The organism is Nocardiopsis potens DSM 45234, from assembly GCF_000341105.1.
GTDB classification, from domain to species: domain Bacteria; phylum Actinomycetota; class Actinomycetes; order Streptosporangiales; family Streptosporangiaceae; genus Nocardiopsis_A; species Nocardiopsis_A potens.
Window position 1 is genome coordinate 57,672 of record NZ_ANBB01000033.1, and the last position, 113,829, is coordinate 171,500.

Consider the following 113,829-nt stretch of genomic DNA (forward strand, 5'->3'; position numbering starts at 1 on the left):
TGGGGCGTTCACCCTGTTCGACTTCCCCAGCCCTGAGCCGGGGATCGTCTCCATTCCAACTGCTGTCGAAGCGCTGTACGTTGAGGATCAGGATTACTTCGATCGGCACACGCTGATCTTCGACGCCGTCCAGAACCTGGCGCTGGACCCGCAGCGGTCGCTCGACCTGATCGGGGCCATCGCCGCCGAGCACGATAAGCGAGCCTGATCATGATCGTGGAGTTCCGCAAGTCTTCTTACTCGTCGAGTGGCGAGAACTGTGTCGAGGTGGCCCGGGTGGCCCCGGTGTTCCGCAAGTCCTCTTACTCCTCGAGCGGGGACAACTGCGTCGAGGTCGCCGAGCTGGCCACCGGTGCGGCGGTCCGCGACTCCAAGCACCCGGAGCTGGGGTATCTGCCCGTCGGCGCGACCGAGTGGGCGGCCTTCACCGGCTCCTTGCGCACGGGGGCCTTCGAGGGCTGACCGGCGACAGGGGGTCAGGAGCCCAGGGCGCACCGTGCACGGTGGACGAGTCGGTGGGCTTCGGCCCCGTAGACGGCCGTCGCATTCAGGGCGTCCCAGACGCGTCGGTGCAGCGCCACGTCTTCGGAGCCGTCCAGCCACAGCTCGGCGTGCCAGGTCTCGATGATGACCAGGCGGTCGTCGTGGATGACGAACCCCGCCCCCGCTGGGATCCTCATTTCGGCGCTGAAAGGGACGATGCCGACCCGCACGTGCTCCGCCGACGCGAGTCGGCCAACCAGCAGGTCGAGCTGCTCGGCCAGCACAGCAGGGGCGCACGGCCGGGCGTACAGCGCGGCCTCCCAGATCAAGAAGTGGAACGTCCGGCTCCGGTCGCGGAGGACGTCCTGCCGTGCCATCCGCGCGCGGACCGCTGCGGCGAGATCACGCGGTGCGGTGTGGAGGGCCATGTGGCGGCTCAGAACGGCACCAGCGTAGTCAGGGGTCTGGAAGAGGCCGGGGACCACCTCGGAGTCGAAGCTGTACCAGAGGCGATCCTTGCGGGCTTCCATGTCGTGTGCCTCTTGGACGACACGGAAACCGCCCGCGAGCTGCCGTCGCCAGGAGCGGTACCACGTTTCCAGGCCGCGCAGCCGTCCCAGCAGCTCGGCTTCGGCTTCCGGGTTCCCGGTCTCCCGGGCCCAGGCGCTGAGGTCGTCACTGCTCGGCGTCTGCCGGCCGTTCTCCAGCTTGCTGACCTTGGACTGACCCCACCCCAGTCGAGCGGCCAGCTCGCGTCCGGTCAGACCTCCCTCGGTGCGCAGCTCGCGCAGGCGCGCACCGAGGGAGGTCCGGGACCGCTGGAAATCGGTGCTCACCCAGTGGACGGTACCTGAGCCTTGAAGTCCTCATATCGGACGGCGTGGTGCCAGGCGGCATCGCGGATCTGACAGGCCCGCAGTACCTCGGCCGGGTCGGTGATCAGCTCCATCCCGGCCGTCCGATCACCGTCGAAGTGGAACCGGGCCACAACCCGGGAGTCGAACAGCCAGAAGTCGCTCAGGTCCACCCCGTGCCGCTGGGCGTCGGAGCGCCACATGTAGCGGATGTCCTCCCCGGCCGCCACGTTGTTCCGGGCGTTCGACAGCAGGTAGCGCTGCCCGTCGGTCGGTGGATCGTCCACGAGCCGGACCCGCTCGTACCGCTTGCCTTCGGAGACCATCCGCCGGACGCCGGTGAACCAGGGGATATGGATCTGGTCGGAGGTCTCTCCGGTGCGCAGGAACTCCTGGTAATCCGATTGGGCCTTGTCCGATGCGTAGCCGGTCCGGGTCTCCAGTCGCCAGGCGGTGTGCTCGAACCCTCCATCGAAAAAGTGGCCTATTTCTTCGAAAGGAACCAGCTCCGGCACTTGTGCGGCCTCCTTCGGGGTGAACTCGGTCAGCAGCTTCCGGGGAACGACGACGAAGCCCTCCCCGTCTTTGACGTGTTCGAACTGCGCGATGTCGTCAGGGTCGGTCACCGCATCGCCCTGGACGAGTATCTGTCCGGTGTCCAGGTCTTCGTAGAGGGTCGGACAGTTTCCTGCTCCGGACGTGCTCCCCAGCATCCGCAGTCGCCTTGCCACAGACGTTCCTCTCGTCGGTCGAACGACAGCGGCCTCAGTATGTCGGAAGGCGCAAGAGGTGACATGCGTGATTCTCGTTTATTCTCGAGGCGTCGCTTCTGCCCTGCTCTGTCCCGGGGCATGGCGTCCTCAGCGACCCCTCAGAAGAATTTTCGAGAAACCCGGCTGCCACCGGCGGGCGCCGAACCTAGCGTCATGGCCTACAGGAGGTGGCCATGGCGACGAGCCGTTCCGATGAGCAGGCGCGTGATGCGGAGTCTCTTGCCGTTCTGCGCCGGGAGTTCCCGAAATGGAAGGTCTGGCGGGCCAGAGGGGAGTCCGGGCGGCCCGGTGCCTGGATGGCGAATCCGCCGGAGGACATGGCCGGCGTCGAGCCGACGCTGATGGCCGATAGCGCCGAGGCGCTGGCCGCGCTGATGTGCTCGCCCCGGCCCGGGTACGCCCGGCGCCTCCCCGCTCCGCCGTTCCCCGCTCCGCCGTTCTCGGCTCCGAGCCCGTGACCGCCGACGCGGGGGACGCGGACGCCCGGTCCGCGCGGGTCCTGGACGGCGGTGACCGCCGGCTTCCCCATCCAGGGCCCGCGCGGGCCCGGCGCCCGGGTCCGGTCTCCGACGAGTGAGGGAGAGCGCATGCAGAACGGCAGGGACCTCTACACGGCCGAACTGCCCGCCGAAGGCTGGACGGCCTTCTGCGGCGGCAACAACGAGGAAGAGGACATGGAGACCTGCGTGGCGGTGGCCGTCACCGACTCCCTGGTCGCCATCCGCGACACCAAGCGCCCCGAGCTGCCCGCGCTCCGGTTCACCCCGGAGGAGGTGGCGGCGTTCGTGCGCGGCTACACCGAGAAGATCGGCCCGTCCGCGTGACCGGCCGGGAGCGGACCGAGGTCCCCGGCGCGCCGGGGACCTCCCCCGAAGAGGGGCCGCACTTCCACGGCTACCTCTGGCAGGGCTCGGGGGAGGAGCGCTACCGGGGGACGCCCGAGACCTACCCCGACCACCCGGCCTTCCCGTCCTCGCCGCTGCCGCCGCAGCGGATGTGCTGGTGGCTGCGGAAGCCCGCCTCGGCGGTCCGCGGCACCTGGGACGGCGCCGACGGGGCCCTGGCCTGGCTCGCCGGCGAGTACCGCAAGGTCCTGCCGCTGCTCCGCACCGACTGGCCGGAGCTGATGGCCCCGGCGGCCCGGGAGCCCTTCTGGCGCGCCTCGCTGGAGCAGGGCACCGACGTGGTGTGCGGGCACTGGCTCCGGGGAGGGAACGCGTTCAGCGCGACCCTGGTCTGCTGCCCGAACCGCTGGGAGGCCGACTCCTGCCCGGTGGGAGGGGGCTTCCCGAGAGGCGGCCGCCGGGCCCACTCCGCGGGGTAGGCGCCGGCGGCGCCGTTCCGGCCGTCACCCGGCCGCGGTCACCCCGCCCCCCCCGTGAGCGTGCGGGCCAGGTCGATGACGTCGGCGGCGACGAGGTCGACGTCGGCGGGCGGTTCGACCGGGGCGGCGTCGGGGCCCCACTCCAGCGGGCGCGGGATGTAGGCCGTGCGGAGCCCGGCCTCGGCCGCCGCCGCGAGGTCGTCGGGGTGGCAGGCCACCATGAGGAGGCGCTCCGGGGCGACCTCGAGCAGCTCGGAGGCCATGAGGTAGACCCGCGGGTCCGGCTTGTAGGACCGGGCGAGTTCGGCGGAGAGGACGCAGTCGAAGCGCAGCCCGGCCTGCTTGGCGAGGCGGGTGAGCAGGCCGACCCCTCCGTTGGACAGCGTCGAGGTGACCACGGGGGAGTCGTGCAGCAGCTCCAGGCCGGCCGGGGCGTCGGACCAGGGGCGCAGTCGGTGCCAGGCCCGCACGAGCTCGTCCCGTTCGGCCTCGCCGAGGCCGTCGAGGCCGTGCTCGGTCAGGACCTCGTCGAGCATGAGCCGGTGCAGCTCGTCCAGCGGCCGCCAGGGGAGTTCTCCGGCGAAGATCTTGAGCAGGGCCGGACGGTAGCGGCGCCGCCAGTCGTCGGTGACGGCGGCCCAGTCGGCCCGGGCCCCGGTCCGGTCGCCGATGCCGGACAGTTCTCCGCTCACGCTCGACCGCCAGTCGGTCAAGGTCCCGAAAACATCGAAAACAGCGGCTTCAACGTCCATGCGGCAAGTGTTCCAGCGGCGTCCGGGCGGGAACGCGCCCGGGGGGAGCGGACGCCCCGCCTCTCCCCGATGATCTTGACGTTGCGGCCCTATCAGAGCGCTCTGATAGGGCCGCAACGTCAAGATCATCGCCCTGGGACGGGTTTCCCCCGTCAACGGTCTGAGCAGCGGTGGAGGCCGCCGGGAACCGGTGGCGCGGGCGCCGCGTCGGTGCGCTCATGAGCGCTCTCACCGAATTCACCGACCGGGACGACTACCTGCTGGACGGCGAGCGGCTGAACGCCGCCGAGGTGGCCGAAGCCGTGGCGGGCATGGTCTGCGACCTTCCCCCGGGGACCCGGACGGCCTGCTGGCCTGGCTGGCCGAGCGGCTGCGCGGGCAGGCGCCGGGAGGCGAGACGCCCGCGCTGCTCACCGCGCTCTACGCGGCCCGCTGGTACGCGGTCCACCGGCTGCGCGACGCGGAGGTCCTGGAGGCGATGACCGGGGCGCTCGCGGCGGCGGAGGCGGGGCTGGCCGGGCTGCCGTGCCCGCATTCCGAGGGCGACGGCGCCCACCCCGCCTTCGACGAATGGGCGGACCCGGAGCAGGACGCCGGGTTCGTCGCGGTCCTGCAGGACGAGGCCGACTGGGACGAGTGGCACGAGGAGAGGGCCGACGCCGTCGGCGACGAGGGCCTGGGCACCTGGGAGGGCGCGCGCTGCCCCGGCCACCTGGCCGCCACCGCCCGGGAGGCGCTGACCGACCTCGCCGGCGCCCGCGCCGAATGGGGGGGAGGACGGCGACGCCCGGGGGTGACGTCCCGGCGCGGCGCCGACACGGTTCATCCGGGGTCCGCCCGGGGGTGATGCCCCGGCGCGGTGCCGTTCGTGTTCCGCGCCGAGCCCGGGGCGCCCCGCCGAAAAGCGGTTCCGGTTCTTCCGGGGGCGCGGTCATACTGGCGGCCGATGAACGCCGCGGACCGGAACGGAGGAGGCCGCCGCTGACACGGAAAGCCCAGCGCCCCGCCGCCCGGCGCGGGGGCGCGGACCGGATGAAGCTGCACCGGCACCGGCTCCGGCTGGACGGGCGGGAGTACACCGCCGTCACGCCCCGCCCCGGGACCGACGTCCGGTTCGCCACCGACCGGATGCACGGCATGTGGCACCTGCTCACCGACCCGCGCGGCGCGGCCTTCCTGGCCCGGCTGCTGTGGGGCCTCTCCTACCAGCGCCGACCCGGGACGCTGGTCTTCCTCGGGTCGGAGGTCCTGCTGCCCGAGCCGTTCGGGGCCGAGCCCTCCGACCCGGTGGTGCTGGCTCCGGTGCCCGCGACCCCGGTGACCACGGCGGCCGCCCGGGAGCTGCGCCGGCGGAACCCGTCCGGCCCGGGGGACGGCACGGTCCGGTGGCGCACGACGGGCCTGGAGCCCTACGCCGTCCGGTGGAGCGAGCTCGAGCACCACCCGCCGGAGGAGCGGCTGTACCGCAGCCCGCTGGATTTCGGTGTGCGGCGCATCGGCGGGCTGATCGCCTTCTCCGCCTCCCCGGAGATCACGCGGACCTGGGCGGTGGATGCACTCAGCTGCTCCGGCGAGCACCGGACGCTCTGCTACGCGTACCTGACCGGGTGGGGGTGGCCGCACTACAGCGGGCCTGAGATGGGTGAGCTGTTGGTCCTTCCCGATTTCCGCCGGCGGTCCCGGCGCGCCGCCCTGGTCCGGGAGGAACTGCTCGCCGGCCCCGGCCCCTCGGACTTCCCGGCCCTGCTCCGCGAGGAGGTCAGGGAACGCACCAAGGAGGACGGCGACTGAGCCGGCGGACCCGCCGCTCTTCCCGATGATCTTGACGTTGCGGCCCTGTCAGAGCGCTCTGACAGGGCCGCAACGTCAAGATCATCGGTCGGGCGCACCCGCCGCACGCTCGGCGGGGACCGGAACGCCGGTGGCCGGGCCCGGGGCCCGGGAGGCGGGGTGAGAGACTGCCCCGGCAGAACCGGATTCGGAAACCGGGTCCGGAGGACCGGCAGCGGAATCGGACGGGAGCGGCCATGGCCGACCACGACCTGTCAGGCTTCGAGCGCGGCACTTTCACCCACGGCGGCACCACCCGCCGCATCCTGCGGCGCGGCACCGGGCCGGCCGTCGTCGTCATGGCCGAGATCCCCGGCATCACGCCCAAGGTGCTGGAGTTCGCCGAGCGGGTGGCAGGCATCGGGTGCACCGCGGTGCTGCCCGTGCTGTTCGGCACGCCCGGGCGCGACCCCGCCCCGGCGGCGCACGGGATGCTGCGGACCGGCGCCTACATGGCGTCGACCATGGCGAAGGTGTGCGTCAGCCGCGAGTTCACGGTGCTCGCCACCGGCCGCAGCTCCCCGGTGGTCGGCTGGCTGCGGGCGCTGGCCGCGGCGGAGCACGAGCGGTGCGGCGGGCCCGGCGTGGGAGCGGTCGGCATGTGCCTCACCGGCGGGTTCGCCCTGGCGATGGCCACCGACGAGCGGCTGCTCGCCCCGGTGCTCTCCCAGCCGTCGCTTCCGCTGGCCGTCACCGCGCGCCGCCGCGGGACCGTCGACATCTCCGCCGAGGAGCTGGCGGTGGTCAAGGAGCGCTGCGCGCGCGGCGGCCTGCGGGTGCTCGGCATGCGGTTCCGCGGCGACCGGCTGGTGCCGGGGGACCGGTTCGCCGCGCTCCGCCGGGAGCTCGGCGAGGCGTTCACCGCCGTCGAGCTGGACGACGCCGACGCAAACCCGGAGGGCCTCATCCCGCCGCACTCGGTGCTGACCGAGCACCTCGTCGACGAGCCGGGGCAGCCGACCCGGGACGCCCTCGACCAGGTGCTCGACCTGTTCCGCAGCAGGCTCCTTTCCGGCCGGGGGTAGTCCCGGTGTTTTCGCGACGGTCGGACACCTCCGCCGTAGGCGCCGTAGGTCACACGCGCCGGACGGGGATGCGCTCAGGGACCAGCTTCTCCAGGTCGCCGACGTCCGAAGTGAGGACCGTGACCTCGCCTTTCAAAGACCGGGCGATGACGGCCAGGACCGCGTCGATGGCGTGCTCGTGGCCGTGCAGGTCGGCATCGGCCAGGAGGCGGCGGGCGGTACGCGCCTCGTCCTTGCCGATGTCGATGACGCGGATGCGGGAGAGGATCCAGTCCCAGCGCTGCTCGGTGAGCCGGCCGTCGTAGGCCTCGATGAGCGCCATGGGGGAGGTCACCAACTCGGCTTCCCCGCGAGCGGCGACCTTGATGCGGGCGACCATCCCGCGGTCACCGTGCACCGCCAGAGACAGCGCCTCACTGTCGAGTACGTAGAAGCGCAGCGGTTTCGCGGTGCCGCTCCGCTTCTTCACGCCGCCTCATCGGAGCGGCGGGCGCGCCGCCGCTCGTGCTCGGCGTCGATCTCCTCCAGCTCGGCGTATGCAGCGGCGAGCTCCTCGTCGGTGACCGGCCCGTACTCCTCTTCAAGCCAGTCGGACAGTTCAATGAGCAGGTCGCGGTCGCGCTTCTGCTGTACGGCCTCGGTGACGTAGGCGGAGATGCCCCGCTCGGTCGCGGCGTCGCGGATCTCCTCAAGGAGCTCTTCCGGGATCGTCACGGTTATCTTCTTTGTCGCCATACTCGAAACCATACTCCGCCTGTGCGTCGCGGTCCCGGGTTTCGAGGCGATTCCCCGAGGCCGCTCAGCCCGGCAGGGCGTAGCGGCCGTCGTCCAGTGGGTCGACCAGGCCGTCGGCGACCAGGGCGTCCAGGGCGCGCTCGCGCTGGACCGGGTCGTCCCAGACCGCGTCGAGGGCGGGCTTGTGCACCGGGGCGTCCGAGGCGCGCAGGACCGCCAGCAGGCGGCCGCGGACCTGGCGGTCGGTGCCGGCGTACTTCTGGCCGACCCGGGGCGGGCCGGAGTGCGGCGGGTGGCCGGCCGCCCGCCAGGCGCACCGGTCGGCGATGGGGCAGGCGGAGCACTCGGGGGAGCGGGCGGTGCACACCAGGGCGCCCAGCTCCATCACCGCCGCGCCCCAGCGGACCGCGGTGGCGGGGTCCTCGGGCAGCAGGGATTCGGCCAGCCGGGTCTCGGCGCGGGTGGGCGCCTTCGGCGGGTACTCGATCCCGGTGTGCGCGCGGGCCAGAACCCGGCGCACATTGGTGTCCAAAATTGCGTGCCGGCCGCCGAAGGCGAAGCCCGCCACCGCCGCCGCGGTATAGGAGCCGACGCCCGGCAGCGCGAGCAGCTCGGCGTGGTCGGACGGGACCTCGCCGCCGTGCCGCTCGGTGATCTCCCGGGCGCAGGCGTGCAGGTTGAGCGCGCGGCGGGGGTAGCCGAGCCGGTTCCACATCCGCACCGCCTCGCCCGCGGGCTCTTCGGCCAGCGCGGACGGGGTGGGCCAGCGGCGCATCCACGCCTCCCAGGCGGGCAGCACCCGGACCACCGGGGTCTGCTGCAGCATGATCTCGCTCACCAGGATGGACCATGGCGAGGCGTCGCCGGCGCGCCAGGGCAGGTCTCGGGCGTGTGTCCCGAACCAGGCGATAACGGCCGAGGAATAAGGGTTGTCGATCATGGGCAATCGTGGTCGGTTAACGGCGGGTTGAGTATGTGCCGGGCGGAGGAACCCGGAATACTACGCGCATGGCGTCAAGTGCTGGACACCCGGGACCGGTGAGCCCCGGGACTTATTGGAAGCGCAGGGTCTTCGTCCTCGTTGGTCTGCTGGCGATCGTGACGCTGATCGTCTACGCGTGCGGGCCGTCGTCCTCCGAGGAGGAACCGACCGGCGCGTCCGCCTCGGCCGAGCCCTCCGCCTCGCCGGACTCCGAGGACCCCACCAGTGTGCCACCCTCGGCCTCGCCCTCGCCCAGCCCCAGTGCCTCCTCCGATTCCGACGACGCCGGCTCCGGCGGATCCGGCGGCGGGGAGGGCGGCGACGGCGGCGGGAAGAAGGACGGCGACGGCGGCGGCGAGGACTCCGGATCCTCCTCGGAGTTCCCGGCGCCGAAGAAGGCGAGCGACGCCTGCCGCCCCTCCGACGTGGTGCTGACCCTGGAGAGCGACCGCTCCGACTACGCCTGGGACGGCGAGCCGGAGCTGGAGATCTCCGCGGTCAACCTCGGCGACCAGACCTGCACCGTGGACCTGGGCCCCAACACCGTGGAGCTGCTGATCAAGTCCGGCGACGACCGGGTGTACTCCACCGCGGACTGCGCCGAGGCCAAGGACACGGAGAAGGTCGAGCTGGAGCGCGGCGTCCCCGGGCGGACCACGGTCGAGTGGGACCGGACCCGCTCCTGGAAGGACTGCCGGGAGTCGCAGCAGGAGGCCAAGCGGCCCGGCACCTACGTGGCCGAGCTCAAGGGCGACTACGCCTCAGGCAGCGAGAAGGAGCAGGCGGTCTTCCGGCTCAACTGATCCGCGCGGAGGGGGCGGCCGCGGGGCGGCGGGTCAGGACTCCTCTGCGGGGGCGGCGGCCTTCTTCGCCCGGCGGCGCCTGCCCGGCAGGGCCAGGGCGAGGGCCTCGGCGACGTCGTCCACCCCGATCGTCTCGATGCCGGGGACCGGCTCCTCGCTGTGCCGGGGCACGATGGCCCGGGTGAAGCCGAGCCGCTGCGCCTCGATCAGCCGGCGCTCCACCCCGCTCACCGCGCGGACGTCCCCGGCCAGGCCGACCTCGCCGATCGCGATCAGCCCCCGGGGCAGCGCGACGTCCTTGGCGGAGCCGGCCACCGCCAGCGCCAGCGCCAGGTCGACCGAGGGCTCGCCCAGCCGGACCCCGCCCACCGTGGAGGCGTAGACGTCGGCGTTGGCGATGTGCACCCCGGCGCGCCGCTCCAGCACCGCCATCACCATGTTGACCCGGGCGGTGTCCAGGCCGGAGGTGGCCCGCCTGGGCTGCGGCAGGTTGGTCGGGGCGGCCAGCGCCTGCACCTCGGCGATGAGCGGCCGGCGGCCCTCCAGGGTGACCGTCACGCAGGTGCCGGGCACCGGCTCGTTGCGGCGGGTGAGGAAGAGCCCGCTGGGGTCGGGCAGGCCGATGATCCCGGAGTCGCTCAGCTCGAAGCAGCCGATCTCGTCGGTGGGGCCGTACCGGTTCTTCACCGCGCGCAGCATGCGCAGCTGGGAGTGGCGGTCCCCCTCGAACTGGAGCACCACGTCGACCAGGTGCTCCAGCATCCGGGGGCCGGCGATGGAGCCGTCCTTGGTGACGTGGCCGACCAGCACGGTGGCGATGTTGCGCTCCTTGGCGATCCGGATGAGCGCGCCGGCCACCTCGCGGACCTGGGTCACCCCGCCGGGCACCCCGGAGACCTCCGGGGCGGACATGGTCTGCACCGAGTCGACGATCAGCAGCGCCGGCGCGACCGTCTCCACGTGCGCGGCGACCGCGCCCACCGTGGTCTCCGCGGCGAGGAAGAGCTTGGGGGAGAGCGCGCCCAGCCGCTCGGCGCGCAGCCGCACCTGGCCGGTGGACTCCTCGCCGGTGACGTAGAGCACCGGGCCGGCGTCGGCGCACATCGCGGCGACCTCCAGCAGCAGCGTCGACTTGCCCACGCCGGGCTCGCCGGCGAGCAGCATCACCCCGCCGGGCACCACGCCGCCGCCGAGCACCCGGTCCAGCTCCTCCAGGCCGGTGGGGGAGGCGTGCGCGGACTCCACGTCGATCTCGGTGATCGGCCGGGCCGAGGTGGCCACCCGGGTGGGGGTGATCGACGCCGAGGGCGCGCCGGCCTCCTCTACGGTGCCCCAGGACTGGCATTCACCGCAGCGGCCCACCCACTTGAGGGTGGTCCACCCGCATTCGGTGCACCGGAAGGAACTCTTCGCACTCTTGGCCATGCCAGCACGCTAGCGCCCGGTGCGGACAGTCCGCGCCGCGGGCGGCGCGCCTGTGGACGGCGCCGGGCGGGGCGGCACCGGCCTGGGCGTCCGCACACCGCGCAGCCGTCCGATCGCCTACAGTGGTGAAAACATCACTGACCGGAAACGGCCGCGCCGGTTGACGGGGTGTTACCCGCTGGTCACATTCAAGGCGGCAGATCCGTCCGCACCGCGAGGAGAACCGCGTGTCGCTCGAATCCCCCGACGCACCCCCCGCCTCCGAGCCCCCCGCCCGCCCCGGATCCCGCGCCGCCCTCCGGATCGCCGCCGCCACCGCCGCATTCGGCCTGGCCGGGGCGCTCGCCTCGGCGCCGGCCGCCGCCGAGGAGGCGGACCTCGCCGACCGCTACGTCGCCCTGGGCGACTCCTTCACCGCCGGCCCGTTCATCCCGGTGACCACCGGCGATCCGCTGCTCTGCCTGAGGTCCACCAACAACTACCCGCAGCGGGTCGCCGAGGCGCTGGGCACCGAGGACTTCACCGACGCCAGCTGCTCGGGCGCGGTCACCGACCACATGACCGAGGCGCAGGACCTCTCCCTCGGCCAGTCCAACGCGCCGCAGTTCGACGCGCTCACCCCGGACACCACCCTGGTCACCGTCGGCATCGGCGGCAACGACCTGGGCTTCGGCGAAGTGGTGCTGCGCTGCGCGGAGAAGAGCGTGACCGACCCGGGCGGCGACCCGTGCCGCCGCCACTACGAGCAGGACGACGGGAGCGACGAGCTGGCCGGCCGGATCCCGGAGACCGGGGAGAAGGTGGCCGCGGTGCTGGAGGGCGTCCGCGAGCGCAGCCCGCAGGCGACCGTCGTGGTCGTGGGCTACCTGCAGCTGCTCCCGGAGGAGAAGGGGTGCTGGCCGGTGGTCCCGGTGGCCGAGGGCGACGTCGGCTACCTCGACTCGGTGCAGTCCGCGCTCAACGCCGAGCTGGAGGCGCGCGCCGCCGAGGCTGGCGCGGTCTTCGCCGACGTCTTCGAGCGCGGCCGGGACATGTGCGCCCCCGCCTCGGAGAAGTGGGTGGAGGGCATCTTCCCGACCCGCCCGGCCGCCCCGGTGCACCCGAACCGCTCCGGGATGGACGAGGTCGGCGACCGGGTCCTGGCGGCGCTGGGCGTTCGGGAGCACTCCCCGCAGGCCTGAGCGGGCCGGCGGAGGACCCGGTGATCTCGGCGCCGCGGGGGGATCAGAGCGCTCTGATCGGGCCGCAGCGCCGAGGTCATCGGGAGCGGGGCGGGCTCAGCGGTCGCTGAAGGAGACCCCGCTGCCGTCGGCGGCGATCTCGACGTCGGCCGACTCCCCGCCGGAGGTCTCGCAGGAGATGCCGCTCGCCCCCGAGCTGACCAGCTTGTACTCGCCCATGTCGCAGAGGACCGCCTCCTCGCCGGTGTGGTGGCGGTACCGCTCCTCCAGGGCGTTCCGGGAGACCGGGAGCCGCCCCGTCTCGTACTCCACCGACCCCTGGTCGTCGGTGACGGTCACCACGAACTCGGCCTCGTAGTCGGCGTAGCCGGCGGTGCAGGTGCCCTCGAAGCCGTTGGTCGCCTCCATCTCGTCGCAGGAGACCGAGGAGTCGGGGTCGTGCTCCATGGCGAACATGTTCACGAACCGGTTGATCTCGTACTCCACCGCCGCGGTGAAGTCGTCCCCGGAGGGGGCCGGGCCGAGGACGCTCTCGTCGAACCGGGGCTCCTCGGCGGGCACGGTGCCGGTGCGGAACTCGCCGTCCGGGGTCTCCGGGGCCGACGGGGAGGCCTCCGGCGCCTCGGAGGCCTGCTCCGACTCGGAGGCGCCGCCGCGGCCGGGGGGCGGCTCCCCCTCCCGGACCGGGGCCGGGATGATCCCGCAGGCCCCGACGGCGAGCAGGGAGCCGGCGCAGGCCAGCGCGAGCACGGCGCGCCGGAGCGAAGATCTGCTGTTCAGGGGTTCCACGGTCTCCTCTTCCGCGCGGGGGATGAACAGGGGGGCGCCGGGGCGGTCCCGGTCCCTGCCCGGTACGACTCCGGAACCGGACGTCCGGTTCCGAACCGCCCGGAGCGGACCGGCGGCGCGACGCCGTCCCGCCGCGGGGCGGCGCCCCGGTCCGCGCCGCTCAGTACTCGCGCCAGTGCAGGTCGACGGCGTAGTCGACCTCCAGCCCCGGGTGCTCGGCGATGATCTCCTCGGCCAGCCGGGCGGGGAACTCGATCCGCACCACCGCCTCGAAGTCCTCCCGCCGCTCGAACCGCCAGCGCATGTCCAGCGGCTCCCGGCGGAACCCCTGCGCCGTCCAGAACCGCTGCACGTCCTCCGGGTCGTAGCGGGGCAGGAACCGGCGGAACCAGCGGCCGAAGGTGCTCCGGGAGGCGTCGTTGTCGATGATGAACGCGACCCCGCCGCGCCGCATCACCCGGGAGAGCTCGCGCAGCCCCGGCTCGCAGCCGCGGCCGAAGAAGTAGGCCCAGCGCGCGTGCGCCACGTCCACCGACGCGTCGGGCAGCGGCAGCCGCTGGGCGACCCCGGTGCGGACCGACACGTTGTCCAGCCCGGCGGCGCGGGCGCGCGCCGCGGCGGCCAGCTCGCCGTGCGGCTCCACCCCGGTCACCCGGTCCGCCTCGGCGGCGAAGGCGGGCAGGTGGAAGCCGGTCCCGCAGCCGATGTCCAGCACGTGCGCACCGGACAGCGGCCGGATCCGGTCCATGGCGGCCCGGATCGCCCCGTCCGGGTCGACCGCGCGGTTCTCCAGCTCGTAGACCTGGGGACTGTTCCAGATGTTGGGGCTGGGAACCGCCCCGTCCAGCGCTGCTCTCACCCTGGGGACGGTAGCGGGACCCGCACGCGTCGAGCCAATCCGCCCGGCACCGCATAGTCTTGTTCGAGTGAGCTCCATCGAGGTTCCCGACGCGCCCGTCGTCCTGTCCACCGCCTCGGTCTACCCGGAGAAGACCCCGGCCGCCTTCGAGATCGCCGCCGAGCTGGGCTACGACGGCATCGAGGTGCTGGTCTCCTCCGACCCGGTCAGCCAGGACACCGAGATGCTCCGCCGGCTCTCCGACTACCACGGCATCCCGGTGACCGCGGTGCACTCCCCCTGCCTCATCTTCACCCAGCGGGTGTGGGGCAAGGACCCCTGGGAGAAGCTGGTCCGGTCCAAGGACATGGCCGAGGCGCTGGGCGCCACCGCCATCGTGGTCCACCCGGCCTTCCGCTGGCAGCGGGATTACGCCAAGCAGTTCGAGGACGGCGTCGCCCGGATGCAGGACGAGACCGACGTGGTCTTCGCGGTGGAGAACATGTACCCGGTGCGGATGGGCGACCGGGAGGTCGTGCCGTACGCCCCGAGCTGGAACCCGCTGGACCGCGACTACCCCGACGTCACCCTGGACCTCTCGCACACCGCGATGTCGGGGTCGGACGCCATGGACATGGCCCGGCGGCTCGGCGGCCGCCTCTCCCACGTGCACCTGGCCGACGGCGTCGGCGGGCAGAACTTCGACGAGCACCTGATCCCCGGCCGCGGCTCGCAGCCGGTCGCCGAGGTGCTGGAGCACCTGGCTGGCACCGGCTACGAGGGCCAGCTGGTGCTGGAGGTGAACACCCGCAAGGCCCCCGACCGCGAGTCGCGCAAGCTGGAGCTGGCCGAGGCGCTGGCCTTCACCCGGCTGCACTTCGCCGAGGCCCGCCGGCACGGCGCGGGCGCCGGCGGCCCCGGGGAGGAGCGCGCCGACCGGCGGGAGCGGATCGCGCTCCGCCGCTCCGCGCCGCCGCCCCCGCCGCGGACCTTCACCGTCGACACGGGCGGGACGGCCAAGGAGGGCGACTGACCGGCCCGCGGCGGCGCGCCGATGATCTTGACGTTCCGGCCCTAGCGGAGCGCGTTGACAGGGCCGGAACGTCAAGATCACCGAGGGAGGGGCGGGGTCAGGCGTCCTCCCGGGCGGCCTCCGGGTCGGTGACGCGCACCGCCAGGAGCACCGCGAGCAGCACCCCGGCCCCCGCGGAGACCAGCAGGTAGGCGGTGCCGATGGAGAGCGCCTCCACCACCGGGCCGAGCACCAGCGGGGCCAGGAACTGCCCGGCGAAGGTCGCCGTGGTGACCAGGGCGGTGGCCCGCCCGCGCAGCGCGGCCGGGACGCCCCCGCCGACCAGCACGGTCAGCGCGGGGACCGCGATGCCCGCGCCGAGGCCGAACAGCACCACCGCGACCCACACCGGGACCGGGCCGCCGCCCAGCGCGAGCAGCGCGAACGAGGCGGTCCACAGCGCCGCGGCCAGCCGCAGCATCCAGGAGTAGCCCAGCCGCGCGCGCAACCGCGCGTACACCACCCCGACCAGGCCCATCGCCCCGGACCAGCTGACGGGGTAGACCGAGACCAGCGACGGGTGGGTCACCCCCAGCTCGGCCAGGCGCTGCGGCACGAACACCACCAGGGTGTACAGCATCATCGAGGTGGCCACGGTGAGCAGCAGGAAGCCGAGCACGGCCGGGGACGGGCGGAACCGCGGGCCCCGGGCGCCGCGGGCGGGCGCCTCCGGGCGGGCGTCGGGCAGCAGTGCCAGCACGGCCGCGCCCAGCGGGACGCCGACCAGGTAGACCGCGAACGGCGCGCTCCACGACAGGCCGCCCAGCGCGCCGCCGAGCAGCGGGCAGACCACCCCGCCGACGCTCACCGCGGTGGACCGCCAGCCCATCGCCCGGTCCCGCAGCGCGCCCCGGTACAGCGAGAGCATCGCCACCGTGCTCGCCGCGAACACCGCCGCCGCGCCCAGCCCGAACACCAGCCGGGTGGCGATCAGCAGCGGGTAGGAGTCGGTGAGCGCGCCGGCGCCGCCGGCCGCCCCGTAGAGCAGCAGCCCGGCGCCCAGCGGGACGCGGTACCCCCAGCGGTCCATCGCCCAGCCCACCGCCGGCGCGCTCACCGCGATCACCGCGGTGTGCGCGGTGACCACCATCCCGGCCTGGGTGGAGGTCAGGCCGAGGTCGCCGCGGAGCAGCTCCACGATCGGGGTGAGCACACCGCCGGCCATCACGGTCAGCGTGGAGGCGAGCAGCAGCAGGACCAGCGGGGCGGCCCGCACCCCGGGCCGCTCCCCCGGGAGGGGGCCGGCGGGCCCGGGGGCGGCCGGCCCCCGGGGCGCCGTTCCCGGTGCCGGGCTCATCGGTCGGCCCCGGAGGACTCCAGGGCGTCCAGCCGCGGGTAGTCGGTGTAGCCGCGCTCGCCGCCGCCGTAGAAGGTGGCGGGGTCGGGGTCGTTGAACGGCCCGCCGGCCTTGACCCGGACGTCCAGGTCGGGGTTGGCCAGCCACTCGGAGCCGATGGTGATCGCGTCGGCCAGTCCGGCGGCGAGCGCCTCCGCCCCCGAGTCGGTGGTGCGCGCCCCCGAGGCCGGGTCCGGGTGCGGGTTGAGCAGCAGCGCGTTCGGCCACGCGGCGCGCACCGCCTCGGTCACCTCGCGGTGCCCATCCTCGACGATGTGCAGGTAGGCCAGGTCGATCGGGGCCAGGGCGCGGGCCAGCGCCGGGTAGAGCTCGGCGGTGTCGCTCTCGGTGATCCCGTTGTTCGGCGTCCCCGGGCCGATGCGCATGCCGGTCCGCTCCGGGCCGATGGCCTCGGCCACCGCGGCGGCGACCTCGGTGGCGAACCGTATCCGGTTGGCCGGGCTCCCGCCGTAGCGGTCGGTGCGCCGGTTGGTCCCGTCCGCGAGGAACTGCTGGATCAGGTAGCCGTTGGCGCCGTGCAGCTCCACCCCGTCGAAGCCGGCGTCGATGGCGTTCCGGGACGCCTCGGTGAACTCATCCACCACATCCTCGATCTCGGCGGTGGTCAGGGCGCGCGGCACCGGGTGCTCCAGCAGCCCGTCCGGGGTGTAGAGGCGCTCGCCGGAGGCGATCGCGGAGGGCGCCACCGGCAGCCCGCCGTCCGGGTAGAGCACCGGGTGGCCGATCCGGCCGGAGTGCATGATCTGCGCGAAGATCCGGCCTCCGGCGGCGTGCACCGCGCCGGTCACCTCGCGCCAGGCGGCCACCTGCTCGGCGCTGTGCAGGCCCGGGGTGTCGATGTAGCCCTGGCCGCGGACGCTGGGCTGGGTGCCCTCGGTGATGATCAGCCCCGCCGCGGCGCGCTGGGCGTAGTACTCGGCGGTGGCGGGGCCGACCAGCCCGCGGGGGGCCCGGGAGCGGGTCATCGGGGCCATCAGCAGGCGGTTGGGCAGCTTCAGCGCGCCGACGGAGACGGGTTCGAAGTATCCGGTCACGGTCTTTTCGTCCTCACTGGTCATGGTGGTGCGGGAAAGGAAGTGCAGGTGTCGGGGGAGGTCGTCGGAGGGCGCGCCGGGCCGGGGCACCCGGGCGCCGGCGGCGCGCAGCACCGCGCGCAGCCGGGCCCGGACGCCGTCCCCGCCGGCCGGTTCCGCCCCGGCGCCGATCACGGCGGCGGGCGTTCCGGTGAGCACCCCGCCGAACGGGTAGCCGGCCCAGTCGAGCGCGGACAGCAGCCGGGCGGGCGGCGGGCCGCCGTCCTCGGCCGCGCTGATCAGCAGCGCGTCGGCGGCGGCCACCGCCCGGTAGAGCCGCCGGACCAGGCGCGGCGGCATCGGGTTGTCGGCGGAGCGGCACTCGGGCAGGTCGGTGCAGAGCGGGAAGCGCGCGGTCCGCGCGGAGCCGGCCAGCCGCTCCTCGGCGGCGCGCAGCGCCGCCAGGTCGGCCGAGCCGTTCCGCCCGTCCGCGGGGATCCCCAGGACGAGCGGGAGCCCGCCCGGGGTGCGGTCCACTCCCATCGCGGCGCCTCCTTCCGGTCCTCGGCGGCCCTTCTCGGCCGCTGCACCGAGCATCCGCCCCGCCCCTCGCCGGACCCTCGCCGTCCCCTCGCCGTCCACTCACCGCCCGACCCGGCACGGAAGCGGGGGCCGGTCCGCCGGGGCCCGCGGAACAGGGCTCCTGCGGGGCAGGGGCGGGAGGGGGGTCGTCTAGCGTTGGCGGCATGAGATTCGGAGTGCTCGGCCCGCTGGAGGTCAGGACCGACGCCGGGGCGGAGGTCGCCGTTCCCGGGGCGAAGGTCCGGGCGCTGCTCGCGGCGCTCCTGGTGGCCGAAGGGGAACCGGTCTCCGCCGACCGGCTCCTGGAGGAGGTGTGGGAGGGCGACCCGCCGTCCCGCGGCGCCGCGGCGCTGCAGACCGCCGCCTCCCGGCTCCGGCGGGCGCTGGACGCGGCCGAGCCCGGCGCGCGGGCCCTGGTGGAGTCCGGGCCGTCCGGTTACCGGCTGCGCGCCCCGGAGGAGGCGGTCGACGCGGCGAGGTTCGCCGCGCTGCTCGACCGCGCCCGGACCGCGCCGGACCCGGGCGGGGCGGTCGCGCTGCTGGACGAGGCCCTCGGGCTGTGGCGCGGCCCCGCCCTGGCCGACCACGCCGACGCCGCGTTCGCCGCGCCCGCGACCGCCCGGCTGGAGGAGCAGCGGGCGGCCGCGCTGGAGCAGCGCGCCGAGGCGCGGCTGGCCGCCGGCGAGCACGCCTCGCTCGTCGGCGAACTCGGCGAGCTGGTCTCCCGGTACCCGCTCCGCGAGCGGCTGCGCGCCGCGCACATGCGCGCCCTCTACCGGGCCGGGCGGCAGGCGGAGGCGCTGGAGAGCTTCCGCGCCTTCCGCGCCCTGCTCGCCGAGGAGATCGGCGTCGACCCGGGGCCGGAGCTGGAGCGGCTGCACACCGGGATCCTCACCGGCGACGCGCCCCGGCCCTCCCGGGCGGACCCGTGGCGCGCCCCCGCCCCCCGGCCCGGCGCGGAGGAGCCCCGCCCCGCCGCCGGCCGGGAGCCGCCCGCGCCCCCGGCCGGCGCCCGCGGCAACCTCCCGGCGCCGCTGGTCGAGGCGGTCGGCCGGGAGAAGGCGGTCGCCGAGGTCGGCGCGGCGCTCGCCGACGGCCGGCTGACCACCCTGACCGGCCCCGGCGGGGTGGGCAAGACGACCCTGGCGGTGGCCGCGGCGGAGGCCGTCCGGGAGCGCTTCCCCGACGGGGTCTGGTTCGCCGAGCTGACCGCCCGCGACGCCTGCGACTGCGACGTCGAGGACATCGCCCAGTTCGTCGCGGCCACCGTCGGGCTCCGCGAGGACGTGGAGGAGCGCGGGGGCGCCGCGGCCCGGCCGCGCGCGGTCAGCGACCGGCTGGCTCGGGCGCTCGGCGGCAAGGAGGCGCTGATCCTGCTGGACAACTGCGAGCAGGTGGTGGAGTCGGTGTCCGGCCTGGCCGCCCGCCTGCTGCGCGGAGCCCCCGGCCTGCGCCTCCTGGCCACCAGCAGGGAGCCGCTGGGGGTGCCCGGCGAGGTGCTCTACCCGGTGCGGCCGCTGGAACCGCCGGAACCGGACGCCCCGTGCGACCCGGAGCGGCTGCTCGACTCCCCGGCGGTGCGGATGTTCGCCGGCCGCGCCGCCGCCGCGGTCCCCGGGTTCACCGTGCACGCGGGCAACGCCGCCGCCGTCGCGGCGATCTGCGCCCGCCTGGACGGCCTGCCGCTGGCGCTGGAACTGGCCGCGGCCCGGCTGCGCGCGATGGACGTGGCCGAGCTCGCCGACCGGATCGGCGACCGGTTCCGGCTGCTGGCCGCGCCCGGGCGCGGCGGCGGCGCGGCCCGGCACCGCACGCTGCGCGCGGTGATCGACTGGAGCTGGGAGCTGCTCACCGCCGACGAGCGCGCCGTGCTCTCCCGGGTCTCGGTGCACGCCGGCGGGTTCCCGCTGGGCGCGGCCGAGGCGGTCTGCGCCGGCGGCCCGGTCGGGGAGGGCGAGGTCTGGGAGGTGCTGGCGCGGCTGGTCGACCGGTCGCTGGTGGTCGCCGAACCGGGGCAGGGCGGCACCCGCTACCGGCTGCTGGAGAGCGTCGCGGCCTACGGCTGGGAGCGGCTGGAGGAGGACGGCGCCGCCGGGCACGTGCTCGGGCTGCACGTCGGGCACTGGACCCGGTTCGCCGAGCGGAACGCGGGCCGGCTGCGCGGCCCGGAGCAGGCCGCGGCGCTGGCCGCGCTGGACACCGAGCGCGCCAACCTGCGCCTGGCGCTGGAGCGGGCGGCCGCCCGGGGCGACGCGGAGTCGGCGCTCCGCCTCACCGGAGCCCTGGGCCGCTACTGGTACCTGCGCGGCCGCAACGGTGAGGGGCAGCGGTCGCTGCGGATCGCGCTGGAGGCCGCGGGCGAGGCGCCGCCGCAGGTCCGGGCGCGCGCCCGGATGTGGTTCGCCGCGATGGAGTACCTCCAGGGGCGGCCGGCCGAGGCGGGCGACGAGGCCCGCGCGGCCCTGGAGGCCTACGGGCGGATGGACGACCCGGCCGGCCTCGCCGAGGCGCAGGCGCTGTTCGCGCTGCTGCTCTCCGCGGCGCGCGGCAGCGGGGCCGGCTTCCCGTCCGCGATCGCGCTCACCGAGGCGGCCCAGGCCGCGTTCCGCCGCCTGGGCGACCCGTGGGGCCTGGCCCTGGCGCTGCACGCACGCGGCTGGGAGGAGCTGCGCCGCAGCGAGCTCGACACGGCCCGGGAGGACGCCGAGGAGAGCCTGGAGCTGTTCCGCCGGGTCGGCGACCCGTGGGGCGAGGCGCGCGCCGCCAACCTGCTCGGCGTGCTGGCCGGGATCGCCGGCGACTACCCGGGCGCGGCCCGGCTGCACCGCAGCGCCCGGCGGCTGGCCGAGGAGATCGGGCTGTGGCCGCAGGCCGCGGAGGAGGTGGTCCGGCTCGGCCGGATCGCGCTGACCGTCCGGGACTACGCCGAGGCCGACCGGCTGCACGCAGAAGCGCTCGCCCTGGCCCGGGAGGACCACTTCACCGGCCTGGTGACGATGGCCCGCGGCGGGCTGGGCATGGCCGCGCGCCGCCGCGGCGACCTGGACCTGGCGGAGCGGGAGCTGACCGCGGTCCTGGAGGTGCACGAGGTCGAGCGGTACGCGGCCGGCCGGGCGTCGATCCTGGCCGAGCTGGGGTTCACCGCCGAGCAGCGCGGTGACGAACCCGCCGCCCGCCGGCTGCACCTGCAGGGGCTGGCGGCGTCCTGGGAGGCGCACGACCCGCGGGCGGTCGCCCAGTCGCTGGAGGGCGTCGCCGGCGCGGACGCGCTGGCCGACACCGCGCACGGCGGGGCCACCGCCCGCTCCGCCCGGGGCGCCCGGCTGCTCGGCGCCGCCGCGGCGGCCCGGGAGGGGACCGGCGCCCCGCAGCCGGAGACCGAGCGGTTCGACGTCGACCGGATCGGCGCCGCCCTCCGCGGCCTGCTCGGCGCGGACCGCTTCGCCGAGGAGTTCGCCGCCGGCGCCGGCACCCCGCTGGAGGCCGCCGCGGCCGAAGCGGAGGCCGAGCACCCCCCGGAGGGGTGACCGGTGCTTCGGCCGGGAGCCGGGACAGGGCCGGGGCGCCGACGTAGGCTCGGGGGAGGCCTGGGCGGCGGAGTGCGGGGAGCCGGGATGGTGCTGCGGAACGCGTTGCTGGCGGTGTCGGGGAGCGGGCGGCTGCGGTCGGCCGCCGAGCGGAGCGCGGCCGCCCGCGGGATGGTGCGCCGGTTCATCGCCGGGGAGGAGCCCGAGGACGCCGTCCGCACCGTCGGCGAGCTGGCCGGGAAAGGGCTGCTGGCCACCGTGGACCGGCTGGGGGAGGACGTGCGGCACCCCGCGGCCGCCGAGGAGGCGGTCCGCGGATACCTGGGGCTGCTGGAGCGGCTGGACGACGCCGGGCTGACCGGCGCCGCCGAGGTGTCGGTGAAGCCCAGCGCGGTCGGGCTCGGCCTCGGTCCGGAGGGCGCGGCGCTGGCCCGGAGCGGGCTGGACCGGATCTGCGCCGCCGCCGCCGAGGCCGGCACCACGGTCACCCTGGACATGGAGGACGAGTCCGCGGTGCAGCCCACCCTGGACCTCCTGCGCGGGCTCCGCCCGCGCCACCCCTCGCTGGGCGTCGCCGTGCAGAGCCAGCTGCGCCGCACCGAGGAGGACGTGCGCGCCCTGGCCGCGCAGCGGGTCCGGGTCCGCCTGGTCAAGGGGGCCTACGCGGCCGAGCCGCCCGGCGCGCTCACCGCCCGCCGCGACGTGGACGCCGCCTACGTCCGCTGCCTGCGCACCCTGATGGCGGGCGACGGCTACCCGATGGTCGCCACGCACGACCCGCGGCTGATCGGCATCGCCCGCACCCTGGCCGCCCGGTACGGCCGCGACCGGAAGGGCTACGAGCTGCAGATGATCTACGGCGCCCGCCCCGACGAGCAGGTCCGGCTGGCGGCCGGCGGGGAGCGGATGCGGATCTACGTCCCCTACGGCCGGGACTGGTACGGCTACCTGCTGCGCCGCCTGGCCGAGCGCCCCGCCAACGTCGTCTTCGCGGCCCGCTCCCTGGCCACCCGCGGCTGACCCGCACCGCGCCGCCTCCCGTGCCCGCGGGGACCGGCGCGGAGGGCGCGATGGGGGAGACGGGGTCCACTCCGCTCCGTGACCGCTATAACGTGGAAAGGGTTCTAAGGGGTGGATGCATGATCGCGATCATCGGCGCGGGCAAGATGGGCGAGGCGCTGCTCGCCGGGCTGCTGGCCACCGGGCACGACCCGGCCGACGTCCTGGTCACCGAGCCGCGCGAGGAGCACGCGGCCGAGCTGCGCGAGCGCTACGGGATCGAGACGGCCGGCGCCGCCGAGGCGGCGCGCCGGGCGCGCACCCTGCTGCTCGCGATCAAGCCGCAGGACATGGTGGAGCTGCTCGACGCCGTCGCGCCGCACCTGGGCGAGGGGCGGCTGGTGGTGTCGGTGGCCGCCGGGATCACCACCTCGATGCTGGAGAAGCACCTCGGCGACGGGGTCGCGGTGGTGCGCGCGATGCCGAACACGCCCGCCCTGGTCGGCAAGGGCATGACCGCGATCGCCGCGGGCCGCACCACCACCGCCGAGCAGATGGACCACGCCGAGCGGCTGCTCAGCGCGGTCGGCGAGGTGGTCCGGGTGGACGAGAAGCACATGGACACCGTCACCGCGATCTCCGGCAGCGGGCCCGCCTACTTCTACTTCATCGCCGAGACGATGATCGAGGCCGGCGTGGCGATGGGCATGCCGCGCGCCACCGCGCAGCGGCTGGTCGACCAGACCATCGCCGGCGCCTCGGCGATGCTGAACGAGTCCGGCGAGCACCCGGTGGTGCTGCGCGAGGCGGTCACCTCGCCCGGCGGGACCACCGCCGCCGCAGTGCGCGAGCTGGACCGGCACGGGGTGCGCACCGCGTTCACCGACGCGATCGAGGCCGCCCGGGACCGCAGCAGGGCGCTGTCCGAGGGCTGAGCCGGCCGCGCCCGGATCCGGGACCTCCCGTCGGCGCGGCGGATCCGGGTGTGCTTGAGTTGAAGCGTGTCGCACCGCACACGCCCCTGACCGATCGGACCCCTCCGGGAGAGCGCATGGCCTGCTCGCTGCACGTCGCCTGGGACGACGGGCTGACCGCATACGACTTCGGGCCGGAGCACCCGCTGAACCCGGTCCGGGTGGAGCTGACCATGGCGCTCGCCCGCGAGACGGGCGTGCTGGACGCCCCCGGGGTCGCGTTCACCCCGGTCGAGCCGGCCTCCGACGAGCTGCTCCGGCTGATCCACGAGCCGTCCTACATCGAGGCGGTCAAGAAGGCCGGGCAGACCCTGGAGCCGGACGAGGCGTACTACCTCGGCACCCCGGACAACCCCGTCTTCCCGAACATGCACGACGCGGCCGCGCTGGTCTCCGGTGCGTCGGTGGCCGCCGCCCGCGCGGTGTGGAGCGGCGCCACCCCGCACGCGGTGAACATCGCCGGCGGCCTGCACCACGCCATGCCCGGCCACGCCTGGGGGTTCTGCGTCTACAACGACGCCTCGCTGGCCATCGCCTGGCTGCTGGAGCAGGGTGCCAAGCGGGTCGCCTACGTCGACGTGGACGTGCACCACGGCGACGGCGTGCAGGCGATGTTCTACGACGACCCGCGGGTGATGACGATCAGCCTGCACGAGTCGCCGCTCACCCTGTTCCCCGGCACCGGCCGCCCGGCCGAGACCGGCGGCCCCGGCGCCGAGGGCTACTCGGTCAACGTCGCCCTCCCGGCCGGCACCGACGACGCCCGGTGGCTGCGGGCCTTCGACGCGATCGTCCCGCCGCTGCTCCGCGAGTTCCAGCCGGAGGTGCTGGTCACCCAGCACGGCGCGGACGCGCACGCGCTCGACCCGCTGGCCCACCTGATGCTCAGCATGGACGGGCAGCGCCGGATCTGCGCCGAGCTGCACCGGCTGGCCCAGGAGACCGCGGGCGGCCGCTGGGTGCTGCTCGGCGGCGGCGGATACGAGCTGGTGCAGGTCGTCCCGCGGGCCTGGACGCACCTGCTGGCGGAGGCGTGCGGCGCCGAGCTCGACCCGGAGTCGGCCACCCCCGACGCCTGGCGGCGCTTCGTCCGGGAGCGCACCGACGACGTCCCGCCGCTGTACATGACCGACGGGCGCACCGCCGAGTTCACCCCGTTCGAGGCGGGGTTCGACCCGGCGGACCCGGTGGACCAGGCCATCCAGGCCACCCGGCGCGCGGTCTTCCCCAGCCAGGGCATCGACCCCAGCCTGTGACGGCGAACCGGGCCCGGGAGCGGTTAACCGGCCCGGGATCGGGGGCAGGGACGAGGAAAGCGCATGAGCGGCCGAGAGGCCGGGAAGGGGGAGCACGGGTGACGCCGCCTTCACGGAGCGAGCTGATCGCGCACCTGGTGCGCACCGGTATCGCCGGACACGTGAACACGCCCCGCCAGGGCAACCTCCGGCACTACCGCCGGCTCGCCGAAGGCGACCCGTACCACAGGTTCGGCCTCTCCTTCGACCGGGACTGGAGCCACTCCGACGTGCTGGCGCTGATGGCGAAGCGCTGCGGGGTGGTCGCCGACCCCGAGCACACCTCCGGGGTGGACACCATCGACCCGGACCGCACCGTCGACGCGCTGGAGGTGCTGGCCGACCGGATGGCGCAGGCCGCCCGCGGCGCCGAGCGGATCATGCTCGCCACCGGCCACCCGATCAACCTGCACGCCACCTACCGCACCTGGAAGGACGCGCTGGTGCGGGCCGGCTGCACCGTGGTCACCGGCGGTGCGGGGTACTCCTACGAGGTGGAGGCCGGTTCGGCGCAGGGCCGCCGGACGCTGGTCTGGGACGACGGGATCGGCCTGGTCACCGACTCGGCCGGCGGGCCGCGGCACAGCCACCACCCGTTCGCGATGGAGGCCGCGCTGGAGGACCTGGAGCGGCGCGGCGAGCCGTGGCCGCAGCTGGTCATCGCCGACCACGGGTTCGCCGGTGCCGCCGGCGAGGCGGGCCTGTCCGTGGTCGGGTTCGCCGACTGCAACGATCCGGCACTCTTCCTCGGCGAGGACGAAGGAAAACTGCACGCCACGGTGCCGCTGGACGACGGTTACCGAACCGAGGACTACCGGCCGCTGTCGGACTACGTACTGGCCCGCGCCGGGCTCGCCCCGGGCGGCGGCGACGCAGGGTGACCGGGGCGCCTTTTTATACCCACCCCCTAAACCTCACGGGACCCGCCTCCCCCGTGTAGCTGCAGGGACAGCAAAACCGGGCTTTCAATGGCGTGACCCCGGATCTACCCTGAAAACGGACGTGTCAGCAGTCACTTCAACGACACCCCCGGAGCGGCGGTGGGGCCGGGCGGAGCGGGGCGGGGTCCCGCGCCGACCGGTCGCCGCCCCGGCGGGCAAGAGGCCAGGGAAACCACGCGCACGTCCGGAAGCGAGGGCGTTCCGAACATGAACGGGAGTAAGGCTCCACTGGAAGAGGTCAGGTTCCTGACCGTGGCCGAGGTCGCCACGATCATGCGCGTCTCCAAGATGACCGTGTACCGGATGGTCCACTCGGGTGTGCTTCCCGCGATCCGGGTGGGGCGCTCGTACCGGGTTCCCGAGCGGGCCGTGCACGACTACCTCCGAGAGGCGTTCGTCGAGGCCGGCTAGGACCCGGCGGGCCCCACCGGTTCATCCGAGGGGCGGTGCCTCCCCCCGCTCACCGCCCTCGGGTGGGTCTTCGTGCGGGCCGAGGAGGGGAACGCGAGGGTATCTACTACACTTTGTCGTCGTTGACATAGTGCCCACCTCACCTGTGCGTTTCGAGGTTCAGATGCCCTCTCCCAGAACCGGTGCGCGCCGTCGTGCCGGGCGGATCGCCGCCGTGGCGACCGCGCTGACCGCGGCAGCGGCGCTCGGGGGATGCGCCGCCGACCCCGCGCAGACCGAGAACACCGGATCGGAGAACCGCTACGTCTCCGGCGACGGGTCCAGCACCGTCTTCGAGGCGGGCGACCGGACCCAGGCCCCCGACGTCTCCGGGAAGACCCTCGACGGCGAGGAGGTCGCGCTCGCCGACTACGAGGGCGGCGTCCTGGTGGTCAACTTCTGGGCCAGCTGGTGCGGCCCGTGCCGGTCGGAGACGCCGGTGCTGAACGAGGTCTACAGCGACTTCAAGGACCAGGGGGTCGAGTTCCTCGGCGTCAACATCAAGGACGACGAGACCGCGGCCCTCGCCTTCGAGAAGAAGCAGAAGGTCGCCTACCCCAGCCTCTACGACCAGCCGGGCGAGGTCGCCCAGGCCTTCCGGGACACCGTCCCGCCCCAGGCCATCCCCTCCACCCTGGTGATCGACCGGGACGGCGCCATCGCCGCGCGGGTCATCGGCGAGACCGACTACGACCAGCTCACCGGACTGGTGGAGCCGGTCGTCGCCGAGGGCGCTGATTCGGAATGATCGCCGAAACCGTCCTGCAGGGGTCGCTGCTGCTCGCGATCCCGCTGGCGATCGCCGCCGGCCTGGTCTCCTTCCTCTCCCCCTGCGTGCTGCCGCTGGTCCCCGGCTACCTCTCCTACGTGACCGGGCTGTCCGGCGCGGACATCGCGGCCCGCAACCGGGCGGCCGCCGCGGTCCGCGCGGAGGGCGGCACGGTGCGCACCCTCGACGAGGAGCTGGAGACCCGGCGCTGGACCATGCTGGCCGGGAGCCTGCTCTTCATCGCCGGGTTCACCTTCGTGTTCGTCGCGGTGGGCGCCTTCGTCGGCGGGATCGGCGGGCTGCTGCTCGACTACGCCGACCCGATCACCCGGGTGCTCGGCGTGCTGACCATCGCCCTCGGCCTGGCCTTCATGGGCGTGCTCCCCGGCCTCAACCGCGAATTCCGGATCCACCGGATGCCCGGCGCCGGCCTGGTCGGCGCCCCGCTGCTGGGCATACTGTTCGGGCTGGGCTGGACCCCGTGCATCGGCCCGACCCTGGCCGCGGTGCAGACCCTGGCGTTCACCGAGGGCAGCGCGGCGCGCGGGGCGCTGCTCTCGTTCTTCTACTGCGTCGGCCTGGGCGCGCCGTTCATCGCCGCCTCGCTGCTGTACCGCAAGGCGCTGGGCGCGTTCGACTGGGTGAAGCGGCACTACCGGGTGATCACGATGATCGGCGGCGCGATGCTGGTCGCCCTCGGACTGCTGCTGGTCACCGGGGTGTGGACGCAGATCACCGCGGTCATGCAGGGATGGACCGACGGCTTTGCGACGGTGATCTAGGACCATGGCGACCTCCACCGAGGGCACCGCGGCCCCCTCCGGCGAGAAGGCCGAGGGCGCGCCGACCCCGGGCCGGCTCTCCCCGATCGGCTGGGCGCGCTGGGCCTGGCGCATCCTCACCTCGATGCGGACCGCGCTCATCCTGCTGTTCCTGCTGGCCGTCGGGGCGATCCCCGGGTCGATGCTGCCGCAGCGCGTGGTCAACCCGGACGAGGTGCGGCTCTACTACAGCGAGAACCCGGACCTGGCCCCCTGGCTGGACCGGTTCTACCTGTTCGACGTCTACTCCTCGCCCTGGTACGCGGCGATCTTCCTGCTGCTGTTCACCTCGCTGATCGGCTGCGTGATCCCGCGGGCCGCCGCGCACTACCGGCTGCTCCGCTCCCGTCCGCCCAAGACGCCGCGGAACCTCGGCCGGATGCCCTACTCGGCGCGGTTCACCACCGACGCCGCCCCGGAGCAGGCCCTGGACGAGGGCGCCGAGCTGCTCAAGCGGTACCGGACCGACCGGCACGCCGACTCGGTCTCCGGGGAGTCCGGCTACCTGCGCGAGACCGGCAACGTGCTGTTCCACGTCGCCCTGCTGGGGCTGCTGGTCGCGCTGGCCGCCGGCTACGTCTTCGGCTACCGCGGCAACATGCTGGTGGTGGAGGGCGACTCGTTCGCCAACACGCTGCCCTCCTACGACGCCTTCCACCCCGGTGCGGCGGTCGACGGCGAGGGGCTGGAGCCGTTCTCCTTCACCGTGCACGACTTCCGGGCCCGCTTCCTGCAGGAGGGCGGCTTCGCCGGGCAGGCCGAGTCGTTCGAGGCCGACCTCACCTACCGGGACGCCCCCGGAGCCGAGGAGCAGGAGCACCTGCTCCGGGTCAACCACCCGCTCTCGGTGGCCGGGGTCCAGGTCTACCTGCTCGGCCACGGCTACGCGCCGGAGTTCGAGGTGGTCGACGGCGAGGGCGACGTGGTCTTCGACCAGCCGGTGCCGTTCCTGCAGCGGGACAACGACCCCGGGTTCACCTCCGACGGCGTGGTGAAGGTGCCCGACGCGCTTCCCGAGGGGCTCGGGTTCAGCGGGGTGTTCCTGCCGACCCCGGGGGAGAGCCCGGAGGACCCCGACGAGCTGGTCTCCACCTTCCCCGACGCCACCGACCCGGTGGTGGTGCTCACCGCCTACCAGGGCGACCTGGGCATGAAGGACCCCCAGTCGGTGTACCAGCTCTACACCTCGCGGATGGACAAGGTCGGCGAGTCGGAGCCGATGCGCCCCGGCGACACCTGGGAGCTGCCGGACGGCGCGGGGACCCTGAAGTTCACGGGCTACAAGGAGTTCGTCAGCCTGCAGATGACGCACAACCCCGGGCGGCTGCCGGCGCTGCTCTTCTCCTCGCTGGCGGTGCTCGGCCTGCTCGGCACCCTGTTCGTCCGGCCGCGGCGGGCCTGGGTGCGCGCCACCGTCGGGGAGGACGGGCGTACCGTGGTCGAGGTGGCCGGCCTGGGCAAGACCGAATCGGCGGCCAACAGCCAGGAGTTCCACCGCATCGCGACCGAACTGAGGGACAGGCTGCGCCGCACCGGCGGCGCGGAGCGCACCGGCGGCGGGCCGGACGGCGCGGGCACGAGAGAGTCGGAGGAGTAGCCGGTGGTGTACGAGCTCGCCGCGGAGGCGGCGGTGGACGAGGGGATGGCCGCGGTCAGCGACGGCCTGATCATCGCGATGATCGTGGCCTACGCGATCGCCCTGTTCCTGTTCGCCCTGGAGGCCGCGTACGGCCGGCGCAAGGCGCTGGCGCCCGGCCGGATGGACCCGGTCGGCGCGGCCGCCGGGGCCGGAGCCGGGGCGAAGAAGGCGGGCGGCCACTCCACGCTCGACCTGGACGCCGAGGAGGAGGCGGCCGCGGGCGGCGACGGCGGCGAGGCGGACGCGCGCGACGCGGCGCCGCGCCCCTCGGCCGCGCGCAACGGGCTCGGCCTGGTGGCACTGGCCGTGACGGTCCTCGGCTTCCTGCTCAACCTGGGGCAGATCGCCGCCCGCGGCCTGGCGGCGGACCGCTGGCCGTGGGGCAACATGTTCGAGTTCGTGGTGGCGATCTGCCTGTGCTCGGTGGGCGCCTTCCTGTACGCGGCGTTCCGCTACAAGGCCCGCTACCTGGGCACCTTCGTGCTGCTCCCGGTGGTGCTGCTGCTCGGCATCGCGGTCCGCTGGCTGTACAGCGAGGCCGGCCCGGTCATCCCGGCGCTGCACTCCTACTGGATCGCCATCCACGTCTCCGCCGCGATCATCGCCACCGGCGCGTTCATGGTCTCCGGGGCGGCCGGCATCACCTACCTGATCGCGCACGCCACCGAGGCCAAGCGGGCCGCGGGCGCGAAGGTGGCCGGCATCGCGGCCAAGCTGCCCGCCTCCGAGCTGCTGGACCGGGTCTCGCACCGGTTCATCGTGATCGCCTTCCCGCTGTGGACCTTCGCGATCATCGCCGGCGCCATCTGGGCGGACGAGGCCTGGGGCCGGTTCTGGGGGTGGGACCCCAAGGAGGTCTGGTCCTTCATCACCTGGGTGGTGTACGCGGCCTACCTGCACGCCCGGGCCACCGCGGGCTGGCGCGGCCCCCGGACCGCCTGGATCGGGGTGGCCGGCTTCGCCTGCCTGATGTTCAACTTCTTCGCGGTGAACTACCTCTTCAGCGGCCTGCACAGCTACGCCTGAGCCGCACCTGCGCAGACGCGAGGGGCCGCCCCGATCCTGTCGGGGCGGCCCCTCGCGTGTTCGCCTCTCCGCTCCCTGCGCGGGTGCGGCCGGCCGGCTAGTCGTCCTCGGGACGGATCCGCCGGTTCAGATCGCGCAGGAACTCCGGGTCGTCTTCGGGGCCGATCGGCGTCGGGTTCCCGGGGGACGCGGTGATGTCGGACGGGTCGATGTGCTCGAAGGAGGGCACACCCTGCGCCGGCGGCGCCGCCGCGGGGGAGGCCGCGACACGCGGCCGGCCGAGGAAGAGCCAGAGCAGCGGACCGACCGGAGTGAAGAGGACGATCGCGATCAGCCACAGCAGCTTGGGGAGCGTCCGGACCTCTTCGGCCGGAGTGGTGAGCGCGTCGAAGAACGCGTACACCCACAGCACGATCGACAGGAGCGTGATTAGGCCAGCGAGCCACACCATGCTTCAAGCCTATCCGCGATCCGCCGTGTCCGTGCGGGGGAGCAGGGTGTCGAGCGCAGGCGGGATCGCGCGGACGGGCATGGCCGTGCCGGGGTGCGGTGTACGGGGGGACCGGGCCCGGGTCAGGGGGTGGGTTCGGTCGGCTCCCCGTGCAGCAGTGCGCGGACTTCGGACTCACGGAACCGGCGGTGCCCGCCGGGTGTTCTGATGCTGCTGATCCGGCCGGACGCGGCCCATCTGGTCACCGTCTTGGGGTCGACCCGGAAGAGGGACGCGACCTCTCCGGGGGTGAGTAGACGTTCGCTTCCTCTTTCCACCTTCACAATCCCCCTTCGGGCCCGCCGGAGACGTTGTGGGGGAGGCGGGCGTTAGGTCCCCTAGTGTGCACGAGTAAGTCCGTTTCATCCCTAGTTTTCGTAAAAACCATCCGGGTCGGGGGGAGAGCGCGTGATATGTGATTGGAACGTGACCTTCGGCGTCGGCTGTCGTTTTTGATACGTCCGATCATCCGCGCACCGGCCTCCCGCGCCCGGCGCCCGACCGCGGGCGCGCCCTTGCGGCAGGGGTGCGCGACGGTCCCGCGGGACCGCCCTTACCCTTGTTGAAGGGCGGCCCGGCCACCGGCCGGACCTGCGTCGACGCCTCCGAGGGCACCCGGGCCGCCATGTGCCGGGCCCGGGCGGGACGAAGGAGCCGCCGCACCCACGATAGTGAAATGGACCACCCGTTGTGAGGCAGTTTCATGCGTAGCGTCCTCGCTTACACCTCCGCCCGCCTTCTGCTCTTCGCCGTGGCGTACGGCGTTCTGTACCTCCTGGGCGCCCGCGGCTTCCTCGCGATCGCACTGGCCTTCCTGATCAGCGGCCTGGTCAGCTACATCCTGCTGTCCAAGCAGCGGGACGCGATGTCGGTGCACGTGGCCGGCGGGATGGACCGGATGCGCGGGATGGGCCGCCGGCTGGAGTCGGGCGCCTCGCACGAGGACGACGCCCAGCGCCCCGGCGCCGCCCCGGCCGCCCCCACCCCGCTCAAGGACCTGGGCAAGGCCCCGGGCGCGGAGAAGGGGGCCGCCGCCGAGGCGGCCGAGGGCGCCGAGAGCGCCGAGAGCGCGGGGGAGGGCGCCGGGAAGGGGTCCCCCGACGACTCCTCCGCCGACCGGAGCGTCGGCGCCTCCTCCCGGGACTGACCCGGGCCCGCCTCCGCGCCGATCCGGACTCCGCTGGAATTCCGGGTCGGCGCGGCCGCGTTCCGGGCCCTTCCCGGGCCGGGCCCGGCACCCGCCGCCGGCGCCCCTCCCGCCTCCGGGGCGAGCGCGGACCCATCGGCCGGTTCCGGCCGGAGGGCCGCGCGGCCGAGCGCTCCCCCGAGCGCTCCCCGACCGGCCGATGAGCCCGAGATCAGCACGGGGGCGGGGGCGGTCGGGCGGGCGCCGGCCCGCCCTTAGGCTGGGGGCATGACCCGTGCCGAACTCGATAAGTCGCCCGCGGACGTCGCCGCCATGTTCGACAGCATCGCGGCCCGCTACGACCTGCTCAACGACGTCCTCTCGCTCGGCGAGGACCGGCAGTGGCGGCGCGCCGTCGTCCGCGCGGTCGAGGCCTACGGCGGGGAGCTGGTGCTCGACCTGGCGGCCGGCACCGGAACCTCCTCGCTCGCCTTCACCGGCAAGGGCGCGAAGGTCGTCGCCTGCGACTTCTCGCAGGGCATGCTGCGGGTCGGCGCCGAGCAGCGCGGCGGGGCCTCGGCGCAGGGCGTCACCTGCGTGGCCGGCGACGCGCTGGCGCTGCCGTTCGCGGACGAGACCTTCGACGCGGTGACGGTCTCCTTCGGGCTGCGCAACGTGCAGGACCCGGAGCAGGCCCTGCGCGAGCTGCGCCGGGTGACCAAGGTCGGCGGCCGCCTGGTGGTCTGCGAGTTCAGCCATATCCCGGTGCGGCCGCTGGACCGGGTCTACTCCGGGTACCTGATGGCGGCGCTGCCCCGGGTGGCCCGGCTGTTCACCCGGAACACCGGGGCCTACGAGTACCTCTCCGAATCCATCATGGACTGGCCGGACCAGCCGGCCCTGGCGGCGCGGCTGCAGAGCGCCGGGTGGTCCCGGGTGGCGTGGCGCAACCTCACCTTCGGGGTGGTCGCGATGCACCGCGGCTACCGGGACTCCTGACCGGCCCCCTCCCCTCGGACAACTCAATTCACTTCAGCAACAAAGGCACCGAAGAGCTCTTTTCGGTGCCTTTAACTCTTGTTGGGGTCGAAAAGTGATTTACAAGGATGAAACGGACGTAGGTTTACCTTATTAACCGAGGTAAAGCGTGCTACGTCCGGTTTGGGGACGAAAATGCCCTAACAAGATGAATGGCGGTTGGGGGTCGCCCGTGGAACGCGAAAGGTCTAGACTTCGGGGCAGCAGCCTTGTGAAGCCCTTCACAAGCGTACGTGCGATTCGTCGCCGTTCCGGCTCGCCGAGCCGGTGCGCGGCGGATAAAAGGCGTTGAGCCACATAGCCGGAACCCCCTGAAGAACAACCGAAAAGCGTTATCCGCGCACCCCCACAGCCGCAGGGAACCACTCGTGAGCGCCACAGCACCGCCCCCGCCCACCGAGCGGGGCACCGCAGACCTCGAAGCCGACGTCATCATCGTCGGGGCCGGACCGGCCGGCTCCACCGCCGCCTGCCACATGGCCCGTTCCGGCCTGGACGTCCTCGTCCTGGAGAAGACCTCGTTCCCCCGGGAGAAGGTCTGCGGCGACGGCCTGACCCCGCGCGCGGTCAAGCAGCTCGCCGCGCTGGGCGTCCCCTTCGACGGCCCCGGCTGGATCCCCAACAAGGGCCTGCGCATCATCGGCGGCGGCGTCCGCCTGGAGCTCCCCTGGCCCGAGCTGGCCGAATACCCCGGCCACGGCCTGGTCCGCACCCGCTACGACTTCGACCACATCCTGGCCGAGCACGCCCGCGCCGCGGGCGCCAAGCTCCTGGAGCGGACCACCGTGCAGGCCCCGCTGCTGGACCCGCGGACCGACCGGGTGCAGGGCGTGGTGGCCAAGGACCCCGCGGGCGAGCGGGTCGTCTACCGGGCCCCGCTGGTGATCGCGGCCGACGGCAACTCCTCCCGGCTCTCGGTGGCCATGGGCATCCGCAAGCGCGACGACCGCCCGATGGGCGTCGCGGTGCGCACCTACTTCACCAGCCCCCGGCACGACGACGACCACCTGGAGTCCTGGCTGGAGCTGTGGGACTCCAGCGGCGGCAAGGACGTGCTGCTGCCCGGCTACGGCTGGGTCTTCGGCGTCGGCGACGGCACCTCCAACGTCGGCCTGGGCATCCTCAACTCCACCGCCGCCTTCCAGGACGTCGACTACCGCCGGCTGCTCCGCCGCTGGACCGAGAGCATGCCCGCGGAGTGGGGGTTCACCGAGGAGAACCGGACCGGGCCGATCCGCGGCGCCGCCCTGCCGATGGGCTTCAACCGCACCCCGCACTACTCCCGCGGGCTGATGCTGGTGGGCGACGCCGGCGGCATGGTCAACCCGTTCAACGGCGAGGGCATCGCCTACGCGATGGAGGCCGGGGCGATCGCCGCCGAGGTGGCCGTGCAGGCCCTCTCCCGGACCACGGTGCAGACCAGGGAGCGGACGCTGCACCGCTACCCCGACATCCTCTCCGACGTCTACGGCGGCTACTACACGCTGGGCCGCTACTTCGTGAAGGTGATCGGCAACCCGGACTTCATGAAGTACGCGACCAAGTACGGCCTGCCCCAGCGCACCCTGATGAAGTTCGCGCTGAAGATGCTGGCCAACCTCACCGAGCCGAGCCGGGGCGATGCGATGGACCGGGTGATCAACGGGCTCTCCCGGATGGCGCCCGCCGCATAGGCGGAGCGGGCACGCAGGACGGCGAGGCGATGGCGACGGCGAAGCGGAGCACCGCGCACCCCGGGCACGTGAATGCGTTCACAAGCCCCGGGGCGCACCCGGCGGCGCACCCCGCCGGGCACCGCGGTCCCGCCAGGCAATGAAGGGGAACGACCCACGATGGAGCTGTACACGCCCGTATTCGTACTCGGCGCGATCGGCGCCGCGTTCGTCGTCGTATCGATGGTCGTCGGCAGCATCGCCGGCCCCAAGCGGTACAACCGGGCGAAACTGCAGGCCTACGAATGCGGCATCGAGCCGACCCCGCAGCCGGCCGGCGGCGGCAGGTTCACCATCAAGTACTACCTGACGGCGATGCTCTTCATCGTCTTCGACATCGAGATCATCTTCCTTTACCCGTGGGCCGTGCACTTCGACGCACTCGGCCTGTTCGGCCTGATCGCGATGGTCCTCTTCCTGGTGAACGTGTCGATCGCCTACGCCTACGAATGGCGCCGCGGAGGACTGGAATGGGACTGACGAGGAGCCCCGGGCGCCGCCCCGCCCGCGGAATCACCGCCTCCGGATGCGCCCTCCGGCGCACCGCCAACGGATCGAGCGAACGGAAAGGGGGGCCGACGCATGGGGATTGAGGAGAAGCTCCCGAGCGGGGTCATCCTGGGCACCGTCGAGCAGGTCGTGGGCCTGGCCCGCAAGAGCTCGATGTGGCCCGCCACCTTCGGCCTGGCCTGCTGCGCCATCGAGATGATGTCGGTCGGCGGGCCCCACTACGACCTGGCCCGGTTCGGCATGGAGAAGTTCGGCGCCACGCCGCGCCAGGCCGACCTGATGATCGTCGCCGGCCGGGTGAGCCAGAAGATGGCCCCGGTGCTGCGGCAGATCTACGACCAGATGCCCGAGCCCAAGTGGGTCATCGCGATGGGCGTCTGCGCCTCCAGCGGAGGCATGTTCAACAACTACGCCGTCGTGCAGGGCGTGGACCACATCGTCCCGGTCGACATCTACCTGCCCGGCTGCCCGCCGCGGCCGGAGATGCTCCTGGACGCCGTGCTCAAGCTGCACGACAAGGTGCAGAACACCAAGCTCGGCGCGCACCGGCAGCGCGAGATCGAGGAGCTGGAGGAGCGCGCGCTCCGCCGCTCGCTGCCGCTGGTGAGCCAGGACGAGGGGGCGGCCCGATGAGCCTGGGAGAGCCCCGGCGCAACGGCAACGGCGGCGGGCACGAGGAGGAGAACCTCCCCGAGGTCGCGGGGCGGGAGCGGCTCGCCGCCCCGGTCCAGCGGACCGGCATGTTCGGCGCGAAGACCAGCGGCGACACCTCCGGGTACGGCGGCCTCCGCGTCCGCCGCACCGGACCGCCCGCCGCGGAGCGGCCCTACACCGACCCCGGAGACCCGCGCACCGAGCGGTTCGACGCGGTCGCCGACGCCCTGGAGGAGGCGCTCCGGGACGCCCCGGTCGGCTACCGGGACGCGGTCGAGCGGGTCGTGGTGGACCGCGGCGAGATCACCTTCCACCTGCGCCGCGAGCACCTGGCCGAGGTCGCCCGCCGGCTCCGCGACGACCCGGCGCTCCGGTTCGAGCTCTGCCTCGGCGTCACCGGGGTGCACTACCCCGAGGACACCGGGCGCGAGCTGCACGCCGTCTACCTGCTCCGGTCCATCACGCACAACACCGAGATCCGGGTGGAGACGGCCTGCCCCGACGCCGACCCGCACGTCCCCTCGCTCGTCGCGGTCTACCCCACCAACGACTGGCACGAGCGCGAGGCCTGGGACTTCTTCGGCATCGTCTTCGACGGCCACCCGTCGCTGACCCGGATCGAGATGCCCGACGACTGGCACGGCCACCCGCAGCGCAAGGACTACCCGCTGGGCGGCATCCCGGTGGAGTACCGCGGCGCCAAGATCCCGCCGCCGGACGAGCGGAGGTCCTACGCATGACGCGCACCGCACCCGCGGGCGCCGGCGCGCCCGCGCGCGAGGGGAACAGGGCGACGAGGGGGACAGACCAGTGACCACCCCGACCACCGAGGACTACATCGACGCCGCCGGCGGCGACTGGGACGAGGTCGTCGCGGCCGCGCAGGCCGGAAGCGCCGAGCGGCTCGTGGTGAACATGGGCCCGCAGCACCCGTCCACGCACGGCGTGCTCCGGCTCATCCTCACCCTCGACGGCGAGACGGTCACCGAGGCCCGGGTGGGCATCGGCTACCTGCACACCGGCATCGAGAAGAACATGGAGTACCGGACGTGGACCCAGGGGACCACGTTCGTGACCCGGATGGACTACCTCACGCCGATCTTCAACGAGACGGCGTACTGCCTGGCGGTGGAGAAGCTGCTCGGGCTCACCGACCGGATCCCCGCCCGGGCCGACGTCATCCGGGTGCTGATGATGGAGCTCAACCGGATCTCCTCGCACTTCGTGGCGATGGCGACGTTCGGCATGGAGCTCGGCGCCACCACCGTGATGACCAACGGCCTGCGCGAGCGCGAGATGGTCCTCGACATCTTCGAGCTGATCACCGGGCTGCGGATGAACCACGCCTACATCCGGCCCGGCGGCGTCGCCCAGGACCTGCCCTCCGGCGCCGTCGGCAAGGTCAAGGAGCTGCTGGAGGAGATGCCCAAGCGCATCGCCATCATGCGCAAGCTCCTCGACGAGAACCCGCTCTACCTGGCGCGCACCCGCGACGTGGCCCACCTCAACCTGGCCGGCTGCATGGCGCTGGGCGTCACCGGGCCGCTGCTGCGCGCCTCCGGCCTCGGCTGGGACCTGCGCAAGGCCAAGCCGTACTGCGGCTACGAGGACTACGAGTTCGACGTCCCGGTCTCCGACGGCGGCGACGTGTACGCCCGCTACCGGGTGCGGCTGGCCGAGGTCGAGCAGAGCCTGCGGATCATCGAGCAGTGCCTGGACAAGCTGGCCCCCGGCCCGGTCATGGTGGACGACCCCAAGGTCGGCTGGCCCGCCAAGCTGGCGCTGGGCCCGGACGGCCTGGGCAACTCCCCGGACCACATCGCGCACATCATGGGCGGCTCCATGGAGGCGCTCATCCACCACTTCAAGCTGGTCACCGAGGGCTTCCGGGTCCCGGCCGGCCAGGCCTACGCCGCGGTCGAGAGCGCCAAGGGCGAACTGGGCTGCCATGCGGTCAGCGACGGCGGCACCCGCCCGCACCGGGTGCACTTCCGCGACCCCTCGTTCACCCACCTGCAGGCGGTCGCCGCGATGTGCGAAGGCGGCACGGTGGCCGACGTCATCGCCGCGGTGGCCAGCATCGACCCCGTGATGGGAGGCGTGGACCGGTGACGGAACGAGCGAGGAGGGGAGCACCGGCATGAGCGAGGGCTTCGACGACGCCACCAGGGCGCGGCTGGAGGTCGACGCCAAGGAGGTGATCGCCCGCTACCCGAAGTCGCGGTCGGCGCTGCTGCCGCTGCTCCACCTGGTCCAGGCGGAGGAGGGGTACGTCAGCAGGGCGGGCATCGGCTTCTGCGCCGATGTCCTGGGGCTGACCGCCGCCGAGGTCACCGCGGTGGCCACCTTCTACACCATGTACAAGCGCCGCCCGATGGGCGAATACCACGTGGGCGTGTGCACCAACACGCTCTGCGCGGTGATGGGCGGCGACGAGATCTTCGCCGCGCTCAAGGAGCACCTGGGCGTCGGCAACGACGAGACCACCGAGGACGGCAAGGTCACGCTGGAGCACCTGGAGTGCAACGCGGCCTGCGACTTCGCCCCGGTGATGATGGTCAACTGGGAGTTCTTCGACAACCAGACCCCGGAGAGCGCCAAGCGGCTCGTCGACGACCTGCGGCTCGGCAACGACGTGGCGCCCACCCGCGGCGCCGGCCCGGTGTGCACCTGGAAGCAGGCCTCCCGGGTGCTGGCCGGGTTCTCCGACGGCCGGGCCGGCGAGGGCCCGCAGGCCGCCGGCCCCTCCCTGGAGGGCCTGAAGCTCGCCCGCGAGCGCGGCTGGACCGCGCCGGCCCCCGGCGCGGCCGGCCCCGCCCCGACCGAAGGGGGCGACCGATGACCGGGACGGCGCTCACCCCGGTGCTCTCCGAGCACTGGGACCGCGAGGACCTCTACACCCTGGACGGCTACCGGGCGGTCGGCGGCTACGGGGCGCTGCGCAAGGCCCTGGCCATGGAACCGGACGCACTGGTCGACCTGGTGAAGGCCTCCGGCCTGCGCGGCCGCGGCGGCGCCGGGTTCCCCACCGGGATGAAGTGGGGCTTCCTGCCCAAGGACAACCCCAACCCGCGCTACCTGGTGGTCAACGCCGACGAGTCCGAGCCGGGCACCTGCAAGGACATCCCGCTGATGATGGCCAACCCGCACGCGCTGGTGGAGGGGGTGATCATCTCGGCCTACGCGATCCGCAGCAGCCACGCCTTCATCTACGTGCGCGGCGAGGTGCTGCACGTCATCCGCCGGCTGCGGCGGGCGGTGGAGGAGGCCCGCGAGGCCGGGCTGATCGGCACCGACATCCTGGGCAGCGGGTTCGACCTGGACGTGGTGGTGCACGCCGGCGCCGGGGCCTACATCTGCGGCGAGGAGACCGCGCTGCTGGACTCCCTGGAGGGCTACCGCGGGCAGCCCCGGCTCAAGCCGCCGTTCCCCGCGGTGGCCGGGCTGTACGCCTCGCCGACCGTGGTGAACAACGTCGAGTCGATCGCCAGCGTCCCGCCGATCGTGGCCAACGGCGCCGAGTGGTTCACCTCGATGGGCACCGAGAAGTCCGCCGGGTTCGGCTTCTTCTCGCTGTCCGGGCACGTCACCCGGCCCGGCCAGTACGAGGCCCCGCTCGGCGTCACGCTGCGCGAACTGCTCGACATGGCGGGCGGCATCCGGGCCGGCCACCGGCTCAAATTCTGGACCCCGGGCGGCTCCTCCACCCCGATCTTCACCGAGGAGCACCTGGACACCCCGCTCGACTTCGAGTCGGTCGGCGCCGCCGGGTCCATGCTCGGCACCCGCGCACTGCAGATCTTCGACGAGACCACCTGCGTGGTCCGCGCGGTCGGCCGGTGGATCGCCTTCTACGCCCACGAGTCCTGCGGCAAGTGCACCCCCTGCCGGGAGGGCAACTTCTGGATGGTCCAGGTCCTGGACCGGCTGGAGAACGGCGAGGGCACCGAGGCCGACGTGGAGAAGCTCCTGGACATCTGCGACAACCTGCTGGGCCGCTCGTTCTGCGCCCTCGGCGACGGCGCGGCCAGCCCGGTGATGTCGTCCATCAAGTACTTCCGGGACGAGTACATCAGGCACATGGAGGAGCGGGGCTGCCCGTTCGACCATTCCGAGTCGACCGTGTGGGGAGGGAGCAAGTGACCGTCACGACCAACACCCCGTCCGGCGGCGCCCCGGCGGTCCCGCCGGAGGACCTGGTCACCGTCACCATCGACGGGTTCCAGATCAAGGTGCCCAAGGGGACGCTGGTGATCCGGGCCGCGGAGCTGCTGGGCATCCAGATCCCGCGGTTCTGCGACCACCCGCTGCTGGACCCGGTCGGGGCCTGCCGCCAGTGCCTGGTGGAGATCCCCGACGCGGGCAACGGCCGGGGCATGCCCAAGCCGCAGGCCTCCTGCACCATCACCGTGATGGACGGCATGGTCGTCAAGACCCAGCTGACCTCGGCGGTGGCGGAGAAGGCGCAGCGGGGCATCATGGAGTTCCTGCTGATCAACCACCCGCTGGACTGCCCGGTCTGCGACAAGGGCGGCGAGTGCCCGCTGCAGAACCAGGCGATGTCCAGCGGGCAGGGGGAGACCCGCTTCACCGACACCAAGCGCACCTTCCCCAAGCCGGTCCCGCTCTCCACCCAGGTCCTGCTGGACCGGGAGCGGTGCATCCAGTGCGCCCGGTGCACCCGGTTCTCCGCGCAGATCGCCGGCGACCCGTTCATCGAGCTGCTGGAGCGCGGCGCCCAGGAGCAGGTCGGCATCGCCGAGGGCGAGCCGTTCCAGTCCTACTTCTCCGGCAACACCGTGCAGATCTGCCCGGTCGGCGCGCTCACCGGCGCCGCCTACCGGTTCCGCTCCCGCCCGTTCGACCTGGTCTCCACGCCCAGCGTGTGCGAGCACTGCGCGTCCGGCTGCGCGCTCCGCACCGACCACCGCCGGGGCAAGGTCACCCGCCGGCTGGCCGGCGACGACCCCCGGGTCAACGAGGAGTGGAACTGCGACAAGGGGCGCTGGGCCTTCACCTACGCCACCCAGGGCGACCGGCTCAAGCGGCCGCTGCTGCGCCGCGCCGACACCCGCGCCCTGGAGTTCGCCTCCTGGCCGGAGGCACTGGCCGAGGCGGCCCGCGGACTGGGCGGGGCGCGCCGCGCCGCGGTGCTCACCGGCGGCAGGCTGACCCTGGAGGACGCCTACGCCTACGCCAAGTTCGCCCGGGTGGCGCTGCGCACCAACGACATCGACATGCGGGCCCGGGAGCACTCCGAGGAGGAGGCCGAGTTCATCGCCGCCCGGGTCGCCGGGACCGGCGTCCAGGTGAGCTACGACGACCTGGAGAAGGCGCCCGCGGTGCTGCTCGCCGGGCTGGAGCCCGAGGACGAGTCGCCCGCGGTCTTCCTCCGGCTGCGCAAGGCCGCCCGCAAGCGCGGACTCGACCTGTACGCGATCGCGCCGTACGCGAGCCGGGGACTGGCCAAGGCCGACGGGACGCTGGTCCCGGCGGCCCCCGGCGCCGAGGCGCGGGTACTGGACGGGCTCGCCGACGCCTCCCCCGAGGCGTTCCGCGCGCTCGGCGCCGAGGGCGCGGTGCTGCTCGCCGGCGAGCGGCTGGCCCGGACGCCGGGCGCGCTCTCCGCGCTGGCCCGGCTGGCCGACCGGACCGGTGCCCGGATCGGCTGGATCCCGCGCCGGGCCGGGGAGCGCGGCGCGATCGAGGCCGGGGCGCTGCCCAACCTGCTGCCCGGCGGGCGGCCGGTGGGCGACGCGCACGCCCGCGCCGAGGCCGCGCGCGCCTGGTCGGTCGCCTCGCTGCCGGAGCGGGAGGGCCGGGACACCGCGGAGATCCTCGCCGCCGCGGCCGCCGGCGACCTGGACGCGCTGGTCATCGCCGGGGTGGAACTGGACGACCTGCCCGACCCGGAGGCGGCCCGCGCCGCGCTGGCCCGGGTGCCGTTCATCGTCTCCCTGGAGCTGCGCGCCAGCGAGGTCACCGACCGCGCCGACGTGGTGCTGCCGGTGGCGGCGGTGGCGGAGAAGTCCGGCACCTTCGTCGACTGGGAGGGGCGCGAGCGGCCGTTCGGCGACGCGCTGAAGATCCCCGGCGCCCTGTCCGACCTTCGGGTGCTGGCCGCGATCGCGGACGAGATGGACGTCCACCTGGGGCTCCCGGACGCCGCCGCGGCCCGCCGCGAACTGGCCGCGCTGGGCGCCTGGGCCGGCGAGCGGGTCCCCGACCCGCTGACCGGGCCCGCGCCGGCCGCCGAACCGGGGCCGGGCCGGGCGCTGCTGGCCACCTGGAAGCAGCTGCTCGGCCGGGGCCGGATGGAGGACGGCGAGCCCTACCTGGCCGGGACCGCCCGGCCGGCGCTGGCCCGGCTCTCCGCGGCCACCGCCGCCGGGATCGGGCTGGCCGACGGCGGCCGGCTGGAGGTCGCCGGCCCGGCCGGGTCGGTCTCGGTGCCGGCCGTGGTCGCCGCCGGGATGCCGGACGGGGTGGTGTGGCTGCCCGCCGCCGCCCGCGACTGCGACGTCCGCCGCGACCTGGGGGCGGCCGCCGGGGACACGGTGCGGCTGCGCCCCGCGGGCGCCGCCGCCGAGACCGCGAGTGCTGGGAGCGCGAAGTGATGCCCATCGGATGGCCGGCCGCCGCGGCCGGCACCGTGCAGGCGGCGGCCGGGGAGCCGGGACTGGAGGCCTTCGGCGGTGACCCGTGGTGGATCACCCTGATCAAGGCGCTGGTCGTCTTCGTCTTCCTGATGGTCTGCGTGCTGATGATGATCATGGCCGACCGCAAGGTCATGGGGCGGATGCAGCAGCGCCACGGCCCCAACCGGCTCGGCCCGCTGGGCCTGCTGCAGTCGCTGTTCGACGGCGTGAAGCTGTCGCTCAAGGAGGACGTGATCCCGCGCAACGTGGACCGGCTGGTCTACATCGCGGCGCCGATGATCGCGGCGGTCCCGGCGTTCATCGCGTTCTCCATCATCCCGGTGGGGCCCGAGGTGAACATGTTCGGGGTCACCACCCCGCTGCAGCTCACCGACCTGCCGATCGCGGCGCTGCTGGTGCTGGCCACCGCGGCGGTCGGCGTGTACGGCATCGTGCTCGGCGGCTGGGCCTCCCAGTCGCCCTACGCGCTGCTCGGCGGGCTGCGCGCCTCGGCCCAGGTGATCAGCTACGAGATCGCGATGGGGCTGAGCTTCGTCGCGGTGTTCATGTTCTCCGGGACGCTGACCACCTCCGGCATCGTGGAGGCGCAGCGGTCGCTGTGGTTCGCGGTCATCCTGCTGCCGTCCTTCCTCATCTACCTGGTCACCATGGTCGGCGAGACCAACCGGCTCCCGTTCGACCTGGCCGAGGGCGAGGGCGAGATCGTCGGCGGCTTCATGACCGAATACGGGTCGATGAAGTTCACCATGTTCTTCCTCGCCGAGTACGTGAACATGGTGACGGTCGCCGCGGTCTCGGTGACCTTCTTCCTCGGCGGCTGGCTGGCGCCGCCGCCGATCACGGCGTTCTGGCCGGGGGCCAACGAGGGCTGGTGGCCCGTCCTGTGGTGGCTGCTCAAGTTCCTCGCCGTGATGTTCCTGTTCATCTGGGCGCGCGGCTCGGTGCCCCGGATCCGCTACGACCAGCTGATGCAGCTGGGCTGGAAGCTGCTCATCCCGGTGCAGCTGGTCTGGATCACCGCGGTGGCGGTGGTCAAGCTGATGGTGAACGAGGGCGCCCCGCTCGGCGCGACCGCCGGCGTCGCCGTCGCGTTCGCGGCGGTCTCCATCGCGGCCTTCGCCGGCTACGCCCGGTCGGCCCGGCGGAAGCGGGCCGCGGAGGAGGCCCGGCGCGCCGAGGAGGCCCGCCGGATCCACGCCGACCCGGCGGTCGGCGGCTTCCCGGTGCCGCCGCAGAGCGCGCCGCACTACGGCAGCAGCGTCCTCGCCGAGCCGTCCCGAAACCCCGCACCGGCCCCGGCCGGCGAGAAGCGCGGCGAGCGTGAGGAGGTAACCGGTGCTTGACTGGCTCAACCCCGTGAAGGGGTTCGGCGTCACCTTCCACACCATGTTCAAGAAGGTGCCCACCATCGAATACCCGGAGGTGAAGCGCCCCACGGCGCCGCGCTTCCACGGCAGGCACCAGCTGAACCGGTGGCCGGACGGCCTGGAGAAGTGCATCGGGTGCGAGCTGTGCGCCTGGGCCTGCCCGGCCGACGCCATCTACGTGGAGGGCGGCGACAACACCGAGGAGGAGCGGTACTCGCCCGGTGAGCGGTACGGCAGGGTGTACCAGATCAACTACCTGCGGTGCATCCTGTGCGGGCTGTGCGTGGAGGCCTGCCCGACCCGCGCGCTCACCATGACCAACGAGTACGAGCTCGCCGACGACGACCGCGAGAGCCTGATCTGGACCAAGGAGCAGCTGCTCGCAGGGCTCCGCGAGGGCATGGAGGCGCCGCCGCACCCGATGCGGCTGGGCGACACGGAGGAGGACTACTACCGCTCCGGCCGCTCCTCGGCCGCCGAGCGGGAGCCGGCCGGCGGGGAGGTGGCCCGATGACCCCCGCGACCGCGGCGGGCACCGTGCTCGCCGCCCCGGTCTCCGGCACCGAGGCCGCCGCGTTCTGGCTGCTCGGCGGGTTCGTGCTGCTCGCCGCGCTCGGCGTGGTGCTGGCCCGCAAGGCCGTGCACTCCGCGGTGATGATGGCCGCCGTCATGCTCGGCCTGGCCGTGTTCTACGGCATGAACGAGGCGCCGTTCCTGATGGTGGTGCAGATCGTCGTCTACACCGGCGCGGTGCTGATGCTCTTCCTGTTCGTGCTGATGCTGGTCGGCGTCAGCTCGGCGGACTCGCTGGTGGAGACGATCCGCGGGCAGCGGGTGCTGGCCGGCGCCGTGGCGCTGTGCTTCCTGCTCGCCCTCGGCCTCGGCCTGACCCGGATCTCCGTCGGCGACCCGGCCGGCCTGGCCGCGGGCGTCGCGGCGGCCGGCGGCGGCGTGCAGTGGATCGCCGGCGAGGTGATCTTCCGCTACATCATCGCGTTCGAGGCCACCGGCGCACTGCTGATCACCGCGGTGCTCGGCGCGCTGGTCCTGGCGCACAGCGCCCGCACCAAGCCGCGGCGGACCCAGCGGGAGATGGCCCGGGAGCGGATCCTCGGCGACCACCCGACGCCGCTGCCCGGCCCCGGAACCTACGCCCGGCACAACGCCATCGACATGCCGGCGCTGCTGCCCGACGGGTCGGTCTCCCGGCTCTCGCTCAACCCGGTGCTCACCGCCCGCGACCCCGAGCTGCAGTCGCAGGTGCCGCAGGACATCCGGCTGGGCGCGGTGCCCAGCCCCGGCGGCGCCTCCGACTCGGCCTGGTCCAAGGAGGGCCACGCCGAGGACGAGCGGCCCGAGTCCGGCCCCGGCGCCGAAGAGCGCGGGACCGGCGGGGACGCCGAGGACCGCGGGGACGGCGAGAACGGCGGGGCCGAAGGAGAGGAGGCCGAGCACTCGTGGACCCGATGAACTACATCGCGCTGGCCGCGCTGCTGTTCACCATCGGCGCCCTGGGGGTGCTGGTCCGGCGGAACGCGATCATCGTCTTCATGTGCGTGGAGCTCATGCTCAACGCCTGCAACCTGGCGTTCGTCGCCTTCGCGCGGATGCACGGCGACATCGAGGGGCAGGTCATCGCGTTCTTCGTGATGGTCGTGGCCGCCGCCGAGGTCGTGGTGGGGCTCGCGATCATCATGCAGATCTTCCGCACCCGCAGGTCCGCGTCGGTCGATGACGCCAACCTGCTCAAGTACTAGAAGGCGACGTGGCCGTGTCTATGACCGACTCCCTCCTCGCCGCCGACGCGCAACCGGCGGTCACCGCCCCGGCCGAAGGGGCGGTACTGGGCAACGCCTGGCTGCTCATCGCGCTCCCGCTGATCGGGGCGGCCGTCCTGCTGATCGGCGGGAAGCGGACCGACGCCTGGGGCCACTGGCTGGCGACGGCGCTGCCCCTGGCCAGCTTCGCCTGGGCGGTGCTCGCGCTCGTCCAGCTCCTCGGGATGGACGCCCACCACCGCAGCGTCGGCGTCGACGTCTACACCTGGTTCTCCTCCGGCGACCTGGAGGTCGGGGCGAGCCTGCTGATCGACCCGCTGTCGATCAGCTTCGTCCTGCTCATCACCGGCGTCGGCTCGCTCATCCACATCTACTCGGTGGGCTACATGGCCCACGACGAGCGGCGCCGCCGGTTCTTCGCCTACCTCAACCTGTTCGTCGCGGCGATGCTGGTGCTCGTCCTGGCGGACAACTTCGTGCTGCTCTTCCTCGGCTGGGAGGGCGTCGGCCTGGCGTCCTACCTGCTCATCGGGTTCTGGCAGCACAAGCCCTCGGCGGCCGTCGCCGCCAAGAAGGCCTTCCTGGTCAACCGGGTCGGCGACCTGGGCCTGCTGATCGCGATCATGCTGATGTTCTCCACCTTCGGCACGGTCGCGTTCAGCGGGGTGCTCGGCGGCCTGGACGGCGCCGGGCAGGGCGTGCTCACCGCGATCGGGCTGCTCCTGCTGCTCGGCGCGTGCGGCAAGTCGGCCCAGCTGCCGCTCCAGTCCTGGCTGCTGGACGCGATGGAGGGCCCCACCCCGGTCTCCGCGCTGATCCACGCGGCGACCATGGTCACCGCCGGCGTCTACCTGATCGTGCGGGCCGGCCCGATCTTCGAGGCCGCCCCCGCCGCCCAGCTGGCGGTGGCGATCGTCGGCGCGGCCACCCTGCTGGCCGGCGCGGTCATCGGGTGCGCCAAGGACGACATCAAGAAGGCGCTGGCCGGGTCCACCATGAGCCAGATCGGCTACATGACCCTGGCCGCCGGGCTGGGCCCCGCGGGCTACGCGGTGGCCATCGCGCACCTGATCACGCACGGCTTCTTCAAGGCCGGGCTGTTCCTCGGCGCCGGCTCGGTGATGCACGGCATGAACGACGAGGTCGACATGCGCCGGTACGGCGCGCTGCGCCGGTACATGCCGATCACCTTCGCCACCTTCGGCCTGGGCTACCTGGCGATCATCGGGTTCCCGCTGCTCAGCGGCTGGTGGACCAAGGAGGGCATCATCGAGGCCGCGTTCGGCGCCGGCGGGCTCACCGGGCAGCTGCTCGGCACCGCGGCGCTGGTCGGCGCGGCGCTCACCGCGTTCTACATGACCCGCGTGATGATCATGACCTTCTTCGGCGAGAAGCGCTGGCACGACGGGGTGCACCCGCACGAGTCCCCGGCCTCGATGACCGGGCCGATGGTGGTGCTGGCCGTCGGGTCGGTCTTCCTCGGCGCGGCGCTGGTCTTCGGCTACCGGTTCGCGCACTTCCTGGAGCCCGCGGTCGGCGCCCCGCCGGAGCACCACGAGTTCAGCCTGGCCGCCATGTTCACCGCCCCGTCCGCGCTGGCCGCGCTGGCGCTGATGGTCGGCGGGGTGGCACTGGCCTGGTTCATGTACGGCCGCCGCCCGGTGCCGGTGACCGCCCCCGCGGGCAACTTCATCACCGCCGCCGCCCGCAACGAGCTGTACGGCAACGAGATCAACGAGGGACTGCTGATGCGGCCCGGCCAGGTCGTCACCGAAGCGCTGGTGGCGATCGACACCCACGTCGTCAACGGCGCGGTGAACGGGGTGGCGGACAGCGTCCGGGACGGCTCGGCGCGGATGCGCCGGGCGCAGACCGGATTCGCCCGGACCTACGCGCTGACCATGCTGTTCGGCGCCGCCATCGTCGTCGCAACGCTGGCTGTGAGGATCTAGATGACCGACATCCCCTGGCTCACACTCGCCATCGCGCTGCCGGCGCTGGGCGCGCTGGGCGTCGCGCTCACCCCCGTCGAGCGGGCCGAGCAGGCCAAGCGGGCGGCGTTCGCCGTCTCGGTCGCCGTGCTGGCCCTGCTCGGGGTCATGGCGGCGCGGTTCGACACCTCGGCGGCCGGGCTGCAGTTCGAAGAGGTCCACCCGTGGATCCCGCGGTTCGGGGTCAGCTACGCGGTGGGCGTGGACGGGATCGCGCTGCTGCTGATCCTGATGTCGGCGGCGCTGGTCCCGCTGGTGATCCTGGCCGCCTGGCGGGAGAACGACGACGCCCCGGACCGGGGCAAGGGCTACTTCGCGCTGATCCTGGCCCTGGAGGCGATGATCGTCGGCGTCTTCGCCGCGACCGACGTCTTCCTGTTCTACGTCTTCTTCGAGGCCATGCTGATCCCGGTCTACTTCATGATCGGGCGGTACGGGCGCGGCGAGCAGCGCCGCCGGGCCGCGATCACCTTCCTGCTGTACAGCCTGGCCGGCGGCCTGCTGATGCTGGTCGCGGTGATCGGGGTCTACGTCTACGGCGGCACGTTCCTCTGGAGCGACCTGGTCTCCGGCGGGGCCCTGGCCGAGCTGGACCCGACCGTGCTGCGCTGGCTCTTCCTCGGCTTCTTCATCGCGTTCGCGATCAAGGCGCCGATGTGGCCGCTGCACAGCTGGCTGCCGACCGCGGCCGGGTCGTCCCGGCCGGGCACCGCGGTGCTGCTGGTCGGCGTGCTGGACAAGGTCGGCACCTACGGGATGCTCCGCTACTGCCTGGAGCTGTTCCCCTCGGCGGCGGCCTGGTTCGTCTGGCCGGCGGTGGCGCTCAGCCTGGTCAGCATCGTCTACGGCGCGATCCTGGCGATCGGGCAGAGCGACATGCTGCGCCTGATCGCCTTCACCTCGGTCTCCCACTTCGGGTTCATCACCCTGGGCATCTTCGCGATGACCACCCAGGGGCACTCCGGGGCGGCGCTGTACATGGTCAACCACGGCTTCGCCACCGGCGCGCTCTTCCTGATCGTGGGCTTCCTCATCGCCCGCCGGGACTCCTCGCTGATCGCCGACTACCAGGGCGTGCAGAAGGCCGCCCCGGTGCTGGCCGGCACCTTCCTGGTGGCCGGCCTGGCCGGGCTGTCGCTGCCCGGGCTGGCCCCGTTCGTCAGCGAGTTCCTGGTGTTCATCGGCGCCTACATGTTCAACCCGGTGCCGGCGGTCATCGCCGCGGTGGGCGTGGTGCTGGCCGCCCTCTACATCCTGTGGATGTACCAGCGGACCATGACCGGCCCGCTGCCGGAGCGGCTCTCCGGCCTGGCCGACCTGGACCGGCGCGAGCTCGGCGCGATCGCGCCGCTGGTCGCGCTGATCATCCTGTTCGGCGTCTACCCGCAGCCGATGCTCGACGCGGTCGAGCCGTCGGTGCAGCGGACCATGGAGCAGCTGGACGCCACCGACCCCGCGCCCGCGGTCGGCGGCACCGGTCCGACGGCGGGCGGCCAGGAAGGAGCCTCCGAGTGATCTCCGCGACCCAGGCGGCACCGGGTGCGGCGCTCGCCGCACCGGTCATCACCGATTCCCCGCCCGCCATCGACTACTGGCTGCTCGCCCCGATGCTGGTGGTCTTCGCGGCGGGGGTGCTGGCGGTGCTGGCCGAGGCCTTCGTCCCGCGCCCCCGGCGCCGCCCGGTCCAGCTGCTGCTGGCCCTGGGCGGGGTGCTCGCCGCGTTCGTGCTCACCCTGGCCCAGGCCTTCACGCTGCCCGAGGGGGAGGCCGGCACCACCCTGGCGCTCGGCGCCGTCGCGGTGGACCGCCCCGCGCTCTTCCTCCAGGGCACCATCCTGGTGCTGGCATTCATCAGCCTGCTGCTGATCGCCGAGCGGCACGGCGGCGAGGACGCGTTCGCCGCGCAGGCCGCGGCGGTGCCCGGCAGCGAGGAGGAGCGCGAGCACGTCCTCGCCGGATCCGAGCACACCGAGGTCTACCCGCTGGTGCTCTTCGCGGTGCTGGGCATGCTGCTCTTCCCCGCCGCCAACGACTTCCTCACCCTGTTCGTCGCGCTGGAGGTGATGAGCCTCCCGCTGTACCTGCTGTGCGGGATCGCCCGGCGGCGCCGGCTGTTCTCCCAGGAGGCCGCGGTCAAGTACTTCCTGCTGGGCGCGTTCTCCTCGGCGTTCTTCCTGTTCGGCATCGCCCTGGTGTACGGCTACGCGGGCTCGGTGAACTTCGCCCGGGTGGACGAGGCGGTGCAGGCCGGCGGCGCGGAGATCTTCCAGGGCGGCAACGGCGAGCCGCTGCTGCTCCTGGGCATCGGCCTGGTCGCGGTCGGCCTGCTGTTCAAGGTCGGCGCGGTGCCCTTCCACAACTGGAAGCCCGACGTCTACCAGGGCGCCCCGACCCCGATCACCGCGCTGATGGCCTCGTGCACCCTGGTCGCCGCGTTCGGCGCGCTGCTCCGGGTGTTCTTCACCGCCTTCGGCGGCTCGGTGGAGTCGTGGCGGCCGATGCTGTGGGTCGTCGCGATCCTCACCATGGTGGTCGCCGCGATCGTCGCGGTCACCCAGCGCGACATCAAGCGGCTGCTGGCCTACTCCTCGGTGGTGCACGCCGGGTTCGTGCTGACCGCGGTGGTCGCGGCCGACTCCGCGGGCCTGGCCGGCGCCATGTTCTACCTGGCGGCCTACGGGTTCACCACGATCGGCGCGTTCGCCGTGGTCACCCTGGTCCGCACGCACGAGAACGGCGCCGAGGCGGGCGACCTGGAGCAGTGGGCCGGCCTGGGCCGCACCTCGCCGGTGCTGGCCGGGGCGCTCTCGCTGTTCCTGCTCGCCTTCGCCGGCATCCCGCTGACCAGCGGGTTCATCGGCAAGTTCGCGGTGTTCGAGGCGGCCCTGGCGGCCGGCGCCGCGCCGCTGGTGGTGGTCGGCGTGCTGAGCAGCGCGGTGACCGCGTTCTTCTACGTGCGCATCATCGTGCTGATGTACTTCTCCGAGCCGGCCGAGAAGGGCGGGCCGCGGGTGGTCCCGGCCGGGCTGCTCACCGGGTCGGTCATCTCGATCGGCGTGGCGGCCACCTTCCTGCTCGGCGTCTACCCCACACCGGTGCTGGACCACCTGATCCCGGCGCCGGGCGGCGGTACCGACGCGGAAGTGGCGGCCACTGCCGACGGATTCACCAGGTAGGGGTACCTTTTCAGGTACGACCGAAGGCGTCGGAGGGCCGGCGGGACGTGTTCCGCCGGCCCTTCCGGCGCCTGCCTCCGAGTCGCGGAGCGGCTGCGCTCCGCGGCTTTGGCGGTTGAAACCGGGTCCGATAACTTGGCTAGTCGGTCGATGTTCATCCCGAGAGCGCGCGATACGCCGGAAATGGGGTCACGCGCGCCCGTTGACGTGTGGAGCTTTCAGGTGAGCGGTGCTGTCCCGAGCGGTTTCCTCGCTCTGCCGAGTGTCGACGCGGCCCTCGCCCGGGAGGTCCAGGAGGACCTGGAGAAGGTCGAGGCGCTGCTGCACGAGTCGGTCGAGGCGAGCGACCCGCTGCTGACCGATGCGGCCGGCCATCTGCTGGCGGCCGGCGGCAAGCGCTTCCGCGCCACCCTGGTGCTGCTCGCGGCCCGGTTCGGCGACCCCCGTGTGCCCGAGCTCATCCCGGCCGCCGCGGTGGTCGAGCTCACCCACGTCGCCACCCTCTACCACGACGACGTCATGGACGAGGCGGAGATGCGCCGCGGCGAGCCCAGCGCCAACCAGCGCTGGGGCAACACCGTGGCGATCCTCACCGGCGACTACGTCTTCGCCCGGGCCTCGGAGATGCTCGCGGACCTGGGCACCGACGCGGTCCGGATGCAGGCCCGCACCTTCGGCCGGCTGGTCCAGGGGCAGATCCTGGAGACCTCCGGCCCGGCCGAAGGGGTCGACCCGCTCGGCCACTACATGCAGGTCATCGCGGACAAGACCGCCTCGCTGATCGCCTCCTCCGCGGAGTTCGGCGCGACCTTCGGCGGCGCCGACCCGGAGGTCACCGCCACCCTCACCCGCGCCTGCGACGCGCTGGGCACCGCCTTCCAGCTCTCCGACGACATCCTGGACGTGGCCAGCGAGTCGGCCGAGTCCGGCAAGGTGCCCGGCACCGACCTGCGCGAGGGCGTGCTCACCCTGCCGATGTTCCACGCGCTGCGCGGCACCGACCCGGACGGCGAGCGGCTCCGCTCGCTGCTCGGCCGCCCGCTGAGCGAGGCCGAGGCCGAGGAGGCGCTGACCCTGCTCCGCCCGCACCCGGCGATGGCCGAGGCCCGCGCCGACCTGCAGGGCTGGGCCGACAAGGCCCGCGCCGAGCTGGCGTCGCTGCCCGAGGGGGCGGCCCGGGACGCCTTCGAGGCGCTCTGCGACTACGTGGTGGAGCGCAGCGGCTGACCCGCCGGACCTCCGCAGGCCCGTCCCCGCCCGGGGGGCGGGCCTGCGCGTTTTCCGGAGGATCGGGAACCCCATGACCGTCACTCTCCGAAATCAAAATGTGCAGATTGGTTACTCTTCGCCTACATCGTGGGTACCCAGCAGGTATCGCCGCAGGCGAGCGCCGCAGTGCTGCGGCGTGACAGGGGGGAGTGAACCGCCGTGGGGGAGAACACGGGAGCAGGGCGAATGATCGGGCACCGGCTGTTCGACCGCGACGGAGCCGGAGTCGGCCGGATCGGCCAGGTCTTCTACGACGACCAGACCGACGCCCCGACCTGGATCACCGTCCGCACCGGCCTGTTCGGGACCAGCGAGAGCTTCGTCCCGCTGCGGGGCGCGCGGGCCCTCGGGGACGGGGTGCAGGTGCCCTTCGACCTGGAGACGATCCGCAACGCGCCCAGCTTCGACATCGACCAGCACATATCGGTCGAGCAAGAGGACATGATCTACCACCACTACGGGCTGCCGCCGGAGCCCGGGGTGCCGGCCCAGCGGCCGGCCGAGTCCCGCCCGCGCGGGCGGCACCGTCGCCCGGAGCCGGAGGGGCAGGGCGAGCGTCAGCCGGGCTGAGACCCGGTGTCCAGGGCACGGGGCCGGCCGCCGGCGCCGTGCCCTTCCGCGTCCCCCTCCTCCGGGGACCGCGCGGCCGGGCGCCCGGCGGCGCCCTCCGCGTCCCCCGGCTCCGCGTCCTCCGGGGCCTCCGCCCCCTCGCCGGGCCGGCGCGCGTTGCGCAGCATGTCCGCGGCGAAGATCAGCAGCGCCACCCAGACCACCGCGAACCCGGCCCACCTGCTGGCCGGCAGCTCCTCGTGGAACACCAGCCAGGCGAAGAGGAACTGCATCACCGGCACCACGAACTGGAGCAGGCCGATCATGCTCAGCGGGATGCGCCGGTTGGCCATGCCGAAGCAGAGCAGCGGCACCGCGGTCACCACGCCGCTGCCGATCAGCAGCAGGGTGTGCCCCGGCGACACCGAGGCGAACGTGCCCGCGCCGGTCGCCTCCAGGTACGCCACGTACCCGGCGGCAGGCAGGAACATCAGCAGCGTCTCCACCGCCAGGCTCTCCAGCCCGTCCAGTGAGACGAACCGCTTCACCAGGCCGTAGGTGGCGAAGGAGAACGCCATCCCCAGCGAGAACCAGGGCACGCCGCCGTAGGCGAAGGTGAGCACCGCCACCGCGACCGCGCCGAGCGCCACCGCGCACCACTGCGCCGGGCGCAGCCGCTCGGCGAACACCAGCACCCCCATCACCACGCTGACCAGCGGGTTGATGAAGTAGCCCAGCGCCGCCTGGGAGGTCTGCCCGGAGTTCACCGCCAGGATGAACAGCCCCCAGTTCACCGAGATGACCAGGGCCGCGGCGGTGAGCAGCAGCAGCGTCCGGGGCGAGCGCAGCACGCCGAGCAGCCAGCGCCAGTGCCGCCGGACCGCGAGCACGGCCACCACCGCGACCAGCGACCAGACCATCCGGTGGGTGAGGATCTCCAGCGCCCCGGAGGAGGCGAGCAGCGGCCAGTACAGGGTGGACAGGCCCCACATGAGGTAGGCGCTCGCCCCGTAGAGCACGCCCCGGTTCAGCTCGGACACGCCGTCACCCTAAAGGATTCATCCCATGAATGAGTAGCGAGTTCTGCTAAGGGCGGGGTTTCAGCTCCGCTGAACCCCTCCGCGAAACCGGCCCCGCCGGGGATCCGGCCGGCCCGGCCCGTGGACCCGGCCGGCCCGGGAAGCCGCCCCGGCCGCCCCTTCCCCCCGCCGGATAGGCTGGAGCCATGTTCACGTTCGGGCGCAAGGCCACCATGATCGGACCGGAACAGGCGCTCCCCGGCCGGGACACCCCGATGCCGGTGCCGGACCGCCACGAGGTGCTGGGCACCCCGCTCGCACCGCCCTACCCGCCCGGCAGCGGGATCGCCGACTTCGGCATGGGCTGCTTCTGGGGTGTGGAGCGCACCTTCTGGCGCCTGGGCGCCGAGCGCGGCATCATCACCACCGCCGTCGGCTACCAGGGCGGATACACCCCCAACCCGACCTACGAAGAGGTCTGCACCGGCGCCACCGGCCACACCGAGGCGGTCCGCGTCGTCTTCGACCCGGAGAAGATCTCCTACACCGACCTGCTCAAGGTCTTCTGGGAGGGCCACGACCCGACCCAGGGCTTCCGCCAGGGCAACGACGTCGGCACCCAGTACCGCTCGATGATCCTCTACCACTCCGACGAGCAGAAGGCCGCCGCCGAGGCGACCCGGGACGCCTTCCAGCCGGTGCTCTCCCGCTCCGGCTACGGCCCCATCACCACCGAGATCGTCCCGGCCGGCCCGTTCTACTTCGCCGAGGCCTACCACCAGCAGTACCTCTCCGACGCCAAGAACCCCAACGGCTACTGCGGCGTCGGCGGAACCGGGGCAACCTGCCCGATCGGCGTCGCGCGCACGGACGGCGACACCGGCCGCTGACCGGCGGCGAGAAGCCGCTCCACCAGGTGAAGGCGGCGCCCGGTCCTGCCGGTCGGCGGGGGCGGAATGGGCGCTGCCGCGCCCGAGGCGGCGGCCCCGGCCGGCGGCGCAGCGGGTCAGGGCTTGCGGGCCACGCCGCAGAAGGCGTCGACCTCCGGCGGTTCGCCCCAGGGGGTGGCGGGCGGGCGCCAGCGGGACACCGAGACCACGCCGGGGTCCAGCAGCTCCAGGCCGGTGAAGAAGCGGGACAGCTCCTCGGGGCTGCGCAGGCGGTAGGGCTCGCCGCTCTCCGCGAGCGCTTTCTCGGAGCGGGCGGCCTGCTCCGGGTGGACGGCGTTGGAGCCGTCGCTGACGACCAGGTGGCCGCCGCCGGGGAGCGCGCCGACCAGCCGGTCCCGGATGCCGTGGGCGGTGGCGTCGTCGGTGATGCTCCCCATGATGCCGATCATGATCAGCGCGACCGGCCGGGAGAAGTCGAGGGTGCGGGCGGCCTCGGCGAGGATGCGGTCGGGGTCGCGGGCGTCGGCGTCGATGTAGTCGGTGGCCCCTTCGGGCGAGCCCACCAGCAGCGCGCGGGCGTGCACCAGCACCAGCGGGTCGTTGTCCACGTAGACGACCCGGGCCTCCGGCGCCGCCCGCTGGGCCACCTCATGGGTGTTGTCGGCGGTGGGCAGCCCGGTCCCGACGTCCAGGAACTGGCGGATCCCCTCCTCGGCGGCGAGGTGGTGCACGACGCGGCGGAGGAACTCCCGGGAGTGCCGGGCGATGTCGACGATGCCGGGGTTGACCCGCATGACCTCGTCGCCCACCCGCCGGTCGACGGGGTAGTTGTCCTTGCCGCCCAGCCAGTGGTTCCAGACCCGGGCCGGGTGCGGCACCGAGGCGTCGATCCCGGGCGCGGCACGCCCGCCCCCGGCCCCGGCGGCGTCTCCGCTCACGGCACGCTCCTCTCCGCCCGTCCATCGCCCACGGCCCCATCCAAACGGGGGCGGACGACTCAGGCAACGCCGTCCCCTGGCCGGAACCGGACCCCTCCCCCGACCGGGAGCTCGCGTGCGGACGGCGGACCGGGGAGCTGGGGCTCGACTGACACGGATTCCATCCGTGAACAGGAAGAAGGCACGTGTCCAACATCTATACGAGCTTCCTGCGCATCCTTGCCCTTCCCGGGCGGAGCATCGATCGCGGCGAGGCCGAGCGGATCATCGGGCTGATCCTCAACGACCGCGGGTCGTACAACGTCCCGGTGGCGGCCCGGCTGTCGGAGGACGGGAGCCTCGTGGACGTCCGGGCCGGACCGGGGAAGAACCCGGACTTCTACGACTTCTGGTACGACCACCCCGACCGGTACGCCTGCGTGTGGGAGCGGTTCTTCGACGAAGGCGGCTCCCAGGACACCATCACGTGCTACCGGAGGGACGGCCGGACCGACGGGTACGGCGCGTGCTGGTACGGGTTCGACGAGGTGCGGGTGGCCGGACCCGCTGATCGCCTTCCCGATCTCGGTACACTGTCCGCCTCCTGGGAGCCGGTCGGCGACGGTCTCTGGCGCGCCGGAATGGCCGGCCGCTACCAGACCGGCAACGACCGGACCGACATCGGGAAGGCGGGCCCGTGCGCGATGGAGGTCGAGTGGGATCCGCCGGTCACCGAGGCCGCCCCCGGCGGTCTGGTCACGCCGACGACTCCCACCTACGACCGCGCCGAGACGGTGCGGTCGGAACCGGACGGACTCCGCCCTCTGCTGGAGCACGGCGACCGGGACGCCGGAGGAGAGCCCCGGGTGGAGCGGGTGGAGCTCCTCTGGCGGGGACGAGTGGTGCGCAGGGCCCGACCGGAGCCCGACGTGTTCGGTGAAGGGCGTGAATGGGAGCAGCGCAGCGCCGACGACTGGGATAACTGCCTGCACCCGGCCTACCTCGCGAGCATGGAGGAAGCCCGGCGCCATCGGCGGCGTTCCTGAGCCGGCCCGGGAGGCCCGGTCCGCCTGCGGCCCGGGTCCGGTGGGCCGCAGGCGGGTTCGGTCAGGTGGCGGGCTCGGTCAGGGCGAGGTGGGCGAAGGCCGCGAGGAGGGCCGGGTCGGACCACTCTTCGGCGTTGAAGCGGTCGATCAGCGGGTGGGAGGCGCGGTCGTCGCGGAGGAACGGGATCGCCGAGGCGACCTGGGGGCGGCTCAGGGCGGCGAACCGGGGGGCGAGGGGCGGGGCCGCCTCGGCGACGGGGGTCAGGGCGCGGGCGAACTCCTCTGCGGCGCCGGGCACCTCGGTGTACCAGAGCGGGTGCCGGGCCGCGTGGGCGACCGACAGGACCAGGGCGGCGTACTCCGGGGTCCCCTGCTCCGGGGCCGAAGGCCCGGCCAGCCGGCGGGCGCACCACACGGCCGGGGTCCCCTCCGGGGCGGCCGAGGTGCGGTGGAAGCGCACGTCCCGGCCGAGGACGTCGATCCGGAGCGCGCCGCCGGCGTCCAGGTAGCGTCCGTCCAGGCCGCCCGGCCCCGAGGGCAGGGGAGCGCGGCGGGCGAGGTCGGCGCGGAGCGCGGTCAGCACCGACAGCGCCTCGCCGCGCAGGAACACCGGGCAGAGCGCCTGCTCGGCGGCGGCCGCATCGACCGGCGGCGGCACCTCCAGCCACTTGTGGGTGAAGTCCGGCCGCCAGGAGCGCACCGCCGTCGCGACCCGGTCCAGCGGACCCATCGCCTCGGCGAGCGGGTGGCCGGGGTGCGCGCAGGTCGCGTCCGCCCGGGCCCGGTGTGCCTCGGACAGCGCTTCGATCAACTCCTCGCGCAGCACCCGCTCCGGCGTCTCATCGGAGAGCGCCGTCCGGTGGCAGGCCGAGAGGAGCAGGACCTGCGCGGCGGAGTCCGCCGAACCGCCGCCGTGCTCGCGCAGGTCGCGGGCGCACCAGAGCAGTTCCGTGCGCGGGTCCGACTCGGGGTCGTCGGAGGCGAACCCGCCCGCGGCGAGCTTGGACAGGCCCCAGTAGAGGGAGTCGGCGTGGAACGCGCCCTGCCTGCGGACGACGCGGCCCTTCCAGTAGACCTGGTTGTGGAAGTGCAGGTCCGGGAGGTCCTTCAGTTCGGGGGAGTGGATCCCGAGCCCCTCGGCGGCGACCGGGCCGTCCTCGGCCAGGGCATCGTCCATGAAGTCGGCGTGCTCGGCGGCGAGCCGGCGCAGGTTCGCCGCGCACAGCCAGACGCGGACCTCCTCCGCCCACTCCCCGGTCTCCGGGGCGGCCGCCCCGTACTCCTCGGGGTCGAGGATCTGCTCGATCCAGTTGGTGAGGTCGTCGGGGCCGGTCTCCGCCGGGTACGCGGGGCACTCGTGGCCGCAGGCGACCGGGGCGAGCCGGTCAGCGGCCGCCCCCAGGGCCTCCCGGATCTCGCGGATCAGCCGCCGGCTGTCGGAGCGCCAGACCGCGTAGGGCGTGGACGCGGCCAGCCCGAGCAGCGGGAGGACGATCGCGGAGCCGCTCCGGGCGGCGCTCTCCGTGCAGCCCGCCAGCCAGTCGATGGTCGGGAACGGGTCGCCGGTCGGATAGTCGTAGATGAAGCCGTTGAGGTCGTCGGCGAGATCCTCGTACTCCTCGCGGGCGGCTCCGTCGACGCGGAGCAGCTCCGCGGCGGCGCTCTCCGGGCCCGTTTCCGGGGCGTCCGGGAGGCGGTCTTCGGTAGGGGAGTCGTCGGCCATGGCGGTTAGGACGCCGCGCCGCCCGGCCGCGTTCCCGTCCCGGGCGGCCTCGGGAGCGCCCGATCCCCGCCGCAGCGGCGGGGCCGCCGGTCTCAGCCGCCGCCGATCCGCTCCTTCCAGGGGCCGTCCGCGGTCAGCCAGCGCGGGACGAGCCGGAGGGGGAACGGGAGGTCGGTCTCGAAGACCTCCCCGCCGCATGCCTGGGTCACCTCGCGGTAGCCGCCGTTCTCCAGCCGGAACTCGACCAGGCCGGTCTCGTCCGGTGCGGGGTTGACGATCCGGTACGCCACGATGCCGAACTCGGCGTACTCCCGCCGCTTGGTGTGGTCGTCCCGGATGACGCTCTCCGGGGAGACGATCTCCACCGCGAGCAGCGGCGGCCGGGTGAGGTAGGGGCTCTCCGCGTCCTCGGCCCTGATCACCGCCAGGTCGGGGATGCGGTGGTGGGTCCGGTCCGCGTTGAAGTCGATCCCCGGGCGGTGAAGCACCTCCCGGCCGTCCGGGGCGGCGCGGGCCAGGTGAGCCAGGAGCCTGGAGCAGGTGCGGGTGTGCTGGAAGACCGGGACCGGCGACGCGTCGATCCGGCCGCCGACCAGCTCGTACCGGCGTCCGTCGTCGGGGGTGCGCACCAGGTCGTCGACGGTCAGCGGCCGCGGACCGCTTTCCCGCCGGTCATGGCCGGACGCGCCGTGTTCTGCCTCCACCCGGGCAGTATGCCGAATGGAACCCTGATTACCTGCGGGTACGGGAGAAATCCCCGCGCCTCCGGCCCGGCGACGGCCCGGCGCCGGGCCGCTCGGGGCGCATGGGGTATCGGACGCCGATGCCCTTCCCGGTGTGCAGGTCGCCGATCGTTCGGATCCAGCCCCGTGCCGCCCTTCCGGGCATACGGCGACGGGCCCGCGCGCACGATGCGCGCGGGCCCGTCGCGGCGGCCGCTGGCCGCCCGGAGTCCGGGAGGGGCTACCAGCCCTGCTGCTGGCCGTAGCCCGGGTACTGCTGGCCGTACCCCTGCTGGGGCTGCTGCTGGCCGTAGCCCTGCTGCGGCTGCTGCTGCCCGTACCCCTGCTGCTGGCCGTAGCCCTGCTGCTGCGGCTGCTGCTGGCCGTAGCCGTAGCCCTGCTGCTGCCCGTACCCCTGCTGGCCGTAGCCCTGCTGCTGGCCGGTGGCGTACTGCTGCTGGTACGCGGCGGCGTAGGGGTCCTGCTGCTGGCCGCCGGTGGGCTGCTGGTGGGACTGCTGCTGACCGGAGTTGGAGTCCTGCTGGGCCTCGGCGGCGGAGGAGTCGCCCTTGTCCGGGGCGGGCCGGAAGAGGCACAGGTGGGTGGCCCCGTCCTCCTCGTCCTGAGCGGGGATCATCTGGTCGAGCAGCCAGCCGGCCTCCTCGATGCCCTCGAGGATGCGGGTCAGGCCCGGGCGGACCTTGCTGCTGCCTTCGTCATAGCCGTTGACGTCCAGCCGCACGATGAACATCCTGCGCTTCTGCTGTGCGGCGACCTTGGCGTGCTCGACGACGGTGCTGTCTCTCACGACCTGCGTGACGCTCATGAATGAACCGTACCTATCTGCTCTCGCGGCGCTGCCATGCCCGTGTTCGCCGCGGCCCGTCGCCCACGTCGCGTACGCCGCGGAAGAGGAGGGCCCCGCCGGGCCGTCCGCGTCCCATGATGCCCGGAAAGGGGCGGCTCTGCCATACGTGGCCGCGACAGGCCGCGGCCGGTCAGGACAGCGCGCCCTCCACGGCCTCGGCGACCGGGGTCTCCCCGCCGACCAGGTCCAGGACCCGGCCCGCAGAGCGGGACGAGGCCGGCTCGGCCAGCAGGGCGGCGATGACCGCGGCGACGTCGTCCCGGGCCACCTCGGCCTTGGGCACCGACGGCCCCAGCCGCACCAGCCCGGTGCCGGGCCCGTCGGTCAGCCGCCCCGGGCGCAGGATGGTCCAGTCCAGCACCTCGCCGCGGGTCCGCAGGTCGTCGTCGGCCTCCTTCTTGGCCTGCACGTAGGCGGCCCAGACCGGGTCCGAGCCGGGGGCGGGGCCGTCGTCCACGCCGATCGCCGAGACCAGCACGTAGCGGCGGGTCCCGGCCAGCGAGGCGGCGTCGGCCAGCAGCACCGCGCCGTCCCGGTCGACCGTCCGCTTGCGCTCGGCCCCGCTGCCCGGACCGGCGCCGGCGGCGAACACCACCGCGTCGGCGTCCATGACCTTCTCGGACAGCTCGGTGACGGTCGCCTTCTCCAGGTCGATGACGACGGGCTCGGCGCCGGCCGCGCGCACGTCGTCGGCCTGGGCGGGATCGCGGATCAGGGCCACCGGCGCGTCGCCCCTGGCGGCCAGCAGCCGCTCCAGGCGCAGCGCGATCTTGCCGTGGCCTCCGGCAATGACAATACGCATGAGAGCAGGCTACGCCCCGGGCGGCGGGGGCCGGTTCAGCCGCCCTGCCCGCCCTTCCCGGTGAGCTCCTCGCGCAGCACCCGCTTGAGCAGCTTCCCGCTGGCGTTGCGCGGCAGGTCCTCGACCAGGTGCACGCTCTTGGGCACCTTGAACCCGGCGAGGTGGCGGCGGGTGAACGCGATCAGCTCGTCCCCGGCCACCCGGGCCCGGGGCACCACCACCGCGGTCACCGCCTCGCCCCACTTCTCGTCCGGAAGCGCGATCACCGCGGCCTCGGCCACCGACGGGTGCCGGTAGAGGACCTCCTCCACCTCGCGCGAGGCGACCTGCACCCCGCCGGTGTTGATCACGTCCTTCAGCCGGTCGACGATGGTGAGGTAGCCCTCCTCGTCCCGCCGGGCCAGGTCGCCGGAGTGGAACCAGCCGCCGCGGAACGCCTCCGCGGTCTCCTCCGGCTTCTCCCAGTAGCCGGTGCACAGCTGCGGGGAGCGGTAGACCACCTCGCCGGTCTCCCCGGGCAGCACCTCGGTGCCGTCCTCGCGGACCACCCGGGCCTCCACGAACATCACCGGCCGGCCGCAGGAGTCCATCCGGCCGGGGACGTGCTCCTCCGGGCGGAGCACGGTGGCCAGCGGCCCGATCTCGCTCTGCCCGAAGCAGTTGTAGAACCCGATGCCGGGATGGCGGTCCCGGATCTCGGTGAGCGCCTGCACCGGCATGGCCGCGGCGCCGTAGTACGCCTTGGCCAGCCCGGACAGGTCCCGGGTGGCGGAGTCCGGGTGGTCCTTGACCGCCAGCCACACCGTGGGCGGCGCGAAGAACGAGGTGATGCCCTCCTCCTCGATGCGGCGCAGCACCTCCGCCGGGTCGGGGGAGTCGATCAGCACGTTGCGGGCGCCCACCGCCAGACCGGGCAGCAGGAAGACGTGCATCTGCGCGGAGTGGTACAGCGGCAGGGCGTGCAGGATGCGGTCGCCGGCGCCGATGTCCAGCGCCTGCACGGAGGAGGCGTACTCGTGCACCAGGGCGCGGTGGGTCATCATGGCGCCCTTGGGCGAGGAGGTCGTCCCGGAGGTGTAGAGCAGCTGCACCAGGTCGCCGTCGGCGGCCTCGGAGCCGTCTCCGGCCGGGGCGTGCGGGTCGCGGGCGACCTCCAGCAGCGACTCCAGGGCGCCGCGGAGCGCGAGCACGTCGCGGGCGGGCAGGGCGGAGCGGACCTCCTCCACCGCGCCGGCCAGGTGCGGGTCGGCCAGGACCACGGTCGCACCGGACTGGGACAGCACGTAGGAGAGCTCGTCGCGGCGGAGCGCCGGGTTGACCGGGACGTGCACCAGCCCGGCCCGCGCGCAGCCGAGGTAGGACAGCAGGTAGGCGTCGGAGTTCCCGCCGAACGCCGCGACCCGGTCGCCGCGGGCCAGCCCCAGGCCGAGCAGCCAGGCGGCCACTCTGCTCACCCCGCGGTCCAGTTCGCCGTAGCTCCACCGCCGGTCGCCGTAGTCCAGCGCGGTGCGGTCCGGGGTGCGTGCGGCGGTGCGCCGCAGGACGCCGTCCACCGTGCTCGCCGAGACCGCCGCAGGAACCTGGCCGCTCATCCCGCCTCCTGGAAGACAACGCGCACGCCGCCGTTCGGCGTGATCGATGTCACCAACCTAGGGGGCGGCGGGCCCGCCGTGCCAGCGCTCCGGCACGGTTGTGGAAACCGGGCGGCGACGGGCGGGACGGGGCTCCGCCCCGCCCGTCGGCCCGCTACTCCACCGTCCAGGTGTCGCCGCTGGCCAGCAGGGCGGCGAGGTCGCCCTCGCCCTGCCCGGCGCGGGCCTCGGCGATCTGCTCGTTCATCAGCGCGTCGTAGGAGGGCCGCCGCACGTCGCGGAAGACCCCGATCGGCACGTGCTCGAAGGCGGGGTAGTCCAGCCGGGACAGCGCGAAGGCGTAGCCCGGGTCCTCCCGGTGCGCGTCGTGCCGGAGCAGCGCCTCCTCGCCGACCTCGGCGACGTCGGCCACCCGCAGCCCGCCGTACTCGCCCGAGACCACGCCGCGCTCCGGGCCGACCCGGAGCGGCTCGCCGTGCTCCAGGCGGAGCAGCCGCAGGTCCCGCTCGGCGGGGTCCTTCAGCGGCTCGAAGGCGTCGTCGTTGAAGATCGGGCAGTTCTGGTAGATCTCCACGAACGACGCGCCCTCGTGGTCGGCCGCGGCCCGCAGCACCCCGGTCAGGTGCTTGCGGTCGGAGTCGACGGTGCGCGCCACGAACCCCGCCTCGGCGCCGAGCGCCAGCGAGACCGGGTTGAACGGCGAGTCCAGCGACCCCATCGGCGAGGACTTGGTGATCTTCCCGGGCTCGGAGGTGGGCGAGTACTGCCCCTTGGTCAGCCCGTAGATCCGGTTGTTGAAGAGCAGGACGTTGATGTTGACGTTGCGCCGCAGCGCGTGGATCAGGTGGTTGCCGCCGATGGACAGCCCGTCGCCGTCCCCGGTGATCACCCAGACCGACAGGTCGGGGCGGGAGGCGGCCAGGCCGGTCGCGATCGCCGGCGCCCGGCCGTGGATCGAGTGCATCCCGTAGGTGCTCAGGTAGTAGGGGAACCGCGAGGAGCAGCCGATCCCCGAGACGACCACGATGTTCTCCCGGGGCACCCCCAGCTCGGGCAGGAACCCCTGGAAGGCGGCGAGGATCGCGTAGTCGCCGCAGCCCGGGCACCACCGGACCTCCTGGTCGGACTTGAAGTCCTTCATCTTGTAGGCGGCCTCGGAGCGCGGGACCAGCTTGAGCCCCTCGAACCCCCGGGCGGAGCCGTTCTCACTCGGCACGATCGATGACCTCCTGGACCACGCCCGCGAGCTCTTCGGCCTTGAACGGCAGGCCGCGGACCTTGGTGTAGCCGATGACGTCGACGAGGAACCTGCCGCGCAGCAGCAGCGAGAGCTGGCCGAGGTTGATCTCGGGGACCAGCACCCGGTCGTAGCGGTGCAGCACTTCGCCGAGGTTCTCCGGGAACGGGTTGAGGTGGCGCAGGTGCGCCTGGGCGACCCGGGAGCCGGCCCGGCGCACCCGGCGCACCGCGGCGGCGATCGAGCCGTAGGTGCCGCCCCAGCCGAGCACCAGCACGTCGGCGCCGTCCGGGTCGTCCACCTCCAGCGGGGGCACGTCCCGGGCGATCCCGTCGACCTTGGCCTGCCGGGAGCGGACCATCAGGTCGTGGTTGGCGGGGCTGTAGGAGATGCCCCCGCCGCCGTCGGCCTTCTCGATGCCGCCGATCCGGTGCTCCAGCCCGGGGGTGCCGGGCACCGCCCACGGCCGGGCCAGCGTCTCGGGGTCCCGCAGGTAGGGCAGGAACTCCCCGTCCTCCCCGTTGGGCTCGGCGGCGAACTCCACCGACAGGTCCGGCAGCGAGGCGGTGTCCGGGAGGCGCCACGGCTCGGAGCCGTTGGCCAGGTAGCCGTCGGAGAGCACCACGACCGGGGTGCGGTACTTCACCGCGATCCGGGCCGCCTCGATCGCGATGTCGAAGCAGTCCGAGGGGGACCGGGGTGCCAGCACCGGCAGCGGCGACTCGCCGTTCCGCCCGTACAGCGCCAGCAGCAGGTCGGCCTGCTCGGTCTTGGTGGGCATGCCGGTGCTGGGCCCGGCCCGCTGCACGTCGATCACGATCAGCGGGAGCTCGGTCATCACCGCCAGGCCCAGGGTCTCGCCCTTGAGCACCATGCCCGGCCCGGAGGTGGTGGTGACCCCCAGCGACCCGCCGAACGCGGCGCCCAGCGCCGCGCCGACCCCGGCGATCTCGTCCTCGGCCTGGAAGGTCCGGACGCCGAACCGCTTGTGCCGGGAGAGCTCGTGCAGGATGTCGGAGGCGGGGGTGATCGGGTAGGAGCCGAGGAACAGCGGTAGCCCGGTCAGCCGGGAGGCCGCCACCAGGCCGTAGGAGACGGCCAGGTTGCCGGTGATGTTCCGGTAGGTGCCCGAGGGCAGCCGGGCCGGCCGCACCTCGTAGGAGACGGCGAAGTCCTCGGTGGTCTCGCCGAAGTTCCACCCGGCCCGGAACGCCGCCAGGTTGGCGGCGAGGATCGCCGGCTTGGCGGCGAACTTCGACTTCAGGAAGGACGTGGTGCCCTCGGTGGGCCGGTTGTACATCCAGGACAGCAGCCCGAGGGCGAACATGTTCTTGGCCCGCTCGGCGTCCTTCTTGGAGACGTCGAACTCCTCCACCGCCTTGACCGTCATCGAGGTCAGCGGCACCCGGCTCAACTTGTACTCCGACAGCGAGCCGTCGGAGAGCGGGTCCTCGGTGTAGCCGACCTTGGCCAGGCTGCGCCTGGTGAACTCGTCGGTGTTGGCGATGACGGTGGCGCCCCGGGGCAGGTCGCCGATGTTGGCCTTGAGCGCCGCCGGGTTCATCGCCACCAGGACGTCCGGGGCGTCGCCGGGGGTCATGATGTCGTGGTCGGCGAAGTGCAGCTGGAAGCTGGACACGCCGGGGAGCGTGCCCGCGGGGGCCCGGATCTCTGCGGGGAAGTTCGGCAGCGTGGAGAGGTCGTTGCCGAAGGATGCGGTTTCCTGGGTGAAGCGATCGCCGGTCAGCTGCATGCCGTCGCCGGAGTCGCCCGCGAATCGGATGATCACCCGATCAAGACGTTCGACCTTCTTGGTCACTGAGATCGCCGACCTCCTCGACGAACCGCCGCGCTCTGCGGCGGCTCAGGTTGCCTCGGCCCGCAGCCGGAGGGGTGCCGAGCGCGGACTCGGCGCCGGCGGCGGACCGCTGTCGCTTGAGTGGGGACCTGGCGGCCGGCCCGGGGCGCCTGGCGCGCGCCTCGGGGCCGAGGCCAGGTGGCCACGCCGGCTTAGGGGACGATCGCCGCCGCCGCACATCCGACCCGCCCGGGTGCCCGGCCGAGCCGACACAGGGCGCTGTCGTCGTGTGCGAGATCCACGTGCCGCCGCCCGCCGGGCGGACCCGGCGGAGCGGTGGGCGGAGTGATAACGGCCACTCTCGCAACTATAGGCGCCCGCCCGCGGGCGGACGGGGGCCGGGTGTGCGGAATCACAGTTCGGTCGAGGCGGGAGGGATCGCGGGGTCCGGGAACGCGCCGCGGGCGTCCGCGCGTTCGTAACAGTGGACGGCCCCGGTCAGGGCGCCGCCGCGATCGCGAAGGAGGCAGAGGACAGCCGTGCTGCGCAACCCGTTCCGGGCAGCGGCCCTGATCGCCGTGCCGTCGGCGCTGATCGTGCTCGCCGGCTGGCTGATCTGGGGCGCCGAGGGGCTGCGCTCCGGCGCGGTGCTGGTGCTCGGCGTGGTCGGCCTGGTCTGCTTCTTCGGCGACTCGCTGGTGCTGCGCGCGATGCGGGCCCGCCCGGTCGGCGAGTTCGAGCAGCCCGAGCTGCACCGGGTGGTCCGGGAGCTGGCCACCGAGGCGCGGCAGCCGATGCCGCGGCTCTACCTGTCGCCGACCCCGGCGCCGAACGCGTTCGCGGTGGGGCGCGGCCCGCGCTCCGCCGGGGTGTGCTGCACCACCGGCCTGCTGCGGCTGCTCAACGAGCAGGAGCTGCGCGCGGTGGTCGCGCACGAGCTCGCGCACGTGCGCAACCGGGACACCCTGGTCTCCTCGGTCGCGGTGGGGCTGGCCACCATCATCGTCTCGCTGACCGCCCTGGCCCTGCTGCTGCCGCTGGGCGACTCCGACGACGAGGGGCCGGGCCTGCTGGAGGGGCTGCTCTTCCTCGGCCTGGGGCCGCTGGCCGCGCTGGTCATCCGGAGCGGGGCGGGCCGGGGCCGGGAGTACCGGGCCGACGAGGCGGCCGCCCGGCTCACCGGCGACCCGCTCTCGCTGGCCTCGGCGCTGCGCAAGATCGAGGTGGGCGCCCGGACGCACCCGCTCCCGATGGAGCGGCGGCTGCTCGCGGCCGGGCACCAGATGATCGCCAACCCGTTCCCGCGCCGGGGCATGTGCCGGCTGTTCGACGCGCACCCGCCCACCCCGGAGCGGATCCGCCGGCTCCGCGCCCTGGACGAGCGCTGGCGGATCGGCTGAGCGGCGGATCCGCCGCCGGGACCCGGTCCCCGGAATCCGGCCGCCGGGCCCGGGGGCGGCCCCGCCGCCCGGCGGGCTAGCGGTAGTTGACGAACTGCAGGGCCACGTCCAGGTCCTTCCCCTTGACCAGGGACATCACGGCCTGGAGGTCGTCCTTCTTCTTGGAGCTGACCCGGAGCTCGTCGCCCTGGATCTGGGCCTTGACGCCCTTGGGACCCTCGTCCCGGATGATCTTGGAGATCTTCTTGGCGTCCTCGGAGGTGATGCCCTCCTTCAGCGCGACCGGCAGCCGGTACTCCTTGCCGGAGACCTTGGGCTCGTCCGGGGCGTCCAGGATCTTCAGGGAGACGTTGCGCTTGATCAGCTTCTCCTTGAAGACCTCCAGCGCGGCGTTGACCCGCTCCTCGGAGTTGGCCTTGAGCTCCACGCCCTGCTCGCCGGACCAGGAGATCTGCGCGCCGGTGCCGCGGAAGTCGAAGCGCTGGGAGAGCTCCTTGGCGGCCTGGTTCAGCGCGTTGTCCACCTCCTGGCGGTCGAGCTTGGACACGATGTCGAAACTGGATTCAGCGGCCACGTGCGCTCACACTTTCGGGTTCGGAGTCGTTCATCGCCGCGGCGGTCGGCCCCGGGCCTCCCGGTCGGAGCGGGCCCGTCCTCGGCAGGCACCGAGCTTATCCGCGCCGCCCCCGGCCCGCCCGGTGCAATCGATTCGCGCCCGCCCCGCAGGTCCGCTATCATCGTTCGTGCGCCGCCAAGAGCGGCGAAATCCCAGGCAGGTTGCCCGAGCGGCCAAAGGGAGCAGACTGTAAATCTGCCGGCTCAGCCTTCCAAGGTTCGAATCCTTGACCTGCCACCCTGGGGAACGCCCCCGGCCCGCGAGGCCGGGGGCGTTCTCGTTTCCGCGGCCCCTCCGGCGGCCCTCCCCCCTGCTCCCGTTCCTCCCGAGCGGCACCGCTCCCGCCCTCTTCGGCCCGGTTTCGGCGATGACCGGGCGGTGCGCGCCGGAGCGGGCTAGGCTCGGACCGCCCCCGGCGCCCCCGCGGTCTTCTTGGACAGAGGGTGTGTGCGCTGGGTGACCGTATAGGGCGTGACCGAAACCCGGGCGTGGTCCGGGCCGCCGATCCGCCCGGCCGGCCCGCCCCCGGCGCCCGAAGCCCGCGCCCGCCGGATCAGCCGCCCGCTCCGCCGCCGCCCCGGGCCCGCTTCCGCCGCTCCGCTTCAGCGGGGCCCTTCCGCGCCCCCGCCGCCCGGCGTATCCGACTCGGCGGAGGAGATCCGATTCTTCCGGTTCAGCCGTTCGGTGGGGAATATCCGAGGATATCCGGGCGGCCGAGAATTTCTTTGCCGATGGATGGTCCGGGAATGCCCGGATTAGACACTCTCCTTCCCCTGTTTCGGCGTTGACAAAATACGGTGAGTAGCCCGATGATTACGGCAGTCCACCGCGAGAAGGCGCGTCACTGCGCTTTTTCATCAACCTCCCGCGGAATTCTCCGGAGGAATCCCAATGAAGAAGATCACCGCTGCCGGCCTGCTCGTCGGTGCCGCCCTGGGCTCCGTGCTGATGGCCGCCCCGGCCCACGCCGGTGACAGCAGCGACCAGCAGTTCAACCAGAACCTGCAGCTGGTCCCGGTCCAGGTCTGCAACGCCAACGTCGCGGTCCTCGGCGCCAACGTGCCGATCCTGTCGCCGCAGACCGTCGCCGGCGACTGCACCAACGGCCCGGTCCAGACCAACGTCGACGACTAGATTTCGCCAAAAACGGGCATCGCGCGCCCGAATATGGCATTCCTCGGCTTTAATAATAACTTGGGAGAATCTCAATGATGCGCAAGTTCGCCGTTGCCGGTCTGGTGGCCGGCGCCGCGCTGGGCTCCGTGCTGATGGCCGGCCCCGCCCAGGCGCACGACAGCAGCGACCAGCAGTACAACCAGAACCTGCAGGGCGTTCCGGTCCAGGTGTGCAACGCCAACATCGGCGCGGTCATCGGCGTCAACGTGCCGCTCCTGTCGCCGCAGACCACCGGTGACTGCACCAACGGCCCGATCCAGACCAACATCGACGACTAGGAGCAGCAGCGATGATGCGCAAGTTCGCCATCGCCGGCCTGGTGGCCGGCGCCGCCCTGGGCTCCGTCCTGATGGCCGGCCCCGCCCAGGCGAGCGGTGACAGCAGCGACCAGCAGTACAACCAGAACCTGCAGCTGGTCCCGGTTCAGCTGTGCAACCCGAACGTCGCGGTGCTCGGGGCCAACATCCCGGTCCTGTCGCCGCAGACCACCGGTGACTGCACCAACGGCCCGATCCAGACCAACGTCGACGACTAGCACGGGCGACTGCACCAAGGGCCCGGTGCAGAGCAACGTCGAGGACGACGGGAACGGCGGCCGCTGACCGGCCGTTCCCGGTCGGCGGTCCGGGCGCGGAGGCCTCCGCAGGAACGCCGCCGCCCGGACCGGGACGCACCGCTCGAGCAGGTCCCCGGCGCGCCGCGTGCGCGCCGGGGACCTGTGCTTTCCCCGCCCCGCAGCCGCCGGACCACCTGCTTGAGCAGGGCCGATGGCGGGAACGATCCCCCTGCCGGTCCGCTGGGGGGCGGCCGTGCGGAGAGGAGGCGACCATGTCCGGAGGCACTGCGCAGGCGGCGGTCCTGGGAGCGGCGTGCGTCGCCGTTCTGGCGGCCGGGTGCTCGGCAGGGGCCGGAAGCACCTCGCCGGGGTCGCCCGACCCGGCCCCCGCCCCGTCGGGCCCCGAGTCCTCGCCCGCGCCCACCGAGGGCGCCGCCGGCCGGGACGGGGCGGAGGAGCCGGCCGGGGAGGGGGCGGAGGACCGCGCCGCGGACGGGGAGGAAGAGGCGCGCACCGGGGAGGGCGCCTACGTGTTCAACACGCACGGCGACGAGCAGGGCCGGCCCCAGCAGCGGCCGGAGGACCTGGTCGCCTCGGAGTTCACCTCCTTCACCGGCCTGGAGTGGCAGGAGTGGGGCACCGACTCCGCGGTCGGCCGCGGAGAGCTCTCCGGAACCTGGTGCCTGCCGGAATGCCAGGACGACCCCTACCCCGCCACCGTCGAGCTCGGCGACCCGGAGAACGCCGACGGGACGCTCTACTTCACCACCTACCGGGTCACCGAGGCGGAGGGCCTCAGCGAGGCGGACCGCCGCGCGATGGAGGAGGCCGACCAGGGGAGGCTGATGCGCCCCTGAACCGCCCCTGAACCGCCTCGGGAGGGCGCCCCGGAGCAGGGCCGCCGGGAGAAATACCGCCCCGATACGGTCCGTAGAAGGGCCAGTTCACGACCGTGATTTCGGGCATGCCGGGACGGTCGGACCGGCGGATCCGGGCCCGGCGGTGGCCAGGGGTCTCTAGTCTGCTGAGTTGTGGGTGACTCAGCAGTTGAAGACGCGGGCGGACAGGGAGCGCACCGGCGCGGCCGGGCGGCCCTGCTGCGCCTCGCCCGATGGTTCGACCAGGCCGACGCGCCGGCCGCGCACGACGTCTACGCCGCCGCCTTCGCGGCCTACCCGGCGCGCTTCCTCGGCGGCGCCGGGGACGAGGCCGCCCCCGCCGCGGCGAGCTGGTGGAACTCGCCCCCCGCGCACGTGGCCGCCGCCCCCGCGGACGGCCCGCTGCCCACCGCCCCGGTCCCGGACCACGCGGACCAGCGGGCCCGGCTGCGCGACGCGGCCGAGGCCCGGGCGCACTGGCGCCGCTCCGCCGCGGCCGAGGTGCGCACCGCCCTGGCCGGCGGCGCGGAGCGGCTGGAGCTGTCCACCCCCGCGCTGGACGTGCTGATGGAGCTGCTCACCGCCGCGCTGGGCTCCGGCTCCCCGGAGGCCCGCCAGGTGACCGCCGGCGACCTGGAGCTCGGCGTCCGGCTGCACGTGGGCTCCGCCCCCGGCTCCAGGATCGCGATCGCCTCCCCCGGAGGCGGCCTCGACCTCGCCGACGTGTGGCTGCGGGTGACCGACCACGCCGAGCAGGGGCCGCTGCCCGAACCGGAGGCCGGCGGAGCCGGCGAGGGGGACCGCCCGTGCTGATCGACGACGTCGCGCTGATCGGCGAGCGCCGGGCCGTCGCCCGCAGGCTGCTGGCCACCCCGTTCGTCACCGCGCGCACCGACCCCGAGGCGTTCGCGCTGATCCGCGCGCACTCCGACTGGCTCACGCAGCGCTTCCGCCGGGTGCTCGGCTACGAGCTGACCGTCGGCGCCGAATACGCCCGGCTGGCCAAGGCCGGGCGGGTCCGCGGTACCGAGCCCGCCCGGCGGGCCAGCGGCGCCCCGTTCACCCCGCGCGGCTACGCCTACCTGGCGCTCACCCTGGCCGTCCTGGCCGACGGCGAGGACGAGGAGGTCCCGCTGGACGTGCTGGCCGCCGATGTGCGGGACGCCGCCCGCGAGGCCGGCCTGCACGCGGACCCGGCCGGGCGGTCGGCGGAGCGCCGCGCGTTCGCCTCCGCGCTGCACCTGCTCGCCGACTGGGGCGTGCTGGCGGAGAGCAAGGGCACCCTGGCGGAGTACGCGGCGGGGGAGGGGGAGGAGGTCCGGCTCCTGGTCGACCGGGAGCTCGCCGCCCTCGCGGTGGCCCACCCGCCGCACGCCGCCGCCGACCCGGACTCCTTCGTCCGGGACGCCGCCCCGGACGACTTCGACGACGACGCCGCGGGCGAGGTGGCGCTGCGCAGGCTCCTCGCCGAGGAGGCGGTGGTCTACCGGGAGGACCTGCCGGAGCGGCAGCGCGGGCGGCTGGCCCGGCACCAGTGGCGGGCCGCCGCGGAACTGGCCGACCTGCTCGGCTCCGAGACGGAGGTCCGCGCCGAGGGCATGGCGGTGATCCTGCCGGACGAGGCGGACGGCGCCGGGGAGCTGCCGGGCCCGCTGCTGCCGGCCGCCGGCCCGGCGGCCGAGGCGGCGCTGCTGCTCGTCCGCCGGCTGGCCGCGCGGATCCGCCCGGAGAACACCCCCGCCCACGAGGCCCCCGTGCCGCCGGAGGTGCTGGCCGAGGAGCTGGCCGCGGTGGTCGGCGCCGGTTCCGCGCACCGCCGCCGCTGGGAGCTGGGCGCCGCCGAGTACCTGCCGGACGAGGACGCGCTCGGCCGCCGGGCGCTGGAACTGCTCGCCGCGGCCGGCCTGCTCCGCGACCGCGGCGCGGCGGACGGAGCGGAGGACGGGGGAGGCCGGGTGCTGCGGGCGGCCGCCGCCCGGTTCGCCCCCGCGGAGAACCGGGACGGGGTGTGAGATGGATCCGTTCCGCGAGGAGCGCACGGCGACCGGGGGCGCCCGGCGCACTCCGGGGATCCGGGAGAATGACGCAGATCGTCTGAATCCCACCCGGGAAGGCGATCCGAGCGGCACCGAGAGAACCGGAGGGCGGTCGATGAGCGACGCGAGCACGACCCGGCACACCGAGGCCCGCACGCCGACGGTTCCGCCCGGTCGCCCGCTGGCCTCCCGTCCGATCCCGACCGGCCGCCCCCGGCCCTGGGACGCCCCCGCCGAGCCCGAGGCCGTCGGCGACGAGCAGGTCACCGCGCCCATCCCGGTCGTCGGCGGGGCGCAGGACGCGCCCGGCCCCGAGGCCGCGGAGGAGCGGGACGGCGGGGATCCGGAGCGGCCCGCGGAGGAGCGCGCCGCGGACGCGGAAGCCCCCGGGGCGGCGGAGCCCGCGGAGGCCTCGGAAAGCGCGGGGGCCTCGGAAGGCACGGGGGAGGACCCCGCCGCCCTCCGCCCCGAGCCCGGCGCCGGCCCCGCCGGGGCGGCCGCCGGAAAGGACTGGGCGCTCCCCTCGGCCCTGACCGGGCCGCAGCGGCCGCTCAGCCACCGCTCCCCGGCCACCGGCCCGCAGCCCGGCCTCGGCGCCGACCTGCTCGGCGCGCCCGGTGCCGGGACGGGAGCACACGGCGGCCGAGTCGCGCCCCCGTCGGAGGAGCAGCCGCCGGAGGAGCGGGACGGAGCGCAGGCCGAGACCCGCACCACCGGACCGGAGGCCGACCGGCCCACCGGTCCGCAGCGGGTGCTGGGGGCGGAGCCGTCCGGGCCTGCCGGGGTCGATGCCGTGCCGGCCTCGGAAGAGCAGGGCCCGGAAGAGGGCCGCCCGGTGCCGCCCGTCGCGGACCAGGCCGCCGAGGCCGCCGAGGACGTGGAGCCCGCTCCGGCCGGGCCCGCCGCCGAGCGGCCCACCGGTCCGCAGCCGGTGCTCGGAGCGGACCTGCTCGGTTCTGCCGGAGCCGGCGCCGCGCCGGGTGGGAAGAAGCAGGGTTCGGAGGACGGCGGTCCGATGCCCCTTGCGGCGGATCAGGCCGCGGAGGTCGCGGAGCCCGCTCCGGCCGGAGACCAGGACGCGGAGCCCGCCGGGGCCGAGGCGTCCACCGGTCCGCAGCACGCCCTCGGGGCCGATCTGCTCGGCGGCGCCGGGGACGGCTCCGTGCAGGACCGAGCGGCCGAAGCGGACCTGACCGATCCCGCCGGGGGCGGAGAGGCCGGGCGGCCGGCCACCGGTGCTCGGCCGGGCCCGCACGCCGGCGCCCCGGCCGATCCCGCCGCGGACCGGGACGGCGACCGGACCGGCGAGGACCCCGCCCCGGACTCCGGGGAAGAGCGTCCGGAACCGGTCGAGCGGCGCAACCGGAACCGGCTGCACCGCGCCGGGATCCACAACATCTGGCACTACGACGACCAGGTCTTCGACTTCGCCGACGGGCGGCTGCTGCTGCGCGGCCGCAACGGCGCCGGCAAGTCCAAGGCGCTGGAGATGCTGCTGCCGTTCCTGCTCGACGGGGACGCCCGGCGGCTGGACACCACCGGCACCGGGCGCACCGGGTTCCGCTGGCTGATGGCCGACGGCCGGGTCGCCGCCCCCGCCCGCCCCGACGGCGCCGCCGAGGAGCGGGACGGAGCGGACCCCGCCCCCGGGGAGGAGCCGGACGAGGCGGTCCGGATCGGCTACCTGTGGGTGGAGTTCGCCCAGGACGGAGAGGACGCCCCGGCGGTCACCCTGGGCGCCGCGGTCACCGCCGCCCCCGGCCGGGACGTGCGCTGCACCCACTTCGTCACCGACCGCCGGGTCGGCACCGACCTGGAGCTGGTCCGCGACGGCCGGCCGATGCCGGTCGAGCGGCTCCGCGCCGAGGTCGGCGCCGAGAACTGCTACGACACCGCGGGCCCCTACCGGACCCGGGTCATGCGCGACCTGTTCGGCCTGGACGACCCGGTCCGCTACCGCAACCTGGTGCACCTGCTGTACCGGCTGCGCCGCCCGACCATCGGCGAGCGGCTGGAGGCCGGCGAACTGGTCTCGGTGCTCGCCGAGGCGCTGCCGCCGATGGACGAGTCGGTGCTGGACCAGGTCGCCCGGAACGTCGCCGACCTGGAGGAGGCCCGGGGCCGGCTGGAGGCGCTGCGCGGCGCCCGCGGCCACGTCGAGGAGTTCCTCGCCGACTACCGGGGCTACCTGCACCGGGTGCTCGGCGAGCGGGCCGCCGAGGTCCGCACCCGGCTGGACGAGCACGGCCGCCGCGCCGCCGAGGCCGAGCGCCTGGAGGAGGAGCTCGACCGGCTGGTCACCGAGGAGAGCGCGGTCCAGGAGGAGCGCGACCGGGCCCGGCGCACCCGGGACACCGCCGGCTCCGACGCCGCGACGCTGACCGCCGCCGGCGAGGCCGCCCCCACCGCCACCGACCACGAGCTGCAGGCCCGCTACGCCGCGGTGACCGCCTACATCCGCGCCGCCGAGGCCGCCTGGACCGCCGCCGGATACGCGCTCACCGCCGAGGAGCGCGCCAAGGAGACCCTGGCCGGCGGCCTGGCCGCGGTGGACGAGGCGATCGCGGCGCTGCGCGCGCTGCACGCCGAGGCCGCCGAGGCGGCCCGGGCCGCCGGGATCGACCCCGGACCGCTCGGCACCGTCCCGCAGCCGGTACGCACCGTGCTCGCGCCCCGGGAGAGCGTCACCCACGTCGACTTCGAGGGCCTGGAGCGGGCCGTGGAGCGCGACCCGGTCCCCGGCGTCGACCTGGACGCCCTCCGCGGCGGCCTCGCCGACCTGCACGACCGGCTCACCCGCGCGGACGAGGCCGCCGCGGAGCGCGCCGGGGCGGCCGAGCGGCTGCGCGCCGCCGCGGCCGAGTGCGCCGGGGCGGAGGAGCGGGAGGCCGCGCTGCGCGGCGAGGCGGAGTCCGCCGACGCCGCGCTGGAGCGCGCCCGCGCCCGGGAGCGCGCCGCGGTGGAGGCGGTGCGCACCGCCGGCGCCTCCTACGCCGCCCGGGTCCGCACCTGGCTCTCCGACCTGCGCGAAGCCGCCCCCGACGCGGACCTGGACGCCGCGGCCGCGGCCGTGGAGGAGCTGGTCGAGCCGCCGCACGACGACGCGCTCGGGCTGCTCGGCCCGGACGTCCCGGACCGGGTGGCCGAGGCGGCGCACGCCGCCGTCGACCCGCTGCTGCGCGAACTCCGGTCCCGCAGGGACACCGCGCTCGGCGAGGAGCGCGAGCTGATCACCGAGCTCGACGAGCTCTCCGAGCGCAAGGCCGGCGGCGCGGCCGACCCGGCCCCGCCCGCCCCGCCCTGGGCCGCCGCGGTGCGCGACCGCGGGGCCGGCGCCCCGCTCTACGCCCTGGTCGACTTCGCCGACGGCCTCAGCGCCGCCGAGCAGGCCGGGCTGGAGGGCGCCCTGGAGGCGTCCGGCCTGCTCAACGCCTGGATCGCCGCGGACGGCAGCGCGCTGTCCGCCGACACCTCCGACATCGTGCTCTCCCCGGGCCGGCCCGCGCCCGGCCCCTCGCTGCTCGACGTGCTCGCCCCGCTCGCCGACGGCGCCGGGGAGGACCGCGCCGGCATCGGCCGGGACCGGGTGGAGGCCCTGCTGGCCGGCATCGCGCTGCTGCCCGCCGACGGCGACCCCGGGGCCGAGCCGCGGCACCGCCGCCGCCGCGACGGCGAGCAGGCCGGCCCCGCCTGCGCGGTCGCCCTGGACGGCCGCTGGCGGCTGGGCGCCCTCTCCGGCGCGCACCGCAAGACCGCGGTCGAGCACATCGGCACCGCCGCCCGGGACGCGGCCCGGGACCGGTCGCTGGCCAACGTGAAGCGCCGGATCGACATCGCCGAGGCGCTGCTCGCCGAGGCCGGCGAGCGCCGCGGCGACGCCGAGCGGGCCCAGGACGAACTGGTCGGCATCTCCCGGGGCCTGCCCGGCCCCGGCGGGCTCGCCGCCGCCTGGGCCGCACTGGAGGACGCCCGCGGCTGGCTGGCCGGCACCGAGGCCGAGCAGCGCACCGCCGCCCGGGCCGCCGAGGAGGCCCGCGGCGCGGCCCTGGCCCTGCGCCGCTCGCTCCGGGCCGACGCGGAGCGGGCCGCGCTGCCCGCCGAAGCGGCGGAGCTGGACGCCACCGCCGCCGCCCTGGACGGCCTGCGGGTCCGGCTCGCCGCCGCCCTGCGCGACCTCCAGGCGCTGGCCGTGCTGCTGGACCGGGCGCACGACGGCACCGAGCAGTGGCGGCAGGCCCGCGGCGACCGGGTGGTCGCCGAGGACGCCCGAACCGCGGCCATCGGCGACATGATCACCGTCCGCCGCGACATCGAACTCACCGACCGGGCCCGCGCCGCCGACCCGGACCGGATCGGCGCCGCCGTCGCCGAGGTCCGGGAGCGGATGGAGGCCGCCGCCGACCGCGTCCCCGACCTGGAGCGCTCCGCGCAGCGGGCGCGCGACGAGCGGGTCGCCGCCGAGACCCGGCTGGGCTCGGCCGCCGCCGAGCGGGCCGAGCAGGCCCGCCGGGCGCTGGAGGCCGGCGCCGCGCTGCGCGCCGCGCTCACCGGCGCCGACGCCGCGCCCGACCCGGACCTGCTGGCCGCCGCCGGGCTGGAGGACGCGGCGGAGCCGCTGGACCGGCTGGTCGCCGCGGACGCGGCCGAGGAGGGCGAGCGGCTGGCCGCCCTGGAGGAGCTGACCGCCGCGGTCCAGGCCGGCCTGGAGGCCGCGGAGGCCCCCGGCGAGGAGGTCGACGACAGCGGCATCCTGCGCCGCCGGGAGGCGCTGCACCGGCTGCTGGCCGGGGGCTCCTCGGTCGGGGCCCGCACCGAGCTCACCGAGCACGCCGGGGTCAAGCGGGTCGCCGTGCACGACGACGCCGGCGCGCACGACGTCACCGCCTACGCCGCCCGGCTGGCCGAGGCCGAGGCCGAGGCGGAGGAGGCGGCCGCGCTCCGCGAGGAGGAGGCCTACGAGCGGCACCTCCTCGGCGAGCTCGCCGGGCACCTGGCCCGCCAGATCGACGAGGCCCGCGCGCTCATCGCCACCATGAACGAGGTGCTCGGCGACGTCACCACCTCCCAGGGGCTGGGGGTGCGGATCGAGTGGGGGCTGGCGCCCGACGCCGACGAGGACGTGCGCGCGGTGGTCCCGCTGCTCGCCCGGCCCGCGGAGCGGCGCACCCGGCTGGAGACCACCCGGCTCCGGGACGCGCTCCGCCGCTGCATCGAGGCGATCCGCCGGCTCGACCCGACCGCCACCGGGGGCGCCCAGCTCCGCGCCGCGCTGGACTACCGATCCTGGTTCGCGTTCACCGTGCACATCACCGACGCGGCCCGCCCGGACCGGGAGCGCAGGCTCAGCCACCGCACCGGGCTCAGCCAGGGCGAGCAGCGGGTCGTCGCCTACCTGGTGCTGTTCGCCGCGGCGGCGGCCCAGTTCGACGCGGTGCAGGCCAACGCGCCGGCCGCGCCCCGGCTGATCCTGCTGGACGACGCCTTCGCCAAGGTCGACGAGCCCACCCACGGCCGGCTGCTGGGCCTGCTGGTCCAGCTCGACCTGGACTTCGTGCTCACCTCCGAGCGGGTGTGGGGCTGCTTCGCCTCGGTGCCGGGGCTGCACATCTACGAGTGCCTGCGCGATCCGGCCGTCCCCGGCATCGCCACCCTGCACTTCAGCTGGGACGGCTCGCGCAGGCGCCTGCTCGGAGTGTGACGGGGGAGGTGCCGCTTTCTTCGGGGCTGTCCTAATCTGCTAACTCTGCGGCGACTGATGAGGCGGGTGTGGTGACGACCGTGACGACGGCAGAGGCGATCCCCGGGGATCCCGGAGAGGAGGGCGGCTCCGGCCCGGACTGGACCGTCCGGACCGTGCTGGGCCGCCTGGCCCGCTCACCGCTCGACGGCGAGGCGCGCCAGTGGGTGCTGGCCTCCCTGCACGGCGAGGAGGCGCTGGAGGGGCTGCGCCGCGGCGAGCCCGCCCCCGACCCGGCGTCGCTGCTGCGCGGCGCCGAGGAGCGGCCGGTCCAGCGCGACCCCGGCCGCCAGGGCTACCTCTCCCGGATCGAGGTGCAGGGCTTCCGCGGCATCGGCCGCCCGGCCGAGCTGCGGCTGCGCCCCGGGCCGGGGCTGACCGTGGTGGTGGGCCGGAACGGCTCCGGCAAGTCCAGCTTCGCCGAGGCCGCCGAGGCCGCGCTGACCGGGCGCAACATGCGCTGGGACGCGCTGCCCGCCGGGTGGCGCGACGGGTGGCGCAACCTGCACTACACCGAGCGCACCGAGGTCAGCGTGGACATCGCGCACGCGGGCGACCCCGCCCCGACCCGGGTGACCCGGTACTGGGCCGGCGACAGCGTCCGCTCCGCCCGCGGCCGGGTCATCGCGCCGGACGGCACCGACGGCCCGCTGCGCTCCCTGGGCTGGGGCCCCGACCTGGAGCGGTACCGGCCGTTCCTGTCCTACGACGAACTCGGCCGGGCGGTGAACGGCCGCGCCGCCGAGCTCTACGACACCATCACCACGCTGCTCGGCCTGACCGGGGTGGCCGACGCCGAGCGGGCTCTGGCCAAGGCCTGCGCCCGGCTGGCCAAGCTGCGCGACCGCCCCCGGAACGACCTGGACCACCTCATCGCCCGGCTGCGCGAGTCCAGCGACCACCGGGCCGCCCGGGCCCTGGAGGTCCTCGGCGCCGGCGAGCTCGACCTGGGCCGGCTGGCCGAGATCGCCGCCGACGACGGTCCCGCCGACCCGGCCGCCGAGCGGGTGCTGCGCCGGCTGCGCCGGCTCGCGGTCCCGGAGCGGGCCCTGATCACCGACGTGGTCAACGAGCTGCGCGGCGCCGCCATGGAGCTGGCGATGGCGGCCGGGAGCAAGGGCGACCGGGCCCGCGGCACCGTGCTCCTGCTCCGCCAGGCGCTGGAGCACCACGAGCGGCACCCGGCCGAGACCGACTGCCCGGCCTGCGGGACCGGCGGCGCCCTGGGCGGGGACTGGGCGCGCCGGGCGCGCACCGAGATCGCCCGGCTGGAGCCGGTGGCGGAGAGCGCCTCGGCCGCCTACCGGCGCGTCGAGGACGCCCGCGACCAGGCCCGGTTCCTGATGGCGCCGAAGCCCTCCTGGATGCCGAAGGAGAGCGAGCTGGGCCGGATCTGGGCCGAGTGGGAGGCCGGGGCGGAGATCACCGACCCGGTGCAGCTGGCCGAGCACATCGAAGGCGTCGGCCGGCGGCTGCGCTCGGCCGCGCTCGCCGCCCGCAAGGAGGCGGGCCGCCGGCTGGACGCCCCGGACGACGGCTGGGGCGGGCTGGCCGAGATGCTCGGCGCCTGGGTGGAGGACGCGCACGCCGCGGTGGCCGCCCGGGACCGGCTGGACGCCGCGGAGCAGGCGCTGGAGTGGTTCTCCGGCTTCGCCAAGGAGGTGCGGGACGAGCGGCTCGGCCCGCTGGCCGCGCAGACCGAGCACGTCTGGCACCGGCTCCGCCAGGAGCGCCGGATCGACCTGGAGTCGCTCCGGCTGGTGGGGCGCGGCGCCCGGCGCCGGGTCGAGGTGGACGTGGCGGTGGACGGCGCCGAGGCGGAGCAGAACGCCCCGGGGCTGCTCAGCCAGGGCGAGTTCCAGGCCCTGGCGCTCTCCATCTGCCTGCCGCGCACCCTGGCGGCCGGCAACCCGTTCGGCTTCCTGGTGCTGGACGACCCGGTCCAGGCGATGGACACCGAGACGGTCGAGGGGCTGGCCGGGGTGCTGGCCGAGGTCGGCGCGCACCGCCAGATCATCGTGTTCACGCACGACACCCGGCTGCCCGAGGCGCTGCACCGGCTGGGCCTGCCGGCCGACGTACGGGGCATCGAGCGGGACGCCTCGTCCAACGTCCGGGTGGCCGACCCCGCCGCCTGAACCGGCGCCGAGGGCCGTCCGAACGGCGCCGAGGGGCCGCCTGAGCAGGGCGGAGAGCGCCGCCCCGGGGCCTCGGCCGGGCGCCCCGGACGGGGGCGGCGGCGGGCCCGGCTCTCCGATTTGGCAGACCACCCCCGAAGACCTGTATAGTCATGACCAACGCGAAGGGCGGAACCCCGAAAGGGGGGAAGCCGCAGGAGCGTGCCCCTTTAGCTCAGTCGGCAGAGCGTCTCCATGGTAAGGAGAAGGTCTACGGTTCGATTCCGTAAAGGGGCTCCACCACTTGATGAGGTTCCCGACCCACCAGGTGGCCGGGTACCGGTACCGTCGGTGCCCAGGTCCCGGGGCGGTATCCTGGAGTAAGGATACGTCGGCCCCGTAGAGGACCGTCGCGGCGGAGTAGCTCAGTCGGTAGAGCAAGCGGCTCATAATCGCTGTGTCGTCGGTTCAAGTCCGGCCTCCGCTACTACCTGCGCGACCCCTGCCCTGCAACGACAGGGGTCAACGCGGGTCTTTTTCAGTGTTCAACCGTCACCAGCAGAAAGGCACTCCACGTGGCTGCCACTGACGTGAGGCCGAAGATCACCCTGGCCTGCCAGGAGTGCAAGCACCGCAACTACATCACGCGCAAGAACCGTCGGAACAACCCCGACCGTCTCTCGCTGCAGAAGTACTGCCCGAACTGCCGTCGGCACAACGAGCACCGCGAGACCCGCTAGTCCCCGGCGCACCGCCCGCGGCGGTCGCTCGGATGAGCAAGCAGCGCACATGGCCCAGTGAGCCCCGGCTCGCTGGGCCATACCCATGCGCGGACCGGGCCGGCGGGACGGCCGTGCGGACCGAACACGGATCGAAAGGGATTCCATGGCGATCAACCGCGAGCTGCTCGGGCGGGAGTACCCGTCGCCGGAGCCCTATGAGGTGACCCGCGGCAAGATCCGCGAGTTCGCCGAGGCGATCGGCGACGCCAACCCGGTCTACACCGACGCGGAGGCGGCCCGGAAGGCGGGCCACCCCGACGTGGTGGCCCCGCCCACCTTCCCGATCATCCTGAGCATGGCCGGCGCCGGGCAGGCCGTCACCGACCCCGAGCTGGGCCTGGACTTCTCCATGGTGGTCCACGGGGAGCAGCGGTTCCGCTACAGCCGGCCGGTGGTCGCGGGCGACCTGGTCCGCTCGGTGACCCGGATCACCGAGATCAAGAGCCTGGCCGGCAACGAGCTGGTGACACTGGAGAGCGAGATCTCCGACCTCGACGGGGAGCACGTGGTGACCGCGGTCAACATGCTCGTCGTCCGGGGCGGGGCCGAGGAAGCGGGGAGCGCCGCATGACCGCCACCGTCCGCTACGACGACGTCGAGGCCGGCACCGGGATCGGTGAGCGGACCTTCCCGGTGCGCCGGGTGGACCTGGTCCGCTACGCCGGCGCCTCCGGCGACTTCAACCCGATCCACTGGAACGACCGGACCGCCAAGGCGGTCGGCCTGCCCGGGGTCATCGCGCACGGCATGTTCACCATGGCCGAGGCGGCCCGGCTGGTCACCGACTGGGCCGGCGACCCGGGCGCGGTGGTGGAGTACGGCACCCGGTTCTCCGCCCCGGTGGTGGTCCCCGACGACGACACCGGCGCCGAGATCACCGTCTCCGGGACGGTCAAGGAGAAGCGCGGGGACAACCTGGTCCTGGTCGCGCTGACCGTGCGCGCCGCCGGGACCCGGGTGCTGGCCCGCCCCACCCTGCTGGTCCGCCTCGCCTAGGCCACCGGCCCCCGGCGCCGCGGCCCCGCCGGCGCGCGCCGGCGGGCCGGCAGGGCCGAGATCACCGCAGTCCGACCGTCCGGTCCCCCGCACCGTCCCTGGAGGGCGCCCCATGACCGCTGCTCCCGCCGCCGGAGTCCGGCTGGCCGACCACACCACCCTGGGCCTGGGCGGCCCGGCCGCCCGCTTCACCGCCGCCGCAGGCATCGACGAGCTGACCGCCGCGGTGGCCGCCGCGGACGCCGCCGGCGAGCCGCTGCTGGTGCTGGGCGGCGGCAGCAACCTGGTCGTCTCCGACGAGGGGTTCCCCGGCACCGTGGTGCAGGTCGCCGCGGCCGGGGTGGCCCGGGAGCCGGGCGGAGCCCCGGGCACGGTGCGGATGCGCGCCGAGGCCGGCGTGGAATGGGACCCGTTCGTGGCGCGCTGCGTCGCCGAGGGCCTCAGCGGCGTGGAGTGCCTCTCCGGGATCCCCGGCCGGGTCGGCTCCACCCCGATCCAGAACGTCGGCGCCTACGGCCAGGAGGTCGCCCAGACCATCGCCGAGGTGGTGGTCTACGACCGGCGCACCGGCGAGCGCCGCGCGCTCTCCAACGCCGACTGCGGCTTCTCCTACCGGGACAGCGTGTTCAAGCGGGAGGGCGCCGACCGCGGCCGCTACGTGGTCTGCGAGGTCGTCTTCGAGCTGGAGGAGTCCGGGCTGAGCGCCCCGGTGGCCTACGCCGAGCTGGCCGGCCGGCTCGGCGCGGCGCCGGGGGAGCGGGTCCCGGCGGAGCGGGCCCGCGAGGCCGTGCTGGAGCTGCGCCGGGGCAAGGGCATGGTGCTCGACCCGGCCGACCCGGACACCCGCAGCGCCGGCTCGTTCTTCACCAACCCGGTGCTCACCGAGGAGGACTTCGCCGACCTGCGCAAGCGGGTCGCCGAGCGGCTCGGCCCGGACACCGAGCCGCCGGCCCACCCGGCCGGCGACGGCCGGGTGAAGACCTCGGCGGCCTGGCTCATCGACCGGGCCGGCTTCGCCAAGGGGCACGCCCGCGGCCCGGTGCGCATCTCCACCAAGCACACCCTGGCGCTGACCAACCCCGGCGGCGGAACCACCGCCGACCTGCTCGAACTCGCCCGCGAGGTGCGCGCCGGGGTGGCCGCGGCGTTCGGTGTCACCCTGGTCAACGAACCGGTCATGGTGGGCGTCTCGCTCTGACCCGGAGCGGCGCCCCGGAAAGGCGCCCCGCATTCGCCGCCGAGGCGAATGCGGGGCGCCTTTCTCATCTCTTGAATCAGGTGCGCCCAACTCTGTTTTTAGGTGGAATTCGGTGAAACGATCGCCGCATCCATGAATTGCATTCCGGAAAAACGCGCTGCTACCGTTTTTCCCGTCGAAGGGGAGTAGTCCCCAATCCCTGCGGTCGACACACTGGCCCCCGGCCCGGCCGCAGGAGCCCGGCGAGTACCGCACTCGTCCCGGGCGGACGAGACCTTCGGCCCGGTAGGAGACGCCGGGCCGAAGCGCCGCGCCCGAAAAAGGCCTGCATCGGTTCCGGCGCCGCCCGCAGGGCGGACGGGTCCGACGACGGCGAAGGGGCGGCAGACGTGGAATTCCTCATGGCACTCGCGGCGGGAACCGGAGTGGTGTTCCTCGCCGAGATGGGCGACAAGACCCAGCTGGTCGCGATGTCACTGGCGACCCGCTACCGGGTGCGCACCGTCCTGCTCGGCATCGCCCTGGCCACGGTCGCGGTGCACGGGCTGAGCGTGCTCATCGCCGAAGGGCTCGGCCTGGCGATCCCCACCGACTGGGTGACCCTGATCGCGGGCGTGGCCTTCCTCTGCTTCGGCCTGTGGACGCTCCGCGGCGACGAGCTGACCGACAAGGACGAGGAGCGCGCGGCCTCGCGCAGGATCCGCTCCGGGCTGCTCACCGTGGCCACCGTCTTCTTCATCGCCGAACTCGGCGACAAGACCATGCTCGCCACCATCACCGTCGGCACCCAGTACCACTGGCTGCCGATCTGGATCGGCTCCACGGTCGGCATGGTCGCCGCCGACGCGCTGGCCATCTGGGTCGGCTCGCTGCTCGGCAAGCGGCTCCCGGAGCGGGCGGTGCAGATCGGCGCGGCGGTGCTGTTCTTCCTGGCCGGCACCGCGATGACCTTCCAGGGGCTGCTGGCGGTGGTCGGCTAGCGGCCCTGCTCAGGCGGCCAGCCAGTCGTCCACCCCGGCCAGCAGCTCCTTGCGCAGCCACTCCGGGGCCCCGGAGCCGCGGATCGACATCCGGGCCAGCTCGGCCAGCTCCGGGTCGGTGAAGCCGAACACGGTCCGGGCGATCTCGTACTGCTCGGCCAGGCGCGGCCCGAACAGCAGCGGGTCGTCGGCGCCGAGCGCGATCGGGGCGCCGCCGTCGAAGAGCCGGCGCAGCGGCACCTGCTCCAGCCGGCCGGCCACGCCCAGGCTCACGTTGGACGACGGGCAGACCTCCAGGGTGACGCCCTGGGTGGCGATCCGCTCCACCAGGTAGGGGTCGTCCACCGCGCGGACGCCGTGCCCCACCCGGTCGGCGCCCAGCTCGTCCAGGCACTCCCGGACGCTGCGCGCCCCGGCCAGCTCGCCGCCGTGCGGGGCGGAGAGCAGTCCGGCCCGCCTGGCGATCCGGAACGCCCCCTCGAAGTCCAGCGCCCGGCCGCGCCGCTCGTCGTTGTTGAGCCCGAAGGAGACCACGCCCCGCCCGGCGTACTGCTTGGCCAGCCGGGCCAGCGCCTTGGCGTCCAGCGGGTGCCGGGTGCGGTTGGCCGCCACCATGATCCCGATCCGGACCCCGGTCTCGGCCTCGGCGGCGCGCGCCGCGTCCAGCACCAGCTCCAGGGTGGCGGTGAGCCCGTCGAACCGGGAGGCGTAGCCGCTCGGGTCGACCTGGATCTCCAGCCAGCCGGACCCGGCCGCGCGCTCGTCCTCGGCGGCCTCGCGCAGCAGCCGGTACATGTCCTCGGGGCGCTGCAGCACCGAGCGGGCGATGTCGTAGAGCCGCTGGAACCGGAACCAGCCGCGCTCGTCCGCGGCGCTGAGCCGGGGCGGCCAGTCGTCCGCCAGGGCTTGCGGCAGGTGGACCCCGCGCTCCTCGGCGAGCTCCACCAGGGTGGTGTGCCGCATGGAACCGGTGAAGTGCAGGTGCAGGTGGGCCTTTGGCAGCCGGTCGATGGGGCGTTCCATGACCCAATGGTGCCGTATGCGGCGCGGGCCCGGCCCCCGAAGCCGGAGACCGGGCCCGCGGCCGGTGCCGCGCGGTGCGCGGCGGTGCCTCAGGAGGCCTCGCCCAGCAGCTTCTGGATCCGGCCCACGCCCTCGGCCAGGTCGGCGTCGCCCAGCGCGTAGGAGAGCCGCAGGTAGCCGGGGGTGCCGAAGGCCTCGCCCGGGACCACCGCGACCTCGGCCTGGTCCAGGATCAGCTCGGCCAGCTCGGCGGAGCTCTGCGGGCGGCGGCCGCGGATCTCCTTGCCCAGCACGCCCTTGACCGAGGGGTAGGCGTAGAACGCGCCCTGCGGCTCGGGGCAGACCACGCCCGGGACGTCGTTGAGCATCCGCACGATGGTGCGGCGGCGCCGGTCGAACGCGGTGCGCATCTCGGCCACCGCGGACAGGTCGCCGGAGACCGCGGCCAGCGCGGCGGCCTGGGACACGTTGGCGACGTTGGAGGTGGCGTGCGACTGCAGGTTGCCCGCGGCCTTGACCACGTCCTTGGGGCCGATCACCCAGCCCACCCGCCAGCCGGTCATCGCGTAGGTCTTGGCCACGCCGTTCACCACCACGGTGCGCTCGGCCAGCTCGGGCACCTCGACCGGGAGCGAGCTGAACCGGGCGTCGCCGTAGACCAGGTGCTCGTAGATCTCGTCGGTGAGCACCCACAGTCCGGCCTCCGCGGCCCAGCGGCCGATCTCGCGGACCTGCTCGGGGGTGTAGACGGCGCCGGTCGGGTTGGACGGCGAGACGAAGAGCAGCACCTTGGTGCGCTCGGTGCGGGCCGCCTCCAGCTGCTCGACCGTGGCCAGGTAGCCGGTGGACTCGTCGGTCACCACGTACCGCGGCACGCCGCCGGCCAGCTTGATCGACTCGGGGTAGGTGGTCCAGTAGGGGGCGATCACGATGACCTCGTCCCCCGGGTCCAGCATGGTGGCGAAGGCCTCGTAGATGGCCTGCTTGCCGCCGTTGGTGACGAGGATCTGGGACGGCTCGACCCGGTAGCCGGAGTCGCGCAGCGTCTTGGCGGCCAGCGCCTCCTTGAGCTCGGGCAGGCCGCCCGCCGGGGTGTAGCGGTGGAAGCGCGGCTCGCGGCAGGCCTTGATCGCGGCCTCGACGATGTAGTCCGGGGTCGGGAAGTCCGGCTCGCCGGCGCCGAAGCCGATGACGGGGCGCCCTTCCGCCTTCATCGCCTTGGCCTTGGCGTCCACGGCCAGCGTCGCCGACTCGGAGATGCCGCCGATGCGTTCGGAGATACGGGGTCGCTCACTCATGGGCCCATCGTTTCACGGGGCGCACCGGGCCGCCCCGGAAGGTGGCGAACCGCACCGCCCCCCGGTTTTCCGGTTGGCCCCCGGCGCCGATAGGGCATAGACTCCCCATCGATCCGGAGCCGGGATCCCCGCAGCGCGCCGCGGTTGGCGCGAGCACGGTGGAATCCGGCTATGGTGGGTACGCAAGCGGTACCCGCGAAGGGCAGTGGCTCAATTGGTAGAGCACCGGTCTCCAAAACCGGCGGTTGGGGGTTCGAGTCCCTCCTGCCCTGCAAGGAACGTGACAGATGCGCACCGCTCCCGGCGGCGGTCGGCCGGGGGTCCGGCGGCGAAGGGCCGGCGCCGTTCGCCGATCGGTACCGGAGCCGGCGCCGGGCGGTGCGGCCCGGCCGTCCCTGCCCGCCACGACCTTAAGGACCACAGGTGACGCAGACTGACGCCGACGCCAAGCCCGAGAAGGGCCCGCAGCGCCGTACCGGTCCGGTGACCTTCACCAAGCAGGTCGTCGGAGAGCTCCGCAAGGTCCGCTGGCCCACCCGGCGCGAGCTGCTCACCTACACCGTGGTCGTGATCGTCTTCGTGGTGATCATGGTCGGCTACGTCACGCTGCTCGACTTCGGCTTCGGCGAGGCCGTCACCTGGCTCTACAGCACCCTCGGCGGCAACGACGCCGGTGCCGGGGCCCCGGCCTTCTGACCGCCGCGGCGCCCTCCGTCCCGCCGGACGGCCCGGACGCCCCCGCCCCGATCTTCTCCTCCGCCGGTCCGGCCTGGTCCCATCGTGCCCGCTGAGAACGTAAGCTGGCACGACCGGCACCGGTGCCCTCGGCCGTCCGCGGCCGCGCCGGTCCGCAGGGAGAAACACCTACGGTGCAACCGTCGAGAGAAAGAGCTGCCGTGTCCGAGTCCCCACTGACCTCTGACGACCTCCCCACCGAGGACCTGGGTCAGGCGTCAGAGGAAGAGGCCGGCCAGCGCGCCGAGGAGGAGCAGGCCGCCACCGCCGAGGCGGAGCAGGGCGCCGACGGCGCCGAGGACGCCCCGGAGGAGGACGGCGCCGAGGAGGCGCAGGCCGAAGAGCCCGCGGCCCCCGCGCTCGACCCGGTCGAGGAGTTCAAGATCGAGCTCCGCCTGCTGCCCGGCGACTGGTACGTCGTGCACACCTACGCCGGTTACGAGAACCGGGTCAAGGCCAACGTCGAGAGCCGCACCCAGTCGCTCAACATGGAGGACTACATCTTCCAGGTCGAGGTGCCCACCCAGGAGGTCACCGAGGTCAAGGGCGGCAAGCGGCAGCAGGTCACCGAGAAGGTCCTGCCCAGCTACGTCCTGGTGCGCATGGAGCTCACCGACGAGTCCTGGTCGGCCATCCGGAACACCCCGGGCGTCACCGGCTTCGTCGGGCTCTCCAACCGGCCCGCCCCGCTGAGCATCCAGGAGGTCGCCGACCTGCTGGCGCCCACCCCGGAGAAGGAGCCGGAGCAGGCCAAGGCCGGGGAGAAGACCGAGGTCCGCAGCGATGTGGCCTACGAGGTCGGCGAGTCGGTGACCGTCATGGAGGGTCCGTTCGCGACCCTGCCCGCGACGGTCAGCGAGATCAACCCCGACACCCAGAAGCTCAAGGTGCTGGTCTCCATCTTCGGCCGGGAGACCCCGGTGGAGCTGGGGTTCAACCAGGTCTCCAAGATCTGAGCCCAGACCCGAGCGCTTCGCTGAGCACGTAGACTTGGTGGGTCCGCCTTCGGGCGGGCCCACCCGCGCCCTGCCCGCCGGCCCAGCCCGCGGACGGGCGCCCCGGTCCGCACCGGTCCCTGCGGTCCGGCGCCCCGCACCGGGGCGTCCGGCTCCGAACCAGCCCCGCCCAGGGCGCGCCCGCGTGGTGCCGCACGCGCGGCGACACAGGAGCCCGGGACCAACGACCAACGCAGATCAGGCAAAGGACCCGATATGCCTCCGAAGAAGAAGATCGCGGCGCTCGTCAAGGTTCAGCTGCCCGCCGGCCAGGCCACCCCGGCCCCGCCGGTCGGTACCGCGCTGGGTCCGCACGGCGTCAACATCATGGACTTCTGCAAGCAGTACAACGCTGCCACGGAAGCCCAGCGCGGGAGCGTCATCCCCGTAGAGATCACCATCTACGAGGACCGCTCCTTCAGCTTCATCACCAAGACGCCCCCGGCGCCGAAGCTGATCCTCAAGGCCGCCGGCGTGGACAAGGGCGCCACCGACCCGGGCCGCAGCACCGCCGCCTCGATCACCAGCGACCAGGTTCGCGAGATCGCGCAGACCAAGCTGCCCGACCTCAACACCAACGACCTGGACGCCGCCTCGAAGATCGTCGCCGGCACCGCCCGCTCCATGGGCATCGAGGTCAAGTAGCGCCCAGGCGCCCCCGTACGACCGTGGCAGGGCCCTGCGCCGGCCCGAGCACCACAATCTCGTGAGGAGATCCACGTGAAGCGCAGCAAGAACCACCGCAAGGCCAGCGAGCTGGTCGACCGCGAGCGGCTGTACAGCCCGCTCGAAGCCGTCAAGCTCGCCAAGGAGACCTCCAAGGTCAAGTTCGACGCCACCGTCGAGGTCGCCCTGCGCCTGGGCGTCGACCCGCGCAAGGCCGACCAGATGGTCCGCGGCACCGTCAACCTCCCGCACGGCACCGGCAAGACCGCTCGGGTCCTGGTCTTCGCCACGGGTGAGAAGGCCGAGGCGGCCCGTGCCGCGGGCGCCGACTTCGTCGGCGACGACGACCTGGTCGAGGAGATCCAGAAGGGCTTCCTGGACTTCGACGCGGTCGTGGCCACCCCCGACCTGATGGGCAAGGTCGGCCGGCTGGGCCGGGTGCTGGGCCCCCGCGGCCTGATGCCGAACCCGAAGACCGGCACCGTCACCCCGGACGTCGCCAAGGCGGTCTCCGACATCAAGGGCGGCAAGATCGAGTTCCGCGTCGACCGCCACGGCAACCTGCACTTCATCGTCGGCAAGCTCTCCTTCACCGAGGAGCAGCTGGTGGAGAACTACGCCGCCGCGCTGGACGAGGTGCTGCGCCTCAAGCCGTCCGCCGCCAAGGGCCGGTACGTCAAGAAGGCGACGCTGACCACCACGATGGGCCCGGGCATCCCGGTCGACCCGAGCGCCGCGCGCGCCGGCGCCGCCGCCTGACCCGCCGTCCCAGCACGGCCCCGGCGCCCCGGACCCTCCCGGTCCGGGGCGCCCCGCTTTTCCCCGGGGTCCTCGGCCCCTCCCCGGCCCGGCGCCGGAGGAGCGGTGCCGAGGGTCACGCCGCCGGCCGGCCCGGACCGTTCGACGCGGCCCGGGAGATGCCCTAGGATGGGGGACTGCCGAAGACCGCCGGTCGCCACCCTTCGGGTGGCCCAAGGTCCCATGCACATGGGCGGCCAGCGCAGGTGTGACGAGAACTCTTTCGAGGCGGGGCGCCGTTCCGGTGCCCGCGGCCCGACAAGTCCCGTGCGCCCGCGCCGGGGCTTTTTCATTTCCCTGCCGCTCCGTCCCTGGCGACCCTTGGCATCCACCGGCGTTCACTGTTGGAAGGAGTCCCATGGCGAGGCCGGATAAGGCAGCCGCGGTCGCCGAGCTCAAGGAGGAATTCCAGGGCTCGCAGGGCGCCGTGCTGACCGAATACCGGGGGCTCAGTGTCGCCCAGCTCGGTGAGCTGCGCAACAGCCTCGGCCAGAACGCGCGTTTCCGCGTCGTGAAGAACACCCTCGGCAAGATCGCGGCCAAGGAGGCCGACCTTGACGAGAAGGTCCTCGACCTCTTCGAGGGCCCCTCGGCCGTCGCCTTCGTCCGCGGGGACGTCGTCGAGGCCGCGAAGGGGCTTCGTGACTTCGCGAAGGCGAATTCGCCGCTGGTGATCAAGGGCGGCGTCATCGACGGCAAGGCGATGACCCCGGACGAGATCATCAAGCTGGCCGACCTTGAGTCCCGCGAGGTTCTCCTCGCGAAGATGGCCGGCGTCCTCAAGGCCAAGCAGGGCCAGGCCGCCGCCACGTTCCAGGCTCTCCCGACCAAGCTCGCGCGGCTCGCCCAGGCGCTGCACGAGAAGAAGTCGGACGAGGCCTAACAAGACCACGATCCTTGCCGGCGCGGGCGCGCCGGACCCAAGGCTCGGCACGGCGCCGCGCGGCGCGCGTGATCGCACAGAAAGAGAGATCGCACCATGGCGAAGCTCAGCACTGAAGAGCTCCTCGGCGCCTTCGAGGAGATGACCCTGCTCGAGCTCTCCGAGTTCGTGAAGCTGTTCGAGGAGAAGTTCGACGTCGAGGCCGCCGCTCCGGCCGCCGTCGTCGCCGCTGCTCCGGGTGCCGGCGGCGCCGCCGCTCCGGCCGAGGAGGAGAAGGACGAGTTCGACGTCATCCTCGAGGGTGCCGGCGACAAGAAGATCCAGGTCATCAAGGAGGTCCGCGGCCTCACCAGCCTGGGCCTCAAGGAGGCCAAGGACCTCGTCGACAACGCCCCGAAGCCGCTGCTCGAGGGCGTCAACAAGGAGGCCGCCGAGAAGGCCAAGGCCGCCCTGGAGGGCGCCGGCGCCACGGTGACCCTGAAGTAGCACCGGTTCTCCGGTCGCACACGGCGGCGGCCGCCCCGCTCGGGGCGGCCGCCGCTCGTCGTCGTTCGTCCACCGCTGCATCCCCCGCCGCCGCATCCCCCGCCCCTGACGCCGGCCCCGCCGGGACGCTCCGCCGGAACGGAGGAGTCTTCCCCGCTGTAGGGTCGCTCACACCCCGCACGTCCTGTGGGACCTCTCACGGGTCCGGAAAGGGCCCCGGGAAGCCCGCTGGGCTTGACGGATCCGCCCGTTGGGGCGATGCTGCGTGGTGTCGTGATCGGCTCCGGGGGATGCGGTTGGACAGCGGTGTAGTATTCGGCTACACTGCCCTTTTGCGCTGCCCTTTGACGATCCCTGTTCCGGTGTCCGTGCGCTCCGTGCCCCGACCTCGACCGGTCGCGGCCCTCATACCAGCACGTACCCCACGTCGGGAAGGCCTCCGAGCCCGGTGGCCCTCCAATGGACATCTCGGGTCGTCCGGCGTGCGCGCGCATCAACCGCCACAAGCCTTCGGAAGGACCCCTGTTGGCAGCCTCGCGCAACGCCTCCGCTAACGCCCTTGGTCCGAACCGCGTTACTTTCGCTCGCATTCAGGAACCACTCGAGGTCCCCGACCTTCTCGCCCTGCAGACAGAGTCCTTCGACTGGCTCCTCGGCAACGAGAAGTGGCGCGCCCGAGTCGAGGCGGCCTTCGCGGCCGGCCGCAAGGACGTCCCGGAGCAGTCCGGTCTCGAAGAGATCTTCGAGGAGATCAGTCCCATCGAGGACTTCTCGGGCACGATGTCGCTGTCGTTCCGCGACCATCGGTTCGAGCCGCCCAAGTACTCCGAAGAGGAGTGCAAGGACAAGGACATGACGTACTCCGCGCCGATGTTCGTGACCGCGGAGTTCATCAACAACGACACCGGTGAGATCAAGAGCCAGACGGTGTTCATGGGCGACTTCCCGCTCATGACCGTCAAGGGCACGTTCATCATCAACGGCACCGAGCGTGTCGTCGTGTCCCAGCTGGTCCGCTCCCCGGGCGTCTACTTCGACCGGCAGGTCGACAAGAGCTCCGACAAGGACCTCTACGGCTGCAAGGTCATCCCGTCCCGGGGTGCCTGGCTGGAGTTCGAGGTCGACAAGCGCGACTTCGTCGGCGTCCGCATCGACCGCAAGCGCAAGCAGGGCGTCACCGTCCTGCTCAAGGCGCTGGGCTGGACCACCGACCAGATCCTAGAGCGGTTCGGCCACTACGAGTCCATCCGCAACACGCTGGAGAAGGACCCGACCGCCGGCACCGACGACGCGCTGCTGGACATCTACCGCAAGCTGCGCCCGGGGGAGCCGCCGACCAAGGAGTCGGCGCAGGCGCTGCTGGAGAACCTCTACTTCAACCCGAAGCGCTACGACCTGGCCAAGGTCGGCCGGTACAAGATCAACAAGAAGCTGGGCCTGGAGGCCCCCTTCACCCAGGGCACGCTGACCGAAGAGGACATCGTCTCCACCATCGACTACCTGGTCCGGCTGCACGCCGGCGAGGAGTCGATGGACACCTCGATCGGCGAGCGGCCGGTCGAGACCGACGACATCGACCACTTCGGCAACCGCCGGCTGCGCACCGTGGGCGAGCTGATCCAGAACCAGGTCCGGCTGGGCCTGGCCCGGATGGAGCGGGTCGTCCGCGAGCGGATGACCACCCAGGACGTCGAGGCCATCACGCCGCAGACGCTGATCAACATCCGGCCGGTCGTCGCCTCCATCAAGGAGTTCTTCGGCACCAGCCAGCTGTCCCAGTTCATGGACCAGACCAACCCGCTGGCCGGGCTGACCCACAAGCGGCGCCTGTCCGCGCTGGGCCCGGGCGGTCTCTCCCGTGAGCGCGCCGGCTTCGAGGTCCGCGACGTGCACCCGTCGCACTACGGCCGGATGTGCCCGATCGAGACCCCTGAGGGTCCCAACATCGGTCTGATCGGCTCGCTCGCCGGGTACGGCCGGGTCAACTCCTTCGGCTTCGTCGAGACGCCGTACCGCAAGGTCGTCGAGGGGCGCGTCACCGACCAGGTCGAGTACCTGACCGCCGACGAGGAGGACCGCTTCGTCATCGCCCAGGCCAACACCCCGGTCGAGGCGGACGGCACGTTCTCCGAGAGCCGGGTCCTGGTCCGGATGAAGGGCGGCGAGTTCGAGGCGGTCGAGGCCTCCGGCGTCGACTACATGGACGTGTCCCCGCGCCAGATGGTGTCGGTGGCCACCGCCATGATCCCGTTCCTCGAGCACGACGACGCCAACCGCGCGCTGATGGGCTCCAACATGCAGCGCCAGGCGGTGCCGCTGCTCCGCGCCGAGGCGCCGATCGTGGGCACCGGCATGGAGTACCGCGCCGCCACCGACGCCGGCGACGTGGTGCTGGCCGACGCGGCCGGCGTGGTCGAGGACGTCACCGCGGACTACGTCACGGTGCTCGCCGACGACGGCACCCGGAAGACCTACCGGCTGGGCAAGTTCCGCCGCAGCAACCAGGGCACCTGCTTCAACCAGCGCCCGGTGGTGGCCGAGGGGCAGCGAGTGGAGGCCGGCTCGGTGCTGGCCGACGGCCCCTCCACCGACCAGGGCGAGATGTCGCTGGGCAAGAACCTGCTCGTGGCGTACATGTCCTGGGAGGGCCACAACTACGAGGACGCCATCGTGCTGTCCCAGCGGCTGGTCCAGGACGACGTGCTCTCCTCGATCCACATCGAGGAGCACGAGGTCGACGCGCGCGACACCAAGCTCGGCCCGGAGGAGATCACCCGCGAGATCCCCAACGTCAGCGAGGAGGTCCTCGCCGACCTGGACGACCGCGGCATCATCCGGATCGGTGCGGAGGTCGTCGACGGCGACATCCTGGTCGGCAAGGTCACCCCGAAGGGCGAGACCGAGCTGACCCCGGAGGAGCGGCTGCTCCGCGCGATCTTCGGCGAGAAGGCGCGCGAGGTCCGCGACACCTCGCTGAAGGTGCCGCACGGCGAGTCCGGCAAGGTCATCGGCGTCCGCGTGTTCAGCCGCGAGGACGGCGACGAGCTCCCGCCCGGCGTCAACGAGCTGGTCCGGGTCTACGTCGCGCAGAAGCGGAAGATCACCGACGGCGACAAGCTGGCCGGCCGGCACGGGAACAAGGGCGTCATCGCCAAGATCCTGCCGCAGGAGGACATGCCGTTCATGGAGGACGGCACCCCGGTCGACATCGTGCTCAACCCGCTGGGCGTGCCCGGCCGGATGAACGTCGGCCAGATCATGGAGATCCACCTCGGCTGGCTGGCCGCCAACGGCTGGCAGATCGACGGCGGACCGGAGGAGTGGAAGCAGCGCCTCCGCGACATCGGAGCGGACTCCGTCGAGGGCGGCGCCAAGGTCGCCACCCCGGTCTTCGACGGCCTGCGCGAGGACGAGATCAGCGGCCTGCTGGGCTCCATCCGGCCCAACGCCGACGGCCAGATGCTGATCAACTCCGAGGGCAAGGCGCGGCTGTTCGACGGCCGCACCGGCGAGCCGTTCGACGAGCCGATCGCGGTGGGCTACACCTACTTCCTCAAGCTGCACCACCTGGTGGACGACAAGATCCACGCCCGCTCCACCGGCCCCTACTCGATGATCACCCAGCAGCCGCTGGGCGGTAAGGCGCAGTTCGGCGGCCAGCGGTTCGGTGAGATGGAGGTCTGGGCCCTGGAGGCCTACGGGGCCGCCTACGCCCTGCAGGAGCTGCTCACCATCAAGTCCGACGACGTCCTGGGCCGGGTCAAGGTCTACGAGGCCATCGTCAAGGGCGAGAACATCCCGGAGCCCGGCATCCCCGAGTCGTTCAAGGTGCTCATCAAGGAGATGCAGTCGCTCTGTCTGAACGTGGAGGTGCTGTCGAGTGACGGTATGTCCATCGAAATGCGGGACACCGACGAAGACGTCTTCCGTGCCGCGGAAGAACTGGGAATCGACCTGGGTCGGCGCGAGCCGAGCAGCGTCGAAGAGGTCTGACTTCCGCAAGCTTCGAGAGCAGGGGACGAATTAAGTGCTCGACGTCAATTTCTTCGACGAGCTGCGCATCGGCCTGGCCACGGCCGACGACATCCGCCAGTGGTCGCACGGCGAGGTCAAGAAGCCGGAGACCATCAACTACCGCACCCTGAAGCCGGAGAAGGACGGCCTCTTCTGCGAGAAGATCTTCGGCCCCACCCGGGACTGGGAGTGCTACTGCGGCAAGTACAAGCGCGTCCGCTTCAAGGGCATCATCTGTGAGCGCTGCGGCGTCGAGGTGACCCGCGCCAAGGTGCGCCGCGAGCGGATGGGCCACATCGAGCTGGCCGCCCCGGTCACCCACATCTGGTACTTCAAGGGCGTGCCCAGCCGGCTCGGCTACCTGCTGGACCTGGCCCCCAAGGACCTCGAGAAGATCATCTACTTCGCGGCCTACATGGTCACCTGGGTGGACACCGAGGCCCGCGAGCGGGACCAGGCATCCCTGGAGGCGCACGTCTCCGTGGAGCGCCAGCACCTGGAGCAGCGCCGGGACTCCCAGCTGGAGGAGCGGCACAAGAAGCTCGAGGCCGACCTGGCCGAGCTGGAGGAGCAGGGCGCCAAGGGCGACGCGCGGCGCAAGGTCCGCGAGTCGGCCGAGCGCGAGATGCGCCAGCTCCGCGACCGCGCCCAGCGCGAGATCGACCGCCTCGAAGAGGTCTGGAACCGGTTCAAGAACCTCAAGGTCCAGGACCTCGAGGGCGACGAGATGCTCTACCGCGAGATGCGGGACCGCTTCGGGAAGTACTTCCGCGGCGGCATGGGCGCCCAGGCCATCCAGGAGCGGCTGGCCAACTTCGACCTGGACGCGGAGGCGGAGAAGCTCCGCGAGACCATCCGCAGCGGCAAGGGCCAGAAGAAGGCCCGCGCCCTCAAGCGGCTCAAGGTCGTCTCGGCGTTCCTGAACACCCGGAACAGCCCGATGGGCATGGTGCTGGACTGCGTCCCGGTCATCCCGCCGGACCTGCGTCCGATGGTGCAGCTGGACGGCGGCCGCTTCGCGACCTCCGACCTGAACGACCTGTACCGCCGGGTCATCAACCGGAACAACCGGCTCAAGCGCCTGCTCGACCTGGGCGCGCCCGAGATCATCGTCAACAACGAGAAGCGGATGCTGCAGGAGGCCGTCGACGCGCTGTTCGACAACGGCCGCCGCGGCCGCCCGGTCACCGGGCCGGGCAACCGCCCGCTGAAGTCGCTCTCCGACATGCTCAAGGGCAAGCAGGGCCGGTTCCGGCAGAACCTGCTGGGCAAGCGCGTCGACTACTCCGGCCGCTCGGTCATCGTCGTCGGCCCCACGCTCAAGCTGCACCAGTGCGGCCTGCCCAAGCAGATGGCGCTGGAGCTGTTCAAGCCGTTCGTGATGAAGCGCCTGGTCGACCTGAACCACGCGCAGAACATCAAGAGCGCCAAGCGGATGGTCGAGCGGTCCCGCCCGGTCGTCTGGGACGTCCTGGAAGAGGTCATCACCGAGCACCCGGTGCTGCTCAACCGCGCCCCGACCCTGCACCGCCTGGGCATCCAGGCCTTCGAGCCGCAGCTGGTCGAGGGCAAGGCGATCCAGATCCACCCGCTGGTCTGCACCGCGTTCAACGCCGACTTCGACGGCGACCAGATGGCCGTGCACCTGCCGCTGTCCGCCGAGGCCCAGGCCGAGGCGCGGCTGCTGATGCTGGCCACCAACAACATCCTCAAGCCGTCCGACGGCAAGCCGGTCACCATGCCCACCCAGGACATGATCATCGGCCTGTACTACCTGACCACCCTCAAGGAGGGCGGAAAGGGCGAGGGGCGCGCCTACCGCGACGTCGCCGAGGCGATCATGGCCTACGACGGCGGCGAGCTGGACCTGCAGGCCAAGATCCGGCTGCGGGTCGCCGGCGACACCGTCCCGCCGCGGGAGTGGGAGGAGCCGGAGGGTTACACCCAGGGCGAGCCCTACGTCCTGGAGACCACGCTGGGGCGGTACCTCTTCAACGAGACCACCCCGACGGACTACCCGTTCGTCAACTACCAGGTCGGCAAGAAGCAGGTGTCGGCCCTGGTCAACGAGCTGGCGGAGAACTACCCGAAGGTCCAGGTCGCGACCACGCTGGACGCGCTCAAGGACGCCGGGTACAAGTGGGCCACCCGCTCGGGCCTGACCATCGGCATCGGCGACGTGCTCACCCCGCCCCGCAAGGGCGAGATCCTGGAGTCCTACGAGAAGCAGGCCGACAAGATCCAGCGGGAGTACGACCGCGGTCTGATCACCGACGACGAGCGCCGCCAGGAGCTCACCGAGATCTGGACCAAGGCCACCAACGACGTCGCCCGGGAGATGGAGGAGAACTTCCCGGTCGACAACCCGGTGTGGATGATGGTCCAGTCCGGTGCCCGAGGCAACCCGATGCAGGTCCGGCAGATCGCCGGTATCCGCGGCCTGGTCTCCAACACCAAGGGCGAGACCATCCCGCGGCCGATCAAGGCCTCCTACCGCGAGGGCCTGTCGGTGCTGGAGTACTTCATCTCCACCCACGGCCAGCGGAAGGGCCTGGCGGACACCGCGCTGCGGACCGCCGACTCCGGTTACCTCACCCGGCGCCTGGTCGACGTCGCCCAGGACGTCATCGTCCGCGAGGTGGACTGCGGCACCGACCGGTCGCTCTGGCACGAGATCGGCGAGAAGAACGCCGCCGGCACCGTGGTGCGCAAGCACAACGTGGAGAACACCGGTTTCGGCCGCACCATCGCCGAGGACGTCGTGGTGGACGGGGAGGTCCTCTTCCCGGCCGGCACCGACACCTCCGAGGGCGTCATCGACAAGCTGGTCGAGGCCGGCGTCGAGCGGGTCCGGATCCGCTCCTCGCTCACCTGCGAGGCCAAGATCGGCGTCTGCAGCACCTGCTACGGCCGGTCCATGGCGACCGGCAAGCCGGTCGACGTCGGCGAGGCCATCGGCATCATCGCCGCGCAGTCGATCGGTGAGCCGGGCACCCAGCTGACCATGCGGACCTTCCACATGGGCGGTTCGGCCGGTCAGGACATCACCCACGGTCTGCCGCGTGTCACCGAGCTCTTCGAGGCCCGCATCCCCAAGGGTGTGGCGCCCATCGCCGAGCTCGACGGCCGGATCCGGATCGAGGAGACGGAGAAGAGCCGGAAGCTCATCCTGATCCCGAACGACGGCTCCGACGAGATCGCCTACCCGGTGCCGATGCGCGCCCAGCTCCTGGTGGAGGAGGGCTCCTCGGTCACCGTCGGCCAGCAGCTGATCGGCGGTGCGATCAACCCGCACGAGGTGCTCCGCATCCAGGGTCCGCGCGCCGTCCAGCAGCACCTGGTCAACGAGGTCCAGGAGGTCTACAAGTCGCAGGGCGTCTCGATCCACGACAAGCACATCGAGATCATCGTGCGGCAGATGCTCAAGCGGGTGAACATCCTGGAGTCCGGCGACACCGACCTGCTGCCGGGCGAGATGGTGGAGCGGCCCAAGTTCGAGTCCACCAACCGCCAGGTGGTGGCCGAAGGCGGCCAGCCGGCCGCCGGCCGCCCGGTCCTGCTGGGCATCACCAAGGCGTCGCTGGCCACGGAGTCGTGGCTGTCCGCCGCCTCCTTCCAGGAGACCACCCGGGTGCTCACCGAGAACGCCATCCACGGCAAGAGCGACCCGCTGCTGGGCCTCAAGGAGAACGTCATCATCGGTAAGCTCATCCCGGCCGGTACCGGCATGCCGCAGTACCGCAACGTCCGGGTCGAGCCGACCGAGGAGGCCAAGGCCTCCATGTACTCCGTCTCGGGTTACGAGGAGCCGAGCGAGTACACGTTCGGCCAGGGCTCGGGCGAGGCGGTTCCGCTGGAGGAGTACGACTTCGGTCCCTACAACAGGTAGGGCCCGGGGACGATCGGTGCGATCGGTTGACTGATCCGGTGACGGCGGCGGTCCGCCCCTGCGGGGGCGGGCTGCCGCCGTTCGCTTTGACCGGATCGGCGGGGCCGGGCCGGTCAGGGGAAACGAGCGCTCAGGCGCGGTCTGGAGAGCGAAAGCAGTGACGGAAAACGGGGGAGACCGGTACGGAAGGCCGGGGAGCGAGCCCGGGCCCGCCTCTGGGGCGGGCTCGTGGTTCCAACCCAGCGGCGACCGGTACCGCACGCAGTCGGAATACCAGGACCCGTACGAGGGCGAGGACGGGGCCGGGGACGGGGCGCCGCCCGGCGGCGAGGCGCCGCGGCCCGCCGAGCCCGGCGCCGGCCCGGCCTACCCGAACACCGGCGGCTACCCCGGGATGGGCGGCGAGCGCCCCCCGATGGCCGAGCCCTACCCCTCCGCGCTGGGCGACCTCGGCGGCCCCGCGCCGGCACCGGCGCCGCAGCCCGGTCCCGCGCAGCCGAGCGGGCCGCAGCCCGGCCCCGCCCCGGCGCCGCAGCCCGGCGCCGCGCAGCCGAGCGGGCCGCAGCCGCCGCTGAGCCGCCCCTACGCCCCCGAGCCGGTGGAGATCCCGGGCCGCCCGCCGGCCGCCGAGCCGCCGTCCCCGCCGGAGGGCAGCCCCTACCGGTTCGGCGGCGCCGGTGCGCCGCAGAGCGGCCTGCAGGGCCAGGAGCCCGCCCCCGGCGCCGGGGCGGACCCGTTCGGCGCGCCCCCGGCGGCTCCCGCAGCCCCCGGCACCGACCCGTCGGCCGCCCGCCCCGCCGGCGGCCCGCCCTCCTCCGCCCCCCCTTCCGACCCCGCCTCCTTCGGGGCGCAGCCCGCCTCGCCCTCGCAGCCTCCGGCCGCCCCCGCCGGGCCGGGCCCGTCCGATTCCGTTTCCGGGGCGTGGCCGTCGTTCGGCCCGTCCTCGGGTGCGCCGGGCGGCACCGACCCGTTCGGCCCGGCGCCGGGCGGCGGCCGTCCGGACACCGGCCGGGACCCGCTCGGCACGGATCCGCTCGGCCAGGACCCGGCGGCCGGCCGCCCCGGCCCGCTGGACCAGGAGCCGGCACCGGGCCGCCCCGGCCCCGACCCGCTTTCCGCGGACCGCCCCGCGCCGGGTCCGGCCGACCCGCTCGCCGCGGAGCGGCCCGCACCCGACGCCGGGCCGGGCCCGTCCGATTCCGTTTCCGGGGCGTGGCCGTCGTTCGGCCCGTCCTCGGGTGCGCCGGGCGGCACCGACCCGTTCGGCCCGGGGCCCGGCACCGGCCGTCCGGACACCGGCCCGAACCCGCTCGGCCAGGACCCGCTGGGCCAGGGGCCGGGCACCGGCCGTCCGGACACCGGCCCGAACCTGCTCGGCCAGGGGCCGGCCTACGGCCGTCCCGACGCCGCCCCGCCGGGCGCGCCGGAGGGCCGCCCCGCCCCGGACCCGCTGGGCGGGCGCCCGGACGCGGACCCGCTCGGCCCGGGCGGCCGCCCCGAGCCGGAGCGGCCGGCCGGCGGGCCGTTCCAGGACTTCCCCCCGCCCTCCGGCGACCCGGTCGGAACCGGGTCCTGGCCCTCGCTGGGCGAGGAGCCGGCGGCTCCGCCCTCCTCCGCGCCGGAGCCTCCGGCCTCCGGTGACGGGGGCCTGGGCACCGGGAGCGGGAACACCTGGGCGTTCAGCCGGGACGACCCCGCGCTGCCGGACAGCGTCCGGGAGGCCGCGCAGCGCGCCGAGGAGCGCCGCCGGTCCTCGGCCGCGGCCGAATCCACCGCGATGTTCAGCCCGGTCACCGAGGACGGTCCGGCCGACCCGGCCGGGACCGGGTCCTGGCCCTCGCTGGGCGAGGAGCCGGCGGCTCCGCCCTCCTCCGCGCCGGAGCCTCCGGCCTCCGGTGACGGCGGCGTGGGCACCGGGAGCGGGAACACCTGGGCGTTCAGCCGGGACGACCCCGCGCTGCCGGACAGCGTCCGGGAGGCCGCGCAGCGCGCCGAGGAGCGCCGGAAGGCGGCCGCCGCCGAGGAGGACCCGCTCGGGCCGCTGGGCGCGATCGCCGCGCAGCAGGCGTCCGGGCAGGACCGGCTCCCGGCCGAGCCCCCGGCGGCCGGCCCGGCGCCGGGCGCCTGGGGAGCGGAGGCCGCCCAGGGGCCGTCCTACGAGGGGACCCAGGCCATGCCGGCGCTGCAGGACGTCCCGCTCGGCGGCATGGCGCCGCCGGACGGGGGCGAGAGCGGCCGGGGACCGGACGACCGGTACGAGGACCGCTACGAAGGCGGGTACGACGAGTACTACGGCGGCCCCCGGGACGGCGGCTACGACGAGCGCTACGACCGGCGCCCCGACCATGCCTACGACGGCGGACCCCAGGACGGCTCCGCCTACGGCGGGCCCTACGACGAGCGCCGGCCGGACGACCGGTACGGCGACCACCAGGGCCCCGGCGGGCCGGAGGAGTGGGACGACCGGGACGCCGGCCGCCGCGGTCCGGACGGCCCCTACGGCGCCGAGGACTCCTACGGCGGAGACGCCTACGGAGACCCCTACGGCGAGGACGCCTACGACCCGGCCGGTCCGGGCGGCCCCGGCGAGCCCCGCGGCCGCCGGGCGCGCCGGAACCCGGTCCAGGAGGAGTTCCCCGGCTTCGACGACCGCCCGCCCGGCGCCGTCGCGGGGGACGCCTACCCCGGCTACGACAACATCGACGACTGGCCGGAGAACGAGCCGGGCGCGGTGCGCGCCCTGTGGTTCGGCATCATCGCGCTGGTCCCGGTGGTCGGCCTGGTCACCGCGATCCTCGCGCTGATCACCGCGCCCGGGGCGGTCCGCGCCATCCGCGACTCCGACGGGGCGCTGGAGGGCGAGGGCCTGGCCCGGACCGGGACGGTGCTGGCCTGGGTCGGCATCGGTCTGTTCGTGGTGGAGGCGGCGCTGGCCGTGCTCTTCCTGCTCTGACCGCCGCCCCGTCTCCGAAGCGATGGCGCCGCCGGACCTCCGGCGGCGCCATCGCTTTTCGCGTCCGGGGGAGCGGGCGCGTGCATCGGCGGAGCCCGCGGCCCCCGTCCACCAGTACCCCCCCGGACCGGGCCGGTCCCGGTTCCGCCCGTCGCGCGGCGGCCGGCACCGTATTTCCTTTTGCGCCTCCGGGACGCTGCAGCAGGTTCTTCTCCGCGCCCTTTCAAAGAATCGCCATGGAGAGAAGCCATGGGGCCGCATCGAATGCGGCTCCGGTACCGGAAAGACCGGGGAATCCTCCATCGCCGGAGGAAACCGACGTTATCCGGGTGCGCGATCTGCGGATGCGCCACGGTTCGGCCGATGTGCCGAGCGGAGCCGTTTTCTCGGTGAGGTGCGGTGAGGCCGTCGCCCTTCTCGGCCCCGACGGCGCGGGAAAGACGGCGGCCATCGAGATCCTCGAAGGGATCCGCCGCAGGTACGCGAGCGAGGTTCCGGTCCTCGGGGAGGACCCGGCGACGGGCGGCGCTCGGAGCGGGGATCGGGCTCGGCGGACCGAGTTCCGCCGTTCGGCGACCGGCCCCCGAGAGCTCTTCGCCTCGGCCTTCTCCCCGGTCGCCTTCCTCGCCGCCGCGTTCTTCCTGCGCGATGCCGAGATCGCGGACGGCCGGGGGCTCGGCCGGGCCCGCTGCTCGCCGGGGGGCCGGCTTCTTCCTGGTCCCCGGGCCGCCCGAATTCACGGCGGGAGCAATTGCCCGGCCGGTCTGCGGGCCCTTCCGCGGCCGGTCGGAACCGTTTCCGGTGGCGGGTGCGACGGGTGTTCCGTATGCGCCGATCCCGGCCGGAGCACCCCGTATTTTATTTCCTTGATGGGGGCGCCGCGACCCGCCTAATATCTGCGGCATGTCATTTTCAGGGCACGGACACGGCGGAGGACGAATTCCCGCGAGCGGGGCGGCCGGGCGGCTTTCCGACCCCGACCGCAATGTGCGCATCGCCGCGGCGCTCGCGATCGGGCGGCGGGCCGAGGCCGGGCTCGCGCACGCGCTCGCCGAGGCGCTGTGGGCGGAGCCGGACTTCTTCGTCCGCGAGACCATGACCTGGGCGGTCACCCGGCTGGGGGAGGCCGCGCTCCCGGCGGTGGTCGACGCGGCCGGCCCGGGCCGGCCGCCGGGCGTCCGGGCCCAGGCGCTGCACGTGCTCAGCAAGTTCGCCGACCCGGAGACGGTGGACGTCCTCCTCGGGTACATCACGGACCCGGACCCGGCGGTCGCGCGCAAGTCGCGCTGGGCCCTGGGCCGGATCGGGGAGCCGCGGGCGGTCCCGCACCTGGTCGCGCTGCTGGGCGCGGACGGGGACGAGGAGCGCAACGCCCTGACCGACGTCGTGTCCGAGTTCGGTTCCGGCGCGGTCCCGTCGCTGGTCGGCGCCCTGGGCGCGGACGACCGGAAGGTGCGGCGGCACGCGGCGGACGTCCTGTGCCACATCGGCCATCCCGGGGCCGAGGGCGCGGCCCGGGCTCTGGGCGAGGCGGTGGAGGACGCGGACCCGCAGGTGGCCGTGGCCGCGCTGATGGCCCTCGGCGAGCTCCGCGGCGAGGCGGCCAGGAGGAAGATCGAGTCCCTGCGGGAGACGGGCGGCCCCGGGATCAGGGGCATCGCCGCGCGCCTGTGAGCGGGCAGGCGGGTCCGGGCGGCCCGCCGGCCGGGCCCCCGGCGGGCCGCGCCGGTCGGCCGCGCCGGTGGGGCGGCGGCCGAGGTCGCGGTGGTGCGGGGCGTGCGGTGTGACGGTGCGCACCGGATCGGTGCCGGGGGTGGAACGGGGTTCGCCCACGCCGGGAGGCCGGTAGAATGATTTCCGACCTACGGCTGATGTGAGGTCCGAGGGAGAGCGGTAGTACAGGGGTTGAAACCCGTTTTGACCGGGCAGGACCCCTTCGGTACCCTTGAACTTCGTGCCCGTGAGCCAACGGGTCACACGCGTGCGCTCAATTCGCATCCGGGGGACGCCCCCGCTTCGCGGACCCGGCGCCGCGTGACACCTCCTCCCAGGACGACCGGCCGTCAGGGTCGGCGCATTCGGTTGTCGGCCTTCTCTCGGGATAGAGCGCGACACGCCCGGATGCGGGGGTCGGGGGGAACGGGAAATCCAGCAGGTCGATAGCGACAACGGCTACAGAACCGGCGTAGGTCACGAGGAAGACGGAGACGCGGTGCCCACCATCCAGCAGCTGGTCCGCAAGGGCCGACAGGACAAGGTCGCAAAGAACAAGACCCCGGCGCTGAAGGGGAGTCCGCAGCGTCGTGGTGTGTGCACGCGTGTCTACACCACTACGCCCAAGAAGCCGAACTCCGCGCTGCGCAAGGTCGCCCGTGTGAAGCTGAGCAGCGGGATCGAGGTCACGGCCTACATCCCCGGCATCGGCCACAACCTGCAGGAGCACTCCATCGTGCTCGTGCGCGGCGGCCGTGTGAAGGACCTGCCGGGTGTCCGCTACCGGATCGTCCGCGGTTCACTCGACACCCAGGGCGTCCGTAACCGCAAGCAGGCGCGCAGCCGTTACGGCGCTAAGAAGGAGAAGTAAGCATGCCGCGCAAGGGGCCGGCGCCGAAGCGCCAGCTGATCACCGACCCGGTCTACGGATCGCCGCTCGTCACCGCACTCATCAACAAGGTGCTGCTGGACGGCAAGCGCTCGATCGCGCAGAACATCGTGTACGGCGCGCTCGAGGGGGCCCGGGAGAAGACCGGGCAGGACCCGCTCGTCGTGCTCAAGCGCGCGCTCGACAACGTCAAGCCCTCCCTGGAGGTGCGCAGCCGCCGCGTCGGTGGCGCCACCTACCAGGTTCCGGTCGAGGTCCGCGCCTCCCGGAGCACCACCCTCGCGCTGCGCTGGCTGGTCGGCTACTCCCGGCAGCGCCGCGAGAAGACCATGACCGAGCGGCTCCTCAACGAGCTGGTCGACGCGAGCAACGGGCTCGGCGCCAGCGTCAAGCGCCGCGAGGACACGCACAAGATGGCGGAGTCCAACAAGGCCTTCGCCCACTACCGCTGGTAACCCCCGCGGGCGAATCGATACCTGAGACCGAGAGAAGACGAGCCACATGGCTACCACTGCTCTTGACCTTGCCAAGGTCCGCAACATCGGGATCATGGCTCATATCGACGCGGGCAAGACCACGACGACTGAGCGGATCCTCTTCTACACCGGTGTGACCCACAAGGTGGGCGAGGTCCACGACGGCGCCGCCACGATGGACTGGATGAAGGAGGAGCAGGAGAGGGGTATCACCATCACCTCTGCTGCCACCACCACCCACTGGGGCGACACCACCATCAACATCATCGACACGCCCGGCCACGTCGACTTCACGGTCGAGGTCGAGCGGTCGCTGCGCGTGCTGGACGGCGCGGTGGCGGTGTTCGACGCCAAGGAGGGCGTCGAGCCGCAGTCGGAGCAGGTGTGGCGCCAGGCCGACCGGTACAACGTGCCGCGGATCTGCTTCGTCAACAAGATGGACAAGATCGGCGCCGAGTTCCAGCGCTGCGTCGACATGTTCAGCGAGCGCCTGGGCGCCAACCCGATGCCGATCCAGCTGCCGATCGGCGCGGAGGGCGACTTCAGGGGCGTCGTGGACCTGGTCCACATGAAGGCCTACGTCTGGACCGAAGACGCCAAGATGGGCGAGGCCTACGAGACCATCGAGATCCCGGACACCCACGTCGACGCCGCTCGCGAGGCCCGGGACAAGATGATCGAGACGCTGGCCGAGGCCGACGACGAGATCATGGAGCTCTACCTGGAGGGCGACGAGCCCTCCGTGGACCAGATCGTCCCGGCCATCCGCCGCGCCTGCATCGCCGGCACCGCGATCCCGGTCGTGTGCGGCACCGCGTTCAAGAACAAGGGCGTGCAGCCCCTGCTCGACGCGATCGTCGCCTACCTCCCGTCTCCGATGGACGTCGAGGCCGTCGAGGGCCACGACCCCAAGGACGAGACCGAGGAGACCAAGCTGGAGCGCAAGCCCAGCGAGGAGGAGCCGCTCTCGGCCCTGGTCTTCAAGATCATGAGCGACCCGCACCTGGGCAAGCTGACCTACGTGCGCGTCTACTCCGGTGTCCTGGAGGCCGGCACCCAGGTGCTGAACAGCCTCAAGGGCCGCAAGGAGCGCATCGGGAAGATCTACCGGATGCACTCCAACAAGCGGGAGGAGATCCAGCGCGTGGGCGCCGGCGACATCGTCGCCGTCATGGGTCTCAAGGACACCACCACGGGCGAGACCCTGTGCGACCCCGCGTCGCCGATCGTCCTGGAGTCCATGACCTTCCCGGCCCCGGTCATCGAGGTCGCCATCGAGCCGAAGACCAAGAGCGACCAGGAGAAGCTCTCCATCGCGATCCAGCGGCTCGCCGACGAGGACCCCTCCTTCCAGGTGTCCTCCTCGGAGGAGACCGGCCAGACCGTGATCTCCGGCATGGGCGAGCTGCACCTCGAGGTCCTCGTCAACCGTATGCGGGACGAGTTCAAGGTCGAGGCCAACATCGGCAAGCCCCAGGTGGCCTACCGCGAGACCATTCGCAAGAAGGTCGAGAAGGTCGAGTACACCCACAAGAAGCAGACCGGTGGCTCGGGCCAGTTCGGCCGCGTCATCATCGACCTTGAGCCGCTCGCGGCCGAGGAAGACGGCGACAGCGCCGGTTACGAGTTCGTCAACAACATCAGCGGCGGCCGCATCCCGCGGGAGTACATCCCGTCCGTGGACGCGGGCTGCCAGGAGGCCGCCGAGTTCGGTGTCCTCGCCGGGTACCCGATCGTCGGGGTCAAGGTGACCCTGCAGGACGGCGCCTACCACGACGTGGACTCCTCCGAGCTGGCCTTCAAGGTCGCAGGTTCCATGGCCTTCAAGGACGCCGCTCGCAAGGCGAAGCCGGTCATCCTCGAGCCGGTCATGGCGGTCGAGGTCACGACGCCCGAGGAGTACATGGGCGACGTGATCGGCGACCTGAACAGCCGGCGCGGTCACATCCAGTCGATGGACGAGCGCTCCGGCGTCCGGGTCGTCAAGGCCCTGGTGCCCCTGTCGGAGATGTTCGGCTACGTGGGGGACCTGCGGAGCCGTACGCAGGGCCGGGCCAACTACACCATGGTCTTCGACTCCTACGCGGAGGTCCCCTCCAGCGTCCAGGAGGAGATCGTGGCGAAGGTCCGCGGCGAATAAACCGCGAACGCGTAACCAGTCAGCTAGAAACTCTGTACGTCTAGGAGAGATCCAGTGGCTAAGGCCAAGTTCGAGCGGACCAAGCCGCACGTCAACATCGGCACCATCGGGCACATCGACCACGGCAAGACCACTCTTACCGCCGCGATCACCAAGGTGCTGCACGACGCGTACCCGGAGCTGAACCCGTTCACCCCGTTCGAGGACATCGACAACGCTCCTGAGGAGCGCGAGCGCGGTATCACCATCTCCGTCGCGCACGTCGAGTACCAGACCGAGGCCCGGCACTACGCGCACGTCGACTGCCCCGGCCACGCCGACTACGTCAAGAACATGATCACCGGTGCCGCGCAGATGGACGGCGCGATCCTGGTGGTCGCCGCCACCGACGGCCCGATGCCGCAGACCAAGGAGCACGTGCTCCTGGCCCGCCAGGTCGGCGTGCCCTACATCGTCGTCGCGCTGAACAAGGCCGACATGGTCGACGACGAGGAGATCTTCGAGCTGGTCGAGCTCGAGATCCGCGAGCTGCTCAACGAGTACGAGTTCCCGGGCGACGACGTTCCGGTCGTCAAGGTCTCCGCTCTGAAGGCGCTCGAGGGCGACTCCGAGTGGGGCAACTCCATCCTCGAGCTGATGAAGGCCGTGGACGAGAACATCCCCGAGCCGCAGCGCGACACCGACAAGCCGTTCCTGATGCCGATCGAGGACGTCTTCTCGATCACCGGCCGCGGCACCGTGGTGACCGGCCGCATCGAGCGGGGTGTCGTCAACGTCAACGAGACCGTTGACATCGTCGGCATCAAGGAGGAGAAGCAGACCACCACCGTCACCGGTGTGGAGATGTTCCGCAAGCTCCTCGACCAGGGCCAGGCGGGCGACAACGTCGGCCTGCTGCTCCGCGGCATCAAGCGCGAGGACGTCGAGCGCGGCCAGGTCGTGATCAAGCCGGGCACCACGACCCCGCACACGGAGTTCGAGGGCCAGGTCGTCATCCTGTCCAAGGACGAGGGCGGCCGCCACACCCCGTTCTTCAACAACTACCGCCCCCAGTTCTACTTCCGGACCACCGACGTGACCGGCGTGGTGACCCTCCCCGAGGGCACCGAGATGGTCATGCCCGGCGACAACACCGGGATGACCGTCCAGCTGATCCAGCCGGTCGCGATGGAGGAGGGCCTGAAGTTCGCCATCCGCGAGGGTGGCCGGACCGTGGGCGCCGGTCGCGTCACCAAGATCATCAAGTAGCACGACCGTATGTGGCGGTCGGGCCGCCTGGCCGGCCCGGCCGCCACACCATGAACGACGTCATCGGGCTCTGTAGCGGTGATGCACCTCAGGGGAAAGCCCTGCAGCGGTTTCTCAGGTGAATAGAGCCTCACAGGGCGCCCCTGATGGGGGTATACGGGACCGGGCAGCCGGGACCAGCCTCTACGGACACTGAAGCGAAGGACGAAAAGGCCACCATGGCGGGACAGAAGATCCGCATTCGGCTCAAGGCCTATGACCACGAGGTCATCGACAGCTCGGCTCGCAAGATCGTCGAGACCGTGACGCGGACCGGCGCGCAGGTCGCTGGCCCGGTGCCGTTGCCGACGGAAAAGAACGTGTACTGCGTCATCCGCTCTCCGCACAAGTACAAGGACTCGCGGGAGCACTTCGAGATGCGCACGCACAAGCGGCTGATCGACATCATCGACCCGACGCCGAAGACCGTCGACTCGCTCATGCGGCTCGACCTCCCGGCCGGCGTCGACATCGAGATCAAGCTTTAAGGGACGCACAGACATGGCCACCAAGCAGATCAAGGGAGTCCTGGGCGAGAAGCTCGGCATGACCCAGGTCTTCGACGAATCGGGCAAGATCGTGCCCGTGACGGTCCTGAAGGCCGGTCCGTGCGTCGTGACGCGCGTCCGGACCCCGGAGACCGACGGCTACACCGCCGTCCAGCTCGGCTACGGGCAGATCAACCCGCGCAAGGTCAACAAGCCGCTCGGCGACTACCTGCGCAAGCACGACCTGACCCCGCGCCGGCACTACGTCGAGGTGCGGACCTCCGACGCGACCGAGTACACCCTCGGCCAGGAGATCACCGCCGAGGCGTTCGAGGCCGGCCAGCTGGTCGACGTCACCGGCAAGACCAAGGGCAAGGGCTTCGCCGGTGTCATGAAGCGGCACGGCTTCGCCGGTATGAAGGCCTCGCACGGTGCGCACAAGGTGCACCGCAAGCCCGGTGCGATCGGCGGCTGCGCCACGCCCGGCCGCGTGTTCAAGGGCATGCGGATGGCCGGCCGTATGGGCAACGCCCGCAAGACCGTGCAGAACCTCAAGGTGCACGGGGTCGACGCGGAGAAGGGCCTCATCCTGGTGAAGGGTGCGGTGCCCGGCCCCAACGGCGGGCTGGTGCTCGTCCGCACCGCCGTGAAGGGGGAGAACTGACAATGGCGACCATCGAGGTCAACGGACCCGAGGGCGCGGCCGGCCGGAGCATCGAGCTCCCGGAGGCGATCTTCGACCAGCAGGCGAACATCCCGCTGATGCACCAGGTCGTCATCGCCCAGCAGGCCGCGGGCCGCCAGGGCACGCACGCCACCAAGACCCGCGGCGACGTCCGCGGCGGCGGCAAGAAGCCCTACCGGCAGAAGGGCACCGGCCGGGCCCGCCAGGGCTCGATCCGCGCCCCGCAGTTCAAGGGCGGCGGCACGGTGCACGGCCCGCAGCCGCGGGACTACTCCCAGCGCACCCCGAAGAAGATGAAGGCCGCCGCGCTCCGCGGCGCCCTGTCGGACCGGGCCCGCCACGGCCGGGTGCACGTCCTCACCGAGTTCGTCGGTGCCGACGTCACCAGCAAGCGGACCCAGACCGCGCTGAAGGCCCTGCGCCAGGTCACCGACTCCGACAAGGTGCTGGTGGTTCTGGACCGCAACGACGAGACCAACCGCCTCGCGCTGCGCAACCTCGGCGAGGTGCACATCCTCGACGCGGACCAGGTGAACACCTACGACGTCCTCTACTCCGACGACGTGGTCTTCACCGAGCGCGGTTACGAGGAGTTCCTGGCGCACGCTTCGGGTGCCTCGCAGGCGGCGAAGCCGGAGGAGGACGAGCAGTGAGGATCCCCGACCCTCGGGACATCATCATCGAACCGGTGATCTCCGAGAAGAGCTACGGGCTGCAGGACCAGAACCAGTACACCTTCCTCGTCCGCCCCGACGCCAACAAGACGCAGATCAAGATCGCGGTGGAGAAGATCTTCGAGGTGAAGGTCGACTCCGTGAACACGGTCAACCGCAAGGGCAAGCGGAAGCGGACCCGCTTCGGCTACGGGAAGCGCCCGGACACCAAGCGCGCCATCATCACGGTGGCCGACGGCGACCGGATCGACATCTTCGGCGTCTGATCCGGCCGTTCGCGGCGTCCGACCGCTTCGACCAGCAACACATGTAAAGGAATGCACGAAGAAGATGGGCATTCGTAAGTACAAGCCGACGACACCGGGTCGTCGCGGCTCCAGCGTGAGCGACTTCGCTGAGATCACGCGCTCCGAGCCGGAGAAGTCCCTGGTGCGTCCGCTCCACTCCAAGGGCGGGCGGAACGGGCACGGCCGCATCACCACCCGGCACCAGGGTGGCGGTCACAAGCGTGCCTACCGCATCATCGACTTCCGCCGGCACGACAAGGACGGCGTCCCGGCCAAGGTCGCTCACATCGAGTACGACCCGAACCGGACCGCCCGCATCGCGCTGCTCCACTACGTGGACGGTGAGAAGCGCTACATCCTGGCGCCGGCCGGCCTGAAGCAGGGCGACCGGGTCGAGAACGGCCCCACGTCCGACATCAAGCCCGGCAACTGCCTCCCGCTGCGCAACATCCCCACGGGTACGTTCGTGCACGCGGTCGAGCTCAAGCCGGGCGGGGGCGCCAAGCTCGGCCGCTCCGCCGGCACGCAGATCCAGCTGCTGGCGAAGGAGGGCAACTACGCCACGCTGCGCATGCCCTCCGGCGAGATGCGGATGGTGGAGATCACCTGCCGCGCCACGGTCGGACAGGTCGGCAACGCCGAGCAGTCCAACATCAACTGGGGCAAGGCCGGCCGCATGCGGTGGAAGGGCAAGCGCCCGACCGTCCGCGGTGTGGTCATGAACCCGGTGGACCACCCCCACGGTGGTGGTGAGGGCAAGACCTCCGGCGGCCGCCACCCGGTGAACCCCGCGGGTAAGAAGGAAGGCCGTACCCGCAGCAAGAACAAGGCCAGCGACAAGTACATCGTGCGGCGTCGGCGCAGCGGCAAGAAGAAGCGGTAAGGAGCACGTCTGATGCCACGTAGCCTTAAGAAGGGCCCCTTCGTGGACCACCACCTGCTGAAGAAGGTGGAGGACCAGAACGAGAAGGGCACCAAGAACGTCATCAAGACGTGGTCGCGCCGCTCCATGATCATCCCTGAGATGATCGGGCACACGCTCGCCGTGCACGACGGGCGCAAGCACGTCCCGGTCTTCGTCTCCGAGGCGATGGTCGGCCACAAGCTCGGCGAGTTCGCTCCCACGCGTACTTTCCGCAGCCACGTCAAGGAAGACCGCCGTAGCCGCCGTTAGCGGTTGCAGATCCAAGATGAACCATGTCCCCACGGTGCGTGGGGAGGAGATTTCCGTGAGCGAGGGAAAAGCGATGGGAACGAGGGCACAGGCGCGGTTCGTCCGCGTCACGCCCCGCAAGGCCCGCCGGGTGGTGGACCTTATTCGCGGGTTGCCCGCTGACGAGGCACAGGCGGTTCTCCGGTTCGCGCCGCAGGCGGCGAGCGAGCCGGTGGGGAAGGTGCTCGCGAGCGCCATCGCCAATGCCGAGCACAACGACAAGCTCGACCGCGAGACGCTGGTCGTCGGCGCTGCATGGGTGGACGAGGGCCCGACCCTCAAGCGCATCCGCCCGCGAGGCTTCGGCCGTGCCTTCCGCGTCACCAAGCGCACGAGCCACATCACCGTGGTCGTCGAGCCCAGTGAGACGAAGGAAAGGACCCGATAGTGGGGCAGAAGATCAACCCGCACGGGTTCCGGCTCGGGGTGACCACGGATTACAAGAGCCGCTGGTACGCCGACAAGCAGTACAAGGACTACGTCAAGGAAGACGTGGCCATCCGCCGCATGCTCAACCGCGGCATGGAGCGGGCCGGAATCGCCAAGGTCGAGATCGAGCGCACCCGTGAGCGCGTGCGGGTGGACATCCACACCGCCCGCCCGGGCATCGTCATCGGCCGGCGCGGCTCGGAGGCCGACCGGATCCGGGGCGACCTGGAGAAGCTGACCAAGAAGCAGGTCCAGCTCAACATCCTCGAGGTCAAGAACCCCGAGACCGAGGCCCAGCTCGTCGCCCAGGGCGTCGCCGAGCAGCTGGCCAGCCGGGTCGCGTTCCGCCGCGCCATGCGCAAGGCGATCCAGAGCGCGATGAAGAGCGGCGCCAAGGGCATCCGCATCCAGTGCGGCGGCCGCCTGGGCGGCGCCGAGATGAGCCGGTCGGAGTTCTACCGCGAGGGCCGCGTGCCGCTGCACACCCTCCGCGCCGACATCGACTACGGCTTCTTCGAGGCCCGCACCACCTTCGGCCGCATCGGCGTCAAGGTGTGGATCTACAAGGGCGACGCCCCGGCGACCCGCGCCGAGCGCGAGGCCAAGCAGGCCGCGCAGCGGGCTCCGGGCGGTGGCGGCCAGCGCCGCGAGCGTCCGCAGCGCCGCCGCCGCGGCGGCCAGGGCCAGCAGGCCGAGGGCAAGTCCAGCGCGCCCGCCGAGGCGACTCAGGGCGCCGAGAAGTCCGGGAACGAGGGGAGCTGACCGATGCTCATTCCCCGGAAGGTCAAGTACCGCAAGCAGCACCACCCGGACCTGCGCGGGCGCGCCAAGGGTGGCACGACGGTCAACTTCGGTGAGTACGGCATCCAGGCCCTGGACGCCGCCTACGTCACCAACCGGCAGATCGAGGCCGCTCGTATCGCCATGACCCGTCACATCAAGCGCGGCGGCAAGGTGTGGATCAACATCTTCCCGGACCGCCCGCTGACCAAGAAGCCGGCCGAGACCCGGATGGGTTCCGGTAAGGGCTCCCCCGAGTGGTGGGTGGCCCCGGTCAAGCCCGGACGGGTCATGTTCGAGCTGGCCGGCGTGCCGGAGCCGGTGGCCAAGGAGGCCTTGCGTCGGGCGATGCACAAGCTCCCGATGCGGTGCAAGTTCGTGAAGCGGGAGGTGTGGGAGTAATGGCGAAGTCCACGACCGCCCAGGAGCTGCGGGACCAGTCCGCCGAGGACCTGGTCGGCAAGCTCAAGGAGGCGAAGGAAGAGCTGTTCAACCTGCGCTTCCAGGCTGCCACCGGGCAGCTGGACAACCACGGTCGACTGCGGATCGTCAAGCGCGAGATCGCCCGCATCTACACGGTCCTGCGGGAGCACGAGCTGGGCATCATGCCGCTGGCAGGCGAGTCGGCTGAGAAGACGAAGGAAGCAGCCGAATGAGCGAGACCAACGAGCAGCAGACCGCTCGCAACTACCGCAAGGTGCGCGAAGGCCTCGTGGTCAGCGACAAGATGTCGAAGACCGTGGTCGTCGAGGTGGAGGACCGCGTCAAGCACGCGCTGTACGGCAAGGTCATCCGCCGCACCACCAAGTACAAGGCCCACGACGAGGCCGAGATCTGCGGCGTCGGCGACCGGGTCCGCCTGATGGAGACCCGCCCGCTGTCGGCGACCAAGCGCTGGCGCGTCGTGGAGATCCTGGAGAAGGCTAAGTAGACCCCTGCCTCGGCGGCCGGTTGGTGGAGATCGGCCGCCCAAGGGGTGAGACCACCTAGCAGTGCGGACAGTGCGTCCGCGCGCATATATCAGGAGCAGACGTGATTCAGCAGGAGTCGCGACTCAAGGTCGCCGACAACACGGGGGCCAAGGAGATCTTGACCATCCGTGTCCTCGGCGGCTCGGGTCGGCGCTACGCGGGCATCGGCGACACGATCGTGGCGACGGTGAAGGACGCCCTTCCCGGCGCGGGCGTGAAGAAGGGCGATGTCGTCAAGGCCGTTGTCGTGCGCACCACCAAGGAGCGCCGCCGGCCCGACGGCTCCTACATCCGCTTCGATGAGAACGCCGCCGTGCTCATCAAGGACGGTGGGGACCCGCGAGGCACCCGCATCTTCGGTCCGGTCGGCCGGGAGCTGCGGGACAAGAAGTT

107 protein-coding genes and 4 tRNA genes (2 of these 111 running past the window's edge) are annotated in these 113,829 nt (G+C 73.1%); 86 read left to right on the top strand and 25 right to left on the bottom strand.

Annotated features, from left to right (window positions below):
* A protein-coding gene (locus tag D459_RS0112005; RefSeq protein WP_017593257.1) for a helix-turn-helix domain-containing protein crosses the window boundary here: on the top strand, positions 1-208 show its final stretch. 650 nt of this gene lie to the left of the window's left edge; only the last 208 of its 858 coding nucleotides appear in the window; the start codon falls outside the window, past its left edge; its stop codon occupies positions 206-208.
* Between the two features lie 2 nt (positions 209-210).
* Positions 211-462, top strand: coding sequence for a DUF397 domain-containing protein (locus tag D459_RS0112010; RefSeq protein WP_040709894.1), 252 nt, complete (start codon positions 211-213; stop codon positions 460-462).
* Positions 463-476: 14 nt separating this feature from the next.
* On the opposite strand, the gene D459_RS0112015 is transcribed toward D459_RS0112010, so the two are convergent.
* Positions 477-1,319: a helix-turn-helix domain-containing protein gene (locus tag D459_RS0112015; protein ID WP_017593259.1), complete on the bottom strand. Its 843-nt coding sequence runs from the start codon at positions 1,317-1,319 to the stop codon at positions 477-479.
* Positions 1,316-2,050, bottom strand: a complete 735-nt coding sequence (locus tag D459_RS37475; RefSeq protein WP_017593260.1) for a DUF6879 family protein — start codon at positions 2,048-2,050, stop codon at positions 1,316-1,318. The genes D459_RS0112015 and D459_RS37475 overlap by 4 nt, the downstream gene beginning before the upstream one ends.
* A gap of 356 nt (positions 2,051-2,406) precedes the next feature.
* On the opposite strand from D459_RS37475, the gene D459_RS36900 reads away from it, so the two are divergent.
* From D459_RS36900 to D459_RS31485, 3 genes are all read left to right on the top strand, one after another.
* Entirely contained in the window at positions 2,407-2,568 is a 162-nt protein-coding gene (locus tag D459_RS36900) for a hypothetical protein (protein WP_241485008.1), read from the top strand.
* Between the two features lie 129 nt (positions 2,569-2,697).
* A complete protein-coding gene (locus tag D459_RS36905; RefSeq protein WP_017593262.1) occupies positions 2,698-2,934 on the top strand; it encodes a DUF397 domain-containing protein in 237 nt (78 codons plus the stop codon).
* On the top strand, positions 2,931-3,434 hold the full coding sequence (locus D459_RS31485; RefSeq protein WP_017593263.1) for a hypothetical protein: 504 nt from the start codon (positions 2,931-2,933) through the stop codon (positions 3,432-3,434). Before D459_RS36905 ends, D459_RS31485 begins: the two co-directional genes overlap by 4 nt.
* Before the next feature lie 38 nt (positions 3,435-3,472).
* Here D459_RS31485 and D459_RS0112040 read toward each other — a convergent pair whose 3' ends face one another.
* Positions 3,473-4,186 (bottom strand): haloacid dehalogenase type II, encoded by a 714-nt coding sequence (locus tag D459_RS0112040; protein WP_040709896.1) that lies wholly within the window; start codon positions 4,184-4,186, stop codon positions 3,473-3,475.
* Positions 4,187-4,664: 478 nt separating this feature from the next.
* On the opposite strand from D459_RS0112040, the gene D459_RS0112045 reads away from it, so the two are divergent.
* From D459_RS0112045 to D459_RS0112055, 3 genes are all read left to right on the top strand, one after another.
* Complete coding sequence (locus D459_RS0112045; protein WP_017593265.1) at positions 4,665-5,033, top strand: hypothetical protein; 369 nt, start codon at positions 4,665-4,667, stop codon at positions 5,031-5,033.
* Positions 5,034-5,218: 185 nt separating this feature from the next.
* Positions 5,219-5,977, top strand: coding sequence for a hypothetical protein (locus tag D459_RS31490; RefSeq protein ID WP_017593266.1), 759 nt, complete (start codon positions 5,219-5,221; stop codon positions 5,975-5,977).
* A 236-nt stretch (positions 5,978-6,213) separates the two neighbouring features.
* A complete protein-coding gene (locus D459_RS0112055; protein ID WP_017593267.1) occupies positions 6,214-7,041 on the top strand; it encodes a dienelactone hydrolase family protein in 828 nt (275 codons plus the stop codon).
* Positions 7,042-7,090: 49 nt separating this feature from the next.
* Here the strand turns inward: D459_RS0112055 and D459_RS0112060 are convergent, their stop codons facing one another.
* The 3 genes from D459_RS0112060 to D459_RS0112070 all read right to left on the bottom strand — a co-directional run bounded on the left by D459_RS0112060 (position 7,091) and on the right by D459_RS0112070 (position 8,716).
* Complete coding sequence (locus tag D459_RS0112060; protein ID WP_241485009.1) at positions 7,091-7,375, bottom strand: hypothetical protein; 285 nt, start codon at positions 7,373-7,375, stop codon at positions 7,091-7,093.
* Between the two features lie 131 nt (positions 7,376-7,506).
* Positions 7,507-7,755: a CopG family transcriptional regulator gene (locus D459_RS0112065; RefSeq protein ID WP_241485010.1), complete on the bottom strand. Its 249-nt coding sequence runs from the start codon at positions 7,753-7,755 to the stop codon at positions 7,507-7,509.
* Between the two features lie 85 nt (positions 7,756-7,840).
* A complete protein-coding gene (locus D459_RS0112070) occupies positions 7,841-8,716 on the bottom strand; it encodes an HhH-GPD family protein (protein ID WP_026120311.1) in 876 nt (291 codons plus the stop codon).
* Positions 8,717-8,784: 68 nt separating this feature from the next.
* Here D459_RS0112070 and D459_RS0112075 point away from each other — a divergent pair, with 68 nt between their 5' ends.
* Entirely contained in the window at positions 8,785-9,561 is a 777-nt protein-coding gene (locus D459_RS0112075; protein ID WP_241485011.1) for a hypothetical protein, read from the top strand.
* Between the two features lie 33 nt (positions 9,562-9,594).
* Here D459_RS0112075 and radA read toward each other — a convergent pair whose 3' ends face one another.
* Positions 9,595-10,986: a DNA repair protein RadA gene (radA, locus tag D459_RS0112080; protein ID WP_040709897.1), complete on the bottom strand. Its 1,392-nt coding sequence runs from the start codon at positions 10,984-10,986 to the stop codon at positions 9,595-9,597.
* A 227-nt stretch (positions 10,987-11,213) separates the two neighbouring features.
* Between radA and D459_RS0112085 the strand changes: the two genes are divergently transcribed.
* Positions 11,214-12,167: an SGNH/GDSL hydrolase family protein gene (locus tag D459_RS0112085; protein ID WP_017593274.1), complete on the top strand. Its 954-nt coding sequence runs from the start codon at positions 11,214-11,216 to the stop codon at positions 12,165-12,167.
* Positions 12,168-12,263: 96 nt separating this feature from the next.
* On the opposite strand, the gene D459_RS0112090 is transcribed toward D459_RS0112085, so the two are convergent.
* Both D459_RS0112090 and D459_RS0112095 read right to left on the bottom strand, forming a co-directional pair.
* Complete coding sequence (locus tag D459_RS0112090) at positions 12,264-12,956, bottom strand: hypothetical protein (protein ID WP_017593275.1); 693 nt, start codon at positions 12,954-12,956, stop codon at positions 12,264-12,266.
* Between the two features lie 160 nt (positions 12,957-13,116).
* A complete protein-coding gene (locus D459_RS0112095) occupies positions 13,117-13,815 on the bottom strand; it encodes a class I SAM-dependent methyltransferase (RefSeq protein WP_017593276.1) in 699 nt (232 codons plus the stop codon).
* A gap of 67 nt (positions 13,816-13,882) precedes the next feature.
* Between D459_RS0112095 and D459_RS0112100 the strand changes: the two genes are divergently transcribed.
* A complete protein-coding gene (locus D459_RS0112100) occupies positions 13,883-14,827 on the top strand; it encodes a sugar phosphate isomerase/epimerase family protein (protein ID WP_017593277.1) in 945 nt (314 codons plus the stop codon).
* A 97-nt stretch (positions 14,828-14,924) separates the two neighbouring features.
* Here D459_RS0112100 and D459_RS0112105 read toward each other — a convergent pair whose 3' ends face one another.
* The gene (locus D459_RS0112105; protein WP_017593278.1) at positions 14,925-16,082 is read right to left on the bottom strand and encodes an MFS transporter; all 1,158 of its coding nucleotides are present in this window, start codon (positions 16,080-16,082) and stop codon (positions 14,925-14,927) included.
* 77 nt (positions 16,083-16,159) lie between these two features.
* Positions 16,160-17,779: an oxidoreductase gene (locus tag D459_RS0112110; protein ID WP_017593279.1), complete on the bottom strand. Its 1,620-nt coding sequence runs from the start codon at positions 17,777-17,779 to the stop codon at positions 16,160-16,162.
* Between the two features lie 203 nt (positions 17,780-17,982).
* Between D459_RS0112110 and D459_RS0112115 the strand changes: the two genes are divergently transcribed.
* The 10 genes from D459_RS0112115 to ccsB all read left to right on the top strand — a co-directional run bounded on the left by D459_RS0112115 (position 17,983) and on the right by ccsB (position 30,259).
* Entirely contained in the window at positions 17,983-21,345 is a 3,363-nt protein-coding gene (locus D459_RS0112115; protein ID WP_026120314.1) for a BTAD domain-containing putative transcriptional regulator, read from the top strand.
* 87 nt (positions 21,346-21,432) lie between these two features.
* Complete coding sequence (locus D459_RS0112120) at positions 21,433-22,365, top strand: proline dehydrogenase family protein (RefSeq protein ID WP_017593281.1); 933 nt, start codon at positions 21,433-21,435, stop codon at positions 22,363-22,365.
* 119 nt (positions 22,366-22,484) lie between these two features.
* Entirely contained in the window at positions 22,485-23,279 is a 795-nt protein-coding gene (gene proC, locus D459_RS0112125; protein ID WP_017593282.1) for a pyrroline-5-carboxylate reductase, read from the top strand.
* A gap of 116 nt (positions 23,280-23,395) precedes the next feature.
* The gene (locus D459_RS0112130) at positions 23,396-24,574 is read left to right on the top strand and encodes an acetoin utilization protein AcuC (protein WP_017593283.1); all 1,179 of its coding nucleotides are present in this window, start codon (positions 23,396-23,398) and stop codon (positions 24,572-24,574) included.
* 98 nt (positions 24,575-24,672) lie between these two features.
* Positions 24,673-25,494, top strand: coding sequence for a phosphatase (locus D459_RS0112135; RefSeq protein ID WP_017593284.1), 822 nt, complete (start codon positions 24,673-24,675; stop codon positions 25,492-25,494).
* A 267-nt stretch (positions 25,495-25,761) separates the two neighbouring features.
* Positions 25,762-25,965: a helix-turn-helix domain-containing protein gene (locus D459_RS0112140; RefSeq protein WP_017593285.1), complete on the top strand. Its 204-nt coding sequence runs from the start codon at positions 25,762-25,764 to the stop codon at positions 25,963-25,965.
* Between the two features lie 163 nt (positions 25,966-26,128).
* Positions 26,129-26,752 (top strand): TlpA family protein disulfide reductase, encoded by a 624-nt coding sequence (locus tag D459_RS0112145; protein ID WP_026120315.1) that lies wholly within the window; start codon positions 26,129-26,131, stop codon positions 26,750-26,752.
* Complete coding sequence (locus D459_RS0112150; protein ID WP_017593287.1) at positions 26,749-27,555, top strand: cytochrome c biogenesis CcdA family protein; 807 nt, start codon at positions 26,749-26,751, stop codon at positions 27,553-27,555. Before D459_RS0112145 ends, D459_RS0112150 begins: the two co-directional genes overlap by 4 nt.
* A 4-nt stretch (positions 27,556-27,559) precedes the next feature.
* A complete protein-coding gene (gene resB, locus D459_RS0112155; protein ID WP_017593288.1) occupies positions 27,560-29,191 on the top strand; it encodes a cytochrome c biogenesis protein ResB in 1,632 nt (543 codons plus the stop codon).
* A 3-nt stretch (positions 29,192-29,194) separates the two neighbouring features.
* Positions 29,195-30,259, top strand: a complete 1,065-nt coding sequence (ccsB, locus tag D459_RS0112160) for a c-type cytochrome biogenesis protein CcsB (RefSeq protein ID WP_017593289.1) — start codon at positions 29,195-29,197, stop codon at positions 30,257-30,259.
* Positions 30,260-30,356: 97 nt separating this feature from the next.
* Here ccsB and D459_RS0112165 read toward each other — a convergent pair whose 3' ends face one another.
* Positions 30,357-30,710: a PLD nuclease N-terminal domain-containing protein gene (locus D459_RS0112165; protein ID WP_026120316.1), complete on the bottom strand. Its 354-nt coding sequence runs from the start codon at positions 30,708-30,710 to the stop codon at positions 30,357-30,359.
* 122 nt (positions 30,711-30,832) lie between these two features.
* The gene (locus D459_RS34330; protein WP_026120317.1) at positions 30,833-31,033 is read right to left on the bottom strand and encodes a BldC family transcriptional regulator; all 201 of its coding nucleotides are present in this window, start codon (positions 31,031-31,033) and stop codon (positions 30,833-30,835) included.
* A 419-nt stretch (positions 31,034-31,452) separates the two neighbouring features.
* Here D459_RS34330 and D459_RS0112175 point away from each other — a divergent pair, with 419 nt between their 5' ends.
* The 19 genes from D459_RS0112175 to D459_RS0112265 all read left to right on the top strand — a co-directional run bounded on the left by D459_RS0112175 (position 31,453) and on the right by D459_RS0112265 (position 52,599).
* A complete protein-coding gene (locus D459_RS0112175) occupies positions 31,453-31,896 on the top strand; it encodes a DUF4229 domain-containing protein (protein ID WP_017593291.1) in 444 nt (147 codons plus the stop codon).
* A gap of 267 nt (positions 31,897-32,163) precedes the next feature.
* Positions 32,164-32,874, top strand: a complete 711-nt coding sequence (locus D459_RS0112180; protein WP_026120318.1) for a demethylmenaquinone methyltransferase — start codon at positions 32,164-32,166, stop codon at positions 32,872-32,874.
* Positions 32,875-33,281: 407 nt separating this feature from the next.
* Positions 33,282-34,586 carry a geranylgeranyl reductase family protein gene (locus D459_RS0112185; RefSeq protein ID WP_017593293.1) on the top strand — a complete coding sequence of 435 codons (1,305 nt, stop codon included), beginning with the start codon at positions 33,282-33,284 and terminating at the stop codon, positions 34,584-34,586.
* A 159-nt stretch (positions 34,587-34,745) separates the two neighbouring features.
* Positions 34,746-35,105, top strand: coding sequence for an NADH-quinone oxidoreductase subunit A (locus D459_RS0112190; RefSeq protein ID WP_017593294.1), 360 nt, complete (start codon positions 34,746-34,748; stop codon positions 35,103-35,105).
* 102 nt (positions 35,106-35,207) lie between these two features.
* Positions 35,208-35,768, top strand: a complete 561-nt coding sequence (locus tag D459_RS0112195; protein ID WP_017593295.1) for a NuoB/complex I 20 kDa subunit family protein — start codon at positions 35,208-35,210, stop codon at positions 35,766-35,768.
* Positions 35,765-36,529, top strand: a complete 765-nt coding sequence (locus D459_RS0112200) for an NADH-quinone oxidoreductase subunit C (RefSeq protein ID WP_017593296.1) — start codon at positions 35,765-35,767, stop codon at positions 36,527-36,529. The genes D459_RS0112195 and D459_RS0112200 overlap by 4 nt, the downstream gene beginning before the upstream one ends.
* A gap of 70 nt (positions 36,530-36,599) precedes the next feature.
* Positions 36,600-37,901 (top strand): NADH-quinone oxidoreductase subunit D, encoded by a 1,302-nt coding sequence (locus tag D459_RS0112205; RefSeq protein ID WP_017593297.1) that lies wholly within the window; start codon positions 36,600-36,602, stop codon positions 37,899-37,901.
* 28 nt (positions 37,902-37,929) lie between these two features.
* Complete coding sequence (gene nuoE, locus D459_RS0112210; protein ID WP_017593298.1) at positions 37,930-38,631, top strand: NADH-quinone oxidoreductase subunit NuoE; 702 nt, start codon at positions 37,930-37,932, stop codon at positions 38,629-38,631.
* The gene (nuoF, locus tag D459_RS0112215) at positions 38,628-39,932 is read left to right on the top strand and encodes an NADH-quinone oxidoreductase subunit NuoF (protein ID WP_017593299.1); all 1,305 of its coding nucleotides are present in this window, start codon (positions 38,628-38,630) and stop codon (positions 39,930-39,932) included. The genes nuoE and nuoF overlap by 4 nt, the downstream gene beginning before the upstream one ends.
* The gene (locus D459_RS0112220; protein WP_017593300.1) at positions 39,929-42,406 is read left to right on the top strand and encodes an NADH-quinone oxidoreductase subunit G; all 2,478 of its coding nucleotides are present in this window, start codon (positions 39,929-39,931) and stop codon (positions 42,404-42,406) included. The genes nuoF and D459_RS0112220 overlap by 4 nt, the downstream gene beginning before the upstream one ends.
* On the top strand, positions 42,406-43,791 hold the full coding sequence (nuoH, locus tag D459_RS0112225; RefSeq protein WP_017593301.1) for an NADH-quinone oxidoreductase subunit NuoH: 1,386 nt from the start codon (positions 42,406-42,408) through the stop codon (positions 43,789-43,791). The genes D459_RS0112220 and nuoH overlap by 1 nt, the downstream gene beginning before the upstream one ends.
* Complete coding sequence (nuoI, locus tag D459_RS0112230; RefSeq protein ID WP_017593302.1) at positions 43,784-44,329, top strand: NADH-quinone oxidoreductase subunit NuoI; 546 nt, start codon at positions 43,784-43,786, stop codon at positions 44,327-44,329. The genes nuoH and nuoI overlap by 8 nt, the downstream gene beginning before the upstream one ends.
* Entirely contained in the window at positions 44,326-45,285 is a 960-nt protein-coding gene (locus D459_RS0112235; RefSeq protein WP_017593303.1) for an NADH-quinone oxidoreductase subunit J, read from the top strand. The genes nuoI and D459_RS0112235 overlap by 4 nt, the downstream gene beginning before the upstream one ends.
* On the top strand, positions 45,273-45,572 hold the full coding sequence (nuoK, locus tag D459_RS0112240) for an NADH-quinone oxidoreductase subunit NuoK (RefSeq protein ID WP_017593304.1): 300 nt from the start codon (positions 45,273-45,275) through the stop codon (positions 45,570-45,572). Before D459_RS0112235 ends, nuoK begins: the two co-directional genes overlap by 13 nt.
* A 20-nt stretch (positions 45,573-45,592) precedes the next feature.
* Positions 45,593-47,545: an NADH-quinone oxidoreductase subunit L gene (gene nuoL, locus D459_RS0112245; protein WP_017593305.1), complete on the top strand. Its 1,953-nt coding sequence runs from the start codon at positions 45,593-45,595 to the stop codon at positions 47,543-47,545.
* The gene (locus D459_RS0112250) at positions 47,546-49,099 is read left to right on the top strand and encodes an NADH-quinone oxidoreductase subunit M (RefSeq protein ID WP_017593306.1); all 1,554 of its coding nucleotides are present in this window, start codon (positions 47,546-47,548) and stop codon (positions 49,097-49,099) included.
* The gene (gene nuoN, locus D459_RS0112255; protein ID WP_017593307.1) at positions 49,096-50,760 is read left to right on the top strand and encodes an NADH-quinone oxidoreductase subunit NuoN; all 1,665 of its coding nucleotides are present in this window, start codon (positions 49,096-49,098) and stop codon (positions 50,758-50,760) included. The genes D459_RS0112250 and nuoN overlap by 4 nt, the downstream gene beginning before the upstream one ends.
* A gap of 222 nt (positions 50,761-50,982) precedes the next feature.
* Positions 50,983-51,987, top strand: coding sequence for a polyprenyl synthetase family protein (locus tag D459_RS0112260; protein WP_017593308.1), 1,005 nt, complete (start codon positions 50,983-50,985; stop codon positions 51,985-51,987).
* Between the two features lie 228 nt (positions 51,988-52,215).
* Positions 52,216-52,599: a hypothetical protein gene (locus D459_RS0112265; RefSeq protein WP_017593309.1), complete on the top strand. Its 384-nt coding sequence runs from the start codon at positions 52,216-52,218 to the stop codon at positions 52,597-52,599.
* Here D459_RS0112265 and rarD read toward each other — a convergent pair.
* The gene (gene rarD / locus D459_RS0112270; protein ID WP_017593310.1) at positions 52,587-53,618 is read right to left on the bottom strand and encodes an EamA family transporter RarD; all 1,032 of its coding nucleotides are present in this window, start codon (positions 53,616-53,618) and stop codon (positions 52,587-52,589) included. The genes D459_RS0112265 and rarD overlap by 13 nt on opposite strands.
* A gap of 185 nt (positions 53,619-53,803) precedes the next feature.
* On the opposite strand from rarD, the gene msrA reads away from it, so the two are divergent.
* Positions 53,804-54,487 (top strand): peptide-methionine (S)-S-oxide reductase MsrA, encoded by a 684-nt coding sequence (gene msrA, locus D459_RS0112275; RefSeq protein WP_017593311.1) that lies wholly within the window; start codon positions 53,804-53,806, stop codon positions 54,485-54,487.
* 116 nt (positions 54,488-54,603) lie between these two features.
* Here msrA and D459_RS0112280 read toward each other — a convergent pair whose 3' ends face one another.
* A complete protein-coding gene (locus tag D459_RS0112280; protein WP_017593312.1) occupies positions 54,604-55,425 on the bottom strand; it encodes an SAM-dependent methyltransferase in 822 nt (273 codons plus the stop codon).
* Positions 55,426-55,610: 185 nt separating this feature from the next.
* On the opposite strand from D459_RS0112280, the gene D459_RS0112285 reads away from it, so the two are divergent.
* Entirely contained in the window at positions 55,611-56,450 is an 840-nt protein-coding gene (locus tag D459_RS0112285) for a hypothetical protein (protein ID WP_017593313.1), read from the top strand.
* 61 nt (positions 56,451-56,511) lie between these two features.
* Here D459_RS0112285 and D459_RS0112290 read toward each other — a convergent pair whose 3' ends face one another.
* The 7 genes from D459_RS0112290 to D459_RS0112320 all read right to left on the bottom strand — a co-directional run bounded on the left by D459_RS0112290 (position 56,512) and on the right by D459_RS0112320 (position 65,213).
* Positions 56,512-58,173 carry a serine/threonine-protein kinase gene (locus tag D459_RS0112290; RefSeq protein WP_017593314.1) on the bottom strand — a complete coding sequence of 554 codons (1,662 nt, stop codon included), beginning with the start codon at positions 58,171-58,173 and terminating at the stop codon, positions 56,512-56,514.
* A gap of 92 nt (positions 58,174-58,265) precedes the next feature.
* Positions 58,266-58,877 (bottom strand): Uma2 family endonuclease, encoded by a 612-nt coding sequence (locus tag D459_RS0112295; protein ID WP_017593315.1) that lies wholly within the window; start codon positions 58,875-58,877, stop codon positions 58,266-58,268.
* A 259-nt stretch (positions 58,878-59,136) separates the two neighbouring features.
* A complete protein-coding gene (locus D459_RS0112300; RefSeq protein ID WP_017593316.1) occupies positions 59,137-59,721 on the bottom strand; it encodes a hypothetical protein in 585 nt (194 codons plus the stop codon).
* Positions 59,722-59,893: 172 nt separating this feature from the next.
* A complete protein-coding gene (locus D459_RS0112305; RefSeq protein ID WP_017593317.1) occupies positions 59,894-60,565 on the bottom strand; it encodes an NAD(P)H-binding protein in 672 nt (223 codons plus the stop codon).
* Positions 60,566-60,600: 35 nt separating this feature from the next.
* Positions 60,601-62,157: a fatty acyl-CoA synthetase gene (locus tag D459_RS0112310; protein WP_017593318.1), complete on the bottom strand. Its 1,557-nt coding sequence runs from the start codon at positions 62,155-62,157 to the stop codon at positions 60,601-60,603.
* 154 nt (positions 62,158-62,311) lie between these two features.
* Positions 62,312-63,373: a 2-oxoacid:ferredoxin oxidoreductase subunit beta gene (locus D459_RS0112315; RefSeq protein WP_017593319.1), complete on the bottom strand. Its 1,062-nt coding sequence runs from the start codon at positions 63,371-63,373 to the stop codon at positions 62,312-62,314.
* Complete coding sequence (locus D459_RS0112320) at positions 63,363-65,213, bottom strand: 2-oxoacid:acceptor oxidoreductase subunit alpha (protein ID WP_026120322.1); 1,851 nt, start codon at positions 65,211-65,213, stop codon at positions 63,363-63,365. The genes D459_RS0112315 and D459_RS0112320 overlap by 11 nt, the downstream gene beginning before the upstream one ends.
* A gap of 518 nt (positions 65,214-65,731) precedes the next feature.
* Here D459_RS0112320 and D459_RS0112325 point away from each other — a divergent pair.
* Positions 65,732-66,592, top strand: a complete 861-nt coding sequence (locus D459_RS0112325) for a M48 family metalloprotease (protein ID WP_017593321.1) — start codon at positions 65,732-65,734, stop codon at positions 66,590-66,592.
* Positions 66,593-66,668: 76 nt separating this feature from the next.
* Here the strand turns inward: D459_RS0112325 and D459_RS0112330 are convergent, their stop codons facing one another.
* Positions 66,669-67,166: a YajQ family cyclic di-GMP-binding protein gene (locus tag D459_RS0112330; RefSeq protein ID WP_017593322.1), complete on the bottom strand. Its 498-nt coding sequence runs from the start codon at positions 67,164-67,166 to the stop codon at positions 66,669-66,671.
* A 197-nt stretch (positions 67,167-67,363) separates the two neighbouring features.
* Between D459_RS0112330 and D459_RS0112335 the strand changes: the two genes are divergently transcribed.
* The 16 genes from D459_RS0112335 (at position 67,364) to D459_RS0112405 (ending at position 83,664) form a co-directional block, all read left to right on the top strand.
* Positions 67,364-67,445: transfer RNA gene (locus D459_RS0112335), tRNA-Tyr, on the top strand.
* Positions 67,446-68,099: 654 nt separating this feature from the next.
* Positions 68,100-68,342: a hypothetical protein gene (locus D459_RS0112340; RefSeq protein WP_017593323.1), complete on the top strand. Its 243-nt coding sequence runs from the start codon at positions 68,100-68,102 to the stop codon at positions 68,340-68,342.
* Positions 68,343-68,416: 74 nt separating this feature from the next.
* Entirely contained in the window at positions 68,417-68,662 is a 246-nt protein-coding gene (locus D459_RS0112345; protein ID WP_017593324.1) for a hypothetical protein, read from the top strand.
* A gap of 11 nt (positions 68,663-68,673) precedes the next feature.
* A complete protein-coding gene (locus D459_RS0112350) occupies positions 68,674-68,919 on the top strand; it encodes a hypothetical protein (protein WP_017593325.1) in 246 nt (81 codons plus the stop codon).
* A gap of 293 nt (positions 68,920-69,212) precedes the next feature.
* Complete coding sequence (locus D459_RS0112355) at positions 69,213-69,797, top strand: hypothetical protein (protein WP_017593326.1); 585 nt, start codon at positions 69,213-69,215, stop codon at positions 69,795-69,797.
* Positions 69,798-69,971: 174 nt separating this feature from the next.
* A complete protein-coding gene (locus tag D459_RS0112360) occupies positions 69,972-70,631 on the top strand; it encodes a DUF2397 family protein (RefSeq protein WP_017593327.1) in 660 nt (219 codons plus the stop codon).
* Positions 70,625-71,830 (top strand): DUF2398 family protein, encoded by a 1,206-nt coding sequence (locus tag D459_RS31495; RefSeq protein ID WP_017593328.1) that lies wholly within the window; start codon positions 70,625-70,627, stop codon positions 71,828-71,830. Before D459_RS0112360 ends, D459_RS31495 begins: the two co-directional genes overlap by 7 nt.
* 970 nt (positions 71,831-72,800) lie before the next feature.
* Positions 72,801-77,552, top strand: a complete 4,752-nt coding sequence (locus D459_RS31500) for a TIGR02680 family protein (protein ID WP_449289437.1) — start codon at positions 72,801-72,803, stop codon at positions 77,550-77,552.
* A gap of 68 nt (positions 77,553-77,620) precedes the next feature.
* Positions 77,621-79,729, top strand: coding sequence for an AAA family ATPase (locus tag D459_RS0112375; RefSeq protein WP_017593330.1), 2,109 nt, complete (start codon positions 77,621-77,623; stop codon positions 79,727-79,729).
* Positions 79,730-79,932: 203 nt separating this feature from the next.
* Positions 79,933-80,008: transfer RNA gene (locus D459_RS0112380), tRNA-Thr, on the top strand.
* A gap of 114 nt (positions 80,009-80,122) precedes the next feature.
* A tRNA-Met gene (locus D459_RS0112385) sits at positions 80,123-80,195 on the top strand.
* Positions 80,196-80,283: 88 nt separating this feature from the next.
* Positions 80,284-80,448 carry a 50S ribosomal protein L33 gene (gene rpmG, locus D459_RS34335; RefSeq protein WP_081620547.1) on the top strand — a complete coding sequence of 55 codons (165 nt, stop codon included), beginning with the start codon at positions 80,284-80,286 and terminating at the stop codon, positions 80,446-80,448.
* 145 nt (positions 80,449-80,593) lie between these two features.
* The gene (locus D459_RS0112390) at positions 80,594-81,061 is read left to right on the top strand and encodes a MaoC family dehydratase N-terminal domain-containing protein (protein WP_017593331.1); all 468 of its coding nucleotides are present in this window, start codon (positions 80,594-80,596) and stop codon (positions 81,059-81,061) included.
* A complete protein-coding gene (locus D459_RS0112395) occupies positions 81,058-81,486 on the top strand; it encodes a MaoC family dehydratase (RefSeq protein ID WP_017593332.1) in 429 nt (142 codons plus the stop codon). The genes D459_RS0112390 and D459_RS0112395 overlap by 4 nt, the downstream gene beginning before the upstream one ends.
* 112 nt (positions 81,487-81,598) lie before the next feature.
* On the top strand, positions 81,599-82,684 hold the full coding sequence (locus D459_RS0112400) for a UDP-N-acetylmuramate dehydrogenase (protein ID WP_017593333.1): 1,086 nt from the start codon (positions 81,599-81,601) through the stop codon (positions 82,682-82,684).
* Between the two features lie 401 nt (positions 82,685-83,085).
* A complete protein-coding gene (locus tag D459_RS0112405; protein WP_020380145.1) occupies positions 83,086-83,664 on the top strand; it encodes a TMEM165/GDT1 family protein in 579 nt (192 codons plus the stop codon).
* 9 nt (positions 83,665-83,673) lie between these two features.
* Here the strand turns inward: D459_RS0112405 and D459_RS0112410 are convergent, their stop codons facing one another.
* Positions 83,674-84,687: an adenosine deaminase gene (locus tag D459_RS0112410; protein WP_017593335.1), complete on the bottom strand. Its 1,014-nt coding sequence runs from the start codon at positions 84,685-84,687 to the stop codon at positions 83,674-83,676.
* An 89-nt stretch (positions 84,688-84,776) separates the two neighbouring features.
* On the bottom strand, positions 84,777-85,985 hold the full coding sequence (locus D459_RS0112415; protein WP_017593336.1) for a pyridoxal phosphate-dependent aminotransferase: 1,209 nt from the start codon (positions 85,983-85,985) through the stop codon (positions 84,777-84,779).
* A gap of 199 nt (positions 85,986-86,184) precedes the next feature.
* Between D459_RS0112415 and D459_RS0112420 the strand changes: the two genes are divergently transcribed.
* The 27 genes from D459_RS0112420 to rplN all read left to right on the top strand — a co-directional run.
* Positions 86,185-86,257, top strand: a tRNA-Trp gene (locus tag D459_RS0112420).
* A 151-nt stretch (positions 86,258-86,408) separates the two neighbouring features.
* Complete coding sequence (gene secE, locus D459_RS0112425) at positions 86,409-86,681, top strand: preprotein translocase subunit SecE (protein ID WP_017593337.1); 273 nt, start codon at positions 86,409-86,411, stop codon at positions 86,679-86,681.
* 200 nt (positions 86,682-86,881) lie between these two features.
* Positions 86,882-87,676 carry a transcription termination/antitermination protein NusG gene (nusG, locus tag D459_RS0112430; protein WP_017593338.1) on the top strand — a complete coding sequence of 265 codons (795 nt, stop codon included), beginning with the start codon at positions 86,882-86,884 and terminating at the stop codon, positions 87,674-87,676.
* 255 nt (positions 87,677-87,931) lie between these two features.
* Complete coding sequence (gene rplK, locus D459_RS0112435) at positions 87,932-88,360, top strand: 50S ribosomal protein L11 (protein WP_017593339.1); 429 nt, start codon at positions 87,932-87,934, stop codon at positions 88,358-88,360.
* 75 nt (positions 88,361-88,435) lie between these two features.
* Positions 88,436-89,140, top strand: coding sequence for a 50S ribosomal protein L1 (gene rplA / locus D459_RS0112440; protein ID WP_017593340.1), 705 nt, complete (start codon positions 88,436-88,438; stop codon positions 89,138-89,140).
* Between the two features lie 397 nt (positions 89,141-89,537).
* Positions 89,538-90,062 (top strand): 50S ribosomal protein L10, encoded by a 525-nt coding sequence (gene rplJ / locus D459_RS0112445; protein ID WP_017593341.1) that lies wholly within the window; start codon positions 89,538-89,540, stop codon positions 90,060-90,062.
* Between the two features lie 96 nt (positions 90,063-90,158).
* Positions 90,159-90,548 carry a 50S ribosomal protein L7/L12 gene (gene rplL, locus D459_RS0112450; protein WP_017593342.1) on the top strand — a complete coding sequence of 130 codons (390 nt, stop codon included), beginning with the start codon at positions 90,159-90,161 and terminating at the stop codon, positions 90,546-90,548.
* A gap of 525 nt (positions 90,549-91,073) precedes the next feature.
* Positions 91,074-94,541 carry a DNA-directed RNA polymerase subunit beta gene (gene rpoB, locus D459_RS0112455; protein ID WP_026120324.1) on the top strand — a complete coding sequence of 1,156 codons (3,468 nt, stop codon included), beginning with the start codon at positions 91,074-91,076 and terminating at the stop codon, positions 94,539-94,541.
* Positions 94,542-94,575: 34 nt separating this feature from the next.
* Positions 94,576-98,451: a DNA-directed RNA polymerase subunit beta' gene (locus tag D459_RS0112460; protein WP_017593344.1), complete on the top strand. Its 3,876-nt coding sequence runs from the start codon at positions 94,576-94,578 to the stop codon at positions 98,449-98,451.
* A 157-nt stretch (positions 98,452-98,608) separates the two neighbouring features.
* Positions 98,609-101,404: a DUF4190 domain-containing protein gene (locus tag D459_RS33615; protein WP_026120325.1), complete on the top strand. Its 2,796-nt coding sequence runs from the start codon at positions 98,609-98,611 to the stop codon at positions 101,402-101,404.
* A gap of 903 nt (positions 101,405-102,307) precedes the next feature.
* A complete protein-coding gene (locus tag D459_RS0112475) occupies positions 102,308-103,078 on the top strand; it encodes a HEAT repeat domain-containing protein (protein WP_152522959.1) in 771 nt (256 codons plus the stop codon).
* 538 nt (positions 103,079-103,616) lie between these two features.
* Entirely contained in the window at positions 103,617-103,988 is a 372-nt protein-coding gene (gene rpsL, locus D459_RS0112480) for a 30S ribosomal protein S12 (RefSeq protein WP_017538026.1), read from the top strand.
* Positions 103,989-103,990: 2 nt separating this feature from the next.
* The gene (gene rpsG / locus D459_RS0112485) at positions 103,991-104,461 is read left to right on the top strand and encodes a 30S ribosomal protein S7 (RefSeq protein ID WP_017593347.1); all 471 of its coding nucleotides are present in this window, start codon (positions 103,991-103,993) and stop codon (positions 104,459-104,461) included.
* A 46-nt stretch (positions 104,462-104,507) separates the two neighbouring features.
* Positions 104,508-106,622 carry an elongation factor G gene (gene fusA, locus D459_RS0112490; protein WP_026120327.1) on the top strand — a complete coding sequence of 705 codons (2,115 nt, stop codon included), beginning with the start codon at positions 104,508-104,510 and terminating at the stop codon, positions 106,620-106,622.
* 54 nt (positions 106,623-106,676) lie between these two features.
* Positions 106,677-107,870, top strand: a complete 1,194-nt coding sequence (tuf, locus tag D459_RS0112495; RefSeq protein ID WP_017593349.1) for an elongation factor Tu — start codon at positions 106,677-106,679, stop codon at positions 107,868-107,870.
* A gap of 218 nt (positions 107,871-108,088) precedes the next feature.
* Positions 108,089-108,397, top strand: a complete 309-nt coding sequence (rpsJ, locus tag D459_RS0112500) for a 30S ribosomal protein S10 (RefSeq protein WP_013156110.1) — start codon at positions 108,089-108,091, stop codon at positions 108,395-108,397.
* A gap of 13 nt (positions 108,398-108,410) precedes the next feature.
* On the top strand, positions 108,411-109,061 hold the full coding sequence (gene rplC, locus D459_RS0112505) for a 50S ribosomal protein L3 (RefSeq protein ID WP_017593350.1): 651 nt from the start codon (positions 108,411-108,413) through the stop codon (positions 109,059-109,061).
* 2 nt (positions 109,062-109,063) lie between these two features.
* Positions 109,064-109,735 (top strand): 50S ribosomal protein L4, encoded by a 672-nt coding sequence (gene rplD, locus D459_RS0112510; RefSeq protein WP_017593351.1) that lies wholly within the window; start codon positions 109,064-109,066, stop codon positions 109,733-109,735.
* Positions 109,732-110,022, top strand: a complete 291-nt coding sequence (gene rplW, locus D459_RS0112515; RefSeq protein WP_017593352.1) for a 50S ribosomal protein L23 — start codon at positions 109,732-109,734, stop codon at positions 110,020-110,022. Before rplD ends, rplW begins: the two co-directional genes overlap by 4 nt.
* Before the next feature lie 64 nt (positions 110,023-110,086).
* The gene (gene rplB / locus D459_RS0112520; RefSeq protein ID WP_026120328.1) at positions 110,087-110,926 is read left to right on the top strand and encodes a 50S ribosomal protein L2; all 840 of its coding nucleotides are present in this window, start codon (positions 110,087-110,089) and stop codon (positions 110,924-110,926) included.
* 12 nt (positions 110,927-110,938) lie between these two features.
* Positions 110,939-111,217: a 30S ribosomal protein S19 gene (gene rpsS, locus D459_RS0112525; RefSeq protein WP_017593354.1), complete on the top strand. Its 279-nt coding sequence runs from the start codon at positions 110,939-110,941 to the stop codon at positions 111,215-111,217.
* 73 nt (positions 111,218-111,290) lie between these two features.
* Positions 111,291-111,644, top strand: a complete 354-nt coding sequence (gene rplV / locus D459_RS0112530) for a 50S ribosomal protein L22 (protein ID WP_017593355.1) — start codon at positions 111,291-111,293, stop codon at positions 111,642-111,644.
* A complete protein-coding gene (gene rpsC, locus D459_RS0112535) occupies positions 111,644-112,447 on the top strand; it encodes a 30S ribosomal protein S3 (RefSeq protein WP_017593356.1) in 804 nt (267 codons plus the stop codon). The genes rplV and rpsC overlap by 1 nt, the downstream gene beginning before the upstream one ends.
* A gap of 3 nt (positions 112,448-112,450) precedes the next feature.
* Positions 112,451-112,867 carry a 50S ribosomal protein L16 gene (rplP, locus tag D459_RS0112540; RefSeq protein WP_017593357.1) on the top strand — a complete coding sequence of 139 codons (417 nt, stop codon included), beginning with the start codon at positions 112,451-112,453 and terminating at the stop codon, positions 112,865-112,867.
* Positions 112,867-113,121, top strand: coding sequence for a 50S ribosomal protein L29 (gene rpmC / locus D459_RS0112545; RefSeq protein WP_017593358.1), 255 nt, complete (start codon positions 112,867-112,869; stop codon positions 113,119-113,121). The genes rplP and rpmC overlap by 1 nt, the downstream gene beginning before the upstream one ends.
* A complete protein-coding gene (gene rpsQ, locus D459_RS0112550; protein ID WP_017593359.1) occupies positions 113,118-113,396 on the top strand; it encodes a 30S ribosomal protein S17 in 279 nt (92 codons plus the stop codon). The genes rpmC and rpsQ overlap by 4 nt, the downstream gene beginning before the upstream one ends.
* A gap of 101 nt (positions 113,397-113,497) precedes the next feature.
* Positions 113,498-113,829, top strand: partial view of a 50S ribosomal protein L14 gene (gene rplN / locus D459_RS0112555; protein WP_017593360.1) — the 5' portion only. It continues 37 nt past the right edge of the window; the window shows 332 of its 369 coding nt (coding positions 1-332); it begins with the start codon at positions 113,498-113,500; its stop codon lies off the right edge, out of view.

Excerpts from the sequence above, each read along its gene's own strand:
- D459_RS0112195 (WP_017593295.1), top strand. The coding sequence starts at position 35,208 with ATGGGGATTGAGGAGAAGCTCCCGAGCGGGGTCATCCTGGGCACCGTC.
- D459_RS0112400 (WP_017593333.1), top strand. The coding sequence starts at position 81,599 with ATGACCGCTGCTCCCGCCGCCGGAGTCCGGCTGGCCGACCACACCACC.
- D459_RS0112415 (WP_017593336.1), bottom strand. The coding sequence starts at position 85,985 with ATGAGTGAGCGACCCCGTATCTCCGAACGCATCGGCGGCATCTCCGAG.
- D459_RS36905 (WP_017593262.1), top strand. The coding sequence starts at position 2,698 with ATGCAGAACGGCAGGGACCTCTACACGGCCGAACTGCCCGCCGAAGGC.
- D459_RS36900 (WP_241485008.1), top strand. The coding sequence starts at position 2,407 with ATGGCGAATCCGCCGGAGGACATGGCCGGCGTCGAGCCGACGCTGATG.
- rplJ (WP_017593341.1), top strand. The coding sequence starts at position 89,538 with ATGGCGAGGCCGGATAAGGCAGCCGCGGTCGCCGAGCTCAAGGAGGAA.
- D459_RS0112120 (WP_017593281.1), top strand. The coding sequence starts at position 21,433 with ATGGTGCTGCGGAACGCGTTGCTGGCGGTGTCGGGGAGCGGGCGGCTG.
- rplB (WP_026120328.1), top strand. The coding sequence starts at position 110,087 with ATGGGCATTCGTAAGTACAAGCCGACGACACCGGGTCGTCGCGGCTCC.
- D459_RS0112300 (WP_017593316.1), bottom strand. The coding sequence starts at position 59,721 with ATGAGCGTCACGCAGGTCGTGAGAGACAGCACCGTCGTCGAGCACGCC.
- msrA (WP_017593311.1), top strand. The coding sequence starts at position 53,804 with ATGTTCACGTTCGGGCGCAAGGCCACCATGATCGGACCGGAACAGGCG.
- D459_RS31490 (WP_017593266.1), top strand. The coding sequence starts at position 5,219 with ATGAAGCTGCACCGGCACCGGCTCCGGCTGGACGGGCGGGAGTACACC.
- rplK (WP_017593339.1), top strand. The coding sequence starts at position 87,932 with ATGCCTCCGAAGAAGAAGATCGCGGCGCTCGTCAAGGTTCAGCTGCCC.
- D459_RS0112040 (WP_040709896.1), bottom strand. The coding sequence starts at position 4,186 with ATGGACGTTGAAGCCGCTGTTTTCGATGTTTTCGGGACCTTGACCGAC.
- D459_RS0112345 (WP_017593324.1), top strand. The coding sequence starts at position 68,417 with ATGATGCGCAAGTTCGCCGTTGCCGGTCTGGTGGCCGGCGCCGCGCTG.
- D459_RS0112045 (WP_017593265.1), top strand. The coding sequence starts at position 4,665 with ATGACCGGGGCGCTCGCGGCGGCGGAGGCGGGGCTGGCCGGGCTGCCG.
- D459_RS0112310 (WP_017593318.1), bottom strand. The coding sequence starts at position 62,157 with ATGAGCGGCCAGGTTCCTGCGGCGGTCTCGGCGAGCACGGTGGACGGC.
- D459_RS0112405 (WP_020380145.1), top strand. The coding sequence starts at position 83,086 with ATGGCACTCGCGGCGGGAACCGGAGTGGTGTTCCTCGCCGAGATGGGC.
- D459_RS0112115 (WP_026120314.1), top strand. The coding sequence starts at position 17,983 with ATGAGATTCGGAGTGCTCGGCCCGCTGGAGGTCAGGACCGACGCCGGG.
- D459_RS0112265 (WP_017593309.1), top strand. The coding sequence starts at position 52,216 with ATGATCGGGCACCGGCTGTTCGACCGCGACGGAGCCGGAGTCGGCCGG.
- D459_RS37475 (WP_017593260.1), bottom strand. The coding sequence starts at position 2,050 with ATGCTGGGGAGCACGTCCGGAGCAGGAAACTGTCCGACCCTCTACGAA.
- D459_RS0112235 (WP_017593303.1), top strand. The coding sequence starts at position 44,326 with ATGACCCCCGCGACCGCGGCGGGCACCGTGCTCGCCGCCCCGGTCTCC.
- D459_RS0112175 (WP_017593291.1), top strand. The coding sequence starts at position 31,453 with ATGCGTAGCGTCCTCGCTTACACCTCCGCCCGCCTTCTGCTCTTCGCC.
- D459_RS0112110 (WP_017593279.1), bottom strand. The coding sequence starts at position 17,779 with ATGGGAGTGGACCGCACCCCGGGCGGGCTCCCGCTCGTCCTGGGGATC.
- radA (WP_040709897.1), bottom strand. The coding sequence starts at position 10,986 with ATGGCCAAGAGTGCGAAGAGTTCCTTCCGGTGCACCGAATGCGGGTGG.
- D459_RS0112130 (WP_017593283.1), top strand. The coding sequence starts at position 23,396 with ATGGCCTGCTCGCTGCACGTCGCCTGGGACGACGGGCTGACCGCATAC.
- D459_RS0112475 (WP_152522959.1), top strand. The coding sequence starts at position 102,308 with ATGTCATTTTCAGGGCACGGACACGGCGGAGGACGAATTCCCGCGAGC.
- fusA (WP_026120327.1), top strand. The coding sequence starts at position 104,508 with ATGGCTACCACTGCTCTTGACCTTGCCAAGGTCCGCAACATCGGGATC.
- rpsQ (WP_017593359.1), top strand. The coding sequence starts at position 113,118 with ATGAGCGAGACCAACGAGCAGCAGACCGCTCGCAACTACCGCAAGGTG.
- rpsS (WP_017593354.1), top strand. The coding sequence starts at position 110,939 with ATGCCACGTAGCCTTAAGAAGGGCCCCTTCGTGGACCACCACCTGCTG.
- rplP (WP_017593357.1), top strand. The coding sequence starts at position 112,451 with ATGCTCATTCCCCGGAAGGTCAAGTACCGCAAGCAGCACCACCCGGAC.
- rpsJ (WP_013156110.1), top strand. The coding sequence starts at position 108,089 with ATGGCGGGACAGAAGATCCGCATTCGGCTCAAGGCCTATGACCACGAG.
- D459_RS0112165 (WP_026120316.1), bottom strand. The coding sequence starts at position 30,710 with ATGGTGTGGCTCGCTGGCCTAATCACGCTCCTGTCGATCGTGCTGTGG.
- rplC (WP_017593350.1), top strand. The coding sequence starts at position 108,411 with ATGGCCACCAAGCAGATCAAGGGAGTCCTGGGCGAGAAGCTCGGCATG.
- D459_RS0112075 (WP_241485011.1), top strand. The coding sequence starts at position 8,785 with ATGGCGTCAAGTGCTGGACACCCGGGACCGGTGAGCCCCGGGACTTAT.
- rplV (WP_017593355.1), top strand. The coding sequence starts at position 111,291 with ATGGGAACGAGGGCACAGGCGCGGTTCGTCCGCGTCACGCCCCGCAAG.
- D459_RS0112340 (WP_017593323.1), top strand. The coding sequence starts at position 68,100 with ATGAAGAAGATCACCGCTGCCGGCCTGCTCGTCGGTGCCGCCCTGGGC.
- D459_RS0112180 (WP_026120318.1), top strand. The coding sequence starts at position 32,164 with ATGACCCGTGCCGAACTCGATAAGTCGCCCGCGGACGTCGCCGCCATG.
- nuoF (WP_017593299.1), top strand. The coding sequence starts at position 38,628 with ATGACCGGGACGGCGCTCACCCCGGTGCTCTCCGAGCACTGGGACCGC.
- D459_RS0112150 (WP_017593287.1), top strand. The coding sequence starts at position 26,749 with ATGATCGCCGAAACCGTCCTGCAGGGGTCGCTGCTGCTCGCGATCCCG.
- D459_RS0112055 (WP_017593267.1), top strand. The coding sequence starts at position 6,214 with ATGGCCGACCACGACCTGTCAGGCTTCGAGCGCGGCACTTTCACCCAC.
- D459_RS0112070 (WP_026120311.1), bottom strand. The coding sequence starts at position 8,716 with ATGATCGACAACCCTTATTCCTCGGCCGTTATCGCCTGGTTCGGGACA.
- nuoL (WP_017593305.1), top strand. The coding sequence starts at position 45,593 with ATGACCGACTCCCTCCTCGCCGCCGACGCGCAACCGGCGGTCACCGCC.
- D459_RS0112190 (WP_017593294.1), top strand. The coding sequence starts at position 34,746 with ATGGAGCTGTACACGCCCGTATTCGTACTCGGCGCGATCGGCGCCGCG.
- rpsG (WP_017593347.1), top strand. The coding sequence starts at position 103,991 with ATGCCGCGCAAGGGGCCGGCGCCGAAGCGCCAGCTGATCACCGACCCG.
- D459_RS0112290 (WP_017593314.1), bottom strand. The coding sequence starts at position 58,173 with ATGGCCGACGACTCCCCTACCGAAGACCGCCTCCCGGACGCCCCGGAA.
- rplD (WP_017593351.1), top strand. The coding sequence starts at position 109,064 with ATGGCGACCATCGAGGTCAACGGACCCGAGGGCGCGGCCGGCCGGAGC.
- D459_RS0112250 (WP_017593306.1), top strand. The coding sequence starts at position 47,546 with ATGACCGACATCCCCTGGCTCACACTCGCCATCGCGCTGCCGGCGCTG.
- resB (WP_017593288.1), top strand. The coding sequence starts at position 27,560 with ATGGCGACCTCCACCGAGGGCACCGCGGCCCCCTCCGGCGAGAAGGCC.
- D459_RS0112355 (WP_017593326.1), top strand. The coding sequence starts at position 69,213 with ATGTCCGGAGGCACTGCGCAGGCGGCGGTCCTGGGAGCGGCGTGCGTC.
- D459_RS0112390 (WP_017593331.1), top strand. The coding sequence starts at position 80,594 with ATGGCGATCAACCGCGAGCTGCTCGGGCGGGAGTACCCGTCGCCGGAG.
- rpmC (WP_017593358.1), top strand. The coding sequence starts at position 112,867 with ATGGCGAAGTCCACGACCGCCCAGGAGCTGCGGGACCAGTCCGCCGAG.
- nuoE (WP_017593298.1), top strand. The coding sequence starts at position 37,930 with ATGAGCGAGGGCTTCGACGACGCCACCAGGGCGCGGCTGGAGGTCGAC.
- nuoH (WP_017593301.1), top strand. The coding sequence starts at position 42,406 with ATGCCCATCGGATGGCCGGCCGCCGCGGCCGGCACCGTGCAGGCGGCG.
- D459_RS0112145 (WP_026120315.1), top strand. The coding sequence starts at position 26,129 with ATGCCCTCTCCCAGAACCGGTGCGCGCCGTCGTGCCGGGCGGATCGCC.
- D459_RS0112305 (WP_017593317.1), bottom strand. The coding sequence starts at position 60,565 with ATGCGTATTGTCATTGCCGGAGGCCACGGCAAGATCGCGCTGCGCCTG.
- proC (WP_017593282.1), top strand. The coding sequence starts at position 22,485 with ATGATCGCGATCATCGGCGCGGGCAAGATGGGCGAGGCGCTGCTCGCC.
- D459_RS0112410 (WP_017593335.1), bottom strand. The coding sequence starts at position 84,687 with ATGGAACGCCCCATCGACCGGCTGCCAAAGGCCCACCTGCACCTGCAC.
- D459_RS0112350 (WP_017593325.1), top strand. The coding sequence starts at position 68,674 with ATGATGCGCAAGTTCGCCATCGCCGGCCTGGTGGCCGGCGCCGCCCTG.
- D459_RS0112010 (WP_040709894.1), top strand. The coding sequence starts at position 211 with ATGATCGTGGAGTTCCGCAAGTCTTCTTACTCGTCGAGTGGCGAGAAC.
- rplL (WP_017593342.1), top strand. The coding sequence starts at position 90,159 with ATGGCGAAGCTCAGCACTGAAGAGCTCCTCGGCGCCTTCGAGGAGATG.
- D459_RS0112140 (WP_017593285.1), top strand. The coding sequence starts at position 25,762 with ATGAACGGGAGTAAGGCTCCACTGGAAGAGGTCAGGTTCCTGACCGTG.
- D459_RS0112200 (WP_017593296.1), top strand. The coding sequence starts at position 35,765 with ATGAGCCTGGGAGAGCCCCGGCGCAACGGCAACGGCGGCGGGCACGAG.
- D459_RS0112395 (WP_017593332.1), top strand. The coding sequence starts at position 81,058 with ATGACCGCCACCGTCCGCTACGACGACGTCGAGGCCGGCACCGGGATC.